Raw genomic sequence first — 115,343 nt, forward strand, 5'->3', positions numbered from 1 at the left:
CTCCTGCTGGACTTGAACCAGCAACCCTTCGATTAACAGTCGAATGCTCTGCCAATTGAGCTAAGGAGGAATGAAGCAGGTATGACATTAGCAAAGGATTCCGGCCCAAGGGAAATCGGCGGTTTTGCCGGCCCGAACCGCCCTTCCGGAATACAAAAATCCCCGTTCCGGAGGCCGGAACGGGGATTGGAAGCTCCTCCTGCTGGACTTGAACCAGCAACCCTTCGATTAACAGTCGAATGCTCTGCCAATTGAGCTAAGGAGGAATGAAGCGGGTATTAGCCTAGCAAACACCTGCGGCGGAAACGAAATCGAGCGTGCAGTGACCTCTGCCACCCGCCCGGAACCAGGCGCAACCTACGACTCCGCCCGCAGTGCCCGGCGCTCCATTTCCAGCATCATCAGTTCGCGGTTGAGCCGCTGGTAGGTTTCCGGGTCCGCCGCGGCGTCGAGGCGCTGCAGCTGGCCCATCTTGTCCGCTTTGACGCGGGTGATCTGGAGTTCGAACAGCCTGGACAGGATGTCCCGGCAGTACTTCAGCACGGCCTCCTCCGTGTGCGCCGGCAGCGGCACCACGGAAAGCTCCGAGACCAGGGGCCGGAGCGGCTCAGGGACCTCGTGCATGACGTGTTCCACCCAGCGCACCGGATCCCCCACAAGTCCCGGCCCGGTAGCCCGCATGGCGTCGTGGACGGCCTGGAAGGCCGGGGTGGCGAACCCGGCGGCGGCGAAGCGGTCCCAGAACCCGCCTGCCAGCAGTGCGGGCTGCTGGAGCGCCACTTCCAGGGCCTGCCGTTCCATCGAGGCCACGGGGTCGCGCGGGTCGGGGCGGTGATAGGAGGGCACGGCGCCCGACGGCGGCCCGGCAGCCACGCCGGGGCCGCCGGCCTGGGAGGCGCCGGAGTGCGCCGTGGATGAGTTTGGGGATCCCCCTTGCTGTTGGCCCGCCGCGGCGGGACGTCCCGTTTCGCCGCGCTTGACCGCCGCGGTGACCATGCGCAGGACCTCGTTGGGGTCGGGCATGCCCAGCCAGCCGGTCAGCGCCTGGCAATAGCCGGTCCGGGTGGAGGCGTCGCGGATGGCCGCCACCACGGGCACGGAAGCCTTCAGGCCCTGGACGCGGCCTTCCACGGTGTCCAGGTTGAACTGCTTGAGTGTGGTGCGGATGGCGAACTCGAACAGCGGACGCCGGGACTGGATCAGGGCGTGCACGGCTTCATCCCCACGGCTGAGGCGGAGGTCGCAGGGGTCGGCCCCCGTGGGTTCGACGGCCACGTAGGTCTGCGCGGTGAAGCGCTGGTCCTCTTCGAAGGCACGGAGGGCGGCCTTCTGCCCGGCGGCGTCGCCGTCGAAGGTGAACACCACTTCTCCCCCGGTGCCGTCGTCGGATAACAGCCGGCGGGCGATCTTGATGTGTTCGGTGCCGAACGCGGTGCCGCAGGTGGCCACCGCCGTCGTGATGCCCGCAAGGTGGCAGGCCATGACGTCGGTGTAGCCCTCCACCACCACCAGCTGGCGGTCCTTGGCGATGCTGCGCTTGGCGAGGTCGATGCCGTACAGGACCTGCGACTTCTTGTAGAGGGTGGTTTCCGGGGTGTTGAGGTACTTGGGGCCCTGGTCGTCCTCGTAGAGCTTGCGGGCGCCGAAGCCGATGGTGTCGCCGGCGATGTCCTTGATGGGCCAGATGAGGCGGCCCCGGAAACGGTCGTAGATCCCCCGGTTGCCCTCGCTGAACATGCCGGTGAGCTTGAGCTCGGCATCGGTGAAACCGCGGCCCCGAAGGTGCTTCAGGAGGGCGTCCCACCCCTGGGGCGCATACCCGCAGCCGAAGTGTTCCGCCGCTGCCCTGTCGAAGCCCCGGCCAAACAGGAAGTTCCTGGCCTCGGCGGCGCCGGGGGTAAGCAGCTGGGCGCGGAAGAACTCGTCCGCGATCTTGTGCGCGTCCAGGAGCCGCTGGCGGCGGCCCACTTCCTCGCGGTTGGGCCCGGTTCCGCCGTCCTCGTAGCGGAGCTCGTAGCCGATGCGGGCGGCGAGCTTTTCCACCGCTTCCTGGAAGGAACTGTGGTCCTGCTTTTGGACGAAGGCGATGACGTCGCCGTCCTCCCCGCAACCGAAGCAGTGGTAGCGGCCCACCTGGGGACGGACGGTAAAGGACGGCGAGCGCTCGTCGTGGAAGGGGCACAGACCCTTGAAGGTTCCCAGCCCGGCACCCTTGAGCGTGACGTAGCCGTCCACCACTTCCTTGATGTCCGTGCGCTGGCGTACTTCGTCGATATCTTCACGTTTGATCAGCCCAGGCACAGAGCAATCCTAATCCCGGCCACTGACGTTCGTGGCCCACGGTTCGACGCCGGCAGGCACCTTGCGGCGTTCCTCACCACGACGTTCCTCACCACGACGTTCCTCACCACAGCGAGGGCAGGCTCCCCACCAGGCGCTCGTACATGGCCAGGGCGGAACCGTCGGTGAGGGACGCCACCTGGTCGATGACCACGCGAAGGCGGGCACCGTCGTCGTCCGCCGCCCGCCAGTCCGCCGCGAACATCGGTTCCAGGTGCCGGTCCCCCGTGGCGCTGAGGGCGGTCACCAGGGCGTGGAGCACTTCCCGCTGGCGCTCGTAGATGGGCTGCCGGTGTTCGGTGGTCATCACGAAGGTGGTGGCCAGGCCCTTCATCACGGCGATCTCCATGACGGTCTCGTCCGGAACCATGAGTTCGGCGTTGTAGCGGGTGAGGTTCTCCGGCCCGTAGACGGCCCGGGTGGTTTCCAGGGCGCTCTGGCAGAACCTGCCGATCAGCTGGCTGGTCATGTTCTTCAGGGCCGCCATGGACTTGCGGCTGCCGTCCGCCTCGCGCACCCACACGTCCGTGGCCTCCAGCCGGGCCAGCGCTGCGTCGATGGCGGCGGGGTCGTTGTGCGGCAGGTACCACTGCTTGGCGTAGCCCACCACGCGGGCGCGGTGGTCCGGGTTGTCCATCCAGCGCAGCTGGAAGTGGCCGGCAACGATCGCGTCCTCGACGTCGTGCACGGAGTAGGAGATGTCATCCGCCAGGTCCATCACCTGGGCTTCCAGGCAGGTGCGGCGCTCCGGCGCACCCTCCCGGAGCCAGTTGAAGATGGGCAGGTCGTCCTCGTACGCGCCGAACTTGCTGGTCCGCTGGCCGTGGATCACCGGCGCTTCCAGGGCGGACCACGGGTATTTCGACGCCGCGTCAAGGCTTGCGCGGGTCAGGTTCAGTCCGGCGGGCCGGCCGTCACCGGTGAGCACCTTGGGTTCGAGGCGGGTGAGCAGGCGGAGGGTCTGGGCGTTGCCCTCGAAGCCGCCGATGGCATGGGCCACCTCGTTCAGCGCTGATTCGCCGTTGTGGCCGAAGGGCGGGTGGCCCAGGTCGTGGCTGAGGCAGGCGGTGTCCACCACGTCGGGATCGCAGCCCAGGGCCCGGCCCAGTTCGCGGCCCACCTGCGCCACTTCCAGGCTGTGGGTGAGGCGGGTGCGGACGAAGTCATCGGTGTCCGGTGCCACCACCTGGGTCTTGGCGCCCAGCCGCCGCAGGGCCGAGGAGTGCAGCACCCGGGCCCGGTCCCGCTCGAAGTCCGACCGGTAGGTGGTCTTGGGCGGCTCCTCCACCCAGCGGGCGGAATCGTGCAGATCGTAGCCGGGCAGCGCCAAGGCAGCGGTGGGAGTTCCTGCCGTCGGTGTTTCAGCCACCGGAAACATCCAGTTCGGCGGCTGCGATGTCCCGGGACTGGTCATCGTTCAGTGCCCGGGAGTCCAGCCAGTCCTTGGGCAGGGCAGGCCTCTTGGGCGAGCCGGCGCGGCCGCGCGGGCCCTCCGCGTCCACTCCGGGGTACGGCGAATCCAGGTCCAGCTCGGCCAGGGTGTCCCGGAGCACTTCCAGGCTGGTCACCAGGGCAAGCCGGGTGCGCAGTTCCCCGCCCACCACATAGCCCTTGAAGTACCAGGCGATGTGCTTGCGGATCTCACGCAGCGCCTTGCCTTCATCCCCGAACGTTTCCACCATCAGTTCGGCGTGGCGGTAGACGCCCTCTGCCACCTGCCGCAGGTTGGGCCGGTGGCGGACGTCGCTGCCTTCGAAGGCCGCCTGGAGGTCGCCGAAGAGCCAGGGCCGGCCCTGGCAGCCGCGGCCGACCACCACGCCGTCCACGCCGGTTTCGCGCACCATCCGGACGGCGTCCTCAGCGGACCAGATGTCGCCGTTGCCCAGGACCGGGATGTCAGGGAGCGCCTCACGGAGCCGGGCAATGGCGGACCAGTCCGCTTTGCCGGAGTAGAACTGGGCGGCGGTGCGGCCATGGAGCGCGACGGCGGCCACGCCGGCATCGCGGGCAATGCGGCCTGCGTCGAGGTACGTCAGGTGGTCATCGTCGATGCCTTTGCGCATCTTGATGGTCAGCGGAATGTTGCCCTTGGAGGCTTCCCTGACGGCGGTCTGCACGATCGAGGTGAAGAGGTCGATCTTCCAGGGCAGGGCGGAGCCGCCGCCGCGCCGGGTCACCTTGGGAACGGGGCAGCCGAAGTTGAGGTCGATGTGGTCCGCCCGGTCCTCCTCCACCAGCATCCTGACGGCGGCGCCGACCGTACCGGGATCCACGCCGTACAGCTGGACGGAGCGGACCTTTTCGTCGTCGTCATGCGAAATGATGCGAAGGGATTCGGGGGTCCGCTCCACCAGCGCACGGGAGGTGACCATCTCCGCCACGTACATGCCGCCGCCGTACTCACGGCAGAGCCTGCGGAAGGCGGAGTTGGTGATGCCGGCCATCGGGGCCAGGATCACCGGGGTGTCAACCGTGATGGGTCCCAGCTTCAGGGGCGGGAGTTCCAGCTTGGGGGCGGGAGGAGTTGCTGCAACAGTCACCTGTCCATTGTTGCAAAGCCGGGCAAATCGGTGGTTTGGCACCAGTGCCGAAGGGCCTGTCGAAGGTCTCCTGCAGGCTGTTAGCGTTTCGTGGAACCGGGCCTTGCCAGGGGGCCCTGCCTTCAGAGGAGAGATCACCGTGCTGTCAGATACCGCATACCCCGTGATCCAGGCGACCCTTCCCGTGGTCGGCGAAAACATCCAGGAGATCGCCTCCCGCTTCTATGGCCACATGTTCGAGGAACACCCCGAACTGCTCAACGGCCTCTTCAACCGCGGAAACCAGGCCGACGGCCGGCAGCAGCAGGCGCTGGCCGGGTCAATCGCCGCGTTTGCCGGCTTCCTGGTCAACGACCCCACGCACCTGCCGGACCACCTGCTGTCCCGCATTGCGCACAAGCACGTGTCCCTGGGCCTGAGCCCCGAGCAGTACCAGGTGGTGCACGACCACCTGATGTGGGCCATCGTGGATGTCCTTGGCGACGCAGTGACCCCGGAAGTGGCCGCTGCGTGGGACGAGGTTTACTGGCTCATGGCCAACATGCTCATCAACAAGGAACGTGGCCTCTACGACGCCGTCCGGCTGAGCCCGGAAACCGTGTGGCGCACGTGGCGGGTGGCCGAGAAGATCCAGGAAACCGGCGATGTTGCCAGTTTCGTGGTGGAGCGGATGGACGAGCGGGAGGTCAAGCCCTCCCTCCCCGGACAGTACGTCACGCTCCGGATGCAGATGCCCGACGGCGTCCTGCAGCCGCGCCAGTACAGCCTCACCCAGGCCGACGACGGGCAGCACCGGCGGTTCGCTGTCAAGCGCGTGCGCACGGAAGGAAAGCCTGATGGTGAGATGTCCAACCTCCTCCACGACCAGGTCGACGTGGGCGATGAAGTCACCCTTTCGGCGCCCTTCGGCGACGTTGTGCTCGAATACACGGACCGGCCCGTGGTGCTGGCAAGCGCGGGCATCGGGATCACGCCCATGGCAGGGATGCTGTCCCACCTGGTGAAGGCCGGTTCGCAGCGGAAGGTCATGTTCCTGCACGCGGACGACTCTCCTGCCTCATTCGCGCTGCGGAACCAGGTGACGGCGGACCTTGCCGTACTGCCGGATGCGTCCCTCAATACGTGGTTCCTCGATCCGGACGGCGCAGAATCCTCCACCTCCGACGCCGGCGGCACCGTGCGCTCGGGTTTCATGAACATCCGGGATGTCCAGCTGCCATCCGACGCCGAGTATTACCTCTGCGGCCCGGTGCCCTTCATGCAGGCCGTCCGGACCGCCCTGGTGGGCGCAGGAGTCCGCCCCAAGGACATCCAGTACGAAGTCTTCGGTCCGGATCTTTGGCTGGCCGACTACCAGTAGGAGCAGCTGGACAGGTTTACGGAGAAGGTGTCCAGCCGCGGTCGGCGCGCCGCCCGCGCCGGGTGGCTGGTTCATCCATGGGTTCGATGGCGGTGCGCCGGATTCGCTCCTCAAGCGCGGCGGCGGCGAGCGCCCCCGTGTCCGTGACGTCGTCCGTATGGACGTGCCCGTCGTCGTGCTTTGTACCCGTCTTTCCGTCCCGCACCTCACCGGTCACTGGCACGGCGTCTGGTGTCCTGATGCCGGTGGCCTTGACCACGAGCACGGCGATCAGGGTGGTGACCGGAATGGCCAGGACCAGCCCGATCGAGCCCACCAGGGTCCGGATGACCTCTTCGGAGAGTTCGGCGCTGGTGAGGGTGTCCATCAGGGGCCGGTCGTAGAGCATGACGATGATCAGGATGGGCAGTGCGGCGCCGGCGTAAGCGAAGGCGATGGTGTACACCGTGGAGGCGATGTGGTCGCGGCCGATCCGCATCGCCGAAGTGAACAGCTTCCGGGCGCTGCTGCCCGGTGCCAGCTCGTAGAGTTCCCACACCGCCGAGGACTGGGTGATGGTGACATCGTTGAGGACACCCAGGCCGGAGATGATGAGTCCGCAGAGGATCACGCCGGAGATGGAGATGTTGGCCGAGGTGTTCACCAGGGTGGCGGCGTCGTGGCTGCCCACGCCGGCGAGGTTGGCGGCGTCGGTGGCCCAGGCAGCCAGCAGGGCGGTGATGGCGAGGCCGAAGATGGTGCCCAGGAGGGCCGTGGAGGTGCGCGCGGAGAATCCGTGGGCGAAGTACAGCACCCCGATCATGATCACGGTGGAACCCACCAGGGCCAGCAACAGCGGCGGCTTGCCCTCCACCAGGCCCGGAAGCAGGAAGTTGGCGAGCACGAAGTAGGCGCCCACCAGTCCGATCAGGGCCCTCAGCCCCCGCCACCTGGCCACGGCGACGACCACCGCCGCGTAGAGCACGGCAAGCAGGACAATCGGCAGCGTCCGGACGAAGTCCACGAAGATGTAGGCCGGGGATCCCTGCGACCCCGTGGCGCCCGGGGCGTTGGACAGATTCAGGTAGCGGATCTGGTCCCCAGGCTTAACGCCATGGGAGGAGGCCACATCGGGGTTGATGACCACCTTCACCGGACTTCCACCCTTGTCCGGCTCGGTGAAGGCGAAGGTGCAGTCCGAGCCCTGGCCCGGCGGCTGCTGCGTGGAACCCTGCTGGTTGCTGCCTTGTTGGCCGGTGCCCTGTTGGCCTGTTCCCTGCTGGCTGAGGCCCTGGGTGCAGTTCTCGGTCACCACGCTCTGGATGGTGCCTGTATCGAAAGTGACACCGGGGGCCGTGGAATAGGGGTTGGCCAGCGAGACACCTTCCTTGCTGCCGGACGGCCACAGCGCGGCCATCCCGGCCAGGGTCAGCAGCGCCAGCGGAATGAGCACCGCGGCCAGGATGCGGTTCGCCTTGCTGCGGGCAGCCATCGCCTGGGGCGTCGGCTCCGAATGATCCAAGGAAGCGTGGGAGTGACCGGCGCCCATCAGCAGTACAACCTCATACGTTGAACTCTACGTGGGCCGCCATAGGGTTTATAAATGGACCATCGGGATGGGGAGGAACCAGGCATGGACAACCGTGATACGCGCGAAACCGGCAGCGGGTCAGGAATTCGGGGGGCGGCCGACGGCGGAGTGCAGTCGGGCCAGGTGGCGGCGGCACCCGCCCACCAGCCTGTCCTGAGTGTCCTCGAAGCAGCAGGTGACACCCGGGGCGTGGTCCTGGTGCTGCACGGCGGCAAGGCCCACAGCCGGGATCCGGTGGAGGCCCGGCATCTCAGTCCGGCCCGGATGATTCCCTTCGCCAGGCACCTGCACCGCGCCGGCCGGAAGCACGGACTGGCCGTCTGGTCCCTGCGCAACAGCGTCCGGGGCTGGAACGGCCCAGACATGTCACCGCTGCAGGACGCCCGCTGGGCGCTGCGGCAGATCGCCGAACGCCACCCCGACGTTCCGGTCTTCCTGCTGGGCCACTCCATGGGCGGCCTGACAGCCGTATGCGCAGCCGACCACGCGCAGGTGGAGGCCGTGGTGGCGCTTGCTCCGTGGCTGAGCCCGGCAACACCCGCCACCGCCGTCGCCGGACGGAAAGTCCTGATCATCCACGGCACCACGGACCACATGACCAGCCCCTCGCAGTCCCTTGCCTTCGCCCGCCGGGCCTCTGCCGATACAGCGAGCATGCAGTACGTGGCGCTCAGGGGCGTGGGGCACTTCATGCTCCGCAAGGTCCGCGTGTGGCAAACCCTCGCCACCGGCTTCGTCATCAAGTCCTTCGCGGAGAGCACGGGCGCCCCGGTCCGGCCGTCGCCGGCCTTCTCGCGGCTGCTGCCGGACTCATCCGTCCAGGTCACCCTTTAGGCAGTTTCGGACATGCCCTGGCGTCCCCCGTCCAACGACCGGTTCTATCGCCTGATCGTCCGGACCGGGCAGGTCCTGCGCTGGGCCCTGCGGCTGGACATCCAGGCAACAGGCCTGGAGCACCTGCCGGACAAGGGACCACTCAATGGGCCCTCGCGGCAGGTGGTTCCCGGAAGAGGTGCCGTGTTCGCCGTCACGCATTTCGGCTACCTGGATTTCGCCGTGCTCGAGCTGCTCCTGTGGCGGCACGCCCGTGCCCAGCTGCGGTTCCTGGTGCACCAGGGGGCTGCCGACCACTGGCTTGCAGGCCCTGCCATCAGCGCCAGCGGCCACATAGTGGTGGGATACACGGACCGTTCGGACGCCTATGACGCGGCGGTGGCCAAACTGCGCAATGGCGAGTACCTTGCGGTGTTCCCGGAGGCAGGGGTCAGCCGCAGCTTCACGGTCCGCGAGTGCCGCACAGGGGCAGTCCGCATGGCGGCCGAGGCAGGCGTCCTCGTGATTCCGGTGTCCGTCTGGGGCGCGCACCGCGTATTGACCCGGGGCCACGGTTTTTCCCGCCGCCGCAGCTGGCATGCCCCGGTGCGGGTCCACGTGGGCGAGCCCATGATGTTTCCGCCAGGCAGCGAAGCGGAGGCGGCCACCGGCATGCTGCGCAGCATCCTGCAATCGGGAATCGACCAATGCATTGCCGGCTTCCCACTGGATCCCGGATCCGGCGCGTGGTGGATGCCTGCGCACTTGGGTGGGAGCGCCCCGACCGACGCCGAGCGGCAACTCCTGGACGCAGCTGACGCAGCCGCCGGCCGCCGCCGTGCTCCCCGCAACTAGGTCGCAGCAGATGTCGGAATGGAGCTCCATAACGACATCTGCTGCTACTTAGTTGGGGTTGACTAGTCCGAGACCACCAGGGTTTCAGCGCCCGCCACGCGTGCCGTGCCACGGTCCAGGAGGGGTTCGACGGCGGCACGCAGGGCGGTCATGGAATCGTCCAGTTCCAGCATGACCGGGTGCTGGTACGCGATCAGGGCAAGCATGTCGCGGACTGCCTCGGCGGCGTCATCAGCGTCCAGCGAAGGTTCATGCCCCACGAAAACGTCGGTGGGCGTTTCCGGTCCGGCCGTCTCGGTGCCCGGGGCGGCGTCAGGGTCGGCGGGGGCCGCGTAGCTGACGGCAAAGGCCCGGATGCGGCCCTTCTTAGTGGGAGCCACCCCGGCACCGAACGCGGATTCGGGCTGGGCCCGCAGCACGATGGCGCCGTGGGCACCGGTGAGTTCGTCCAGGAACAGCTTCTGCACCTGCCCCACGGACAGGACGCCGGGAGAGTCCCAGCCGTGGATGGAGGTGTAATACCGGCCCACCACGTCGGTCAGCTCCACCGAGCCCGTTGCCAGGTCCATCACGACGTCGGAGCCGGTGTTCTCGCCGCTGGCCGCGCCGCCGTCGTCCTTGGCCGGGAACACCGGAAGCCGCAGGGCGCCGGGCTCCACCACCACAAGGCGGGAACGCTGGATGGGCGCCAGGCCAAACGATTCGGCGAAGGCGGCACCCGCGCTGCCGGGCTCCACCTTGGCGCGCAGTTTGCTGACGCCCGACGGCGCGTGCTCGGCTTCGCGCCGCAGCATGGCCAGGAGGCTGGCCCCGATGCCCGCACGGCGGTGGTCGCGGTCCACCTCGATATAGCACCACAGGCGTTCCGGGTGCAGGGACGCTTCATAGACGACGCCGGCGGCCACGGGGATGCCGACGCCGTCAATGACGTCCTGGGCCACGATGCAGCGGCGCCACGGGGAGCCGTCCCTCCCGTTGGAGGAGACGGCGAGGGCGCCGCGGAACTGCCGGGCCTGCGCCGTGTCCGGGTCGCCCCAGATTTCCAGGAGCGCCAGGTCGTCGCCGTCCCGCCATTCGCGGTATTCGATGGCCATGCTCAGGCCCCGATCAGCCGTGCCGCCAGGTAACCCTCCACCTTGTCCAGGGAGACCCGCTCCTGGCTCATGGTGTCCCGCTCGCGGATGGTGACGGCCTGGTCCTCGAGCGTGTCGAAGTCCACGGTGATGCAGAACGGGGTGCCGATCTCGTCCTGGCGGCGGTAGCGGCGGCCGATGGCGCCGGCGTCGTCGAAGTCGATGTTCCAGTTCTTCCGCAGCTGCGCGCCCAGGTCCTTGGCCTTCGGGGACAGGTCCTCGTTGCGGCTCAGGGGCAGGACGGCGGCCTTGACCGGGGCCAGGCGCGGATCCAGCTTCAAAACGGTGCGCACATCCACGCCGCCCTTGGCGTTGGGAGCCTCATCCTCGGTGTAGGCGTCCACCAGGAACGCCATGAAGGACCGGGTCAGGCCCGCCGCGGGCTCGATCACGTACGGGGTGTAGCGCTCGTTGGTGGCCTGGTTGAAGTAGCTCAGGTCCGTGCCGGAGGCCTTGGCGTGGGTGGAGAGGTCAAAGTCGGTGCGGTTGGCGATGCCTTCCAGCTCGCCCCACTCCGAGCCCTGGAAGCCGAAGCGGTACTCGATGTCCGTGGTGCCCTTGGAGTAGTGGCTGAGCTTCTCCTTGGGGTGCTCGAAGAAGCGGAGGTTCTCCTCGCGGATGCCCAGGCCGGTGTACCAGGCCATGCGCTCCTTCATCCAGTACTGGTGCCATTCCTCGTCCGTGCCGGGCTCCACGAAGAATTCCATTTCCATCTGCTCGAACTCGCGGGTGCGGAAGATGAAATTTCCGGGCGTGATCTCGTTGCGGAAGGACTTGCCGATTTGGCCGATGCCGAACGGCGGCTTCTTCCGGGACGTGGTGAGGACGTTGTTGAAGTTCACGAAGATGCCCTGCGCGGTTTCGGGGCGCAGGTAGTGCAGGCCCTCCTCGTTGGCCACCGGGCCCAGGTACGTCTTGAGCAGGCCGGAGAACTCCTGCGGCTCGGTCCACTGGCCGCGGGTGCCGCAGTTGGCGCAGGCGATGTCCTTCAGGCCGTTCTCGGCGGGCCGGCCCTTCTTCTCCTCGTATTCTTCCTCGAGGTGGTCAGCGCGGTAGCGCTTGTGGCAGGAGAGGCACTCCACCAGGGGGTCGGAGAAGACCTCCACGTGGCCGGAGGCTTCCCATACCTGGCGGGGCAGAATCACGGAGGAGTCCAGGCCCACCACGTCCTCGCGGCCGCGGACCATGGACTGCCACCACTGGCGCTTGATGTTTTCCTTCAGTTCCGCGCCGAGGGGGCCGTAGTCCCAGGCAGAACGCGAACCTCCGTAGATCTCACCGGCCTGGAACACGAAGCCCCTCCGCTTGGAGAGGGAAATGACCTGGTCGAGGACGGATTTTGCTGCCATGGGGTAACTCCAATTTCTACAGGGCCGCTGGGTGCGGTCCGCGGGTTGTCGGGCCCCGGCCGCCGTATGCCTGGAGGCACAGTGGGCTGCCCGCCGGGGCGAATGAAGGAAGATGGTGGAAAGCTCGTGTCCTAGCGTACCGGCCGCTGCCTCCGGAGCGCGCCCCGCGGCCAGGGCAGGGTTGCCAGGATAATCGCGGCGAGGGTCAGCAGGGTCCCGAGGACGGTGGCCGGAGCGACGACGGTACCCGGCGTGGGCAGTGCAAGGTCCAGGGCCAGCGAGCCCAGCAATTGCCCGGCAATCATGCCGAGCCCGGTGACCAGCACGCCCAGGCTGCGGACCAGGAGGGCGCCGAGGCCGATAAAGACACATCCCATGGGTCCACCCAGGTAGTACCACCATTCGGTCGGCAGCGGGTTGGCGGGGCCGGCTACGGCCAGCTTCACCGCCAGCGCGGCCCAAAGCACCGTGCAGCCGGCCACGAAGTTGACCAGCGTTGCCGCGATTGGTGTGCCGTAGTGGACGGTGGCGGTGCCGTTCATGGCTTGCTGGAAGCTCATGAGGAAGCCCGCCGCCACGGGCAGCAGGATGGGAAGCAGCAGGGCGGTGGGATCGCCGTCGGAGCCGGCCCCCGCGCCGCTGAACCGGGGCGACACCGCCCATGCCACCGCGGCGATGGTGAGGACACAGCCGATGATGCGGATGCCGGTGACGGATTTCTTCCCGGCCGGGCCGATTCCCATGCGGTCCACCAGCAGGCCGCTTATGGTCTGTCCGGTCACGGTGGCCACCGTGAAAAGGGCTACGCCCAGGATGCCCACCGTGAAGGACTGGGCAAAGACGAACAATGCGCCGATGGCACCGGCCACCACGTAGATGCGGGGAAAGGCACGGCTGCGGACTGCCGGGAGGATGCTTGCCAGCCCGGCGCGGCCGCGCGGCAGGACCAGCGAAATGATGATCATGACCAGCAGCCCTGTGCTGAAGCTCACGGCCGCGGCGGCGATTCCGTCATCGAGCCGGGCACCCAGGGCACCGTTGATGCGCCCTTGGACTGGGATGGCAAGGCCGGAACCCACGGCCAGCGGCAGGCCTGCGAGCACTGGCAGGCGGGGAGGGGAGGTCATTGAATCCACCTTAGTTCAGGCATTATTGCTGTATGAGCAACCCCATTGACGACGTCCCCATCCGCGACAGCATGATCCGGCTGGGCCAGCTGCTGAAGCTCGCCAACCTCGTGGAGGACGGGGTGGAGGCGGCGGACCTCATCAAGAACGGGCTGGTCAAGGTCAACGGCGAAATCGACGACCGCCGTGGCCGCCAGCTGCACGACGGTGACATCGTCACCGTCAACGGCCACTCGGTGAAGGTGGTGGCGCCGGAGGCCTGACCCCCGGCCCCCGGCGGCGGGCCGGCTTCCCAGGCCGCCGAGCCGCCGTCGTACGCCTATTTGTTCAGCACCTCATGGGTGAGGAACTCCCCCACGTGCCCGATCTCCTGCTGGTTGATGCCATGCCACATGCCGGTGTAGAGCACCTTGGTGAGCTTGACGTGCTTGCGGACCCAGCCCATGGTGAACTCGATTTTGTCCTGGGTGATCACCGGATCCTGCTGGTCCCGGCCCCAGAACACGGGCACGGTTCCGTCCAGTTCGTCGTCCTTGAAGGAGGGGTCGCCGGCGGCGTCCACCACAAAGCCGGAGAGTCCGACGACGGCAGCGAAGTCCGTGGGCCGCTGCCGCAGGAGCGTGGTGGCCATGGCCATGCCCATGGAAAAACCGAGCAGGGTCACGGACGGGTGCCCCACGCGGATGGTGTCGATCCAGTCGAGCACGTACGCCGAGGCCTTTTTGACCCTTTCCAGGGAGTAGTCGATGGAGGCCGTGAGCGGGAACCAGGTGAAGCCGGGGCCCATGGCGATGGGGGCCCGCACGGATGCGACGGCGAAGTCCCCGGGCAGCAGGTCGGCCAGGCTGAGCAGGTCCTGCTCATTGGCGCCGTAGCCGTGGAGGAGCACCAGGAGCGGCTTGCCGGTGCGCTGGTCCTCGGGATGGGACCACAGGACAACGGGGGCAGGAAATACTTCGGCGTCAGTCATGGTTTCCATTCATATCAGTTACCCAGAGGTAACAACCTACGTTCGCGTAGGCGATGAGGCGGAAGGCAGGATAGGACCGTGACTGACACAAGTGACATTCAGGCCCTGCCCGCGCACCGCGGATCCCATCCGTGGACCCGCTACGTGGCGATGGGCGATTCCTTCACCGAGGGCATTGGCGACCCCGAACCCTCAAGCCCCGGCGGCCACCGCGGCTGGGCTGACAGGGTGGCGGAGGAGCTGGGCCGGACACAACCTGACTTCGCCTATGCCAACCTTGCCGTCCGCGGCCGCCTGCTGCAGCAAATCGTGGACCAGCAGCTGGCCCCTGCCCTGGGGCTGAAGCCGGACCTGGTCACCCTGTCCGCGGGCGGCAACGACCTGATCCGCCCCGGCGGAGACCCGGACACGCTGGCCGAGAAGCTCGATTCCGTGGTGCAGATCCTCTCCATGGGCGGCGCCACCGTGGTCCTGTTCAACGGACCGGACACGGGTTCATCGGTGCTCGGCAGGATCCGCAGCAAGGTGGCCATCTACAACGAGAACCTGCGGACGGTGGCGGCGCGGCACGACGCCATCATCGCCGACATGTGGTCGCTGCGGCAGTTGAGCGATCCACAGATGTGGGACCAGGACCGGCTCCACTTCTCCCCGCTGGGCCACCACACCATCGCGGCCATGGTGCTGGACGCGCTGAACGTGGAGCATTCCCTGGAACCGCTGCAGCCCAAGCCGCTGCCGCCGCGCACGTGGCGCGAGGCCCGGAGCGGGGACATGGTGTGGGCGCGCGAATACTTTGTGCCGTGGGTGCTGCGCCGCCTGCGCCGCCAGTCCTCCGGTGACGGCATCACGGCAAAGCGGCCGACGCCAGGTCCCGTCTTCGGCCCGGGCGTTCCGTTGGGATCCGGCGAAGGTCCGCTGGGAACGGCGGAGCCCAGCCGCCGGTAGGGCCACCCGGGGTTAGGCTGGAAGGACAACACTCGAGAGGCGCGGCACCGTGAGCAGCTTGTTTTTCTGGATCATCATCCTGTCCTTCGTCATCCCCATGGCCATGCGGATGTACCGGCGCTCCATGGCGCGGCGGGACCGGGACCAGGGCTTGCCCGGCCGCTTCCCGGAGCAGTTCCCGGGACAGCAGCCGGGGCAGTACGGACAAGGCGGGTTCCCGGGCCAATACCCGGGCTCGGCGGGGCCGCAGAGCAACCAGCCCCGCGACGGCTACACCCAGCAGGACTACTTCTCCGGGGGCTTCCGCAGCATCCAGCGGCCGCAGCCCACGGGCGACCCCCAGCCGCTGCCCCACCAGTACGGGCAACCGCCCATGCCGGGGCCCGGCTACGGTGCCCCGCAGGAGCCGCCGTTCCAGCAGCCGCCGTTCCAGGAGCCGCCCTTCCAACAGCCGCCCGCGCAGCAGGGTCCGGGCCAGCCTTCAACGCCGGCCACTCCCCCGCCGCCGGCCGCACCGCAGGGGTTCCGTGCCCGCAAGCTCGCGGAGCTGGACCAGCAGTACAGCAATGGTGAGCTGTCCATGGAGGAGTACATGAAGCGGCGCAGCGACATCATGAACGGCTAGCCAATCCACTGAGGCTTCCGAACTGAAGAGGCATGCCAACTAAAACAGCAGGCCGGGGACCGATTACCGGTCCCCGGCCTGCTGTTTTAGTGCACCTGTGCTTAATCCACCTGCGGGAAGCCCAGGTCAATCACCGAGGTGGCGGGATCCGGCCAGCGCGTGGTCACCACCTTGCCCCGCGTGTAGAACCGGATGCTGTCCGGGCCGTACATGTGGGTGTCGCCGAACAGCGAGTTCTTCCAGCCACCGAACGAGAAGGTGCCTACCGGGACCGGAATAGGCACATTGACTCCCACCATGCCTGCTTCGGCGTCGAACTCGAACTGCCGTGCCGCCCCGCCGTCACGGGTGAAGATGGCGGTGCCGTTGCCGAACTCGTTGTCGTTGACCAGCTTCACGGCGTCGCTGTAGGTGTCGACGCGGACCACGGACAGGACCGGGCCGAAGATCTCGTCGTCGTACACCTTCATGCCCGGTTTGACGTGGTCCACCAGGCTGACGCCGATGAAGAACCCGTTTGAATCGAACTGCTGCGAGCGCCCGTCCACCACCACGGTGGCACCTTCGCCTTCGGCTCCTGATATGTAGGAGGCCACGCGGTCCCGGTGCTCTGCGGTGATCAGGGGACCCATCTGCGAGGCGGGGTCGGTGCCGGCACCAATCTTGAGGTCTGCCATGCGGCTGGAAATTGCCTTCACCAGGTCATCGGCAATGTTGCCCACGGCCACCAGGACGCTGACCGCCATGCACCGTTCGCCGGCCGAACCGTAGGCGGCCGAAACCGCAGCGTCGGCAGCCATGTCCAGGTCGGCGTCGGGAAGCACCACCATGTGGTTCTTTGCGCCGCCCAGGGCCTGTACCCGCTTGCCGTGTTCTGCCGCCCGCTTGTAGATCGATTGGGCGATGGGCGTGGACCCGACAAAGCTCACTGCCTTGACGTCGGGGTGTTCCAGCAGGACGTCGACGGCTTCCTTGTCCCCCTGGACCACGTTCAGCACACCCGCCGGCAGGCCCGCTTCGGCGAAAGCCTCGGCGATGAAGACGGCGGCGGACGGGTCCTTCTCGCTGGGCTTCAGCAGCACGGTGTTGCCGCAGGCCAGGGCGCTGCCGATCATCCACAGCGGCACCATGGCCGGGAAGTTGAACGGCGTAATGCAGGCAACCACACCCACGGGCTGGCGGACGGAGTGCACGTCCACTCCCGTAGAGACCTGCTCGGACCGCTCGCCCTTGAGCATGTGGGACAGGCCGGTGGCGAAATCGATGTTCTCAAGGCCGCGTGCAATTTCGCCCTCTGCGTCGGAGAGGACCTTGCCGTGCTCGCTGGTGAGGATCGCGGCAAGTTCGGACTTCCGCTGGTTCAGGATTTCGCGGACCTTGAAGAAGATCGTGGTGCGCCTGGCCAGGCTGGTGGCCCGCCAGGCAGGGAGCGCAGCACGGGCAGCCGCTATGGCTTCCTCCGTGCGGGCCGCCGAGGCAAGCGCCACCTGCTTGTCCTGTTCACCGGTGGCGGGATTGAAGACCGGACCGAAGCGGTCTGCGTCGCTGATGCGGGTGCCGTTGATGTAGTGCGGAATGGTTTCCAAGGGGAGTCTCTTTTCCTGCGTTGCGTGCGGCGGGGCTAGTTGGTGGACGATTCCGGGCGGGCGGTCTCGAGTGAGCCGTCCACGAGCTTGATGATCATGGAGCAGTCCTTGCCCGCATCACCTTCGTCAATGAGGCGCTGGAACAGTTGCTGGACGTGCCTGCCGATCTGCAGGGGTGTGCCGGTGTCCTCGGCCGCGCTGATGGCCAACCCAATGTCCTTGTTCGCCAGCTCGGTGGTAAACGTCGGTGCGAAGTCGTTGTTCGAGGCCGCGGTGGGAACCACGCCGGGCACCGGGTACCAGGTGCGCAGCGCCCATGAGTCACCCGAGGAGACCGAGGCGATGTTCCAGAAAACCTGCTTGTCCAGGCCCAGCCGGTCGGCGAGCACTGCGCCCTCGGCGGTGGAGGCGAGGTTGATGAAGAGCATCAGGTTGTTGCAGATCTTTGCGGCCTGCCCTGTGGTGGCCCCACCCGTGGGGATGATGTTTGCGGCCATCGGGCCGATGTAGTCCGTGGCGTCCGCCACGGCGCCCTCTTCGCCGCCCACCATGAATGTCAGCGTTCCCGCCTCGGCCCCGCTCATTCCGCCCGACACCGGGGCGTCCACAAAGCGGAAGCCGGCGGCAGCAGCGGCGTCGTGCAGTTCCTGCGCCGAGGCGACGTCGATGGTCGAGGAGTCAATCAGCAGCGTGCGGGTGTCCGCGTGCGCCAGTACCCCGTCCTGGCCCAGATACACCGCCCGGGCGTGTTCCCCCTTCGGCAGCATGGTGAACACGGCATCTGCACCCTCCACCGCTTCGGCGATGCTGGCGGTCCGCTTGACGCCACCCGCCTCAGCGGCTGCCAGGGCTGCCGGATTGAGGTCGAAACCGCGGACATCGTGCCCGGCCTTCACCAGGTTCACGGACATATGGCCGCCCATGTTGCCCAGGCCGATCCAACCGATAACTGCCATGCGTAAGCTCCTTTGCTTTCAGTCCAGCCTTGCTGCCGGCGTGTCTGTGTCAACGATCACACCCTGCTACAGTGCAATCAAGGGGAAAAATCACAGAGGCCATGTGCATCGCTGCACATCTATGGAAGGACCGGCGTGGACCTGAGACGGTTGCCCAGCCCCGACGACCTGCTAATCCTGCTGACGGTTGCACGACTTGGCCGCTTCAACGCCGTGGCGGAAACACTGGGGACAACCCACACCACCATTTCCCGCCGCATCCTCGCCCTGGACAAGCAGCTGGGCGGCCGCACCCTGGAACGCAGCCCGCACGGCTGGGAACTGACGCAACTCGGCGCGGCGGCCGTGGATGCGGCGGAGGCCATCGAGAACACCCTTGGCTCGCTGTCGAGCGTGATCAACCAGGACCAAAGCGCCCTTGCCGGCCTGGTCCGTGTGGCCACCTCGGACGGTGTCGGGGCGGTGTTCGTGGCCCCGTCGCTGGTGCGGCTCCAGCAGCAGAATCCGCAGCTGAACGTTGAGGTGCTCAGCGCCACCCGGAAAGTCAGCCAGAACCGGTCAGGAGTGGACCTGGAGATTGTGGTGGGCCGGGCTGACGTCACCAGCGCGCAGACCATCTTCCTGAGCAACTACTACCTGCGCCTTTACGCCAGTTCCGCCTACGCCGCCCGGCATGGCCTGCCGGAAAGGCTCGACGACGTGGGGCAGCACGGGTTTGTCTCGTACGTAGAGTCCGCGCTCCAGGTAGCGGAGCTGGGGCCGCGCTGGTCATCGGAACTTCCCGTCCCCAGGACAAGCTTCCAGGCCACCAGCGTGTTCGCCCAGGTGGAGGCCGTCCGGCAGGGCGCGGGCATTGGCCTGCTGCCCAACTTCATGGTGGCGGAATCCGACAATTTCGTACCCGTCCTGGCCGCCGACTTCGAGCGGCAGCTCCCCATCTGGGCCGTTGCCCGCCCGGAGTCGCTCCGCTCCGCCCCGGTGCAGGCCGTGATTGCGGCCCTCAAAGAGGAGATGAAGGAGCGCGCCGGGCTGCTGGCAGGTTAGGCCGGTCCGGAAGAGCCCAGGCCTGGAAGAGCTCAGGCCTGGAAGAGCCGCCGCACCACCTGCCCGGATGCCAGCGCGTCAAGGCCCTCGTTGATCTCGCCCAGCGGCCGCGTGTCGGTGTGCAGCAGCTCAACGGGCAGCCTGCCCTCCCGCCAGAATCCGAGGTATTTCGGGATGTCGCGGGAGGGCACCGCATCCCCCATGTAGGAGCCCAGCAGCCGTTTTCCCGCCCCGGCGAACTGCAGGGCGGGTACCGTCAACTGGGCGGACGGATGGGGCAGGCCCACCGACACCACGGCGCCTCCCCGGGTGACCTGCTCCAGGCAGGAGGCAATGACGCCCGCCGAACCCACTGCTTCGATGGCGACGTCCACGCCGTCACCGGAGGCTTCCGCGATCAGCCGGGCCGCGTCCTCCGGCGTTCCCACCGACGTGGCCCCGGCGTCGCGGGCGAGCTGGTGCTTGCCCTGGTTTGGATCGACGGCAATCACGCTGGCTGCCCCCGCGAGGCGCGCTGCCATGACGGCGGACAGGCCCACCGCGCCGAGCCCGAAGACTGCCACGGACTGCCCTGGACTGACGCCGGCGGTGTTCAGGACGGCACCCATTCCCGTGAGCACGGCGCAACCGAACATCGCGGCAACCGTGTCCGGGACGTCGTCGTCAATCACCACCACCGATTCCCTGGCGACCACCGCGTAGTCGGCAAAGGCCGAGACGCCAAGGTGGTGGTTGATGCGCTCGCCCGCCGGCGTCCGCAGCAGCGCCGGCCCGTGCAGGAGGTCCCCGGAGCCGTTGACCTCCGCTGCGCGGTGGCACAGGGCCGGCCTGCCCGACAGGCAGGCCCGGCATTTCCCGCAGCTCGGCACGAAGACCAATACCACGTGGTCGCCCACCGACACGTCTTCCACACCTTCGCCGAGGGAGACCACCCGCCCCACGGCCTCGTGGCCGAGGGCCATGGGAAGCGGCCGGACGCGGGAACCGTCCACCACCGAGAGGTCCGAATGGCACAGGCTGGAGTAGGTGATGGCAACACCAAGCTCACCGGCGCGGGGCTCCGGCTGGTCCAGTTCCTGCACCAGCAGCGGGCCGGCGTCGGAGTAGGTCCGCTTCCCGGGGCCGGCCCCCGGGGTGGGGGCCGGAACGGTGGAGTACAGGACGGCGGCTTTCATGGGAACCTGCTACTTCTTGTTGGCGGCAAGGAGGTCGGCGGTGCCCTGGGCGTCGGCGGCGTCCACGTCGTGCAGCGAGATGCCGCGGGTTTCCTTCAGGAAGAAGACCGCGACGGCGGTAATGGCGCAGGCGATCAGCAGGTAGACAGCCACGGGGACGGAGGACTTGTAGGTGCCCAGGAGCGAGGCGGCGATGATCGGAGCCAGTGAACCTGCCACGATCGAGGTCACCTGGTAGCCGAGGGACACCCCTGAGTACCGCATCCGGGTGGGGAACATCTCCGCCATGATGGCAGGCTGCCCTGCGTACATGAAGGCGTGGAACACCAGCCCGATCATGATGGCGGCAAGGATGATGGCATCGTTCCTGGTATCCATCATGGGGAAGGCGAAGAAGCCCCAGGTGGCACCCATGATGGCGCCGGCCATGTAAACGGGTTTACGGCCAAAGCGGTCCGACAGCTTGCCGACCATGGGCACCACCGCGAAGTGAACGGCGTGGGCCAGGAGCAGCAGGAGCAGGATGCGGGTGGTGTCGGCCTGCACCACGGTCTTCAGGTAGGTGATGGAGAACGTGACCACCAGGTAGTACAGGATGTTTTCCGCGAAGCGCAGGCCCATGGCGGTGAAGACGCCGCGGGGATACCGCCGGAACACTTCGGCCACACCGTAGCCCTTGTGGCCGGCCTCGACCTCTTTGCGGGCCTCCAGGAAGATGGGTGCGTCGTTGACCTTGGTCCGGATGTAGTAGCCGATCAGGACGATCACCGCGGACAGCCAGAAAGCCACGCGCCAGCCCCACCCCAGGAAGGCGTCCTGGGTCAGCGTGGAAGACAGGATGAACAGCACGGCCGTGGCCAGCAGGTTCCCCAGCGGCACTGCGGACTGCGGCCAGCTGGCCCAGAACCCGCGGGACTTGCTGGGGCTGTGCTCTGCCACCAGGAGGACGGCGCCACCCCATTCCCCGCCGACCGCAAAGCCTTGGGCAAAACGCAGCACCACCAGCAGGGCGGGAGCCCAGTAGCCGATCTGCTGGAAGGTGGGCAGGCAGCCCATGAGGAAGGTGGAGACGCCCACCAGGATGATGCTCAGCTGCAGCAGCTTCTTCCGGCCAAACTTGTCGCCGAAGTGGCCGAAGACAATTCCGCCGATGGGGCGGGCCACGAAGCCGACCGCATAGGTGAGGAAGGCGGCGATGATGCCGTCCAGTTCGGTGCCGGCGTTGGGGAAGAAGGCCTTCCCGAACACCAGGGTGGCGGCGGATGCGTAGAGGAAGAACTCATACCACTCCACGACGGTTCCGGCCATTGAGGCCGTCACCACCTTCTTGAGCCCTGAGGCCTTGATGTCGGTTTCCTCTGTACGCCTTGCGGCGGAGCTTTCCGTACTCATGTGAACTCCTTCGGCGTCGTCGTCGACACCACTGGGACCAGTCAATGGCGGCCGGGTGTGATGCACACCACGAACGCCGGATTTGAATGAGTATGGTCTGCCTTCGGTGCAACCTCAACGCCGATTAGTGCAGAAGGCATCTGCAGGAATGCACATGGGGGCCTCAGGCCAGGAAGCTGCCCCGCAGCTGGCCGCCCAACTGGCCGATCTCGGTCAGGAACCCGTCGTGCCCGATCGGCGCCTGGATGACGTGCACTCCGACGTCCCCTGGCAGGGCCTGGGCCAGTTCATGGGATTGGGACGGGAAATAGAGCCGGTCGGAGTCGACGGCGGCCACGAGGAAGCGTGCGGTTGAGCGGCCCAAGGTCTCGGCGAGGGTCCCCCGGCCCCGGCAGATGTCATGGCTCATCAACGCTTCGGTCAGGGCAATGTAGCTGTTCGCGTCGAAGCGCTTGACCAGCTTGTTGCCCTGGTGGTCAAGGTAGCTTTCCACCTGGTACCGGCCCCGGGCGGCCAGGACTTCACCCTTCAGGGGCGACTCGGGCGCCTGCGGCGAACGGCCGAAGCGGCCTTCCAGTTCGGCTGCTGAGCGGTATGTGATGTGGGCGATGCGCCGGGCAAGGGCCAGCCCTTCTTCGGGGCTGGGACCGCCGTAGTAGTCGCCGCCGTTGAAATTCGGATCCTGGCGGATGGCCAGGGTCTGGGCCTGCGCGAAGGCGATCTGCTCGGCCGTGCTCGCGGCCCCCACGGCGATGACGGCACAGCGCTGCACCCTCTCCGGGTACGTCACAGCCCACTCCAGGGCACGGGCACCGCCCATGGAGCCGCCCAGGACCGCGAACCAGCTCTTGATGCCCAACTGGTCTGCCAGGCGGGCCTCCGCCACCGTGCTGTCGCGCAGCGTGACCAGGGGGAAACGGGAACCCCAGGGGGCGCCGTCCGGGGCGGCCGACGACGGGCCCGTTGATCCGTAGCAGCCGCCAACGATGTTGATGGACACCACGAAGAACTTGTCCGTGTCCACGGGCGCACCGGGGCCGGCCAGCTGTTCCCACCAGCCTTCTTCGTCGGTGTCGCCGCGGGTCACATGGGTGCTTCCGGTCAGGGCATGCTCGATCAGGACGGCGTTGCTGGCGTCCGCATTGAGCGTGCCCCACGTTTCGTAGGCCAGCGTGACGTCCGGCAGGTAGCCGCCGGCTTCAAGGTCCAGTCCCCCGATCGAGGCGTAGCGGACGATTCCGTGTTCGGGGATGGTGGTTCGGGCGACGGTAACCGTCATGGCAAGACCTCTTCTACGCGCTTGCCTGCCGTCATTTGACCGGCAGGCCAGGTCCTCACCCGGGGCACCCCACCGCGGAAGGAGGGTTGCCGGCCAGCAAGCCGGGGCTGTCACTGGCACTCATGACCTGGTTCGAGTGTACGAAACACCCCCCGTTCCAAGCCAAGAGTGTGACTGGTTGTGACTTTCCCGGCTTGCCGGCGGCACTCACTGCAGCCCCGGCTGTTGTCTTAGGCCGCGGCGCCCTTAGCTGCGCGGAAGCCCGCTTCCAGGTCGGCCAGGATGTCATCGATGTGCTCCAGGCCGACGGACAGCCGGACCAGTCCCGGGTTCACCCCCGCCACTGCCTGCTGCTCAGGCGAAAGCTGGCTGTGGGTGGTCGACGCCGGGTGGATGACCAGGGAGCGGACGTCGCCGATGTTCGCAACATGGGAGTGCAGTTCAAGGGCGTCGACGAAGCGTTTGCCCGCCTCCGCCCCGCCGGCCAGGTTGAAAGCCACCACGGCACCCGTCCCCTTGGGCCCGTACTTGCGGCCACGTTCGTACCAGGGGCTGGAGGGCAGCCCCGCGTAGGCGACGGATTCGACGTCGTCCCTTCCTTCCAGCCAGCGCGCCACCTCCGTGGCGTTGGCAACGTGACGCTCCACCCGCAGGCTCAGCGTCTCCAGGCCCTGGGAGATCAGGAAGGCGTTGAACGGGGACACGGCCGAGCCGAGGTCGCGCAGCAGCTGGACCCGGGCCTTGAGGATGTAGGACAGGTTGGCTCCGAGTGCGCCGCCTTCTCCCAGGTCGCGTGCGTAGACCAGGCCGTTGTACGTGGGGTCCGGAGTGTTGAAGCCGGGGAACCGCTCAGGATCCTTGCTGAAGTCGAACTTCCCGGAATCGACAATGACGCCGGCAATGGCCGAACCGTGGCCGCCCAGGTATTTGGTGGCCGAGTGAATCACGATGTCGGCGCCCCACTCCAGCGGGCGGATCAGGTACGGGGTGGACAGGGTGTTGTCCACGATCAGCGGCACGCCTGCCTGGTGGGCCACCTCGGAGATGCCTTCGACATCCAGGACGTCCTGGCGGGGATTGGACACCACTTCGCCGAAAAAGAGCTTGGTGTTCGCCTGCACGGCGCCGCGCCACTGGTCCAGGTTGTCCGGATCGTCCACGAAGGTGACCGAAATGCCGAACTTCTTCAGGGTGTGGGCGAACAGGTTGTACGTTCCGCCGTAAAGGCTGGGGCTGGCCACGATGTGGTCCCCGGCCTCCGCGATGTTCAGGACCGCGAAGGTTTCCGCTGCCTGCCCGGAGCTGAGCAGCAAAGCGGCCAGGCCTCCCTCAAGGCTGGCGATCCGCTGTTCGACGGCGTCCTGCGTGGGGTTGCCGATCCGGGTGTAAATGGGGGCAAGTTCAGCCAGGGCAAAGCGGTTGGCTGCACTTTCGGCGCTGGGGAACACGAAGGACGTGGTCTGGTAGATCGGCAGGGCACGGGCTCCAGTGGCACTGTCCACTTCCTGGCCTGCATGGATCTGGCGGGTTTCGAAGGACCATCCGTTGGACATCCAAATCTCCTTTGACATGGGCCCGGCATGCATGGAGCAGTACGGGCCGCGCTTGCTGCCGGCTGGTGCCGGACAGCCAGGTCCTCACCCGGGGCACCCCACCGCGGATGGAGGGTTGCCGGCCAGCGAGCCGGGGCTTGGCGCTGGCGCTCATGACCTGCGCCCAGTCTAGGAACCGGGCGGCCGCTGAGGACAGCATTGTGACGAACAAGGTCTTCGGGTGTGCCTTCGTGCTGCGCGCGGTGGCCCTCCGGCATCCGCTCGGGGACGCCGCCGTCGTCCTGCTTGCCACTGTTTCCGGCACTTTCCGCAGGCCGCGTTTCCAGTAAGGGTACCCTTAGCTGAGAGCCGGATCACAAAGTGCCAAGATGTTGCCATGCGCATGGATCACGTCTCTTACGCCTGTGAAACCGATGGCCTCGCGGCCACTACCGAACGTATTTCATCTGCCCTCGGCGTTGAGGCAGTGAAGGGCGGGGTCCACCCCCGGTTCGGAACCCGGAATATGATCATCCCGCTCGCCGGGCACAAGTACCTGGAAGTCGTGGAGGTCCTGGACCACCCGGCGTCGGATAAGGCACCATTCGGGCAGGCAGTGCGTGCCCGTTCCGCGGCCGGTGGCGGCTGGATGGGCTGGTGCGTCGAAGTGGACGACCTCGCCCCCTTCGAGACCCGCCTTGGCCGCGCCGCCGTAAACGGCAACCGCAAGTTCCCGGACGGCCGGGAGCTGGTCTGGAAGCAGATTGGCATCCTTGGCCTTATCGCCGACCCCCAGGTCCCGTACATGCTCAAGTGGGAAGGTGACCCGTCGCTGCACCCGTCCAACGCCTACCCCAGCAACATCAAAATGAGCTGCCTGACCATCGCCGGCTCCGCCTCCCGGGTGACCGAGTGGCTGGGTGAGCCGGTGGAGAAGCCGCTTGAGGACGTTGCGGTTGAGTGGGTGGCCCCGCACGGAACGCCGGGAATCCTGTCGGTCACGTTCGAAACCGCCAACGGAGCCGTCACCATCTGACACTCCATCCCTCCTTCCCGGCATGTCCGGGAGTGGGTTTGCCGGGCCATTGCCCGGACCTGCTTCGGCCGCCATCAGGTGGTGACAACGGCGTCACTACCCGATGGCGGCCGAATTCATTTAAGTGACTGCCAGGCCCGCAAAGATGCCTGCGAACTTCGATTGTCAGACCCCCGTTGGATGATGTTCGTATGGGAATTGGCGCAGGTGTTGAGGTGGCTTTGGAGGGTGTTCATGCCTCCGTGGCTGCGCTTGATGCGCTTGCTGCTGAGGATGCTTTCCTGGCTTCCGGGGTTGGTGTTGGGGCTGACGTGGATGTGTTGCAGCGGCGGTACGAACTCCGGCTGGAACGGCTTGAAGTCTCGTGCCGTTTGAGGGCTCAGCTCGCTGCCGTGGAAGCCCGTGATGTTGCCGAGGCCGTTGGGTTCCAGTACGCGATGCTTGCCCCGGACGCCCCGGTGCGGGAGCGCACGTTCGCGGAGATGTCAGCAGTGGAGGAAATCGCAGGGGTCCTGACCATCAGCTCCGGCGCTGCCGGGGCGTTCGTGGAGCAATCCCGCCGGGTCTGTTCCCTCCCGCCACTCCTGGCAGCGTTGTCCGCCGGGGACCTGTCCTGGCAGCACGCCAAAATCGTTGCCGACGAAACCGAAGGCCTCACCCCCGACGGCGCCGCCGGCCTCGTGGCCCACTTCTTCGACCCCGACGCACCCAACCCGGCCCGCGGCGCCCCACCGGGTGAGCTCGTGCCCTCCCGGTTCCGGACGAAGGTCCGTAACTGGCGGGAACGCCACCACCCCGAAACCCTGGAGAAACGCCACGCCAAGGGTGTCGCGGACCGGCGGATGGAATACACCCCGGACCGCGACGGCATGGCCTGGAACTCGCTCCACCTCCCCGGCGACACCGCCTGCGCCATCTGGAACCGCACCACCGCCACCGCCCGCGGCCTCCAAGGCCCCAACGAACCCCGCACCATCACCCAACTCCGCCCCGACATCGCCGCATCACTACTCCTCGGCGCCGGCCTGCCTGCTAACAGAGACACCACCAATGCCGCTGACGCCGCCGCACGTTCCGGGAGCGTCCCGGCTGAGGCAACCGCTACTGATACCGCCCCGAGTCCCGGGAGCGCCCCGGGTCCCGGGAGCGCGCCGGGTGCAGGCAGCGTCTCCGGCACGGCCGGTCTGGGAGCCACCACGGAAATCGGGAAAGTCCCCACTCCGCGGGCCGACGTGCTGGTCATGGTCCCGGTGTTCTCCCTGCTCGGCCAGACGGACGAACCCGCGGTGCTGGACGGTTTCGGCCCCATCCCGGCGTCCATGGCCCGGAAACTCGTCGCGGACGGTGCGGAATCCTTCTACCGGGTCTTGGTCGACCCCCGCGACGGCGCACCACTGGAGATCGGCCGCACCCGCTACCGCCTCCCGGAAACCATCAAACAATGGATCCGGATGCGCGACGGCAAATGCACCTTCCCCGGCTGCAGCAACCACACCCCTGACAACGACACCGACCACCTCACCGCCTGGGAACACGGCGGAACCACAGGCACCAACAACCTGGCACAACTCTGCCCCAAACATCACCGGCTCAAGCACGCACGGCCATGGATCCCCGACCCCGCAACCCACAACGGACCGCCCGGATGGACCTCACCAACCGGCCGCCACTACAAACCCGAACACCCCAACACCGAACCAACCCACTGGCCACCAGGAATATGGCCGTCGGATACATCCATCCTCGCACCGGAAGCCGCACCACTTGCGACGGGTGTACCAGCGCCATCGGTTGCCGCAGCCTCAGGGCAGGCCGGAGGGCGCAATGTCGCAGGACCAGTGGAGGATTTGCCCTGCCAACCGCTGCTTGCAGGGGCGCCAACATCGCTGGAAGCCTTGCCGGAGCTGGAGGCACCTGAACCTGAGGAACCTGACGGCGACAACCTGCTGGACCCGGACCACCTTTCACCGACGGATCCGCTATGGGACGACTTTTACGCGAAGCCCTTCGTATTGCCGCCTGACCCGCAGGCGGACTGGCAGTTGCTGCTGTCGCTGTTGTGACGGCAGCGAACCGCAATCGCCTCAGGCCCCAGAATGGGATGGTCTCCGTATAGCAACGGCCCGTGGCCCAGGAAGGGGTCACTGGAAAATCAGGGACCGCCCAGCAGGCCGCAACCAAACGTCCCCTCAGCCGTTCGAACCAGGATGAAGACCTTTGCTTCGCCCAAAGGAGGTTCCGCAAGGATCTCGGCCCCACCTGCTGTCGTGCCTTGTCGCGTCATTCCGCTCACCTCGTGGCGTGCCATCGCGGGAGTCGGGCCACAGTTGTAGTCACGGCCGGCGAACTGCACCCGTGAAGGAATCTCCTTGGGCCACAGAACCCAGTCCGATGTTTGCTGATGGACCCACCACAACCGCCCAAGAACCAGAAGTCCGGCCAGCATGGTGGCCGCAAACAGCGCCAAGAGTGTCAACCGCGGCCCGGGACTCATGACCCAAACGATCCACGAAAGCCATCTAATGATCAACAGGCAGCGCGAACAGGTCTCCTCGAAACCAGCTGCTGACAGCCGTTCCCGCCCGATGTTCCAGGCCCTACCCCAGCCCCACGGCTTTGCCGAACAGGCTGAAACCCACGAAGGCCACGACGTCGAGCAGTGCGTGGGCGATGACGAGTGGCATGACCCGGCGGGTTCGTGTGTACAGCCAGGCGAAGAGCACGCCCATCACGGCATTGCCAATGAAGGGACCGAAGCCCTGATACAGGTGGTAGCTGCCGCGCAGCAGGGAGCTCACCGCGATGGCCAGCGGCATGCTCCAGCCGAACTTGCCAAAGCGGTCCAGAAGGTAGCCCACCACAATGACTTCCTCAAGTACTGCGTGGCGGATGGCGGACAGGATGAGTACAGGCACCGTCCACCAGTAGGCATCCAGGGCGCTGGGGATAATGGCGGTGGTGATCCCCAGCGCCCGGCCGGCCGCATAGAGGCCCAGTGAGGGTATGCCGATCAGCGCGGCCAGGCCCATACCCTGCAGCAGATCCTTCCCGGGCCGGGCGAAATTGAACCCGAGCTTCTGGAACGCCGAGCGGGAGTTCCCGGCATCACCTGGCCCTGCCTGGCGCTGGTCCGTAAGGAAGTAGAGGACCAGCAGCACCGGCACCAGGGCAAAGATGATGTCCAGCAGCTGGTACGTGAGATCGAAGTACTCACGGGTGCTCTGGGAGCGGTTCAAGGTGGAGGTGCCCTCTGCCAGCGGGGCACGGGTCATCTTGTCCAGCAGCTGCACCACGGAGTAGACAGCCGACTGGCCCAGGGACAGGCCCAGGACGATCCATACTTCGAGCCGCAGGCGACGGCGGGAGGGAACCAGCATGTTCCCATCTTGCCTTCAGTTTCTGGATCCGGGCTGATGGAACTGCCGAACCACTGGACTCCCCGGAAATCAGGCGGGCGCGACGATCACTTCCGTGCCGTTGGCCTCAAAGGCTGCCTTGTCCCGGGGTGAGATGCCGGCATCGGTAATGAGCCGGGTGAAGTGGTAGCCATCCATGGTGGCGAAGGCCCGCACGCCCACCTTGGAGGAATCGGCAAGGACATAGGACACCCGGGCCCTGCTGGCGAGCAGGGCGTTCACGGATGCCTCCCCCTCCCCCGTGTTGGTTGGACCGACTTCGGGATCAATGCCGTTGACGCCGATGAACGCGATGTCCAGCACCACCTTCTGCATGATGATGTCCGTATAGGGACCTACGAGTTCATAGGACCGCGGGTTGAGGATTCCGCCGGTGACCATCACCTTGATGTTGGGCCGCACGGCCAGTTGCCCGGCGATGTTGATGGCATTGGTGACCACGGTGAGGGTGGGTTGGTTGGACGGGGCGTTCAGGTCCTCACGGGTGGCGAGGATCTGCGCGAGCGCGGTGCTGGTTGTCCCTCCGCACAGGCCAACCACCGCCCCGGGCCGGATCAACGCCGAGGCACACTGGGCGATCTGTTCCTTGGCCTCCGCGTGGTCGTCGCGGTTATAGCGGCCGGGAAGATCGTAAGCGAGGGCGCCGGTGGTGGCGCCACCACGGGTACGCGTCAAAAGCCGCCGTTTGGCGAGGCTGTCCAGGTCCCGCCGCGCAGTGGCCGGGGAGACATTGAGGGTGCTGACAATCTCGTCAACCTCCACCTGCCCGGTCCTGGCCAGCAGGTCAAGGATCGCCGTCAGCCGGTCAGTACGCGTCATGCAAACGGGGCCTTTCGATACATCAGCCACCACTATCGATGACGTTTCCTGATTATAAACCAAGAGAAAGAATCAGGAACAATCAGAACCGTGGCTGGGACTACCGCTCCCTGGCTCCCGCCCGCCACACAGCGTACGTCAACGGCATGCCGGGACGGTAAGCGAGATGCGTCGCGGAAGGAGCATTCAGCAGGTGCAGGTCGGCACGGTGCCCGACGGCGATGGACCCCACGGCGCGTTCCCCGTCGGCATCACGGCCGCTTTCCCGGTGCAACGCCAGCGCACCGCCATAAGTGGCCGCGCGGACGGCCTCGTGCACGCTCAGGTGCATCTGGAGGACAGCCGTGGTGACACAGAATGCCATTGAACTTGTGTACGACGTGCCGGGGTTGCAGTTGGAGGCAAGCGCCACCTGCACTCCCGCGTCGAGAAGCTCGCGGGCGGGGGCCAACGGTTGCCGGGTTGAAAGGTCGCAGGCCGGGAGGCAGGTGGCCACCGTGCCCCGCTCACCGGTTCCCGCGGCGGCGTCCCACCCGGACCAGGAAGCCGCAAGGGCCTTGACGTCCTGCCGGGCCAGATAGTTGACGTGGTCCACGCTCGCCGCGCCCAGCTCCACGGCAAGCTGCACGCCAGGGCCCTCGCCCAGCTGGTTGCCGTGCACGCGCAGGCCCAGGCCGGCATCGCGGCAGGCTGTCAGCACGCGCCGGGATTGTTCCGCCGTGAACGCACCCTCCTCGCAAAAGACGTCGGCCCACTGGACGTACGGGCGGACCGCGTCAAGCATCGGCCCGCAGACCAGGTCGGTGTACTCCTCCGGGTCCTGGCCGGCAGGTACCAAGTGGGCGCCAAGGTAGGTCACCTGGTCTGCTACGGTGGCGGCGATGCGCGCGCTCCGGGCCTCGTTCCCGATATCCAGGCCGTAGCCGGTCTTCGTCTCCAGGTACGTCGTCCCCTGCGAAACCGCCTCGGCAACCCTGCCCATGGCCAGGCGGGTGAGGTCGAAATCCGACGTGGCACGGGTGGCATTCATGGTGACGGCGATGCCGCCGGCGGCGTAGGCCTCCCCCGCCATCCGGGCTTCGAATTCTGCGGTACGGTCTCCGGCGAACAGCAGGTGGCTGTGGGAGTCCACCCACCCCGGGAGCATGGCCCGGCCGCCGGCGTCCACTGCGTCATCCGCTGCCGGGGCATCCGCCGCGGCGCCGATCCACGAGATCCGTTCCCCTTCGACCACTACCGCGGCATCCTTCAGTACCCGGTGTTCCAGGTCCTGGGTCATCAGCTCGGCAATATTCGTGATCAGGGTACTCATGGAACCATTCTTCAGCGTCGGATGGACCACCGGCTGGCAGCCAGGGCCTGCACTGTCCGGGATGCCGGACCGTCGCCGGCCGCATCTCCAGGCGTCGCGCTTCCGGACGCCGCCTGGCCAGCAAGGATCTGGGTGGCCGCCAGCTCAGCCATGGCAGCAGAAGCCTGGAAGCCGTAGCCACCCTGCCCGGCAAGCCAGTAGAAGCCCGGAGCTTCGGCATCGAACCCGGCCACCGGAACCCCGTCGGCGGCTTCGGTCCGCAGGCCGGTCCAGGCCCGGCGGATTCCGGTGATCCCCAGGCTGGTGACAGAGTTCAGCCTCTCCACGAGGCGTTCCACGTCGCCTGGCCGCGGCTGCGCGTCCTCGGGACCGCTGGGCACGGTTTCGGACGGTGAAATCAGGACATCGCCGCCGTCCGGGCGGAAGTAGAACGTTTTGTCCGCGGCCGCCACCATGGGGGTGGCGGCAGGCAGTGGGCGTTCGACGGCGGCAATCGCCGCAGTGCGCCGGTACGGCTGCAGCCCCAGCTTCTCCACACCGCTGAGCACCGCGAGCTCGTCGGCCCACGCACCGGCCGCGTTGACCAGGATTCCCGCTTCGAAGCCCTCGGCACCGGCACCTACCTGCCACCCGGAACCCAGCCGTTGCGCTGAATGCACGCGGGCGCCGGTGATGATGTCGGCGCCGGCCGCCTCAGCGCGTTGTCGGTGGTCGGCCAGCAGCAGGGGCGCATTGCAGCCATAGGATCCGGTGTCCAGCCCGGCGGCGGCAAAGGTTTCCGGGAGCAGGACAGGACAGAGCTCCAGCGCCCGGTCCACGGTGACGGCCTGCATATGCCCGCTGGCCTCCGCGGCAACATCCGCCTCTGAGCCAATCAGCATGAAACTGCGCGGCGTCAGGACCGGTTCCGGCAGTTCCGCGTCCCGGGCCGCAATCAGCTCAAGGGTCCGGACCGTGAGTTCCTGCACCACGGGAGGGCCGTAGCTGGGGATCAGCTGGCGGGCCGAGCGGGAGGACGTGTGGTACGCCAGATCCTGCTCAGCCTCCACCAGCGCCACGCTGCAGCGGCCGGCCAGCTCGGAAGCCAGGGACAGGCCGGCAATGCCGCCGCCCACGATCAGGACATCGTAATGTGCTGCCATCCGTCCATCCTCGCAGAGTTCGCGTCCCGTGGAACGCCCGTCAGGCTGCTGCCTCGGCACGGCTGGCGACGAAGGCACCCACGCACGCTTCGACGTCGTCCGCTGAATGTGCAGCCGACAGCTGCACCCGGATCCTCGCGGCACCCCGCGGGACCACGGGGAAGCTGAAGGCGGTGACGAAGACGCCGTGCTGCAGCATGCGGTCAGCCACCTTGGCGGCCATGACGGCGTCGCCAAACATCACCGGCACAATGGCGTGTTCCCCGGGAAGCAGGTCGAAGCCCTCCTCGGTCATGCGGCGGCGGAAGAGTTCGGCGTTTTCGAACAGGCGGCGGCGCAGGTCGGCCGAATTTTCCACCAGGTCCAGCGCCTTGAGGGTGGCGGCCACAATGGCGGGCGCCAGTGAGTTGGAGAACAGGTAGGGCCGGGCCTTCTGCCGCAGCATGGCAACGATCTCCCTGCGGCCGGAAACGTAGCCGCCCGACGCCCCGCCCAGGGCCTTGCCGAACGTGCCGGTATAGATATCCACCCGGTGTGACACCCCGGCATGTTCAGGAGTGCCCGCCCCGGTGGAACCCATGAAGCCCACGGCATGCGAGTCATCCACCATCACCAGGGCGTCGTATTTCTCGGCCAGATCGCAGATGGCTTCCAGCGGGGCCAGGTAGCCGTCCATGGAAAACACGCCGTCCGTGACGATGATCTTCCGGCGGGCGTCCTGCGCCTCCTGCAGCCGGGCCTCGAGGTCTGCCATGTCCTGGTTGGCGTAACGGTAGCGGCGGGCCTTGCACAGGCGGATGCCATCGATGATGGACGCGTGGTTCAGGGCGTCGGAAATGACCGCATCCTCGGGACCGAAGAGGGATTCGAAGACGCCGCCGTTGGCGTCGAAGCAGCTGGAAAACAGGATGGTGTCTTCGGTCCCCAGGAACTTGGAGACCCGGGCCTCGAGTTCCAGGTGCAGGTCCTGGGTTCCGCAGATAAAGCGGACGCTGGCCATGCCGAAGCCGCGCTCATCCATGGCAGCCTTGGCGGCCTTGATGATCTCCGGGTGGTCTGCCAGGCCCAGGTAGTTGTTCGCGCAGAAGTTCAGCACGTCCGCGCCCGGGCCGCCGATCCGGCCGGCCGTGATGTGGCTGGACTGCGGCGAGCTGATGCTGCGTTCGGTCTTGTAGAGCCCGGCGGTGCGGATTTCTTCCAGCTCGTCGTGGAGCTGGTCCTTGATGGAGGTGTACATGGGTTTTCCTTACAGTCGGGTCCAGTCGAGGACAACTTTGCCGCCCACGCCGCTGCGGGCAATGTCGAAGCCCTTCTCCCACTCGGTGGCCGGCAGCGTATCGGTGACCACGGCGGAGATGCCCGCGTGCAGGACCGGGTTGGAGGAGAGCATGGCGCTCATGGCGTACCAGGTTTCGTACATCTCGCGGCCATAGATGCCTTTGAGGGTCAGCATGTGGGTGACCACCTTGCCCCAGTCGATGGTGATCTCCTGGCTGGGCAGCCCCAGCATGGCGATCCGGCCGCCGTGGTTCATGTTGTCGATCATCTCAGGCAGGGCGGAAGGGTGGCCTGACATTTCCATTCCGACGTCGAAGCCTTCGCGCATGCCGAGCTCGCGCTGGGCGTCGCGGACGCGGGTGGTGGAGACGTCGATGGCAAGGTCCGCCCCGAGCTGCCGGGCCAGGTCCAGCCTCGGCTTGGAAACGTCCGTGATGGCAATCTTGCGTGCCCCTGCATGCCGGGCGACCGCGATGGCCATCAGGCCGATGGGGCCGGCGCCCGTGATCAGGACGTCCTCCCCCACCAGCGGGAAGCTCAGGGCTGTGTGGGTAGCGTTGCCGAACGGGTCGAAGATGGCGCCCAACTCCGGCGTGACGGAGGGGTCGTGGTGGACCCAGGCGTTGGTTTCGGGAATCACCACGTACTCGGCGAAGGCACCGTCGCGCTGGACTCCCACGCTGACAGTGTGAATGCACATCTGGCGCCGGCCGGCCCGGCAGTTGCGGCAAATGCCGCACACCACGTGGCCTTCACCGGAGACCCGGTCACCCACTTTGACGTCGCGGACATCTTCCCCCACCTCCACCACTTCGCCGTAGAACTCGTGGCCGGCAATGAGGGGCGCCTCGATGATCCCCTGGGCCCAGGAGTCCCAGGACTGGATGTGCAGGTCCGTGCCGCAGATCCCCGTGGTCATGACCCGGATCTTCACGTCCGCCGGGCCGGCCTCAGGCTCGGGCCGGTCAACGAGTTCGAAACCGGCGTGCGGGCCGGCCTTGTAGAGGGCCTTCACTGGCGTCCTTACTTCTTCGCGTGTAAATCAGAGGTCTTGTCCTCCTCATTGAAGCCCTGCGAAAGCATTAGCACAACAAGGATCTTCTCAATCGACGGTGTAGTGACCGCTAATGATTAGACTGGGAGCGTGGAAGTACATCAGCTGGAGATCCTGCGCGAACTGGGAGCACTCGGAAGCGTCAAGGCCGTGGCGGACACACTCATGGTCACTCCTTCGGCCGTCTCGCAGCAACTGGCCCACCTGCAGCGGACGGTCGAGGTGCCCCTGACGCGCAAGGAGGGCCGGAACCTGGTGCTTACGGAAGCCGGACAGGTACTCGCGGACGCAGGCGCCGCCGTCGTCAGTGCCATGGCCGACGCCCGCGGCGCCCTGAGCACCTATCACCAGTCGCCGGCGGGCCGGGTGACCCTCAGCGGGTTCCACAGCGCCGGGCAGGCGTTGTTTGCGCCGCTGGCACGGATGCTGGACCGGCCGGAGCACCCGCGGATCGAACTGTCCGACGAGGACGTGGCCCAGCAGGACTTCCCTGCCCTCACGGCGCGGTACGACCTGGTCCTGGCGCACCGCATGGACCACAGTCCCCGCTGGCCCGCAGAACGGGTGGCTGTGATCCCGCTGGCGCACGAACCCCTTGACGTGGCACTGCCCGCCGCCCACCCGTTGGCGCAAAAGGACACGGTCACGGCGGACGACGTGGGCGCCGAGGCCTGGGTGACCAGCCACCCCGGCTACTCCCCCGCCGACGTCCTGTCCGCCGTCGCTGCCGTCTCCAGCCGCGAGCCGAACATTGTCCACCGCATCAACGACTACTCCACGGTGGCGGCGCTGGTTGCCGCCGGCGGCGTGGTGGGCCTGCTGCCCAGGTATACGGCAGGGCCGGTCCTCAACCCGGACATCGTGCTGCGGCCGCTGGAGGGCATCAGCACGCGCCGCAGGATCGATCTGCTGGCCCGCCCTGAAAATCTGAAGCGGCGGGCCGTGGTGATGGTCTGCGAGGCCCTCGAGGACATCATGGCGGGGCTGGTGCGACAGGGCTGAGCCGGGTTCGGAACGCCGGACCGGACGTGGATGCAGGCCTTACGCCCCGTCGTCGTCCTGGTGGTTGCCGTCGTCCTGGTGGTTGCCCTGGCCCATCTTGTGTCCCAGGCCATGGCCGCGTCCCAAGCCCCTTCCCAAGCCAAGGCCCGGCCCGTCACCGGCACCCTTCACAACCCGCCCGGCGGTGGCCTTGTCCCCGTCCTTCACGCCCGAGATGCGTACGGTGTCCCCCACGGCGATGTCCGCGATGGTTCCGTCCGCCGGCTTAAGCCGCTTGCCGCCGTCGCCTGTAGCATTTGGGCCGTTTGTCCCTGAGCCGCTTGTCCCTGAACCATCCGCGGCCGGGGCAGGTATAACGGTGATCTTTGTATCGCCGTTCACCGTGTACGTCTGGGAGAAGCCGTCCTCGCTCTTGACGGTAATGGCCGAATCGCTGACCGATTCCACGGTTCCGCGCTGTTCCAGCTTGGTCTGGAAGGTTCCGTCGGGGTTCTTGACCACGCCCTCGCCATGGAGCGGCTGCGGTCGCTGGGCCTTCTTGTCCAGTTTGTCCTGCTGGCCGGGTGCCGTTGCCTTCCCGGGCGCCTTCTCCTGGCCGGGCGCCGGCTGGGAGGGCGACGGCGCGGGCGTGCCGGTGGCCGACCAGGCCAGGGCGGCTCCCGTGCCCGACAAGGCCAGGGCCACTGCCCCGGCCAGCGCTGCCTTGCGCACTTTCAGCGGGTCCCCAACAAACATGTCTGTCTCCTCCCACAGCTCCAGTACGGCCAGGTCAGCGCCCAGAGCCGCATCCTGCGCATCAGTCTAGGGCCGCACTCCGTTGCTGGAAATAAGTACTTTGGCCGCATGCGCACATGAGTACTTAAGGCAAAAAACTGGGTAGCAGCAGGTGTCGTTATGAGCCCTCAAAACGACACCTGCTGCTACCCAGTTGGGGTGGGAAGGCTAAACGGTGACGCCCAGCTTTTCCAGAATCAGTTCCTTCACGCGGCCGGCGTCAGCCTGGCCGCGGGTGGCCTTCATGACTCCGCCCACGATCGCGCCGACGGCCTGCACCTTGCCGCCGCGGATCTTGTCCGCGACGTCGGGCTGGGCGGCCAGTGCGGCGTCGATCGCTTCCAGGAGGGGACCGTCGTCGGACACCACGGCGAGGCCGCGCTTTTCGACGATCTCTTCAGGGCTGCCCTCGCCGGCGAGCACCCCGTCCAGCACCTGGGTGGCCATCTTGTTGTTGATCTTGCCGGCTTCCACCATGCGGCTCAGCTCCACTACGGTGGCAGGCTGGACGCCCAGCTGGCCGGGGTCGACGTCGGCGGCCTTGGCGCGGCCCACGATCTCGCCCATCCACCACTTGCGGGCCACGGACGCCGAGGCCCCGGCCGCAATGGTTTCCTCGATCTCGTCCAGGACGCCGGCGTTCACCACGTCGCGGAATTCCAGGTCCGAGTAGCCCCAGTCCGCCTTGAGGCGCTTGCGGCGCTCGGCCGGGGGCTCGGGCAGCGTGGCGCGCAATTCCTCCACCCATTCGCGGGAGGCAACCACGGGGACCAGGTCCGGCTCCGGGAAGTAGCGGTAGTCGTCCGCGTCGGACTTGGGCCGGCCCGAGGTGGTGGTGCGGGTGTCCTCGTGCCAGTGCCGGGTCTCCTGGACCACCGGGCTGCCGGAGTCCAGGACGGCGGCGTGGCGCTGGATTTCGTAGCGGACGGCGTGTTCGACGGCGCGCAGCGAGTTCACGTTCTTGGTTTCGGACCGGATGCCGAATCGTTCGCGCCCGTGCGGGCGGAGCGAAACGTTGGCATCGCACCGCACGTTGCCGCGTTCCATGCGGGCATCGGAGACACCAAGGTTCTTCACGATCTCGCGGATGGCGGCCACATACGCCTTGGCCAGTTCCGGGGCGCGGGAACCGGCACCTTCGATGGGCTTGGTGACAATCTCCACCAGCGGAACACCGGCGCGGTTGTAATCCACCAGGGAGAAGTCGGCACCGTGGATGCGGCCGGTGGCGCCGCCCATGTGGGTCAGCTTCCCGGCGTCCTCCTCCATGTGCGCGCGCTCGATCTCCACGCGGAACACGGTGCCGTCCTCGAGTTCAACGTCCAGGTAGCCGTCGTAGGCGATGGGCTCGTCGTACTGGGAGGTCTGGAAGTTCTTGGGGGTGTCCGGGTAGAAGTAGTTCTTCCGGGCGAACCGGCAGGATTCGGCGATCTTGCAGTTCAGCGCCAGGCCGATCTTGATGGAGGACTCCACCGCCGTCTTGTTGACCACGGGCAGGACGCCCGGCATGCCAAGGTCCACCTCGTTGACGTTGGTGTTGGGCTCGTCACCGAAGACGTTGGGGGCCGAGGAGAACATCTTGGTCTTGGTGTTGAGTTCCACGTGGACCTCGAAGCCCAGGACGGGGTCGTACTTCTCCATGGCCTCGTCGAAGCTCAGGATTGCCTCGGTGTTCATTATTTTGCCTCCTGGGTTTCGAGGGTGACAGCTGCGGCGAGGTCGGGAGCCTGGGCCAGCAGCGGGCCGCCCCACTTGGCTTCGAGCAGCGATTCCAGGACCGCGCCCACCCGGTAGAGGCGGGCGTCCTCGCGGGCCGGGGCCAGCAGCTGGATGCCGACGGGCAGTCCGTCCTCGTCGGCCAGGCCGCCGGGCAGCGACAGGCCGGGAACACCTGCCAGGTTGGCAGGGATGGTGGCGACGTCGTTCAGGTACATCGCCAGGGGATCGTCCAGTTTTTCGCCCAGCGGGAAAGCCGTGGTGGGGGCGGTGGGCGAGATCAGGACGTCGGCCTGTTCAAAGGCGGCGTCAAAGTCCCGCTGGACCAGCGTGCGCACCTTCTGGGCGGAGCCGTAGTAGGCGTCATAGTAGCCCGCGGACAGGGCGTAGGTGCCCAGGATGATGCGGCGCTTGACTTCGTCGCCGAAGCCGGCGGCGCGGGTGGCACCCATGACGCGTTCGATGGTCATGGGACCGTCCTCGGGGAGGACGCGCAGCCCGTACCGGACGCCGTCGAACTTGGCCAGGTTGGAGGAGGCCTCGGACGGCATGATCAGGTAGTAGGCGCCCAGGGCGTACTGGAAGTTGGGGCAGGAGACCTCCACGATCTCTGCACCGGCTTCCTTAAGCAGCTCCAGGGCGTCATTGAAGCGGTTTTCGACGCCGGCCTGGTAGCCCTCGCCGTGCAGTTCCTTGATGATGCCGATCCGCAGGCCCTCCACGTTGCCAGTCTTTGCGGCGGCGACGAGGTCAGCGAGCGGGTCCGGCAAGGAGGTGGAGTCACGGGGATCGTGGCCGCCGATGACCTGATGCAGCAGGGCGGAGTCCAGGACGGTGCGGGTTACGGGGCCGATCTGGTCCAGCGAGGAGGCCATGGCGATGGCGCCGTAGCGGGAGACGCTGCCGTAGGTGGGCTTCACGCCAACGGTTCCCGTGACGGCACCGGGCTGGCGGATGGAGCCGCCGGTGTCCGTCCCCAGGGCGAGGGGTGCTTCGAATGCGGCAACGGCAGCAGCCGAGCCACCGCCGGAACCGCCCGGGATCCGGTCCAGGTCCCATGGGTTGCGGGTGGGGCCGTAGGCCGAGTGCTCGGTGGAGGAGCCCATGGCGAATTCGTCCAGGTTGGTCTTGCCCAGGATGGGCATCTTCGCGGCGCGCAGGCGCTCCACCACGGTGGCGTCGTACGGGCTGTGCCAGCCTTCGAGGATCTTCGAGCCCGCGGTGGTGGGCTGTCCAACGGTGACGATGAGGTCCTTGACGGCGATGGGGACGCCGGCGAGGACGTGCAGTGCCTCGGCCTCAGCGCCGCCGGCGGCACGGATGGCGTCCACCTCGGCGGCGACGGCGAGCGCTTCCTCCGCGTTGACGTGCAGGTACGCGTTGACCAGGCCGTCCACGGCGGCGATGCGGTCCAGGTAGGCCTGGGTAACTTCGACGGCGGTGACCTCGCCGGCAGCGAGCTTCCCGGCAAGTTCGGCGGCGGACAGGCGGATCAGGGTGTCGGCGCTGGTGCCGGCGGTGTTGTGTTCAGTCATGGTTATGCCTCATCCAGGATGGCCGGGACCTTGAAACGGTTGTCATCGGAGTCCGGGGCGCCGGAGAGGGCCTGTTCCGCCGTGAAGGTGTGCCCCACAACGTCCTCGCGGAAGACGTTGGTGAGCGGAATGGGGTGGGAGGTGGCCGGGACGTCATCCCCGGCGGCCTCGCTGACGGACTTGACCGAATCGACGATGACGGCCAGCTCGCCGGCCATCCTGTCCAGCTCTTCGGCACTCATCTCGATGTGAGCGAGCCGCGCGAGATGCGCGACGTCGTCACGGTTGATCGCAGCCATGGATCTCCCCTGCAAAGTTCGAATTGTTTTCCGATCCAGTCTAGTGCGGAAACGAAGATGCCCGTCTGACGGCCCCCAGCGGGCGTCAGACGGGCACCTTCGAGACCCGGTCCTGCCACGGGGGCAGGAGCGCGGGCAGCTAAAGACTAACCGATTCCAATGGCTCCAGTCAGCAGTCCGACGCCAAGCATTACCAGGGAGATGACCGCAGTGCGCCACAGGACCTTCTTGTGGTGGTCGCCGAGGTCCACTTTGGCCAGCGACACCAGCAGCAGGATGGCAGGAACCAGCGGGCTCTGCAGGTGGAACGGCTGGCCGGTGATGGAGGCACGGGCCATGTCGGCAGCGCCAACCCCGTAGTGTGCGGCGGTCTCGCTCAGCACGGGCAGGACGCCGAAGTAGAACGCGTCATTGCTCATGAAGAACGTCATGGGGATGCTCAGGACGCCGGTAATGACGGCCATGAACGGGCCCATCGAGGACGGGATGATCTGGACCAGCCAGGCGGACATCGCCTCCACCATGCCCGTGCCCTTGAGGACACCGGTGAGGACGGCGGCGGCCATGACCATGCTGACCACGGCAACGATGGACGGTGCATGTGCGATCAGCTGGGCGCCCTGGTCCTTGACCTTGGGGAAGTTGACCAGCAGGGCGATGGCGGCGCCCACCATGAACACGAACGGCAGCGGGATGATGTTGGCCACGAGGACCACCATGACAGCGACAGTCAGGGCCAGGTTGAACCAGAACAGCTTGGGACGCAGGGTGCTTCGGTTGGGGTCCAGGGCGGTGTCCGCCATGGCGGAGTCGTGATCGTCCACCAGGGTCTCGGTGCGCTCCAGGACAGCCACGGATCCACCGGTGGGGGCTGCGCCGCCGGGGTTGCCGCCCTTGCGCCCACGGCCGGCGCCGGAGGCAGCCGCGGAGGTGCCGCCGTCGAACTCTTCTGCAGTGTCCGGGACGCCCCAGATCTCGGGTGCGGTGGCACGGAGGCGGTTGCGCTCCTGCAGGCCCAGCAGCCAGGCGAAGGCAAAGACGACCACCAGGCCGGCCACCAGGGACGGGATCATGGGGACGAAGACGTCGTTGACGTCGATCTTCAGGGCGGTGGCGGCACGGGCGGTGGGGCCGCCCCACGGGAGGATGTTCATGGTGCCGTTGGCCAGGCCGGCTACGCAGGTGAGGACCACGGGGCTCATCTTGAGGCGCAGGTAGACCGGCAGCATGGCGGCGGTGGTGAGGATGAACGTGGTGGACCCGTCGCCATCCAGCGACACGGCGGCCGCCAGGATGGCGGTGCCCAGGACAACCTTGGCGGGGTCGTTGCCCAGCTTGCGGAGGATGAACTTCACCAGCGGGTCAAAGAGCCCGACGTCGATCATCAGGCCGAAGTAGATGATGGCGAACATCAGCAGCGCGGCGGTGGAGGTCATGGACTTCATGGAGTCCATGACCATGTCGCCGATGCCGAGGCCGGCGCCGGCGAAAAGGCCAAAAACAGTAGGGACAATGATCAACGCCAGCACTGGCGTCAACTTCTTCGTCATGATCAGCACCATGAATACCGCGATCATGGCGAATCCAAGTATTACCAGCACAGCCGGCTCCTTCTTGTGAACGGCACCACAGCGTTGTGATGCGTGCTACAGACTGTAGGGTGGCGTCCGTCACGGCAGTGCCTTTGGCTCAATTGATTGGCATACTGCTTATTGGGAGCATTTTGCTCATTGTGCTCACAGCGCTTTCGCGCTGAAACCGCAGACTTCAACCGCACCGCCAACACCGTCAAGGAGGATAAATGCAGCGTTCCGCGCCCCGGCCGCCGCTGCGGTTTTCCACCCAGACGCTGCTGCTGCAGCTGGCGGTGGTGCTGCTGGTGGTGCTGCTCAGCGCGGCCGTACATGCCTGGCTGACGTACGACCGGGTAGGCAGCGACGCCGAAAACCAGGCGCTGACCCTGGCCCGGACCGTTGCCTCCGATCCGGAGGTCAGGGCCAATGTCCTGGCCATCAGCGAACAGCCCGGCACTCCCCCGCCCGCCGAACTTCTGGCCGGGCCGCTCCAGTCTTCAGCCGAGGCAGCGCGGACACGGACCGGCGCGCTCTTCGTGGTCATCACCGACGAAACCGGCATCCGGCTGGCCCATCCCGATCCGCAGCGGCTGGGTGAGAAGGTGAGCACCGATCCGTCCGAGGCGCTGTCCGGGCAGGACATCACCACCCGGAACACCGGCACCCTGGGACCCTCCGCCGGAGCCAAGGTTCCCGTCTACGCGCCGGGCACCAGCACGGTGGTGGGTGAGGTCAGTGTGGGCTACTCCATGGAGACCGTGGCCCAGAGCGTGGCCCGCGACATCGGACCGGTGGCGCTGACGGCCGCTGGCGCCTTGCTGGCCGGGATCCTGGGGTCCTTCCTGCTGCGCCGCCGCCTGCAGCGGCTCACCCTGGGCCTGGAGCCGGAAGAGATCAGCACGCTGGTCCACGACCAGGTGGCGGTACTGCAGGGGGTGGACGACGGCGTCATCGGCGTCAGTGCCGACGGCCGGGTAAGTGTCTTCAACGCTGCCGCCCAGCGCCTGCTGGAGTTGCCGGACCTGGCCGCTACGCGGTGGGAGGATGCGCCGGTTCCGGAGCAGCTGAAGTCACTCACGCGGACTGGCGGGGGCTCCCCCGTGGAAGCGCTGGAGTTGGTGGCCGGCGGCCGCGTCCTGGTGGCGAACGCCCGCAAGGCGCTGCACCGCAGCGAGGACCTGGGCTGGGTCATCATGCTGCGCGACCGCACCGAGCTGCAGCAGCTGACCCGCCAGCTCGATGCCGTCGGCACCATGTCCACGGCGCTGCGGGCCCAGCGGCACGAGTTCGCCAACCAGCTGCACACGCTGGCGGGCTTCCTGGGCATCGGCCAGCACCAGGACGCACGCGAATACCTCGCCCGGCTGGCCGCCACGGGACCGCTGAAGTTCCCGGTGGACCAGGCCGAACTGCTGCAGGACCCGTACCTTCAGGCCTTCGTGGGCGCCAAGGGCGTGGAGGCGGATGAGCGCGGCGTTGCACTCCGCATTGGCCCGGAGACCCTTGTCAGGGGGCAGGTCACGGAGGCCCAGGATGTCACCACGGTGCTGGGCAACTTGATCGACAACGCCGTCAACGCGGCCGTGGCGGGGTCGGCGGCGGACCGCTGGGTTGAGCTTGAGGTGCTGGATGAGCCGGGCGACGACGGCGGCACGCTGCATATCGTGGTGGCGGACTCCGGCGACGGGCTGGCAGAGGGCACGGACCCGGAGGGCGTCTTTGCCGAAGGCTTCACCACGGCCTCCGGCCCGGTCCGGGCAGGTGGCGGGCAGGGCTTTGGGCTTGCCCTGGCGCGCCAGCTGGCGCGGCGCCGCGGCGGCGACGTGAAGGTACTGGAGCGCGGAACCAAGGGCGGACCGGGTGCCGTGTTCATGGCCACCCTTCCGCATACGACGGCGGGAAACCCTGCCGCCACCACCCCGGGGGCAGCCGGAAAGGATGAGAATGGCTGACGATTTTCGGGTCCTGATCGTGGATGATGACTTCCACGTGGCCAAGCTCCACGCAGCCTATGTTGACTCGGTGGCAGGGTTCATGGCCCTGGCGCCTGTTGGCACGGCGTCGTTGGCGCTGCAGGCCATCCATAGCCTGCGGCCCGACCTGGTGCTGCTGGACGTCTACCTGCCGGACGCCTCCGGCCTGGACCTGCTGCAGCAGCTGGATGTGGACACCATCATCCTCAGCGCCGCCTCCGATGCCGCATCCCTCCGGGTGGCGTTCCGCCGCGGCGCCTTGGGGTACCTGCTCAAGCCCTTCACCGCGGAGTCGCTGTCCCAGCAGCTGCGCTCCTATGCCCGCTACCGGCGCCTCCTGGGCCAGCCCGGGGCATTGGACCAGGAAGCGGTGGAACGTGCGAAACGCTCGCTGATTCCGGGCGATGTCACGCCGTCGTCGAAACCCCGCTCGGCAACCGAAGCTGCGGTGCTGGAGTCCCTGGTTGCGGGAGAGCAGTACTCCGCCGCCGAAGTTGCCTCGCGCGTGGGCGTTTCCCGGGCCACCGCCCAGCGGTACCTGTCCTCCCTGGCCGACGACGGCGCGGTGGACATCCAGCTCCGCTACGGGACCACCGGCAGGCCGGAACACAGGTACGGCCTGCCGGCACGGTAGGACAGGGTGGAACAGGAAGAGCGTTAATCAGCTTTCTGGGCGACCAGTTCGATCTCGACGAGCATCTTCGGATCCAGGAACGGCAGGACGTGGACCAGGGAGAGGGTGGGGCGGATCTCCCCGAACACCTCGCCGTGGGCCCGACCGGCTTCTTCCCATTTGCTGATGTCCGTCAGGTACAGCTTGGACTGCACCACGTCCCCGTAGGCGAAGCCGGCGTCGGCCAGCACCTTGCCGAGTTTCTGCAGGATGTACTGGGTCTGGGTGTAGAAGTCGTCCCCGACGATTCCGTCGTCCCCGCTTGCCGCGGTGGCGGAGATGTAGAGGGTGTTGTCCACCTGGACGGCGCGGGAATATCCGAGGGTCTGTTCCCAGACGGATCCGCTGCCGAGGGTTTTGCGCATGGGTGGCCTTTCAAAGCTGGAATGGGTCGCCACCACTGTAGGGCTGCTACAGGTTGCGCCGGTAAACCAGCAGTTTTATGTCGGTTCCGGGGACGAACCAGTCCCGTTCGGGCACGCGCTCGAAGCCGGTCTTGCGGTACAGGCCGTGCGCGCTTTCCCAGGCTTTGCCCGTGGTGAGGGACACGCCACGGATGCCCGGAAGGGTCTTGGCGTGGTCCAGGATGGCTTCCACCATGGCCTTGCCGGCGCCGCTGCGCTGGACGGCGGGGTCCACCACCAGCATGCGGAATTCCAGCTCGTCCTGCAGCGCAATGTCCGCGTAGGGTTCGCCCGCGAGCGCCAGGGTGACGGAGCCGATGACGGTTCCTTCCCGTTCAGCCACCCAGATAGTGGCCTGCCGGGCACGGTCCGCAACGTCCATGATCTTGACCATGTACGGGTGGGCGGGGTCGTCGAAATAGCCTGCCGAAAGGTAGGAGTCGCCTGTAATGCGGGCCACGGCGGGGAAATCGGCTTCAACGGCGGGACGGATGGTTAACGGCTGCTGCACCCATCAATGGTAGTGGCGGGGAGGTCCCTGGTCCGGCGGAAACGCGCTTTCCGTGATCGAACTATCAGTACGGGATGGTCCGATGCGTCGCCCGGGCTGTAGGGACCGGCGGGGGCCGGGAAGCAGGTTTTTACAGCGGAAACTTGCCGGACAGTTCCAGGCTGGCCGCGCACGTCCAGGCATCCAGGCGCTCATCATCGGTGGGGCCGCCGTCGAGGGGGCTGGTCAGGCGCGGTCTGCGCACCCAGCACCCGGCTTCCTCCGCGATGAGTGCCCCGGCCGAGAAATCGTGCTCGTTCAGGCCCCGCTCGCCGTAGGCGTCATGGGTTCCATCGGCCACCATGCAGAGGTCCAGGGCCGCGGAGCCAAGCCGGCGGACGTCCGCGAACCCGTCCATCAGGGTGGCGAAGGCGGCGGCCTGCTGGGAACGGATGCCTGGTTCGTAGCTGAATCCGGTGGCCAGGATCTGCCCGGTCCGGCCGGGGACGGGGCCCTCGAGCCTGGTGACCGTGCCGCGCTCCTCCAGCCAGGCACCCTGGCCGCGGGCAGCGTAGTAGATGCGGCCCAGCGCAGGAGCGTTGACGACGCCGGCCAGCCAGGCGCCGTCGGCATCTGCAACTGCCACGGAGGTGGCGTAGTAGACGATATTGCGGATGAAGTTGGTGGTGCCGTCCAGCGGGTCGATGGACCAACGGTAGCCGCTGGGGTGTGCGGGGCGGGTGCTGCCCTGTTCCTCACCGGTGATGCTGTCTGCCGGGCGGGCAGCGGCAATGACGTCCCGCACCGCATTTTCGGCGGCGACGTCAAAGGCAGTGACCCAGTCCCCCGCCGCCCCCTTGTTGCTGGCGTCCAGCGCGTTGCCGTCCCGGCCGGAAAGGACCCTGGCACCGGCAGCGGCTGCCCGTTTGGCGACCTCCAGCAGTTCCGAAGCGGACGTCATGCGTTCTCCTCCACTGTGTCTTCCCCTGCAAAAGCCGGGACGGTCGCCTCTTCGTCATCATCTGCGTCCGGTGCAGCCTCGCCGCCACCAGGTGCCGCGCCGTCTGCTGCCGACTCCCCCAGGGCTGCCGGGCCGCCGTCGAGCAATTGCCGGAACCCGTCCTCGTCCAGCACCGGAATCCCCAACTGCTCTGCTTTATCCAGTTTGCTGCCGGCGCTTTCACCGGCCACTACGTAGCTGGTGTTTTTCGAGACGGAGCCCGCGGCCTTGCCGCCGCGGAGCAGGATGGCCTCCTTGGCCTCGTCGCGGCTGAAGTTGGGCAGGGAACCGGTGACCACTACGGTCAGCCCTTCGAGCGTGCGCGGCATGGACTCGTCGCGTTCGTCCTCCATGCGCACCCCGGCGGCTGCCCAGCGGTCGATGATCTCCAGGTGCCAGTCTTCGGCGAACCATTCCTTCATTGCCGCAGCGATGGTGGGGCCCACCCCGTCCACGTGGGCCAGTTCCTCCTCCGACGCTGCCCGGATGCGCTCCATGGAGCCGAATGCCTGCGCCAGGGCCCGTGAGGCGCGCGGGCCCACGTGCCGGATGGACAGGGCAACCAGCACCCGCCACAGCGGCTGGGTCTTGGCTTTTTCGAGTTCCTTGAACAGTTTCTGCGTGGTGGCCGTGGGCTTGGACGGCGACTTGGCCGTGCCCTTGCTGAAGAAGTAGGGAACCAGCTCGTACTCGCCGGTGGGAACGCCCTTGGTTTTCTTCTCCCGCCGGATCCTGACGCCGTCCAGGTCCTCGGGCGTGAGATCGAACAGCCCGGCTTCGGAGGTCAGCGGAGGGACTTCGGGTTCGGCCGGCTGGGTCAGCGCAATGGCCGCCTCCCAGCCCAAGGCCTCGATATCAAAAGCGCCCCGGCCTGCAACGTGGAAGACCCGCTCGCGCAGCTGGGACGGGCAGGACCTGGCATTGGGGCAGCGGACATCCACGTCCCCCTCCTTGGCCGGTGCCAGCGGAGTCCCGCAGGAGGGGCATTCGGTAGGCATGACAAAGTCCCGCACCGGCGGGTCCTGCTGGTCGCGGAGGGACAGGACGGGGCCCACGATCTCGGGAATGACGTCTCCCGCTTTCCGCAGGATCACGATGTCACCGATCTTGACGCCCTTGGCCTTGACCACATCCTGGTTGTGAAGGGTGGCCATCTCCACCGTTGAGCCGGCGACCTTGACCGGCTCCATGACGCCGAAGGGGGTGACGCGGCCGGTGCGGCCAACGTTGACCTGGATGTCGAGGAGCTTGGTGTGGACTTCCTCCGGCGGGTACTTGTAGGCCACGGCCCAGCGGGGAACGCGGGTGGTGTTGCCCAGGGCGCGCTGGGTGGCGAAGCTGTCCACCTTGATCACGATGCCGTCGATTTCGTGGAGCAGCTTGTGCCGCTGGTCCCCGTACCGTTTGATGAAGCCCAGGACGTCCTCCCGGGTCTCCAGCACCTCGAAGTAGGGGCTGACCGGCAGGCCCCACTCCTTGAGGAGCCCGTACGTTTCCGACTGGCTGCCGGCCGCAAGGCCTTCGCGGGCGCCGATGCCGTGGACGAACATCTTCAGGGGCCGCTTGGCCGTCTCTGCCGGATCCTTCTGCCGCAGGGAGCCGGCGGCGGCGTTGCGGGGATTGGCCAGCGGTGCCTTGCCGGCCTCGATCAGGGCCTCATTGAACTCAGCGAACGCCTTGGACGGGATGAAGACCTCGCCGCGCACCTCCATCTCGGCGGGGAAACCGCTGCCGCGCAGTTCCTGCGGTATTTCCTTGATGGTGAGCAGGTTGTGGGTGATGTCCTCGCCGGTGGTGCCGTCGCCGCGGGTGGCAGCCCGCACCAGCTTGCCGTCGCGGTACAGGAGGTTGACCGCCAGGCCGTCGATCTTGAGTTCAGTCAGCCAGGCTGCCTTGGCGCTGCCGTCCCCGATCTTTTCGATGCTGGCCTCGGCCCGGTTGAGCCAGGCCTCGAGCTCCTCCAGCGAGAAGACGTCTTCCAGGCTGTACATCCGCTGCAGGTGTTCCACGGGCGCGAACGCTGCGGAGACCTCGCCGCCCACTTCCTGGGTTGGCGAGTCGTTGGACACCAGTTCCGGGTGCAGCGCCTCGATCTCCTCGAGGCGGCGGAAAAGGGTGTCGAACTCGGCGTCCGAAACCAGGGGGGAATCCTCCTGGTAATACGCGAACCGGTACTTCCGCACCAGGTCGGCGAGGTTTTGGTATTCCTCGCGGATGGCTTCGGTGGGGACGGCTTGGGGCTCGTGGGTTGCCGCGGTCCGGGTGGCGGTCTGTTCTGCGGGTCCTGGTCCTGTGCTCACAGACCTATCTTGCCTTACACCTCTGACAGTCGCCCGGCACGGCGGCCAAACGGCTCTCAATGCGCGCGGAACCGGTTCCTGTTTCGGTTCCACCATGCGAAGGCACCGGCAGACGCCCCCACCAGCAGCGTGCCAAGGGCTATGGGCAGGGGCGCTGGTCCGCCGGGACCCTGGCCATGGGCGGGAGCGGCAGCAGCCATCTGGGCGGGTCCGGCAGCCCGGGTTACGGGGCTGTTCCAGTCCACACCACTGGAGGGGCCTGTGGGCGGGCGGTAACCGGCAGCGGCTGAGGGGTTTTCGGTGGCGGGTTCCGCCGGGACGTCCGCTGCCGTGGCGGGTGGAGCGGCCGGGGCAGGAGCGCCTGTCCTGGGCGGCTGGGGCTGGGCAGGCTGGACGGGCCGCTGGGTGGAAGGCGCCGGCTGGGCCGTCGGCTGGACGGGCGCGCCGCCCTGCCCCGGTGGTTCGTCAGGCTTGCCCGGCCGCCCGTTCGATGTCTTGTCCGGTGAGGGTTCCGGGCCGGGTGCGACAGTGGTGGCAGCGGGCGAGGGCTCGGGAGAATCAGCCAAGGCCAGCGAAGTAGTGGACAGGCCTATTGTGAGCGCCAGGAACGCCGCGGAGGCGGTGGCGGGCACAGCACGGATGAGCGGGGTGGAGGGGGTCACGGTTACCTTTCGACGCCCACGGATCCCCCCGTCCGCGGCCTTCTGGTTCCGCAGCAGTCTTCTACACTCAGCCGGACGGCCGCAAATCCGACGCAGGAGCGGCCGTCCGGTTTCGGCGTGTTCAGTCCCGGTTTTCCGGCGGGAGCGCCACCTGGATTTTCCTGGCTTTGCCCCGTCCCACCACGTACCCGCGGCCCGGAATGAAGTCGGGACTGACCCTGCCGAGCGAGGTATTGAGCAGGCTGTCGCCCTCGATGTCCCCCGGGTTGAGCAGCAGGCCGCGGCGGCCGGATTTGAAGGGCTGGGCAAGCTGCCAGGCGGAGGACCAGGTGGAGGACTCGGACTCGCCGATGACCCATTGGTCTGCCTTAAGGGACGCGGTGACCAGCTGCGCCATCCCGGACTCGGCAATGGTGTCGGTGAACTCTGTGAGGCCCTCGATGAAGAAGGCCACGGCTCCCGGGTTTCCGGTGGAGTGCTCCACCAGGTCCTCCGCCACCTCGGCGAGGTCGTCCGGGCCCACCACGGCCCGGTTCCAGATGGGGAGGGATGCGACGGCGGACCGGCGGGACCCGAGGTAGACCAGCTCGGTGGCGGGGTTGGAGCGGCGCAGCGCGTAGGCAAGGGTGACCAGGGCAACGGTGCGCCCGGCACCCGGCGGGCCGGCCAGCAGGAGCGGGCCGCGGGCCATGATTTCGGCCGGCTGCAGGGACTCGTCGTCCACGCCGATGACAGGGACGTCCGGGCTGCCGGCGGGCAGGACATCCAGGTCCACCTGCTCGGGGAGCCGCTCGATGCCCGGCGCGGTTTCCAGGCCCTGCCGAAGCATGGCTTCGCTGAGCTTGTGGACCTCACGTGCCTGCAGGGCCAGGTTCGAGTTCCCGCCCAGGACGGCCAGCTGGACTTCAAGCCCGTCCAGCAGGCCGCGGCCCGGGGGCGAGGTGGCGGTGAGGACGTCCCGGGGCACGTCCATGGAAATGTAGTCGTCCTCCGAGGAGAGGCGCAGGACAAGCCGGCGCTGGATGGAGGCGAGCAACGAGGCGGGAACGGCGTTGGGCCGGTCCCCCGTCACCACCAGGTGGATGCCCAGGGTCCGGCCGTCCGTGGCCAGCTGCAGGAAAATGTCCCAGAGCCCCGAAAGCTTGCTGTGCTCATACGCCTCACGGAAGGCGGACATGCCGTCCACCAGCACGAAGATCCGCTTCTCATCCGGCCGGTTGGCCAGCTTCCGGTACTCCACAATGGTGGAGGCGCGCACCTCGGCGAACTGCGCGGAACGCAGCTCGGCGATGTCCCGGAGGAGCCGCAGCAGCCGTCCCACCCGTTCGACGTCGTCGCCGTTGATGATCTCCCCCACGTGCGGAAGTTCCTCCAGCATCCGCAGCCCGGCAGAACCGCAGTCGATGCCATAGACGTGGACCGGGCCGCCGCGCGGTGTGACGGCCGCGGCAATCGCAATGCCGCGCAGGGCTGCGGACTTGCCGGAACCGCCTGTGCCGTAAATGGCCATGTTGCCGTCCCGGTCCGGTTCATAAAACACGGTGGGCTGGTCCTGGTGCACGGGGTCGTCCGCCACGCCCAGCAGAAGCTGTTCGTCCGTCCGGGGATTGGGCAGCTTGGAGAAGTCATAGGTCTTGGCCAGTTCGTCCAGCCATGGCTTCCGCGGCGGCCGCAGGGCCAGTGTGTCCGCGGCGTGCACGATGGTGGAGGTCATCCTGGCGATGTCGTTGGGGCCGGCCGGTTCCGGGGCCGCAGGCTTCTCAAGTGCCGGCGCTTCCCAGCTGGGACCGGAGCCAAAGGCCATCTCCACGATGTCGATCTGGGGACGTTGCGGCTTATCCGTGGTCCAGCCGCCGGCATAGCCCGTCTGGAAGCCCTGGATCCGGCCAGGACCGGTCTTGGCGGCACCGCGGCCCGGAATGGCGGGGTCGAAGTAGGCCGCGTCCGGAACACCCAGGATGTCGGTGGCGTCGTCCTCGTCAGCCATCCGCAGCGCCACGCGGAGGTTGGTGTTGGCACGCAGGCTGTCCTTGATGACGCCGGCGGGCCGCTGGGTGGCCAGGATGAGGTGCAGGCCCAGGGAACGGCCACGGGCGGCCACGTCCACCACGCCGTCCACGAACTCGGGCACGTCGCTGGCCAGGGCGGCGAACTCGTCCACGATGATCACGAGGTACGGCGGGGCTTCCGGGTCCGCCTCCCGCTGCAGGGCCAGCAGGTCCTTGGCCTTCTTCCGGTTCAGCAGCTGCTCGCGGTAGTGCAGTTCGGCGCGAAGGGAGGTGAGGGCGCGGCGCACCAGGTGCGGCGAAAGGTCCGTGACCAGGCCCACGGTGTGCGGCAGGTTGATGCAGTCGGCGAACGCGGCCCCGCCCTTGTAGTCCACGAAGAGGAAGCTGACACGGTCCGGGCTGTAGGCCGCCGCCATGCCCATGACCCAGGACTGCAGGAACTCGGACTTACCGGCGCCGGTGGTGCCGCCCACCAGGGCGTGCGGCCCTTCGTTCTTCAGGTCCAGGTACAGCGGCTCGATGCCCTTGGACCCCACCAAGGCCCTGAGGGTGCCGTTGTCCTTGCGGTTGGCCACGGCGGTGGCGTGCAGCGAATTGTTCTCCGTCCAGCGCTCCACCACTGCCTGCGGATTGTCCAGGAAGTCCTTGCCGATCAGGGTCACGTAGGACACCGCGCGCGGCAGGTCGGAATCGTCGTTGACGGGCTTGCCTACATCCACCACGGGTGCCAGCATCCGGGCCAGCTGGGCGGCGAGCTCCGCGTCCACGCTCTCACAGCTGACCGGGTAGGTGTGGCGGCCCAGCCGGACCTGGCCGGTGGTGGCTCCGTGGTCGCCGTCCACCACCATGAAATCGCGGCAGGCGGCCGGGAGGGACTGGACGTCGGTGGCCACCCACAGGATGTGCACGCCCGAGTCAGGGCCGCGTTCGGCCAGCCGGGTCAGGCGGCCGCGGTCCACGGGGGCGTCATCTTCCACGATGACCAGCACGGACGGCAGCACGGGCTCTTCGACTTCGTGCTTTACGGGGTCGATGCCGGGGCGCAGCTCAGGGCCTGAGCGCTTGGCCGCTGCCTCCCGGGCCTCGACCAGGTCCTCGAGGCGGGCCAGCAGGGAAGAGCCGCCGGCGGAACCGGCGGCCAGGTGGTCCCCGCCCAGCGGGCTGTGGCCCGAGCCAACGTGCGGCAGCCACTGCAGCCAGTTCCAGCGTTCCCGGGACCGGGCGGACGTGATGGCGGTGAGGACCACTTCGGCCGGGGAATGCAGTCCCACCAGCTGCAGCACCATGGCACGGGCTACGTCGTCCACCAGTCCGCGGGTACCGGCAATTCCCAAAGCTCCGGAGGTGCGGAGCTGGGAGACCACGGGGACGCCTTCGATCTCGCTGAACTGCTTGATGCAGTCCTGGATTTCGCGGCTGTACTGGACTTCCGTGTCGTTGTTGGACGGCTCTTCCAGCGGGATGCGCGACGGCGCGGTCCCCAGGCCGAACCGCAGGCCCAGGAATGTGGAGTGCTCCGGCCGGTGCGTCCACAGCAGCGGCCCCAGCTTGTAGATGGCGTCCACGGTGTCACTGACCGACGGCGCTTCCTGCAGCCGGACCGCCCGTTCCACCTGCTGCAGCCCGGTGAGGTCCTGCCGGAACGCGGCCATGGCGGCGCGGAACTGCTTGAGTTGTTCCTTTTGCTGCTTCCGGGTCCGCATCTTCTGGTCCACGTAATGGCCCACGATGAACAGTGGCATCATCAGCATGAACACCATGGACAGCACGTTCTGCGTGACGGCGAAAATGACGGCACCCATCATCAGCGGCGCCACCAGCATGATGTAGGGGAAGGGATGGTCCTCGGGGCGCTTGGGCCCGGCAGGCAGGACCCGCTTGGGGACCTCGAAGCGGGGCACCACCCGCGGAGAGCGGTTGAAGTCCACCAGGGGCGACGTCGGTGCTGCCGCATGGTTGTGCCCCAGCGGCACCACGGTGACGGTGGTGTCGCCCAGGGTCACCGTGTCGGAGGAGTTCAGTGTGGCACGGGTGACGGGCAGGCCGTCCATCAGGAGGCCGTTGGCGGAGTTGGTGTCAACGATCTCGACGGCGTCGCCCACCGTGATCCGGGCGTGCCGTTTGGAGGTGAGCGGGTCCGTGAGGCGGATGTCCACGTCCCGGTCCCGGCCGATGTAGCTGGTGCCGGTGGGCAGCGAAAATTCGCGCCCGACGTCGGGTCCGGACAGCACGCGCAGGGTGGCGGCAGCCGGTCCCCTGCCGGCACCGGCTTCGTGGAACTGTGCACTGACCTGGGCCAGCGATACCACCGAGCCGGGGCGCAGGCCGGATTCGAGGAGGTTGTCCTCCCGGGTCAGGATGTTCCCGCTGATCCCGGCACCCACGAAGGCTTCGTCGATCCGCAGGGAAAGGTTGTCCGGGGCGGGCGTACCCTTGCGGTCGGGGTCCGCCGCCCACAACACGGTGGCGATGTCGGCCACGGTGGCCATGCCGTCCACCGTGACGGCCAGGTCCTTGGCGTCGGCGGGTTCGCGGCGGAGTGTCAGCCGGATCCTCATCCTTCGTCCACGCCCCTCATCTTCTCCAGGAGGTACAGGTCATCGGGCGTCACCAGGTGGGTGGTGACGGCGTGCTCCACCAGGCGTGCCCGGCGGTTGGTGGCGAGCTTGCCGCCCCCGCCGCGCAGTCCCACCACGCCCACCCGGTCCAGCTTGTCGCAGACGTTGTCCAGCTTGCGGTTGAACCGGGTCAGTGCCCAGCCCAGGGTCTTGGCGGCCGCCGCGGAGGACGGGATGGTGCTGAAGCCGGTGCCTTCGCGCCGGAGCACGGGCTCGGCGAGCGCCACGATCAGCGCCTTCTGGGCGTCCGTGAAGACCACGGGGCCGATGGTGGTGTCACCGCTGGACACGCCTTCCCGGGTTTCCTGCCGGAAGGACGGCGTCTTCAGGTGGACGGCGAACTCGTAGGTGGTGGGCCCGGCCGTGAAGATGATGTTGGTGTGGCTGAAGACCAGCGGAATCCGGGCTCCGGGTGACAGCCAGGCCTGCATGCCGCCGGAGGCGTCGGCGACGGTGGCGGACAGCATGCTGCCCACGTTGCTGAGCCACCAGATGCCGTCGTAGCGGGCCACCTGCAGGAACTGCCGGTGCAGGTACGGGTTGTCGTCCACCTCCAGGTCGCCTTCACGGCCGATGTTGAAGATGTCCTCATCCGATGGCTCGTACCATTCGCCACAGAAATCGATTGCTAGATCCCCCATGATCTGTGCCTCCTCAAGGCAGAACTGTTGCGGTAGTCGAAGTGCTGGTCATGCCGCGGAAACGGCGGCTGGCTGTGCAGCGGATTCATTGGCCGGCGCACGCGATGGACCCGGACCCCAGCGGTGAGAATGCGCCGTCGGTCCGCACGATCATCACCTGGATGCAGGTTTGTCCTGTCGGGTTGGGACGGACCCGTACCGGCGGCTGTGCGATGGCCTGGAATCCCCCCTCGCCGCCGCCGATGGTGTACACCTTCCACTTGTAGGTGTCCCCGTCCTTGGGCTGCGGGTTGGTCCACGTGAAGCTGGCTTCCCCGTCGCCGCCGATAGCGCCTTTGAGGCTTTCGACGTCAGGCACGGTGCCGTTATCCAATGCGTCGACCGGAGGTTTGCTGGCCTGCTGGGTTTCCACAACCTTGGGCGTGCCGGTGGCCGTGTTCGCCACCACGATGCCCACCACTGCCGCCAGCGCCAGGAGGGTGCCGCCGGCGAGCGCGAGCCACAGGTTGCGCTTGCTGTGGTCCGCTTCCGGTATTTCGCCGGGCTCGTCCACCTGCACGGCCCGCTGCACTGTTGCGTCTGCGGTGTAGGCGGTGTCCTGCGCAGCTCCCGCCGTGCCCGTTACCGGCGCACCGTAGTTGGCCGTCCCTGTGCTGCCGCGCAGGACGGTGGACTGGGCCCACTCCCCCTGCCCGGCGCCGTCGTCCGTGCCTGTAAGAGGCGCGGCTGCCCCTGCCGACGCCGTTCCGGTGGCTGCAGCCCAGGTGGTGCGGGCCGGAATGGAGGGCACCGCCGGGGCCGGTTTGCCTTGGCCGGGCGTCACGGGGGCAAAGTGCGACGGCGGGACGGCACCTCCCCCGCGGCCCGTTGCGCCTGTCCCGGCGCCGCCGGGGTTGGGGCGCGTACGGGCCGGGAACGTGGGCGCGCTGCCGGTCCGCTCCGGGTCGATGGCGGCAATGCTGCGGACGCGCGTCTCCTCGGTCCCGTCGTCCGGGTGGCTCTCCTCCTGCTGGGGTTCCTCCAGGACCTCGAAGGGCGTGACGGAAAGGTTGAGCTCGGCCTGGATGCGCTGCAGGGCAAGAGCGAAGGCGTGCGCCGAGGAGTACCGGGACCGGGGCGATTTGGCCATGGCCGTGGCCAGGGCAAGTTCCAGTGATTCCGGCACATCGGCACGGCCCAGCTTTGGCAGCGCCATGTTGCTGATCCGGTTGATCAGTTCACGCTGCGAGTTGTCCGCCCCGGGCATGACGAAGGGTGAGCGTCCGGCCAGGAGGGTGTACAGAGTGGCACCGAGGGCCCACACGTCCACCATGACGCCGTCAACGCTGCCGTCCCGGAACTGCTCCGGCGGGGACCAGGGAATGGACATGCCCGAATCGTCGTCTGAGTCCCCGGCCAGGGTGCCGGAAATGCCGAAGTCGGTGAGGGCCGGACGGTTGTAATCCGTCACCAGGATGTTGGCTGGCTTGATGTCGCGGTGGGCGATGCCGGCCCGGTGGGCGGTTTCGACGGCGGAGGCCACCTGGATGCCGACAGCGAGGACCTCGTCCACGCTGAAGCGCTGGCGCCGGTACCGCACGTCAAGGCTGGGCCGGGAGCAGTACTCCATGGCCAGGTAGGAATGCCCGTCGTCCGTTACTTCCGCTTCGAAAATGGTGACGATGTACGGGTGTGACGACAGCTGGGCCATGAGGTTGGCTTCGGACTCGAAACGCCGCCGCGCGCCCTCGGTCTTCAGGTCCGAGAGCAGCACCTTGACGGCGACCTTACGGCGCGGCCGGTCCTGTTCATACAGGTAGACGTCGGAAAACCCGCCGGACCCCAGCAGGCTGATATAGCTGAACCCCGGAATGCGGGGCGGCGGCGCAACAGGCCGTTTGGAACTCAAGGAATCTCCTCAAAACGCAATGAGATGTTGTCGCCCAGTTCGGCGATGTCGCCGTCGAGCAGGATGGCCATCTCGTTCTGGGCCAGGCGCCGTGGCGGCTGCCCTTCCCGGACCAGGACCGTGCCGTTGGTGGCCTTGAGGTCGCAGAGCATCACGTGCCAGCCCTCGAGCCGGACCTCCAGGTGGGACCTGGAAATGTCCCCGCCGGGGCTTGCCACCTGGACCAGCCGCGGCATGACGCTGCCCTGGACCCGGGACACGGACGGCTGCCGGCCGATCACCATGGACTGATCGAGGTCCAGGAGTTCGCCGGTGGACAGGCGCATCCGCCCCAGCCGGGGACGGGCCACCTGCACGGCATCAGGCAGCAGGGCACCCCCGCAGGCGCTGCAGTGGGCACGTGTGGGCGGATTGGCGTGGCCCTGCGAGCAGACGCGGGCCAGCACCAGCGGCCCGCCGGCGGGGTCCTGCTGAACGGACGGCAATTTCGTTGCCTGGCCGGGTGCCGTTCCCGGGAGGCTGCTCTTCATGACCGTCTGGCCATCGTGGTCGGGGTCGAACCCGGCATCGGCTTCCTGGTGGGCGGTGTGTTCCTTGCCCGCGCCGGATCCGGGCGCGGGAATGGATCCTGATGCTGGCATGGATCCGGGCGCTGGGCCGGCGGGGCCAAGGTTGGGTGCAGCAGGCACCGGCGTGGATGGAGCCGGAACGTGACCTGCGGGCGGCGCGGCCGGTGTGGCTGCGGTTGGCGGCGGAGCGGGTGCCGGGGCGGCCGGTGCCGGAACCGCTCCCCCGATGCGCCATGGCACTGAATCGATGAGGCCTCCGGCGGAGGCAGGGCGGGGCAGCACGGCAGGCCCGTCTTTCGGGCTGGCGTCAGGTCCGGAACCGGCACCGGGCTCGGCGCCGCCTTCTGCTTCTGTGCCGGTCCCGGAACCGGCCGGCGGAACTTCGGGGGCAGGTTCCCCTGCCGCGCCGAGGGCGGGCAGCGGTTCGGCCGCGGGCAGTGCCGGTTGCTGCCGGGAAATGTGGCCCGAGTCGGCGTCGGCGTCCTCACGCACGGCGGCGTCTTCGATATGCCGCATCACTGTTCGGTCCCAAAGGTGGTCGTAGGACGTCGTCATCTCCCCTGCGGGCCCGGCGCCGGCTGCGTCGGAGCCGCCGCCCGCAGCAGCTGCAGCCGATGCGTTGAGGAGTTCGGGCTCCGCGTCAGCTTCCCCGGCCGACTCCCCGTCGGCACTGACATCCCCGTTGTCCCCGTCCGGATGGTTCTCCCCGTCGACGCCTATCATGCCGTCCGGGGCAATCGTGGCGTCCGGGTCCAGCCCGCCCGCGGCCGGGAGATCCACAGCGCCGCCGGCCGGGTGTTCATCGGCAGGGTCCTCGTCAACGACTCCCATCACCGTTTCGGCCGAGGCTCCATCTTCGGGAAGGAGGGTGGCTTCGGAAAGAAGGGTGGCTTCGGAAAGAAGGGTGGTCTGCGGCACGTCCTCCTTTTCGGGCAGGACGGCAGGGCGCACTGGGTCAGCGGCGGGAACATCAGCAGCCAGGACATCAGCCGCTGGGCCGGCCGCGGAAGTTTCCATAGGTGCTGCGGCATCCGCAGCGGCCGGGCCACCCACGGCAGCGGGGCCGGACGGTGCGGCCATGGTCAGGGACTGCAGCAACACCACGCCCTCAGCGAGCGGCAGTTCGGGTTGCTCCGCAGCGTGCGGGGAACTGCCGGCGCCACCGTCCGCGATCCTCACCCGGCACGTCCCGGCCAGCACGAACCTGCGTTCGTTCCAGGTGGTCACATCCCGGCCGTCAAGATCGATGGTTCCGGCGGGCTGCTCGACGGTGAGGTCGATGTCGCCGCGCAGGAAGACCCGCAGGGACCCGTTGAAGTCCAGGATGCCGAAGGACGGGATGCGGGTGAGGGATCCGCCGGAAGTGCTGGTGACGGCTGCGAGGACCTCGTGCGGCTCGGGACGGTCTGCGAGGAGTTCCCACAGCGCACCTGCGAGTTCGGCGGGGCACCCGGGGCCCAGGAGGACCGCGGTCCGGGACCTGACAACGCCCAACCAGGTGCCTGGGATGTAGCTAGCGTCCGTCATTGCCCTGCTCCCCGTGCTGGACTGGAGCGTGCTGGTCGGCCGTCTCCTCAACCGGTGCGGGCAGGGGCTGCGTCACGGCTGCGGATGCCTGCGGACGCGGCAGCGTCACTTCGTCTCCGTCAGCGGAGGTGAGGCGGGGCGCTGTGGTGCCTGCGCCGTCGTCGTTCGCAACGTTCCTCGCGTCCACCACGATGGCCGTGACATTGTCCCGCCCGCCCTTGCGCAGCGCAGCCTGGATCAGGGCGTCCACAGCCTCCTGCGGATCCGCCACGGTACTGAGGATCCCCAGGATTTCCTCGTCCGGGAGTTCCCCAGTGAGTCCGTCGGAGCAGACCAGGACGCGGTCGCCTTCCTCCACGGGGAGAAGCCAGTAGTCCGCCTCCGTCTCGTCCCCTGTGCCCAAGGCCCGGGTGACCACGTGCCGGCGCGGATGGACCGTTGCCTCCTGGGCGGTGATTTCGCCCGCGTCCACAAGTTCCTGGACCTCCGAGTGGTCAACGCTGATTTGTTCGAACCGCCCCTGGCTGAGCCGGTAGGTGCGGGAATCGCCGATGTTCAGGACCAGCCAGTACGGCATGCCCATCTGTTCCACCACCACCGCACCGGTGAGGGTGGTGCCGGCGCGGGCTCCGGTGGCCTCACGGATCGAATTGTCTGCACGGGCCACGTACTGCTGGAGGACGGCAGCGGTGATGCTCCGTTCCCCCGTGCTGACCTGGGGCATTTCGGCGAGCGCCCGCACGCAAAGGCCGCTGGCGATTTCGCCGGCTTCGTGGCCGCCCATGCCGTCGGCAACGGCGAAGACGGGGTCGGCCGCGATGTACGAATCTTCGTTCAGCTCCCGGCGGAGTCCCCTGTCCGTCCCGTAGCCATAGCTGAGGCTGGGTCGCGGCCCCGGCTGGATGGTGGAGGAAACACTGGCGGGGTGCTGGTTCATGCCTGTCCTAGGTAAAAGGTACGGTCTCCAAAATGCACGCTGGATCCCGGGGTAACAAATGTGGGGACGCCCGGCACCAGTGGGGTGCGCAGGCCGTCCGGGGTGGTGACGGCGCTTCCGTTGGTTGACTGCCGGTCCGTCACCCAAATACCTGCGCCGTCGGTGAGCAGGTGCAGGTGGGTCTTGGAGATGGAACGCCCGGGATCATCAACGGCCAGCAGCTGTGCGTGCTGTTCCCCGGCCTGCCCCACCGGGTTGCGGCCCACCAGGACGCTGCGGTCCAGCTGGAAGTCGCGGCCGTCGTCCAGGCGGATACGGAGGACGGCCACGGGGCCTGGGCCGCTTATTCCGGGCCGCACCTGCGTGCGTTCGACGTCGTCATCCAAGTGCTGCGGAGGAACCCGGTGGCCGGCGGAACCTGTCGGTGCAAAAACCTGCGGGAAAGCGGGCATCATCCCCTGGGCGGCAGCCTGCGCGGGTGCCGGCGGCGAAAAGGAGGCCGGCGCGGTGTAGGGCATGGTCTGCGACGGCATGGTGGCCGACGGCGAAGGTGCGGGGGGTGCCGCAGGCTGGGGTGCGGTGGGTGCCGCAGGCTGGGGCATCCGGGCTGCAGCAGAATGTGGCGCCGCGTTTTGCGGCGGCGGGGCCTGGTACACACGCGCCTGGGCTGCGGTAGCCCCGGCCACCGGGGACAGCACCTGCTGCACGGGCGGAAGGTCCAGCGGCGCGAAGCTGTAGGGGCCCTGGATGCCGCCGGTGGTGATGGGGTCGCGGCCGGCCTTGACGTCGAATGCCAGGGTCTTGGCGGCGGCGTCATTCCAGCCGCGCAGCCCGCCGTTCTTGTCCCAGCGGCTGGAAACGACCACCAGCACCGCCCAGACGGCACCCACCAGGAGCAGCGGACCAAGGATGAACACGGCGGCGTCGAACCACTTGAAGACCATCACCAGCACCGCGGCCAGCACGGCCAGCAGGATGCCTGCCCCGGTGATGAGGCCACGCAGGAACACGGCACCGGCGCCGGGAGCATAACCGTCCTGGTCCGCGCTGCGGATCCCCATGAGCAGGTTGCCGGGCGTCTTGCCGGTGCGGGCCTCCAGGCCGAGCACCACGAACAGGTAGGCCAGGGTCAGGCCAAGGCCGATGCCGCCAAAAAGGACCAGCGAGGAGGTGTCGTAGACAATGAAGCCGCCGCTCCTGGTCCGGGTGATCCCGGCAAATCCGATGGCAAACGCCACCACCAGCACCGCCACCCCCGGCAGCCAGTCAATGACCGCAGCGCCAAGCCGCTTGCCCGCCGCAGCCGGAACAAGCTGAAGGTTCACTGCCATTCCCGTTCCTCCCCCTGGAGCGGCCTCCACCCGTGTGGAACCGCCGGTCCTGCCCGGCGCGATTCCCGTGGGCAAGGTGCCCGCCTGCGCGGTGCCCGTATATGCGGTGCCCGCCGGCTGACCTGCCGGGGGCATTTCTACTATCGGGATAGTACCGGGATTCCCGGGCGCGTGCGCGGGGCGCGCTTCCCCCGCGGCGCTCCTTCCGCGGTCCGCGGGCAGGCCCGGGCTGCGGGGACGGCGTGCCGCCCGGTTGGGCAGCGGCGCCCCGCAGGCGGGGCAAAAGGTGGCCCCCGCCCGGATGGGCTGGTGGCAGCGCGGGCAGTGTTCGTCGCCGCAAGTCACTGCCGGCCGGATCCTTCCTGGCCGCGTCCTTCCCGGGCCGGCGGCGCGTCAGCACTTCCGGAGGCACGACGGCGGCGGGCGGCAACGAATGCGGAGACCGCAGGCAGTGCCAGCCGGCCCCCGCGAAGGCTGGGGGCCTTGCCGGAGTTCATGGCGGTCCGGGCGTCGGCAAGCAGCGAGCGCGGCGAGAACCGTGCCTGCTGCCGGCGCCAGAACCCCATGCCCGAGGTCATTTCCTTGAGCGACCCGTCAACGATGGTCCAATACTCGCGAACGTCCTCCTCTGTGGGCTCCCCCGCGCCAAAGATGGAGGCGTCCGCCCGGCGGGCCAACAGGGTGGTGGTCCCTTGGGTTCCAGGGAACGCTTCGGCCAGGACGGCAGCGCTTTCGCGCCGCGTCGAGCGGGTGTCGACGGCGGCACCCAGGTCGGTCGCCAGGCTCACCACCTCGTTCCAGCCTCCGCCCACACGCTGGGCGGGGTGGCCGTCGCGGAAACGCGACTTCCGCCGTCGCGCCTTCAGCAGGGCAATCAGCAGCAGCGGCAGGGCAAGGACCAGCAACGGAATGGCGGCGACACCCAATGCACCCAAAAGGGCGCCCCAGAACAGCCATGGGTTGTTCTTCTTCTGGTCCGCGTCCAGGGCGTCCGGTGAGGAGTCCGGCGGCAGGTCCGCGGGCTCCTGCGGCGGGGGCGGCGGCTGCAGCACCTGGGGCTTGGGCTTGGACTTGTTCTCGGGGTCCGGCGGGATGGGGATGTTGTCCTTGGGCGGGGTGGGATCGAAGCTGACCCAGCCTACCCGCTCAAAGGCGACCTCCACCCAGGCGTGGACGTCCTTTCCGGTGATCTTCACCTCGCCGGCACCGTTCTCCGGGCTGGTGGGCTCCGGATAGAACCCCATCACCACGCGGGAGGGGATGCCCAGGTGCCGGAGCATCAGGGACATGGCCACGGCGTACTGTTCATCGTCGCCGAGCATTTGCTTGGCGGTCAGCAGGTTGCGGATCCGGGCGGCGCCATGGCCTGAGACGCTGGGCAGCTGCCCCTCACTGACCAGGCCGTTGCTGAAGGCACCCGTCTTTTGAAAGTGCGCCTCGATCTGGCGTACCCGGTCGATGGCGGTGGGAGCGTCGGCGGACAGGTCGTTGGCCTGGGAACCGATCACCGGCGGCACCTCCAGCGGGGCCGGCAGGGAGATTTTGGCGAAGTCGTACTGCGTCAGCTGCCCGTGTTCGAGCTTGGCCGGATCGGACACCTGCACGGTGTAGGCGTCGCCGCGGGACAGCCCGTTGGTGGTGACGGCGGTGTCCGTTCCCGTGTTGAAGTAAAGACCGGCAGCAGCGGCGGTACCTGACTGGTCAAAGCTGATGCCGGTGGTCTTCCGGCCGCCCGGGACAAAGTAGCCCTGGTAGTCCTCCACATTGATGCTGATCGAGTAGTCGTTGGTGGGCACTACTCCGGACGTGTCAGCGAGGGTGTTGATGGACTTGGCGTCGCCCACCTTGCTGAAGTTGCCGGAACCGTTGGGGTCCATGTTGTAGTTGGTGCCGTTGAAGGCGTCCAGGGCACCCAGGCGCACCCGGCCGTCGCGCGGGAGCCCCTTGACCACGAACAGGGTGTCGTCCTTCTTGTCCTTGACGTAGGTCCGGAAACTGGCCAGGGGCGTGATGTAGTCCTTGGGATCAAACGGCGGCACCACCACGTTGCGGAGGACTTTGCGGTCCTCGCCGGCGCTGACCAGGGGTGCGGCCACCGCGGTAATTCCCACGCTGGCGGCAATCACTCCCGCAGCCATGCCCAGCCGGCGGATCCTGGCGCGGCGGGCGGTGCCGTTGTCCGCCTGCGGATTGTTGACCGCCACCCTGCGTGCGCTGTTCCGCCGCAGGGTGTCCCGGCGGAAAGTTGCCCACGCGATGCCAAGGACCGTCAGGCCGATGCCACGTTCGAGGGTCAGGAATGCCGCGTTGGTGCTGAAGGCAATGCCCGTGACAAACAGGACCAGGACAGGGATGAGGGGCAGGTAGGGGCTCCTTGCCCGCCAGGTCAGGAGCGCTGCCACGAGTGCCGTAATCAATGAGCTCAGGAAGGGGACAATGAGCACGCCGCCGGCGGTTCCCACCGGCACCCCAACCGTGAGCATGTCCTTCCAGGCGAAGACGACGCCCAGGAGCAGGGTCCGCAGCGAGTCCAGGGAGGGAACGAATCCGGCAATGGCGGAGTCCGGAACGGCCAGCCAGGTCCCGAACACCAGGTAGGCGGCCAGGGCCAGGGCGGTGGTGATCAGCAGGCCCAGGCGCAGGTGGGCGTTGGCAGCGCCGATGGCCAGTCCCAGGATGATGCCGCCGAACCCGGACAGGAGGTAGTAGGGGTCACCCCCGAAGCTCAGGCCGAAGCCGAGCAGGCCCAGGCCCAGCAGGACCACCAGGGCTCCGGCGTCGAGCATGAAATGCCAGGGCGGCTGGCCGGTGGTGAAGGCGGAGTCCGGGTTTGCGGCCTTGCGGCGGGTACGGGTTTGCGGGGACCGCCTTTGTGGGGGCTGGCCCGTTGCGGTGCTCATGCGGCGGCCTTTCTCAGCACGATGGCAAGGTCGGCAAGATCGCCGAGCGTCAGGACGGTGAGGTCTGCGATGTTGGCCCGGGTGGGCGCTGCACCGGCGTCCACCCGGACCGCCAGGCTGCGGACGCCGGGCGGGACGGAGGCGGCGGCGGAGCGGAGCTGGGTGGCCGTCACATTGCTGCCCACCACGAAGAACACCACGGAGGCGTTGGGCACGGTGTCGGCCAGTGTCCTGGCGAGGTCGACGGCGGTGCGGCGCATCGGAGTGCCCACGATCCGGGTCATGTCATCGAGCAGGTTGCGGCCGGTTTCGCAGCGGAGCGGGCCTTTCTGCGTGAGAACGTCGAGTTCGCGCTGTTCGCGGATGGCCTGCCGGCCGATGGAGGCAGCCACAGAGATGGCCATTTCGAATTCGTTTTCGGAGGAGTACTCGTCGGTGTTGATGGACAGCGAAATGGCCAGGTGGGCGCGGCGGGTTTCCTCGAACTGGCGCACCATCAGTTTGTTGGTGCGGGCCGTGGTTTTCCAGTGGATGTGCCGGCGGTCATCGCCGGGTACGTAGTCGCGCAGGGCGTGGAAGGACACGTCGGCACTGGAGAGGTCGGTCGTGGGCATGCCCTCAAGGTCGCGGATGAAGCCTGCGGCAGAGCCTGCCAGGGCAACCGTGCGGGGATGGACGAAGAGGTCCTCGGGTTCGGTCCAGAGGACCTGGCGCCGCAACAGGTGCAGGGGGTCGGCCCGGACGGAGCGGACCGGTCCCACCACGATCACGGCGCGCCGTGCGGTGGGGATGGTGAACAGGTCCTCATGGACCTGGCCGGGCTTCATCCGGGGAAGGTGGAAGACGGCCGTGGTGCTGCCCACCGGCAGTTCCAGCGCGGCCGGCAGCAGCGGGCGGGCCGAGGTGTTGGAGACGGCGATACTGCCGACGGCGCTGTCCCCCACCGCCACACGCGTCCGGGCGAGGTCCAGCAGCACGCCATAGGAAGACCGGCCGAGGATGAACGCGACGGCGATCACGAACATGGCGAAGGCGGCGATGGACGCCGCCGTGGCTTCCTGCCAGCCGAATGCCTGGCCGGTGGTCCACAGCAGGATGGCGGCGGCCAGGACGGACCAGCCCAGGATGCTGACCACGGACAGCACCGGCCAGGCGTACTTCAGCCAGATCTCCCGGACTCTCCGCCAGGCGGGTGTCAGGGCCTGGAGGGCCGTGCTGCTGGCTTCGGACCAAACCGCTGCGGGGTGCAGGCGGGTGGGGCGGCCGTTCCGGTGGAAGGGCTGCTGGAGACGCTCCGCGAGCCGGGTCAGCCGGGTGCCGCTGGACGTGCCGTCGGACATAAGGGTTTGCCTTCGTTGTAGCGCTGGAATGACAGTGGCGGCAGCTGCAGCTTCAGGCTGCAGGCCGGGCGGCTCAGGCGTTGGTGCGCTGCTGCGGGGCGGCGACGTCGGCCAGGATCCTGGTCAGCACAGCCTCGGCGGTGGCACCGGAGAACTCGGCTTCGGGATCCATGACGAACCGGTGGGTCCACACCACGGGTGCCAGTTCCTTGATGTCATCCGGCAGCACGAAGTTCCGTCCCTGCGCGGCAGCCCAGACCTTCGAGGCACGGACCATTGCCAGGGCGCCGCGGACCGAGACGCCAAGCCGGGTCTCGGGTGCGCTGCGGGTTTCCTCGCAGAGCCGGGAGATGTACTCCAGCACCGCGGTGTCAACGTGCGCCGTGGCGGCGAGGTCGGCCATGTCCGCCACCGCCTGGGTGGTGATCACGGCAGTGAGGTCCTTGGAGCGGTCCTTCAGGTTGTTCCCGCCCAGGAGCCGGACTGTGGAGGCGTGGTCCGGGTATCCGATGGAGGTCTTGATCAGGAAGCGGTCCAGCTGGGCCTCGGGCAGGCGGTAAGTGCCTGCCTGCTCGATCGGGTTCTGGGTGGCCATGACCATGAAGGGGCGGCCTGCGGAGTAGGTGATGCCGTCCACGGTGACGCGGGACTCCTCCATGACTTCCAGCAGCGCCGACTGGGTCTTCGGCGAGGCACGGTTGATTTCATCGGCCAGGACGATGTTGTTGAAGATTGGCCCCTTGTGGAACTCGAACTTCTGCGTCTTCTGGTCGTAGATGGTCACGCCGGTCACGTCCGAGGGAAGCAGGTCCGGGGTGAACTGGATGCGGTTGTTGGAGCCCTGCACAGTGGCAGCCAGGGCCCGGGCCAGGGAGGTTTTACCAGTACCGGGCGCGTCCTCGAACAGGACGTGTCCCTCGGCCAGCATGGCGGTGAAGGTCAGCCGGATGACGTGTTCCTTGCCCAGCACCGCCTGCCCCACGTTGGCAACCAGCTTTTCGAATGTGCCGGCAAACCACTCGGCCTGCTCCATGGTCATGGTCATGACAGTTGCTTCCTTCTTCTGGGTCGAATTTCTGTGCGGGCCCGGACGGACTCCGCGTTGCGGTGCAGTGTTTCCTGCTAACGGTTTGGCATGCCGGCCGGCGGATTGCAGCCGACGTTTGACGTGTCACAGCGGAGCCAGTGGCCGGACGCCATGCCGGAGCTCAGGTGGTACCAGATGCCGCTGGGGTTGTTGGACGTCTTGTACCAGACCTGGTACCGGTCGGCAGTGGACGGGGCACCGGCGTCGAGCCATATACCCTCGCCCGTGCACTGGGACGGGTTGCCTGCAACATAGCTGTCAGTGCCCTTTCGCGGCTCCGTGCAGCTGCGGACTGGGCTTGCCGTGACGTTCCAGGACGTGGGTACCGGGGGCGGTGGCTCCGATCCGCTGCGGGACGTGTCGCTGCCAATCCGGCCGGGCTGGCCTGCGCTGACGGCCCGCACCTCCAGTTTGTGCGTCTCACTGTATCCAACAGTCTTGGAAAAGGTTCGCTGCTGGGTGTCCTGCCACGGACCGTTGTCCAGGCTGTACTGGTACCCAGTCACTGCCCGCCCGTTGCCGCTTGGCTGGTTCCACGTCCACGACACTGTCTTGTCGCCAACTCCGCTGCTGTTGCTGCCGTTGACCGTTGGAGCGAACGCGAGGCCGTAGGGGTTGACGGCGTTGGAGGGTGTGCTTGCGTCGCCGGCGTTGGTGCTCCGGGACGATACAGCCCACACCACCACAGAGGTCTGCGTGCCGTTCGGCGCCGGGACGATGCCCCCGCCGGCGGGGATGCTGCCCGAGCCATCTCCTGACGTGAGGCTGTAACGGTAGGTGATCTCGCTTGGCGCGGAGCCGTTTCGCTGGGCATCAGTCAACACCGGGAACCGCACGTCGATCTTGCCGCCGTTGGCGTTGGTATCCACCAAGGTCGCGCTGGGCTGCCCAACAGTTCCAGGTTTACCCACTGCACGGGTTGCAGCCGACTGCGCACTGGTGGCACTGGTGCCGGCCTTGTTCGTGGCTGAGACCGTGAAGGTGTAGCTCGATTCGGAGTTGTCCACCGTCACGTTCTGCGAGGTGGCAGCAACCTGTTGACTGGAGACGACGGACCCGCCGCGAAGCGTGGTGAGGGTGTAGGACGAGATGGCATCACCGTTGTTGTTGGGGGCAGTCCACACCACCCTTAGCTGGCTCTGTGAACCAACCGGGGTTGCCTGGGCCACGCTGGGCGCGGCAGGAGTTGCGGGGACGCCGGCCGGTACTTCTGCCGCCGAATAGGGGCTCCACTCGGACGGGTCCTTGGCGTCGTTGCGGGCCAGGACCCGGACCTTGTAGGAGACGCCGTTCTGCAGGCCCTTCCAGACGTAGCTGACGGACGTCAGTCCCTGGATTTGGGCGTTCTGGCCGGCGGGCGCCGGGGAGATCTCCAGGTCGTAGGACTTCACTGGGGAGCCCTTGCTGGCTGGAGCGGTCCAGTTGACCGTGAGTTGCTTGTCACCGAACTTCAACGACGGCGCTAACGGGGTATCCGGCTTGACGTCCGGGCGCACATCCGCGGAAGCCGGCGACCGGTCCGAGTCACCGAACTCGTTGGTGGCCGTCACCTGGAAGTGGTAGGTGGTGTTGTTGGTCAAGCCGTTCAGTGTGCAGGTGTTGGCGGGGCAGTCCTGCTGGAATCCGCCCTCACCATAGACCGTGTACTTGGTAATGGGTGAGCCCCGATCAGCCGGTGCAGACCAGTTGAGCAGCGCGGTTTGGTCACCGACGCTCTGCGCCTGCGGTGTGGTGGGTGCTGCAGGTTTGTCCTTGACGGTCAGCCGGACACGTGCCGTGGCATGCCGCGAGCTGTCCTGCGTCTTGTCCTCCACTGTGTAGGCCACCACCAGGGTTCCGGTGAAGCCGGGAGCCGGGGTGACCGTCACCGAGTCGCCGTTCACGCCCACGTTGCCGCTGCCCGTTTCGGTGTTGGCGGCGATGATCTTCAGCGGCGTTTCAGGGAACGGGTTTGCATCATTGGCAAGGACGTTGATGGTCACCGGTTTGCCCGCGGCAGCGTTGGGCTCCACGTCGTCGTTGGCCACCGGTTTGGGCCGGTTGGAGGCGGTCACCGCCAACTGGTAGGTGGCCGTGGCTTCGAGGCCGCGGGGGTCCGTGGCCTTGACCTGCACGGCTGCCCTGGTTCCGGTGGCCGCGGTATCCGCCGCGGAAACCTTCAGGGTCCTGCCTTCGATGCGCGCGCTGAAGCCGGCGGGCGAGTCTCCCACGAGCTCATACTTCATCTTTCCGACGTCGTCCTGGTCGGGATCCGAGGTCAGCTTTCCCAGGTCGGTGCTGGCGGACTCGCCCTTGGGGACATCCAGGCTGGCGCCCAGCAACTCTGGCGGGTTGTTCTTGTCGGGATTCGGGAGGACCTTGGTGCGGATGCTCAGGGTGGACTTCAGGCCGGCTGCATCGTCCGGTCCGGTGCCGTCGGTCACCTCGAACGTGAGTGATCCCGGGCCCACGTAGTCGGCTCCCGCCGCGTACTTCAGGCCGGCGCCGTCGCGCGTGACGGGGTCGCCGCCGTCGGCCCCAATGAGCTTGATCCGGTCCGCCTGGGTCAGCCGGGGCGATCGGCCTTCCCGTACCTTGACCCACTCCTTCAGGTCCACGTCGACGGACTGCCCGGCGACCACCTCGATGACCTCATCCTTGGCCAGGGTGGGAACCTGCTGGCCCAGGCCCGGCACCCAAATGATGGCGGTGGACTGCTGGCCGTCCACGTCTTCCACCGTGTAGGGGATGAGCTGGGGCTGTTCGGTGAGGTCCACCAGCACGTTGCCGTTGCCGCCGGGCCGTGCTGTGGTTGCCTCGGTGCTGATCTTCAGGTTCTCACCCACGCCGTCGGGATCCTCGTCGTTCTTGAGGACGGGAACATCCACGGCCGTCTTGCCCATGGCCTGGGCTGAGGTCACCCTGTCGTCGCGGGCAACCGGCGCCTTGAGGGGCACGTCATTGTCCACCACCAGTCGGATCGTGGCCTGGGCGGCAGCGTCCCGGTCGTCCGCGACGGTGTAGCGCACGTTGACGGTTCCCGCCTCGTTCGGGGCCAGGAGGATGATCCGGCCACTGTTCCTGCTCACGGTCGCCTGCAGCGCGGGGTCCGCCTCGATGCCGTCGGTGAGGATGCGGATGCGGTCGCCGTCGGGATCGGTGTCATTGGCGGTCGCGTCAACGGCGATCTGCCGGCCGGGACGCACCCGGACCTCGTCATCCACCGGGGTGGGCTTCTGGTTGGTCTCGCCGCGCGGCGCGACGCCAACGGTCACCGTGCCCGTGTTAATGGCTCCCTGGCGGTCCACCACCTTGTAGCGGAAGGTGTCGGTCCCGGCACCGTCGCCTGCAGCGGTGAAATCGATGAAGTTGCTGCCCACCGTGGCGGTTCCCATGGCAGGGGTGCTGTCGATGCCGGTCAGCTGCACGGAGTCGCCGTCGGGATCGATTCCGTCCAGCGGCACCGGGATCCGGACGGTGCCGCCCGCTACCACCCGGGCGGTGAGGTTGCGCGGCTGGGGCCGGGAATTCTCCGCGCCCTCCAGGGGCAGGATGTGGATGGTGACTGCGGCTGCGCTCTTCTGGCCCTGCGGATCCACTGCGTTATAGATGGCGCGTACCGTCTTGGGCTGGGCGCCGGCGATGAAGCGGAGCGTGTTCTCCGAGACGAAGCTCTTCCCGTCGCCGGGATCCACTGGCTGCGGCAGGACGGGGTCCACGGTAAGTTCCTGCCCCTGCGGATGGGTGTCGTTGTCCAGGACCGGGATGGTGACAACGTCATTGACGCGGACATTCACCTCATCCGGCTTGGGCTGCGGGGCTTCCACCACGGCGGGAGCCGGGACGGGCACCACGGAGACGCTGCCGGTGGCCGATTTCCTGCCGTTGGACATGGTGTATTCGAACAGGACGGGGTCCTTGGTCCCCAGGATGTCGGTGATCCGCAGGACACTGTGGTTGATCACGCTGACAGATACGGTGGCGTTGTCAGGGAGTTTGACGGACTGCAGCACCAGGACGCCGCCGGAGGGGTCGGAGTCGTTGGCCAGGGGGTCCAGCAGCACGCTGCCGCCGGTGGGCATGAGTGCCACGTCATGGACCGCCACGGGGTCGCCGCCGTCGTTGCCGGATTCGACGTCGACGCGGATGAGGCCCTGGCTGCTTTGCGGCCCGTTGCTGGCAATGTAGGTGAGGTAGACCGGGCCGGGGGTGGTGCTGCGGAAGGTGAAGGTACCGCCGTCGGTGACGGGTCCAAGTTCGGCTGGGCCGTTGGCTTCCACCTGGGCCAGGCGGAGGGCGCCGCCGTTGGGATCGACGTCGTTCTTCAGTGGGGAGATGACCAGGTCCTGGCCCACGACGGCGGTGACGTGGTCGGCGTTGACCACGGGCGCCAGGGCGCCTGGCGGCTGGACGTTGACCACTACCTTGCCGGTGACGGTGGCGCGGCCGTCCCAGATGCTGACCTGGACGTTTTTCTTGCCGGCGGTTGCGCCGGAGTCCTGGAAGGTGAGCAGGCCGTCGCGCCGTACCTTGACCTGGTCCTGGTCGTTGTCGGCTTTCGCGTCCAGCAGGACCAGGTCGTCGCCGTCGGGGTCTATCCAGTCGGTAAGGATGTTCTGGCTGACCGTCTTGCCCTGTTCCACCAGCATGGTGGTGTCTTCGCCGCGCTTGAACTTCGGCGGTTTGTTTTCGTCCGGTCCCACCACGCTCAGCGTGACCTGGCCGCCGGCGGACAGGCCCCGGCCGTCCGAGGCACTGTAGTTGAAGGTCTCGGTGCCGGGTTTGGCGTCGGCCGGGACAGTGATTTGGAACGCTGTGCCGCCGTAGATGCTTTCCAGGGTGCCGGACTTGGGCCCGGAGTCCCCCACGGCCGCGGTGAGGACGTCGCCGTCGGGGTCAGAATCATTGTCCAGGACGCTGAGGATGGTGGTGCGGCCCGGGCGGACGCCGACGGCGTCGGGCTTGGTTTCCGGCGGCCGGTTGGGTTTGGTGCGGTCCGGCAGGATGTTGATGGTGTTGTTGTCCGCCGATTCCTGGTCCTGGTCATCGGATTGGTTCTTGGGTGGGATGACGTCGTCCCAGTTGTTGACCAGCTGCATGTTCTGGTTCACCAACCACACATTCCCCGAGTTCACGTCATTCAGGACCACCAGGTCCCGGTTCACCCGGAAAACATACGACGGCGACGCACTCGCCTTGGGCACGTCCACCTTCTTATCGTCCCCATCATTGACACAATCCCGGACGTACTTGTTCGCCCCCGACCACGCCGCATGCACACACCCGCCCAACTGCACCGGCGCAGCCGGAACACCCTCGCCGTCGAACCCCACCGTCTTCGCCGTGGAACCATCAAGGGGCTGCTTCAACAACGCCTTCCGCGTCGCCACCGCAACAACATCACTGCCCGGGCCCGCCTGCTGCAACTTCGCATCCCGCGCCCCCTCCAACGCCAACCGCTTACCACCGGGCAAAAACAGGTTCCCCGCCGCAGCATCCAACACCACCGGCTTATCCCCCACCACCGTGAGCTGCAGATCCCCGGCACCCTTCAACCCATCCCAGGTCTCCGACTCCGACGACACCACCGCACCGTTCGCGTCCACCCCCGTCACCGATACAACACCGGTCTTCGGATCCGCCGAATAGATCCGGTCATCAGAGCCGACCGCCGAAACAAGACCCGCCGAACCCACCAACACGGGCTCCGACGATTCCCTATCAAAACCATTCACCGTGGACGGCGACACCGCCCACACCTTCCCCGACGCAGCATCCGTCACCGAAATCGTCCGCGCCCCAAAACTCACATCAGCAGCCCCCGGCAACTGCTTATCCCCACCCAGACGCATATTCGCCGGCGACACCTGGTTCAACGTCGAACCCGTCTCATCATCAACAAACACCTCGCCCGCATGCTGCAGGACATCAAACGTCGTCGACGCCGGCGTCACCGCACCATCAAGCACCCGGGAAGGATAATTCAACCGCCCCACAGCATTCCTCGACTTCGACACCACCCACACGCCACCGTCATTCAACTCCACCTCAGTGGTCTTAAACCCCGGATACAACACAGCACCCGTCACCACCACCGCCACCACAGCACCAAACGCAGTACCAGAGGCAAGTTTCCTATGCCGCTTTTTCAGCCCAAGCTTCCCCAGCAGAGTTGTCACAGCGTTACTTTTCCCTCAGATTGTGTGGCCGCACGGCAGCCGTGTCAGAGACCGGGACAAGGCTCTCTTTTCCCCGGCGCAAGCCTACCGAACCGGCGCAACCCCCGCGATGGGGAGCGCTCCCCACGGGCGGGCATGGGCCGCTCATGGCGTTGCCCCGACCGGGAAGGTGCACAGCGGCACGCCGCTCTGGGCGGGCGAACCGATGGAGGTGTGCAGCGACTGGATCCAGCGCGTGGCGTTCGGCGAGCCGCGCATGATGTAGTACCACTGGCCGTCCCCGCTGTACGTGGTGCCATGCGGTTTCCAACACATGACGTCGAAGGTGTCCAGGTGCGACATCCAGGGCCGGTCGTAGCCGCCTTGGCCGTCGCAGGTATTTCTTGCCGGGTCGTAGGACGTGGCACCCGGCAGGTCGGTGCAGCTGCGGTCCATCCCGGAACCAAGCCGGGTAGTCCAGCGGGTCTTGGCCGCGCCGGACTGTGCGGATGCCGAGGCGATGGGGCCGCCGGTCCCGCGCGAGTTGACGGTCTGGACGTCGATGGAATGCCGCTCGCTGAAGCCGCCGGTGTTGATGGTCCGGCTGCCGGAAGCTGCTACCCGTTCCCAGCCTCCGCCGTCGATCCGGATCTGGGTGTAGGCGATGTCATGGCTTCCGGCAGGCGGGGACGCCCAGTTCAGGGTCAGGTTCTTTTGGTTTTCGGCCCCGTCCGTGCCGGACGCGGACGGCGTTCCGGGTGCACCATAAGGGTTGGCGGTGGCCGCGGCGCTGGCGTCCGAGCTGGGTGCGACGGCGGAGTTCGCTATCACGGTGATGGCGGTGGCGTCGCCGTTGGTGAAGCCGCCCACGGTCTGCCCGGGCCTGATGGGACCCGTTTGACCCGTGCTGGCACGGAAGGTGTAACTGACCTCAGCGTATGTTGAGCCGTTGCGTTCGGCGGCGCTGAGCTCGCGGAAGTTGATGGTGACGGAGCGTCCGGCGCCCCCGGTGTTGGCTTCCGCTGCACTCACGCCCGAGACTTGGGCGAGCTTGCCCGTGGCACGGCGCGGAGCCGACGGCGCACTGACCGCCCCCTTGCCGGCCTTGTTCTCCGCCTGGACCGTGAAGGTATACGAGGCCTCCGAGTTGTTGGCGGTGAAGTTGGCGGTCCGGACGGTTCCCGCCACGACCTGGGTCTGGTCCGCCCCGCCTCCGCCGCTCATGGTCACGTAGTAGTTCCTGATGGCGTCGCCGTTGATGTTCGGCTCGTTCCAGTCCACCTTGAGCTGGTTGGTGGTTCCTACGGCGGACGCAACGGACGACGTCGGTGCTCCCGGAGCGGCGGGGACGCCGGCAGGGTTGTCCTCGGCGGAGTAGAGGCCCCAGTCGGAGGGCCCGAGTTCGTTGACGGCCTGGGCGCGTACCTTGTATCGGACGCCGTTGGTCAGCCCGGTCCAGGTGTAGCTCAGCCCCGTCACGCCGTTCTTGACCGCTGCCCCGTTCGCGGGCGGCGGCGAGATCTCGAGGTTGTAGTTCTTGACCGGGGAGCCCTCTGTCCTGGCAGCAGGCCAGGAGATCTCCATGGTTTTGTCCCCGGCCTTGACGGCAGGGGCATCCGGCGGTGAGGGCTTCTCGTCCGGGCGGATCTCGTTGGACGAGGGCGAAGAATCGGATTCGTTGACCTCGTTGGTGGCGGTGACGGTGAAGACGTATTTGACGTCGTTGGTCAGGCCGGTGAGCGTGCAGGTGGTGGTGGCGCAGTCCTGGCTGAACCCGTTGGCTGAGCGGACGGTGTACTTGGTGATGGGGGCGCCGTTGTCCGACGGGGGTGCCCATTTAAGCACCGCCGTCCGGCTGCGTACATCCGTGGCTGTGGGCGCCGAGGGCGCGTCGGGCCGGTCCCGGACAGTGATCCGGACCCGCCCGTCCGTCTGCCGGGACACGTCTTCTGTCTTGTCCATGATGGTGTACCGCACCACCATCACGCCCTTGAATCCGTTGGCGGGAGTGACGGTGATCGAGTCGCCGGAGACGGCAGGCTGCCCGGCGGCGGAGCCCGTTTCCACGATGGCGGAGGTGATCCGCAGCGGGGTCTCCGGGAATGGGTTGAAGTCGTTGCCCAGGACGTTGATGGTTTCAGTCTTGCCGGCGTTGGCCTTGTCCACCACGTCTTCGCTGGCCGCGGGCAGCGGGCGGTTGGAAGCGACCACTGTTGCGGTGACGGTGGCCCGGACGGGTTCGGAGCGGCCATCGGTGACCTTGAGCGGAATGCTGCCCCTCCAACCCGCGGCCTTCGCGGAATCCGGCGTCACCTTCAAGGAGGCGTTGTCCAGAGTGGCCTTGAAGCCGTCCGGCAAAGCACCATCGAGTTCGAACTTGAGCTTGTCGTGGTCGCCGGAATCCACGTCCTTGGCCAGGTTTCCCAGCTCCAGGCTGGCGGATTCACCCGTGGGCACATCAAGCGTGGCACCACTGAAAGTGGGCGGGTGGTTGGCGTTGGGGTCCGGGATGACCTTGGTGACGATGGTCAGGGTGGACTTTAGACCGGCGGGATCGTCCGGTCCCGCGCCATCGGTTACCTCGAAGGTGACCGAGCCGGGACCCACGTAGTCCTTGAGGGCAGCGTAGCGCAGGGCGTTACCGTTTCCGGCCACCACGTTGTCCGGCTCGGCACCCAAGACGCGGACCTTGTCCACCTGCGTGATGCGCGGTGTGCGGCCCTCCCGGACACGGACGTACTCGGCAAGGTCCAGGTTGATGTCCTTGCCTGCCATGACTTCGACGACGTCGGTCCTGGCGAGCGTGGGATGCTGTGCACCCTGCCCGGGAACCCAGATGACCGCCGTCGCGCTTTGCCCGTCAACGTCCGTGACGGTGTACGGCACCAGCTGGTCCGCCGGCCCAAGCGTGACCCGGATGGTGCCGTCACCGGTGGCGCGGGCGTTGGGGTTGCCGTCCGGCAGGCTGATCTTCAGCTCGGAGGCCACGCCGTCCGGATCGGCGTCGTTTTTGAGAACAGGGACATCGACGGCGGACTTGCCCAGCGTTTCTGCCTGGCTGACCACGTCGTCCTTGGCAACCGGGATCTTCAGCGCGGCGTCAGGGCTGATCTTCACCCGGATCACGGCGCCGGCCTGGGCCTTTTTGTCATCCTGGATCTTGTAGCTGACGCTTTCGTTCCCTGCCGCAGCCGGTGCCGTGAGCAGGACCTTCCCGCCCTCAACTGCCTCGACGGCGAGGTCGGGACGCGCTTCGAAGCCGTTCGACACCAAGGTGATGGGGTCGCCGTCGGGGTCGGAATCGTTGGTGAGCGCGTCGACGGCGATCTTCCGGCCGGGCCGGACATCGACGGCGTCGTCAACGGCAATCGGTTTTTGGTTGGTGGCTTCCGCGGGGGCGATACCGACGATCACGGTGCCGGTGTTTTCAGCGCCGATGCGGTCGCGGACGCGGTAGGTGAACGTGTCCGTGCCAGCTGCGTTGCCGGCGGCGGTGAACTCAAGGTAGCCGTCCCTGAGCAAAGCGGTTCCCATGGCGGGAGCCTTGTCCACGCCTGTCAGCTGGACGGAGTCACCGTCGGTGTCGATGCCATCCAGGGGTACGGGGATGCGCACAGTCATGCCTGCGACGACCCGGGCGGTCAGGTTCTTCGGTTCTGGCCGGGTGTTGAGCTGGTCATCCCGGGCGCGGATCCGGATGGTCACCTGCTGGGAATCGGATTGGCCGGATTCGTTGGTGACCTTGTAGATCGCGTATACCGTCTTGGCCACATCCCCTGCGATGAACCGGATGGATCCGCCCGATGTGAAGATCCGGCCATCTGCTGCGTCCGGCTTTTGCGCCAGTTCCGGTTCAAGGGTCAGCCTGCCGCCGCTCGGATCGGTGTCATTGGCCAGCACCGGAATGGTCACCACGTCGCCGGCGCGCACCGTGGCCTCGTCAGGTTTAGCCTGGGGCGCCTGCAGTTTCGCCGGCGCGGGGACCACCAGCACGGCGATCTCGCCGGTGGCCGAGGCCTTGCCGTTGGAAATGGTGTATTTGACCGTGACCTGGCCCTGCGCACGGACATCGGTGATCCGCACAACGGAATGGTCCAGCACGGAGACGCTGAGCGGCAGCCCGTCCGCTGCGGTCACGGACTGGACCACCAGCACCCCGCCGGAGGGGTCGGAGTCGTTGCCGAGGACGTCCACCAGCACGCTGCCGCCGCTGGGGAGCAGGGCTGTGTCGCGCACTGCCACGGGTGCGCCGTCGCCGCTGCCGGGCACGACGTCGACACGCACCAGTTGCTGTGCGCTGGCCGGCCCGTTGGTGGCCAGGTAGGTGACGTAGTGCGCGCCCACGGCGGTGGAATTGAACGTGAAGGTTTGCTGGTCTGCACCCATGGTTGCGGTGGAGTTGCCGTCCGGGGTGACCTGGGCAAGCCGCAGCGCGCCGCCCTGCGGGTCCGAGTCGTTCTTCAGGGGTGCGATCACCGTGTCCACCCCGGCGACGGCCACCACGTGGTCGGCGTTGGCGATCGGCGGCAGCGCTCCGGGCGCCCGCACGTCCACGGTGACCTTGCCTTCTGCCGTTGACCGTCCATCGGAGACGGTGACCGTCACGGTCTTCCGCCCCGGGTCCGCCCCGGAGTCCTGGAAGCTGAGCAGGCCGTCGGGGCGGATGCGGACCTGGTCGCGGGGGTCGCTGCCGGTGGCGCCCACCACGAAGAGGTCATCGCCGTCGGGATCGGTCCAGTCTGGAAGGATATTCTGGCTGACCGCCTTGCCCGCCTGCACCACCAGGGTGGTGTTGCGGTTCGGTTTCTGCCGCGGAGCGGAGTTCTCCCCCGGCGGGACCACGTTAAGTGTGACATCGGCGGAGGCGGAAAGGCCGCGTCCGTCATCGACCGTGTACTTGAAGGTTTCGGCGCCGCTCTTGTCGGCGCCAACGCTGACCTGTAATCCCGTGGCTCCGTAGATGGGTGCGATGAGGCCTGACTGGACCGGATCCGGCGCCCGCACGGTCAGGACGTCGCCGTCGGGGTCGGAGTCGTTGTCCAGGATGGGGAGAATGGTGGTCTTGCCGGCGCGCACGCCGAAGGTGTCCGGTTTGGCCACCGGGGCGCTGTTGGGTTTGGTGCGGTCCGGCAGGACGGTCTGCTGCACTTCGTCGGCTGAGTCCTTGTCGGCGTCGTCCGAGGTCTGCTGCGGCGGGATGACGTCGTCCCAGTTGTTGACCAGCTGCATGTTCTGGTTCACCAACCACACATTGCCCGAGTTCACGTCATTCAGGACCACCAGGTCCCGGTTCACCCGGAAAACATACGACGGCGACGCACTCGCCTTGGGCACGTCCACCTTCTTATCGTCCCCATCATTGACACAATCCCGGACGTACTTGTTCGCCCCCGACCACGCCGCATGCACACACCCGCCCAACTGCACCGGCGCAGCCGGAACACCCTCGCCGTCGAACCCCACCGTCTTCGCCGTGGAACCATCAAGGGGCTGCTTCAACAACGCCTTCCGCGTCGCCACCGCAACAACATCACTGCCCGGGCCCGCCTGCTGCAACTTCGCATCCCGCGCCCCCTCCAACGCCAACCGCTTACCACCGGGCAAAAACAGGTTCCCCGCCGCAGCATCCAACACCACCGGCTTATCCCCCACCACCGTGAGCTGCAGATCCCCGGCACCCTTCAACCCATCCCAGGTCTCCGACTCCGACGACACCACCGCACCGTTCGCGTCCACCCCCGTCACCGATACAACACCGGTCTTCGGATCCGCCGAATAGATCCGGTCATCAGAGCCGACCGCCGAAACAAGACCCGCCGAACCCACCAACACGGGCTCCGACGATTCCCTATCAAAACCATTCACCGTGGACGGCGACACCGCCCACACCTTCCCCGACGCAGCATCCGTCACCGAAATCGTCCGCGCCCCAAAACTCACATCAGCAGCCCCCGGCAACTGCTTATCCCCACCCAGACGCATATTCGCCGGCGACACCTGGTTCAACGTCGAACCCGTCTCATCATCAACAAACACCTCGCCCGCATGCTGCAGGACATCAAACGTCGTCGACGCCGGCGTCACCGCACCATCAAGCACCCGGGAAGGATAATTCAACCGCCCCACAGCATTCTTCGACTTCGACACCACCCAAACGCCACCGTCATTCAACTCCACCTCAGTGGTCTTAAACCCCGGATACAACACAGCACCAGTCACCACCACCGCCACCACAGCACCAAACGCAGTACCGGCGAGCCGGCGGGAGCGCAGAAATCCGCGGGCCCGTGACGTGCCTGCGGCAGGACTTTTAGGGCGCGCTTGTCCGCGACGGTTCATGGCTGGAAATCCCCCAAATAATCTCGGCGCTTTGCCGGCAGCCGGGGTCACAGGACCCCGGGCACCACAACCATACCGCTATACACCAACAAGTGGACAAATTCGTTCGGACCGGCTGCGGCAGCCCAGGCGTGGGCTGTCTGCTAGTCCAGGACCAGGCCCTTGCCGCGGCCGCGGGTGAGGCGGACGGGGTTGATTTCGCCGAAGCCGCGGACGTTTTCCGGGGCCTGGGGAATCATGACGAACCGCTCGTCGTGCTCCAGGGCGGAAGCGGTCATCGAGTCCACCAACACAGTGCCGGGGTCGGCAAGGGTGGTCAGGCGGGCCGCCAGGTTGACCGTGGGGCCGTAAATGTCGCCAAGCCGGGAGAGGATCCTGCCCCATACCATGGCCACCCGGGCTTCGGGAAGGATCTCGTCCTCGGTGAAGGCCTCGGCCAGCGCCAGGGAAATCTCGGCACCGGCCGCCGGAGTTTCGGCGATGTAGAGGACTTCGTCGCCCACGGTCTTGACCAGCCGGCCGCCGCCCACAGAGATGATTTCGGCGCACTTGTTTTCGAAGCGCTGGACCAGCCGGGCCAGGGTCTTTTCGTTCATCCGGCGGGACAGGCTGGTGTAGGAGACCAGGTCCGCGAAACCCACCGCACGGGCCAGGGGCAGCGGAGCGTCGTCCTCATCGCCTTCCCGGCCCTCCTCGCTGGCCTGCAGCCCGGCTTCGGCGCGCACCGCCAGCCGCTGGACCCCGGCGTTGAGCTGACGCCGCCAGGAGTACACCAGGACCTCTTCGAGGGCATCCACCAAAGCGGGAAGTTCGTTGACCAGGCGTTTGCGGGCCACGGCATCGGTGACGCCCTGCTCGTGGACCATGTCCTCCACCAGGGCTTCGATCTGCCAGACCACCATGCGGTCCGTCATTTGTCCGATGGAGCGGGTCACCGAAATGGCAGCTTCTTCCGTCAGCTTTCCGGCCCGGACCAGATCCACCACAGTGGACAGGGCGGCCTGGTCGCGTTCGGTGAAGGCGACGTCCTCGTCGCCGAAATTCGGGAATCCAAGGGCACGCCAGAGTTTGCGGGCAGAGAGGAGGGACAGTCCCGCGCCGGCAGCAACTTCACGACGGCGGAGCTTGCGTTCCCCGCCCAGGAGGCGGGCTTCGAGGGCCTTCATGGCCAGCCGCTCGGCGGACATGGCCCCGGTGGGCGGGTGCCGGTCCACAGCCGGCGTGGCCGGGGCCGCGTCCGGTGTGGGCGCCGCGCCGCCGCCAGGGTTCAACCCGGCGGATGCATCGGCTGGTTCAAAGGCGGCAGTGGCAGGGGCGATGCTGTCAACGCGTTCCTGCTGGGCCTCATCGGTCATCCCGTCCACCTTCTCTCATGTCCTCCGGAAAAGCACCGGCGGGGTAATGCGTCGCGCCACCCGGCTGGGGCCCGCTGAAATCCGGGCTGTCATCCGGCAGTTCCCCGATGGCGTCGAGGATAAAGTCGCGGAACCTGGCAACCTCAGGCACGTCGCGAAAGATCACCACGCCCTGGTACCCGGCTTCCAAGGATATATTCCCCGAGCGCACCAATCGCTGCGGCAGGGATTCGTGGACTGTCAGGTTACGCACCGATGCCAGGTTCACCTGCTGGTCCCGCCTGTTGAGGAGTCCGTAACGGGCCACGATGCGCTGGCTGGTCAGTGTGTATCGGGTTCCCTGCCAGCGCAGGAGACGGGGCAGGCAATAGGCCAGCCATACGGCCGCGGCGGCGGCCACACATGCGGTGACAAGCCACGGCGTCCACTGGCGGCCAAGGGCAGGCGCCAAACGGGTTGCCCCGCCGCGGATGATCCAGGCACTTGCGTAGGCCGCCAATGCCGGCGCCAGCACGAAGGCCACCGCTGCCCCGGCCAGTTTCCTGGGCTGGGGGCGGGTCGTGACGATGACCTGCTCCCCGGGAAGGAGGGTTTTACGCATAACCGCCTTGGTTGGGCGCGTCCGGCGCCGTCCAGGGCCGCAGGTGAACCACGTCTCCGGCGGTCACCACGTGCTCCCGCGCGTCACGGTCCACCACCAGCAGGGAGCCGTAGTCATCCAGGCGGGACGCGTGTCCGATGATTTCGTGGTCGCCGGGCAGCTGCGCGCGCACCTGCTTGCCCAAGGTGACCATCACGGCTTCCACCCTCTTGTGCAGGGACGGACCACCCGCCATTCCTGCCGCGGGGTCGCCGTCGGCGTTGCAGAAACTGCGGTACAGGACAGCAAAGTTGGTCAGGTAGCTCTTGAGCAGCGCCGTGCGGTCGGTGGTGCGGGCACCTTCCAGGGCCACGGAGGTGGCGGTGGGAACCGGAAGTTCGCTTTCGCGCAGGGTGACGTTCAGGCCGGTCCCCAGGATGACCGGGGGCACATTGCCGTCGACCATGGGGCCCAGCTGGGCCAGGATGCCGGCGATTTTCCTGCCGCGGACCAGGACGTCGTTGGGCCACTTGAGTTCGGCCGGGACGCCGGCAGTCTCCAGGAGGGTTTCGCGCAGCGCCAGGGCTGCGATCAGGGACAACCAGGAGTAGCTCTGCGTGGGCAGGGGCCGCCCCTCGGCGTTGACTGGACGCAGCACCACGGATACTGACACCGAGCTCAGCGGTGGAGCTTCCCACCGCCTGTCCAGCCGTCCCCTGGCGGCGGTCTGGTACTCGGCGGTCAGCACGGAGAGGTCCGGCCATGCCGACGGTTCCACGGTGACACCGCGCAGGAGGTCCGCATTGGTGGAGCCGGTGGAGTCCACGACATCGATCCGCGGTATTCCGGTGGCAGCGAGGAAACGCTGGTCGGCCAGGTCGCCTCGGTTCAGGGGGGTGCCCGGTGCGTGTGCGTCGTCCATATCCAAATCCTACCGAGCCCGGCCAGTCCCACCGAGCCGGTCACTGCCCAGCCCGTCGCTGCACGAACTGGACAGTCCGGTCACGGCAGGAGATGCGGCTAAAGGAAGATGTCGGGAACCAGCTGGTCTTCGGGGGCTCCCAGGCTGTAGGGGCGGAAATCGTTGACTCCCGCTGCCGCCAGCACCTGCTCGTCGGTGTAGAAATTGCCCGACGCCGGGTTCCCGGTGGACAGGTTGCCGCCGGTGAGGATGGCGTGCGCTGCGTCCGCCATGATCTGCGGGCCGCGGGCGGCCAGCACCATGGTTTCGCCGTGCGGCATGTTCCGGATGGCGGCGGTGTCGATGAGGGTGCATGGCCACAGTGAGTTGACCCTGATGCCGTCAGCCTTCAGTTCCTCCGCAAGCCCCAAGGTGGTCAGGCTCATCCCGTATTTGGCCATGGTGTAGGCAAGGTGCTTTCCCGCCCAGGAGGGGTGGAGGTTCAGCGGCGGTGACAGCGTAAGGATGTGCCCCTGTTCCGATTTCCGCAATGCCGGGAGCGCCAGTTTGGACAACAGGAAGGAGCCGCGGACGTTGATGTCCTGCATCAGGTCGTACTTTTTCATGTCCACGGCGTCCGTGGTGGAGAGGTCGATGGCGGAGGCATTGTTGATGACGACGTCGATGCCGCCGAACCGTTCAACAGCTGCGGCCACGGCGCCCGCCACGTCTTCATCCCGGCGCACATCACCCACCAGCGGCAGCGCCTGGCCGCCCGCCTGCACCAGTTCCTCGGCCGCCGTAAACACGGTGCCGGCGAGTTTGGGGTGTGGCTCGCCGGTCTTGGCCAGGAGCACGATATTGGCGCCGTCCCGGGCCGCCCTCGTGGCTACGGCCAGCCCGATCCCGCGGCTGCCGCCGGAGATCAGGATGGTCCTGCCCGCCAGGGAACCTGCTGCCCGGTAGGGGCTTTCAGGAGCATGCACAGCATCATCGCTAGAAGTCATGGGAACACTGTAACCCAACTAAGTTACCGGTGAGTAACATTGGAGTGGTGCTGGTGGAAACGCAGAAAATTGTAGGTTCCCTACAGCTGTGGGGGCCTAAAGCGTCACTAGACTTGCCAGCAGGGTTGGTCTTTTGTGTGGATGCTACTTAATGCTCCGGACAACACAGGCCGCCAGCCAACAGAACTGACCTGCTACAGAGCCGGAGACACTTGATGAGCCACGATCTGACAACGACCGCGGGAAAGATTGCCGATTTCCGCGACCGCCAGGCGCGCGCCGAAAAGCCCTCCGGCCCCGAAGCCATCGAAAAGCAGCACGCACGCGGTAAGAACACGGCCCGCGAACGCATTGCCCTGCTGCTGGACGAAGACTCATTTGTTGAATTCGACGCCCTCGCTGTGCACCGCTCCACCGCCTTCGGCATGGAGAAGAAGAAGCCCCTGGGTGACGGCCTGGTCTCCGGCTACGGCACTGTCGACGGCCGCCTGGTGGCGGTCTACAGCCAGGACTTCACCGTCTACGGCGGCTCGCTGAGCCAGGTCAACGGCGAAAAAATCGTCAAGGTCCAGGAGTTCGCCCTCCGCAACGGCTGCCCCGTCGTCGGGATCCTGGACGGCGGCGGCGCCCGCATCCAGGAAGGTGTGGCCTCCCTGGCCATGTTCGCGGACATCTTCCGCAACAACGTCCACGCCAGCGGCGTGGTGCCGCAGATCTCCCTGATCATGGGCCCGTCCGCCGGCGGCGCCGCCTACTCCCCCGCCCTCACCGATTACGTGGTGATGGTGGACAAGACCTCGCACATGTTCATTACCGGCCCCGACGTCATCAAGACGGTCACGGGCGAAGACGTGGACATGGAAACCCTGGGCGGCGCCCGGCAGCACAACGCCACCACCGGAACCTCCGCCTACCTGGCCTCGGATGAAACCGATGCCATCGAGTTCGTACGCGAATTGCTGGACTTCCTGCCCTCCAACAACCTTTCCGAAGCACCGGTGCTGGGGCACCAGCAGGAGTTGGAGGTCGACGACGACGATCTCGCCCTGGACACGCTGGTCCCGGATTCGGCCAACCAGCCCTACGACATGCGCGCCGTCGTCGAACAGATCGTGGACGACGGGCACTTCCTGGAGATGCAGGCCCTCTACGCCCCCAACGTGATGATCGGCTATGGCCGGGTGGAGGGCCACACCGTGGGCATCGTGGCCAACCAGCCCTTGCAGTTCGCCGGCACCCTGGACATCGCCGCGTCGGAGAAGGCCGCCCGGTTCGTGCGGCACTGCGACGCGTTCAACATCCCCATCATCACCCTGGTGGACGTCCCCGGATTCCTCCCCGGCAAGGACCAGGAGTTCCAAGGCATCATCCGCCGCGGCGCCAAGCTCCTCTACGCCTACGCCGAGGCAACCGTCCCCAAGCTCACCGTCATCACCCGCAAGGCCTACGGCGGCGCTTACATCGTGATGGGCTCCAAGAAGCTCGGCGCCGACCTGAACCTCGCATGGCCCACCGCCCAGATCGGCGTCATGGGCGCGCAGGGCGCGGTGAACATCCTCTACCGGCGCGACCTGGCCGCCGTCGCGCAGGACGGCGGGGACGTTGAGGCGCGCCGCGCCGAAGTAATCCGCCAGTACGAGGAAGAACTCCTCAACCCCTACCAGGCAGCCGAGCTGGGTTACGTGGACGCTGTCATCGCCCCCTCCGACACGCGCCTCCAGATCATCAAGGGACTGCGGGCCCTCCGCGACAAGCGCGCCAGCCTCCCCGCCAAGAAGCATGGGAACATCCCCCTGTGACCGCCGCACACGATCCCGAGGCGGGGGCCGTTGAAACTTCCGAAGCCCAGGCCGCTCCCCTGCTCTCTGTTGTCAAGGGACAACCGAACGCCGAGGAACTCGCCGCGCTGACCGCCGTCGTGCTTTCCCTCGGCGGTGCAGAACCGGCACGCGCAGACAAACCGTCGGTGCGGCACTGGGTGCGCCGGCAGCAGCTCAAGCTGGACCCAACGCCGGGACCGGGCGCCTGGAAACGAAGCCGCGGCTGATCCCCACCGCCTCCCAAATCTCGCTTCGCTCGACTTGGGTCCCTCGGCGGCGTGGGCCCAAGCTTTCACACGGTCCGGGCGATTAGTCTCGTGATGTGACTACAGACACTGCACCCGCCGCGCGCCCGCATACCCGGATCGACGCCGTCGCGGACAACTACACGGACACCCTGATCAGGCTCAACCCGACGTTCGCCACCACCCTTGGCCTGCCCGGACATGAGACGGAGTACCAGGACTTCTCCCCTGCCGGCATCGCCGGGTTCGCCGAGGCGGCACGGGAAGCCCTGGCTGCACTGGAGGGCCTGGAACCGGAAGACGACGTGGACGCCGTCACCCTGGACGCCATGCGGGAACGGCTGGGCCTCCAACTGCTGATCCACGCCTCCGGCTGGGAATACGCGGACCTGAACAACATCGCCTCCCCCGCCCAGGACATCAGGGCCATCTTTGACCTCATGCCCACGGACACCGAACAGGACTGGGAGCATATCGCCGGGCGCGCCCACAACGTACCCGCGGCGATCAGCGGCTACACGGACTCCCTGCGCATGGCCAGGGACTCCGGCAGGGTGGCCGCCGCCCGCCAGGTGCGGATCGTCATCGAGCAGGTGGCCAGGTACGCCGCTCCGGACGGCTTCTTCGCCAAGCTCGCCGCGGAGGCCGCCACCGCCGGCGGGCCGCTTCCCGCTGCGCTGCAGGAAAAGCTCGACGCCGGCGCTGACGCAGCCCGGGGTGCCTACACCCGGCTGGCGGAATTCCTGCGTACCGAACTGCTGCCCGCCGCGCCCGAGAAGGACGCCGTGGGCAGGGCACGCTACGCGCTGGCTTCCCGGTCCTTCCTGGGTGCGGAAGTGGACCTGGAAGAAACGTACGCGTGGGGTGTCCAGGAACTGGACCGGCTCATCGCCGAACAGGAACGCGTTGCCGGCAGCATCAAGGCAGGCGCCACGATCGCCGAGGCCAAGGAGATCCTCAACAACGATCCGGCACGCCAGCTCAAAGGCACCGAGGCGCTTCGCGCATGGATGCAGGACCTTTCCGACAAAGCCGTTGCCGAACTTGCCGGGGTGCACTTCGACATCCCCGACATCATGAAGAAACTCGAATGCCGGATCGCCCCCACCGACGAGGGCGGCATCTACTACACCGGCCCGTCCGACGACTTCAGCCGCCCCGGCCGGATGTGGTGGTCCGTGCCCGCCGGCGAGGACACCTTCACCACCTGGGCCGAAACCACCACCGTCTACCACGAGGGCGTTCCCGGCCACCACCTCCAGGTGGCCACCGCAACCTACCGCCGGGAACTGCTGAACAAATGGCGCCGGAACGTGTGCTGGACCTCGGGCCACGGCGAAGGCTGGGCACTCTACGCAGAGAAGCTCATGCAGGAACTGGGCTACCTCAACGATCCCGGCGACCACATGGGCATGCTGGACATGCAGCGCATGCGTGCCGCCCGCGTGGTCTTCGACATCGGCGTGCACCTCGAACTCGAGATGCCCCCGCGCTGGGGAACCGGCACCTGGACCGCCGACAAGGGCTACGCCTTCCTCAAGGAAAACCTCCCCATCAGCGAAGGCCAGCTCAACTTCGAGTTCACCCGTTACCTCGGCTGGCCCGGCCAGGCACCCTCCTACAAAGTGGGCCAGCGCCTCTGGGAACAGATCCGCGCCGAACTCGAAGCCCGGCCCGGGTTCGACCTCAAGGAGTTCCACACCAAGGCCCTCAACATCGGTTCCGTAGGACTGGATACCCTCCGCCGGGCGCTCTTGACCTGACCCACGACGTGGCCGGGGTCCCGCCCCCTTTGGTGGACAGTACCCAGAGCGATCAATAAGCTTGCTTACTAAATTGCGCTGTGCTGCGTATTGCCAAATGAACAGGGAGACCGCATTGCCTGACTTCCAAGGGACACCGGCCGGGACGGGAGTCCGGGGTGAGCTGCGCCAGGACACTTCCGTAGGAGGCAAGGACCTTACCCGATGGGACAGCCGAACGGGCCGGAGCCTGGTCGGAGCAGTCCACCGCATCAGCCAGGTGCTGGGCCCGCACGGCGCATTGATCCTGACCCTGCTGGTAGGTGCAGTCATTTCCGCTGCCTTGACCGCCGCCTTCAGTGAGGTCTACGAGGCAGTGGTGGCCGCCGATGGGGTGGCGGGACTGGACCATCCTGTTCTCGCCGCCAGCAAGGACCTCCGCACCCCCGCGCTGGATCTGGTTGTCACCGCCTTCACGGATGTGGGCGGGACCATCGGCATGCCGGTCCTGGCCATCATCATCATGGCGGTCCTCGCCTTGCGCCGCCGCTCCTGGACTCCAGTCATCCTGATCATCACGGCAGGCCTGGGATCGCTGCTGATGACCATTGCCGGCAAGCGCCTGGTGGGACGCACCCGTCCGGACCTCAGCGACGCCGTCCCGCCCTACGAACACTCTGCCTCTTTCCCCAGTGGACATTCACTGAACGCGGTAGTGATTGCAGGCATCGTGGCCTACCTCGTCATCCTGCGGCTTCATTCGAAGCGGGCCCGCATCCTCACAGGGGCAGCAGCAGCCCTTTTCGCCGTTGCGATTGGCCTGAGCAGAGTCTTCCTGGGCCACCATTGGCTCACGGACGTCCTGGCCGCCTGGGCCCTGGGTGCCGCCTGGCTGGCGGTCGTGATTACTGCCCACCGCCTGTATCTGACGGTGCGGAAACACCACGCCTCGCGAGATATTAAGCACACGTTGCCTGGGAATAAGTAACAAACCCCTGTATCGCCCTTGATTTCCCGGTGCTTTAGGGCTCCAGGCGCGAATATAGGCGCGTAATATTTCTCAATATTCTTTCGACGTGGTATTTGCTGTGGGTCTAGCTTGTTTTGGTGAGCACTCAGACAAGCACCCCCTCCTCCGCAGGGAAGACCGGATTCCAGCTGCCCAAGTGGGCGGGATCGTTCGGCTTCCAGATCATCGCCGCCCTCATCGTGGGCCTGGGCCTCGGCCTGCTGGCAAAGTACACCGGCAGCACCAAGGCCAGCCCCAACGCCCTCGGCGCCACCCTGCAGACCATCGGCTCAAGCTATGTGTCGCTGCTGCAGACCGCCGTGGTCCCGCTGATCTTCACCGCCGTCGTCAGCTCCATCTCCAACCTGCGCCAGGTGTCCAACGCCGCGCGGCTGGCGTGGAACACGCTGCTCTGGTTCGCCATCACGTCACTGATCGCCGTGCTGATCGGCATTGGCCTGGGCGTGCTGCTGCAGCCCGGCGCCAACACGGGCATCAGCGGGGACGCCAAGTACACCGGCAAATCCGGTGACTGGTGGGCTTTCCTCGTGGGCCTCTTCCCCAAGAACTTCCTGGGCCTGGGTGCCAGCTCCACCGTCGCCGAGTCCGGCGCCGTCACCACCTCCATCAGCTTCAACGTCCTGCAGATCCTCGTGATCGCCATCGCCGTGGGCGTCGCCGCACTCAAGGTGGGCAAGGCCGCGGAGCCGTTCCTGAACCTCAATGCCTCGGCCCTTGCCGTGATCCAGAAGGTCCTCTGGTGGATCATCCGCATCGCACCGCTGGGCACCGTTGGCCTCATCGGCAACGCCGTGGCCGTCTACGGCTGGGACACCATCGGCTCGCTGGGCAAGTTCACGGTGGCCATCTACGCCGGCCTGGTCCTGGTGCTGTTCGTGGTCTACCCCATCCTGGTCCGCAGCCACGGCCTGTCCATCAAGCAGTACTTCTCCGGCGTATGGCCTGCCGTCCAGCTGGCCTTCGTGTCCCGCTCCTCCGTGGGAACCCTGCCGCTGACCCAGCGCGTGACCGAACGCAGCCTGGGCGTCCCCCGCGCCTACGCCTCCTTCGCCGTGCCGCTGGGCGCCACCACCAAGATGGACGGCTGCGCCGCGATCTACCCGGCAATCTCGGCGATCTTCGTGGCCCAGTTCTTCGGCATCCAGTTGGACTTCAGCCAGTACCTGCTGATCGCCCTGGTCTCCGTGCTCGGTTCCGCCGCAACCGCCGGCACCACCGGCGCCGTGGTGATGCTCACCCTGACGCTCTCCACGCTGGGGCTGCCGCTGGCCGGCGTCGGACTCCTGCTGGCCATCGACCCCATCCTGGACATGGGCCGCACTGCCGTGAACGTGGCCGGCCAGGCCCTGGTCCCCACCATCGTGGCAAAGCGCCAGGGCATCCTGGATGAGACGCTGTACAACGCACCCCGCAACGGCACGCCCTTTGTTGAGGAAGAATCAGGCAGCGTCGCCGACAACGGCGAATCCGCCACCGACGGCACCACCGCAGACACCGCACCCCGCGAACTGCAGGATGCCAAGGCGTAACCAAACGCCGCCATAAGAAACGTCCCCGGGAGATTCTCCCGGGGACGTTCCTGCTTTAAGGCTCAGACCAACCGCCAGCTCAGGTCAGCGGCCGCCACCTCCGATGATCCCGTTCTGGACCGCTTTGGTAACGGCGTCGGCCTCAGCCTGGGTCAGCTTGCCGTCGGTGACGGCCTGGTCCAGGCGGGTCTTGAGCCCGGCGGCGCGTTCAGCCTGGGCCTCGGTGCGAAGCTCCTCCAGGGCCTGGGTCACCTTTGCCTCGTCGATGCCCAGCGATTCAGCCAGCGACTTGGCCAGGGCCGCCTCGTGGGTGGCCGGATCAGGCTTCTGGCCGTCAGCGGGCGGTGTGGTGGGCTTGTTGGCGTCACGGAAGGCCTTCAGCGCGTCGCTCACTTTGGCTTCGTCCACGCCAAGCTTGGCAGCGAGGGCGGAAGCCTGCGCCATGCCGTGGCCGCCCCGGCCGCCGTGGCGTCCCATGCCGTCAGGGGCCGTGCCGGTGCTTCCATCGGCCGAGGCGCTGGAGCTTGCGCTCGGTGAGGGGCTGGGTGTGGTGGTGGTCGCAGAGGCCATGCCGGCGAAACCGATGCCGGCAGCAAGCGCCAGCGCTGCCCCCGACATGCCCAGGGTCATCTTCTTCGTGGGGTTCATATCGTGTCTCCTGATCGAGCCGCCGCCTGACGGCTACTGGTGATGTGCCTCGTGGCGAGACATACCAAGCATCGCCAGGCCACTTCAGGAGAGGCTGTCGGGAAGCTTTCGTTCTCCTGTGAATGTAAGTTGCATGGAGTGCAAACTTGCACATAGTGTAAGAGCGTGACCGATCCCATCGCACATACCGACGCCGGGCCTGCAGCCCCTACCCGGCGCGAACTGAACAAGGCCGCCACCCGCCAGGCAATCACCGACGCCGCGCTGGGACTCCTGCGGTCCAAAGGGCCGGGAAACTTCACTGTCGAGGACATCGCCGACACCGCGGGGATCTCCCGCCGCACCTTCTTCAACTACTTCAGCAGCACCGACGCCGCCCTGGCTTCCATCGTCCACGGCTTCCTGGATAACGCGATCAAGCAACTGCGCCTGCGTCCGGTGGACGAGCCCATGCTGGAATCGGCCCAGGCCGCGTTGGTGGCGCTTGCCGACCCCAAGGCCGTGGCCCCGCTGGCAGAACTGTTCACGCTGACCCAGCAGAGCCCGCTGATGTCGCACACCGAACTCGAGGCATGGGACCACTGCCGGGCGCAGGTCTTCACCGTGGCCCGCGAGCGCCTCGCCGGAACCCCCGGAGCGCAGGACGAGTTATACATCCACGCGCTGGCCGGCTCCATCATCTCCTGCGGAAAAGCCGCCATGGAGGTCTGGTTCAGCCGGCGCGGCCCGGACCTGACACCCGCATCCCTGGCAGAGCTCCGCCAACTGCTCATCGATGCCATGGCCCTGCTGGCCACCGGCTTCAACACCCCCGCTCCACCATCCGCCACCCGTTCCTCCTGATCAGATCGGTTCACCCGCATGGCACTCCTCCTCTACCGCCTCGGCACGTTCTCCTACCGCCGGCGCTGGCTGGTCATCTCCCTGTGGCTTGCCATGCTGGTGGCCGTGGGCGGCTCGGCCGCGGCATTCCACGGCACCCTGTCCAACAACTTTCAGATCCCCGGAACGGAAACCCAGCGGATCGCGGACAAGCTCAAGCAGGAACTGCCCTCAGCCTCCGGCGGCAGCGCCACGATCGTTTTCCAAGCCCCGGACGGCGGCTTCACGGCCGAAAGCCGGGCGGCCGTGACCGACGCCCTGAAGAAACTCCAGACCCTCCCCGAAGTCCGCGGCACGGTGGATCCCTTCGCCACCCAGGCTCAGGTGGACCAGGCCGGCAAGGCCATCACCGACGGCGAGCAGCAGTTGGCGGCCGGACAGGCACAGCTCGAGGCATCCCGGACCCAGCTGGAGGCCGGCAAGGCGCAGCTGGCCGCGGCCGAGCAGCAGCTCGCCGCCGCCGGGGCACCGGCAGCACTGATTGAAGCCCAGCTGGGCCAGCAAAAAGCAGCTTTGGCGCAGGGCCAGGCCAAGCTCGACGCCGGCACCCAGGAACTGGCGGCCAACAAGGCCAAGCTGGAACAGGGCAAACGCCAGGCCCAGGCAGCATCGGCCATCCGCTTCGTATCAGAGGACAACAAGGCCGCGGTGGCACAGGTGCAGTTCAAGACCTCCATCAACGGACTCGCCCCGGCCGTGCGTAAGCAGGTGCAGGCGATCGCCCACGAAACCTCCGCCGCCGGCGTCACCGCGCTGGCCAGCAAGGAAATCACCGAGGACATCTCAGCCCTGTTCGGCACCGCTGAAATCGTGGGCATTGCCGTGGCAGCGCTGGTCCTCATCCTCATGCTGGGCACGCTGATCGCCGCCGGGCTGCCGCTGCTGATGGCCATCATCGGCGTGGGCGTGGGTGTCGGCATCACCTTCGCGCTCTCCGGCTTGTTCGACATGAGCTCCATCTCCCCCATGCTGGCCCTCATGCTTGGCCTCGCTGTGGGCATCGACTACTCCCTGTTCATCGTCAACCGGCACCGGACCCAGCTGCTGGCCGGGATGGACCCCCAGGAGTCCGTGGCCCGGGCCAACGGGACGTCCGGCAACGCCGTCGTATTCGCCGGCCTCACCGTCATCATCGCCCTTGCCGCCCTGGTGGTCCCCGGTCTGCCGTTCCTCACCGTCATGGGCCTCGCGGCAGCGGGAACCGTGGCAGTGGCAGTCCTCGTGGCCATCACCCTGACGCCGGCCATGCTCTCCCTGATTGGGCCGCGCATCATCTCCAAGAGGGCCTGGGCCAAAGCGGAAGCCCACAACGCCGAACCGGACCATGAAGCGGCAGACGTTGCCACCGACCGTGAACGCAGCACCCGCGGCTGGGGCGGCCTGGTCACCCGGCACCCGTGGGTTGCCCTGGTTGCCGGTGTCCTCCTGCTCGGCACGCTGGCCCTTCCTGCCGCCCAGCTGCAGCTGGCCCTGCCGGACGGCGGCTCCGAGCCCGTGGAATCCGAGGCCTACCAGGCCTACGACCTGACCGCCCGCAGCTTCGGCGAAGGCGTCACGGGACCCATCGTGGCCGTTGGTGAGTTCCCCGCCAACCTGGACGAAGCGCAGGCGCAGACGCTGCAGTACGACATCGCCGACAAGCTTCGCGCCGTGGACAACGTGGTGGCCGCCGTGCCGGTGGCGCTCAGCGAGGACCGACGCACCGCCGTGTTCCAGGTCATCCCCAAGGAAGGCCCGGCCAGCGCCAGCACCGTCAAGGTGGTGTCCGAACTGCGCGGGCTGAACGGTGAGATCAAGGCGGACTACGACGTCACCATGGGCCTGACGGGGCAGACCGCCGGCAACGTGGACGTCTCCACCAAGCTCGGCGACGCCCTGCCGCCCTACCTGGCGATCGTCGTCGGACTCTCCCTGATCCTGCTCCTGCTGGTGTTTCGCTCCATCGTGGTCCCGCTGCTGGCCACGGGCGGTTTCCTGCTGTCCCTGTCCGCGGCCTTCGGTGCCGTGGTTGCCGTGTACCAGTGGGGCTGGCTGGGGAACGTGTTCGACGTGGCCAACCCCGGCGCGGTGCTCAGCTTCCTGCCTATCATCCTGATCGGCGTGCTGTTCGGCCTGGCCATGGACTACCAGGTGTTCATCGCCTCCGGTATGCGCGAGGCGTACATGCACGGATCGTCCGCCAAGGAAGCGGTGCGGGTTGGCTTCCGGCACGCGGCCGCCGTGGTCACCGCCGCCGCGATCATCATGGTCAGCGTCTTCTCCGGCTTCATCTTCAGCCACCTCACCATGGTGCGGCCGCTGGGCTTTGCCATGGCGTTCGGCGTCCTGTTCGACGCCTTCGTGGTCCGCATGACCATCGTCCCGGCCGTGATGTACCTGCTCGGCGCCAGGTCCTGGTGGCTGCCGCGGTGGCTGGACCGGATCCTGCCGGACGTGGACGTGGAGGGCGCCAAGCTCAACCGCGGCAAGACGGCACCGGTCTCCGGCGAGCTGGTCCACTAGGCTGAAGCGGTGCTCCATCTGATCCTCGCCTCCCAGTCCCCCGCCCGCACCAAGCTCCTGGCCGAAGCCGGCATCCGGCACACCGTGCTGGTTTCCGACGTCGACGAAGCAGCCGTGCAGGCGCACTACGGCGTCACGGACCCGCACGACACCGCTCTGCTGCTGGCCCGCGCCAAGGCCGAGGCCGTGGCGGCCCTGCCGGAAGCGGACGGTGCCCTGGTGCTGGGCTGCGACTCGGTCTTCGAGTTCGACGGCGAGGCGCACGGCAAGCCCTACACCGCCGACGTCGCCCGCGAGCGGATGCTCCGGATGAGCGGCAGCGCCGGGGTACTGCACACGGGGCACTGGCTGGTGGACTGCAGGGACACGGACGACGCCGGCAGCGGCGGCCGCGGCTCGGGCGCCACGGTGGGGGCGGTCGCCTCAGCCGAGGTTTCCTTCCTGGAAATGGACCCGGCAGAGATCGACGCCTACATCGCCACCGGTGAACCACTCCACTGTGCCGGCTCTTTCACCATCGACGGCCTGGGCGGGGCCTTCATCCGGAAGGTCGACGGCGACCCGCACGCCGTCGTCGGCCTTTCGGTCTCCACCCTGCGCGGCCTGCTCGCGTCCGCCAACGTGCGCATCACGGACCTCTGGCCGCCGCGGTAAAACGCTCCCTTTCCGCACAGCTTGTAGCTTCCCTACAAAGGAAGGCCGCTTTACACGCGGATTCCGCAAGTAATATCGGCGGAACCCTCAAAACCGCGCTAGGCTCCCTGAAGGAAAGAAGGAGACGCCTTGTCAGCAAATTTGGAGCAGTCCGCAGGTACCACGCAGCCCAGCCTCACAAAGGTGCTGATCGCCAACCGGGGTGAAATCGCCGTGCGCATCATCCGTGCAGCGCGCGACGAAGGCATTGCCTCCGTGGCCGTCTACGCGGACCCGGACCGCGACGCGCTGCACGTGAAGCTCGCCGACGAGGCCTACGCCCTGGGCGGCAGCACCGCCGCAGAGTCCTACCTGGTAATGGACAAGCTGATCGAGGTGGCCCTGCGTTCCGGCGCCGATGCCATCCACCCCGGCTACGGCTTCCTGGCCGAAAATGCCCAGTTTGCCGCACGCGTGATCGAAGCCGGCATCACCTGGATCGGCCCCTCCCCCGAGGCGATCTCCGCGCTGGGCGACAAGGTCCAGGCACGGCACATCGCCGAGAAGGTCGGCGCCCCGCAGGTCCCCGGCACGGCCGATCCGGTGGAATCCGCCGAGGAAATCCTCGAATTCGTGGACAAGTTCGGCCTGCCCGTGGCCATCAAGGCAGCCTTCGGCGGCGGCGGACGCGGCATCAAGGTGGCACGAACCCGCGAAGAGATCCCCGAACTGTTCGAATCCGCCGTCCGCGAAGCCACGGCCGCCTTCGGCCGCGGCGAGTGCTTCATTGAACGCTTCCTGGACGCACCGCGGCACGTCGAGACCCAGTGCCTCGCCGACGCGCACGGCAATGTGGTCGTTGTCTCCACCCGCGACTGCTCACTGCAGCGCCGCAACCAGAAACTGGTCGAAGAGGCCCCGGCACCATTCCTCACCGACGAACAGAACCAGCGGCTCTACGAATCCTCCAAGGCCATCCTGAAGGAGGCCGGCTACCTCGGCGCCGGCACCTGCGAGTTCCTCGTCGGCCAGGACGGCACCATCTCCTTCCTTGAGGTCAACACCCGCCTGCAGGTGGAGCACTGCGTCTCCGAGGAAGTCACCGGAATCGACCTGGTCCGCGAACAGTTCCGGCTGGCCCGCGGCGAGGAACTGGGCTACGGCGACCCCGAGGTCCGCGGCCACTCGATCGAGTTCCGCATCACCGGCGAGGACCCCGGCCGGAACTTCATGCCCGCCCCGGGCACCATCACAGGCCTGAAGAACCCCACCGGCCCCGGCGTCCGGATCGACTCCGGCGTGGAGCAGGGCGACGTCATCAGCGGCAACTTCGACTCCATGCTCTCCAAGCTGATCGTCACCGGCGCCAACCGCACCCAGGCCCTGCAGCGCTCCCGCCGCGCCCTGGAGGAAATGGTGGTGGAGGGTATCCCCACCGTCATCCCGTTCGACCTCGCCGTCGTCTCCAACCCCGATTTCGCCCCCGCCGAGGGACCGTTCAAGGTCCACACGCGCTGGATCGAGACGTCCTTCGTGAACGACATCCCCGCCTGGACCCCGGACGGCACCGCGGACGCCGACAGTGCTGGCGAGGAGCGCCAGCGCGTGGTGGTGGAAGTGGGCGGCAAGCGCCTTGAGGTGGTCCTCCCCGCCTCCCTGGGCACGCCGGGCACGGCGGCAGCCGCCGCCGGCAAGCCGGGCAAGTCCAAGAAGCGGTCCCGTTCCGCCGGCCCCGCAGCCGCCACCGGCAACGCCCTCACCTCCCCCATGCAGGGCACCATCGTGAAGGTGGCCGTGACGCACGGGGACGTGGTGTCCGAAGGCGACCTGGTGGTGGTCCTCGAGGCCATGAAGATGGAGCAGCCCCTCACCGCCCACCGGTCAGGCACCATCACGGGCCTGACGGCAACGGCCGGCGAAACGGTGTCCGCGGGCGCCATCATCGCCACCATCGAAGACTAGAAAGCAGCCCGGCAGCCATGCTCGCACCAAGCTTCCAGGAAGAAGTGGACCGTTACCACCAGGCGGTTCCCGAAATCACCCAGGGCAATCCGGCCCCCATCAAGGAGCTCTACTCCCGCCTTGACGACGTCACCCTGGCCAATCCCTTCGGCGGCATAGCCCGCGGCTGGGCGCAGGTGGAGGCCCGCCTGGACCAGGCGGCACGGCAGTTCCGCGATGGCGAAATGCTGGGCTTCGATACCGTCACCTCCTACACCGCCCGCGACACCGCCTACCTGGTGGAGACCGAGCACTTCCGTGCACGGCTGGACGGGGCAGCCGCCACAGAGGAGTTCGCGCTGCGCGTGACCAGCATCTTCCGCCGCGAGGAAGGGTACTGGAAGCTGGTGCACCGCCACGCCGATCCCGCTGCCCGGCCGCAGTCCCGCCGGTCGCTGACCCAGCCCGCCGGCTGAGCCGGTGCTGGCCGGGGGCGAAGCCAGGATGCAGACTTAGCTCATGCTGCCTTTCCTGCTCCTCGCCTCCCGCGCGGAAGACGCCGCCGCGGAGGACGAATACGCCGCCTACCTGAGGTACGGCGGCCTGGAGGAACGGGAGCTGCGCCGGGTTCGGCTCGAGGCCGCTCCCCTGCCCGCGCTGGATCTTTCGGAGTTCTCCGGCGTCATCGTGGGCGGAAGCCCGTTCACCTCCAGCGACCCACCCGAGCAGAAGAGCCCGGTCCAGCACCGGGTGGAGCGGGAGTTGTCAGCCCTCCTGGACCAGCTGGTGGCCCGCGACTTCCCGTTCCTGGGCGCCTGCTACGGGGTGGGCACCCTGGGTAGGCACCAAGGCGCCGTCATCGACCGGACCTATGGCGAGCCGCTGGGCGCCGTGGAGATCGAGCTGACCGACGCCGGGCTCCAGGACCCGCTGCTGCAGGGCATGCCGCGGACCTTCACTGCCTTTACCGGACACAAGGAGGCCGTCAGTTCGCTGCCACCGCATGCGGTGCTGCTGGCGAGCTCAGCCACCTGCCCGGTCCACATGTTCCGGATCAAGACCAATCTCTACGCCACCCAGTTCCACCCAGAGCTGGACGCCGACGGCCTGGTGACGCGGATCGACATCTACCGGCACGCCGGCTACTTCCCGCCGGAATCCGCCGAGGAACTGATGGACAACGCCCGAAGGTTCACCGTCACCGAACCCATGGCCGTGCTGAAGAACTTCGTGGCCCGCTACGCCCGCTGAACATGACAATGCCCGGCGGGCCGGATGGCCACGCCGGGCATTGCCGCATTCGAAGAGTCAGGCCACGTTGTTCTCGTAGTCCAGGTCGCGGGTTTCGCGGGTGAGGAACAGCGCAACCAGGGTGAGCACGGACATGACCGTCAGGTAGACGCCCACCAGGACGGGGCTGCCCTTGGCCGCTTCCCACAGGGCCACGGCGATGAACGGAGCCACGGCGGCACCCAGGATGCTGGAGAAGTTGTAGCTGATTGCCGAGCCGGTGTACCGGACGTTGGTGGGGAACAGCTCCGGCAGCAGCGCTCCCATGGGTCCAAAGGTGAGGCCCATGAGGGAGAACCCAAGGATCAGCAGGCCCATGGTGCCCACAAAGCCGCCGCTGAACAGCGGCACGAACAGCAGGCCGAACACGAAGATGCCCGCAGTGACGGCCAGGAGCATCTTGCGGCGGCCGTACTTCTCGGCCAGCGGTCCGGAGACCAGGGTGAAGATGCCGAAGAAGACGACGCCGGCAATCAGCATCCAGAGGAAGTCGTTGCGGGTGTAGCCAAGGCCCGGAACGAACGCGGCGGCAGCCGCCTCGGTCATCGGCTTTCCGGCCTTTTCGGCTGCTGCCTTGGCAGCCTCGACGCTCGCGGGCCGCGTGCCGTAGGTCAGGGTGAAGGTGGTCATCAGGTAGAACAGCACGTACGTGGCCAGCATGATGAAGGTGCCCAGGATCAGCTGGCGCCAGCTGGTCTTGAAGACGCGGCCCAGGGGCAGCTTTGCCACCTCCTTGGACTCCACCACCTTGGTGAAGGCGGGGGTTTCGATGAGCTTGAGACGCACATACAGGCCAATGATCACCATGATGGCGCTGAGCAGGAACGGCACGCGCCAGCCCCAGTCCATGAAGGCCTGCGGAGACAGCGTGTAGCTGGCCACCAGGAAGATCACGTTGGCGATGATGAAGCCGATGGGTGCGCCCAGCTGGGGGAACGTGCCGTAGATGGCGCGCTTGTTGGCAGGGGCGTTCTCGGTGGCCAGCAGTGCGGCACCGCTCCATTCACCGCCGAGGGCCAGTCCCTGGGCGAAGCGCATCACCACGAGCAGGGCCGGAGCCCAGAATTCCCAGCCTTCCACCTTTGCCGTGGGCAGGCAGCCGATGAGGAACGTGGCGATACCCATGGTCAGCAGCGAAGCCACCAGCGTGCCCTTGCGGCCGAATTTGTCGCCGAAGTGCCCGAAGACGATCGAGCCGAGGGGGCGGGCAATGAATGCCACGCCGAACACTGCGAACGAGCTCAGCAGCTGGGTGGTTTCGTTGGCGCTCGGGAAGAAGAGCTGGGGGAAGACAAGCACGGCTGCGGTGGCGTACACGTAGAAGTCGTAGAACTCCACGGTGGTGCCGATCAGGCTCGCAACAATGACGCGGCCGCGGGAGTTCACCGGCTGGTGCGAACCGGGCACCGTGCTGGTATCGGTGGATGACATAGGTAAACGCTTTCGTAAGACCGGCCGGGCACAGCGGACTGCCTCCCGGCTCGAATAGTTAGAGTTCGATCTTACTTCCCCCCGTCCAGTCAATGGACGAAACGTCCACTATGCGGACCAGTGTTGTGAGTCTCACGTTCTGGTCCTTCACCGGCGCCTCACGCTGCCGCCGCAGGCCGGATAGGCAAAAGTCACAGTGCGGAAACATAGATCGCCTGTCCTCGAAACGCGCCGTCCCTACCTTGGAGGAACAACATCCCCCAAAGGAGGTAACCCGTGACTGTTGAGCGCACTGTCGATGCCGGCGTACAGCCCGGCCCTACCAGCACCACAGACACCCTTGCCCTTGAATTCCGCCCCGGCCGCTGGATCGCCAACTGGGATGCCGAGAACAAGGAACAATGGGAAACCGCCGGCCGCGCCATCGCCCGCCGCAACCTGAACTGGTCCATCTTCGCCGAATTCCTCGGCTTCGTCGTCTGGCAGCTGTGGTCCATCGTGGTGGTCCAGCTTCCCGCCGCCGGCTTCACCTTCTCCACCTCGGAAATCTTCTGGCTCATCTCGATGCCAAGCCTCGTGGGTGCCACCCTCCGCATCCCGTACACCTTCATGGTTCCCCGCTTCGGCGGCCGCAACTGGACCATCGTGTCCGCCCTGCTGCTCCTGATCCCCTCCACCGGACTGGCCCTGTGTGTCTCCAACCCGGAAACTCCCTTCGGCGTCATGCTGCTCGTGGCCGCCCTCGCCGGCTTCGGCGGCGGCAACTTCGCCAGCTCCATGGCGAACATCACCTTCTTCTACCCGGCCAGGGAAAAGGGCTGGGCGCTGGGCCTGAACGCCGCTGGCGGAAACCTGGGCGCCGCCGTCGCACAGCTTGCCGTTCCCATCGTGATCACCCTGCTGGCCGTCGGCACCGTCAACCTGCCCATGGCCGGCTGGATGTGGGTTCCCTTCATCCTTCTGGCGGCCTTTGGCGCCTTCAAGTACATGAACAACCTCACCAGCGCCAAGGGCGACGTGGCCGGCTCGGTCGCGGCGCTCAAGGAACCACACCTGTGGATCATGGCGCTGCTGTACATCGGTACCTTCGGCTCCTTCATCGGCTTCGCAGGGGTATTCCCCAAGCTGATCAAGGACTACTTCCCCGCGTTCTCCTCCATCGGAGTAGGCACCGTGGCACTGTCCCTTGCATTCCTGGGCCCCCTGGTGGGCTCGCTGGCCCGCCCCTACGGCGGACGCATGGCGGACCGCATGGGCGGGGCCCGGATGACCGTGGCTGCCTTCGCTTCCATGGCCGTCATCACGCTCACCATGATCTGGACCCTGCCGTTGAAGAACTTCTGGCTCTTCCTGGTCCTCTTCCTGATGCTGTTCACCGCCAGCGGCTTTGGAAACGGCGCCACGTACCGGATGATCCCGGTCATCTTCGCCACCTCCAGCCGGGCCGCACGCAGGGGCGCAAGCCCGGTGGCCACCCAGCGCCTGGCGTCCTCGGCCCTCGGGCTGATCTCCGCGATCGGGGCGTACGGCGGGTTCGTCATCCCCCAGGTCCTGAACGCCTCCAGCACCGCCAGCGGCTCCTACACCCCGGCCTTCTACGGATTCGTTGGCGCCTACGTCCTGATGCTGCTGGTCTGCTGGGCCTGCTACATCCGCAACGCCGGCCGGAACGCGATGGGACACGTCTAACATGACCAAAAGCGCCGACACGCACTGCCCCTACTGCGCCCTGCAGTGCGCCATGACGCTCACGTCCCCTGCGGGCCTGGCCCCGGCTGCCCAGCCGGGGCCAGGCCCCGCGCCTGCACTTCCCGCTCCTGCACTGGAGGTTGCAGGCCGGGACTTCCCCACCAACCGCGGCGGCCTGTGCCGCAAGGGCTGGACCTCCCCCGCACTCCTGAACCACGCCGGCCGGATCACCGAACCGCTCCTGAAAGGTCCCGACGGCGTACACCGGCCCATAACCTGGGACCAGGCCCTGGACCTCGCCGCCCAGGCCGTGAAGGACGCCCGCGCACGCTACGGGGCGGACGGCGTCGGCGTTTTCGGCGGCGGTGGCCTCACCAATGAAAAGGCCTACATGCTGGGGAAGTTTGCCCGCCTGGCCCTCGGCACCTCCCGCATCGACTACAACGGCCGGTTCTGCATGTCCTCCGCCGCCGCCGCGGGAATGCGTGCCTTCGGCGTGGACCGCGGCCTGCCCTTCCCGCTCGAAGCCCTGGACACTGCCAGCACCATCCTGATGCTCGGTTCAAACGTTGCCGAGACCATGCCGCCGTTCGTGCAGCACCTGCGCGGAGCCCGCGACGCCGGCGGGCTGGTGGTGGTTGATCCCCGCCGTTCCGCAACGGCAGCCTTCACCGCGGACGGCGGCGGCCTCCACCTCCAGCCGCTGCCCGGCACCGACCTCACCCTGCTGCTGGGCCTGTCCCACGTGGTCATCCACGAGAACCTCGTGGACACCGCCTACATCCAGGCGCGCACCTCGGGCTATAACGCCGTGGTCCGCAGCATCAACGCCTTCTGGCCCGAACGCGTCCAGTCATTGACCGGCGTCCCCGCGGACCTTATCCGCCAGACTGCCCGCATGCTTGCCACGGGGGCACGGGAAGGCGGGAGCTACATCCTCACGGGACGCGGCGTGGAACAGCACGTCGACGGCACCGACACCGCCACCGCCGCCATCAACCTCAGCCTCCTGCTGGGCCTGCCCGGTACGGCCCGCAGCGGTTATGGAACCCTCACCGGCCAGGGCAACGGCCAGGGCGGCCGCGAGCACGGCCAGAAGGCGGACCAGCTGCCCGGGTACCGCAAGATCACTGATCCCGCCGCCCGCGCGCACGTCGCCGCCGTCTGGGGGGTTCCGGAGGAGACCATCCCCGGACCGGGCCTGCCCGCCGTACAGCTGCTGAAGTCATTGGGAAAGCCCGACGGCGTCCGGTGCCTTTTTGTGCACGCCTCCAACATTGCCGTGGCAGCACCGGATGCCAACGCTGTGATCGAGGGGTTGCGGAGCCTGGACTTCCTGGTGGTCTGCGACTTTTTCATGTCCGAAACCGCCGCCGAGGCGGACCTGATCCTCCCCGTGCTGCAGTGGGCCGAAGAGGACGGGACCTTGACCAACCTGGAGGGACGCGTGCTGCGCCGCCGCCGCGCCATCTCCCCTCCCGCCGGCGCCCGCGGCGAGCTGTGGATCATGGCCCGCCTCGCCGAGAGGCTCGACGCCCCGTCCACCTACAGCGAGGATCCGGAAACAGTTTTCGAGGAACTGCGCCGTGCCTCCGCGGGCGGGCTGGCCGACTACTCGGGCATCGACTACGCCATGCTGGACCGCGGCGAAGCCGCCTACTGGCCCTACCCGGCCGGCAGCAGCGGAACACCGCGCCTGTTCGCGGATGGCTTCGCGCACCCCGACGGGAAGGCGCAGATGGACCCGGTGGTGCCGCGCCGCCGTCGTACTCCTGCCAACGACGCCGCCGCCTCCGTGGACCCCGCCGGCAAAGCCATGACCCTCATCACCGGCCGGCTCCTGGAGCATTACCAGTCCGGCGCCCAGACCCGGCGCGTGGCCGAACTCGTCGCCGCCCAGCCTGAAGCCAGGGTCCAGATCCATCCCTCTGCGGCAGACGCCATGGGCATCGCCGCCGGATCACTGGTCTCCGTGGTGAACGGGCGCGGTGAGGTGGTCTGCCGGGCGGAACTGAGCACCGCCATCCGTCCCGAGACGGTCTTCCTTCCCTTCCACTTCCCCGGCGCGGAAAGCGCCAACCGCCTCACCGAAGCCGCCACCGATCCCATCTCCGGGATGCCCGAATTCAAGTTCAACACCGTATGGGTCCGGCCCGTGGCCGCACCCGATTCCGCCCGCATGCTGCAAACGACGGAGGCCTCATGACCGAGCAGATTGTCATCGTGGGATTCGGCCCCGTGGCCGCCAGGCTGGTGGACGAGCTCCTCCCCGCTGTGCGGACAGGGCAGGTCCAGCTCACTGTGCTCGGCGAGGAGAACGAGGGCGCCTACAACCGCGTCCTCGTGGCCGACCTCGGCGTTGGCCGGACCACCGCTGACGCACTGGCCCTTGCCGACGCCGCCGAACTCGCCGCCGAGGGCGTGGAGGTCCGGCTGGGCGTGCGCGTCAAACGCGTGGACAGGGCCCGGCAGCAGGTCCTGCTCGCCGGCGGCGCACCCGTGCACTACGACCGGCTGGTGTTTGCCACCGGGTCCCGGCCCGTCATCCCGAACCTGACCGGGATCAACCCGGATCCGGCCTCGCCCGTGCTTCCCGCAGGTGTCACGGCACTGCGGGACCTCCGTGACGCGGCTGTCCTGCGGCAGGCGGTGGACGGCGGCAAGCGGGTGGTGGTCCTGGGCGGCGGAGTCCTGGGCCTGGAAACGGCGCTGGCCGCCGCCGAGGAAGGCGCCACCGTCACAGTGGTCCACAACGGGCCGCACCCCCTGGGCCGCAGCATCGACCGCGGCGGCGGAGCCGTGCTGGCTGCCGGACTCCGGCGCTGCGGTGTCCGCGTGGCCGGCAACGCCCGCTCCACCGGCGTTGAGCACAACGCTCCCGACGGCGGCTTCTCCGCTTTGCTGCTGGACGACGGACAGGCGATTGACGGCGACCTCCTGGTCATCTCGTGCGGCGTGCGTCCCCGCACCGAGCTGGCCGATGGCTGCGGACTTTCCACCGGGACCGGGATCCTGGTGGACCACCGCCTGCGGGCACACCACGAACCGCACATCTTTGCCATCGGCGACTGTGCGGAGGTCCGCTGCCCGGACCCCGGCTGCGCCGCGTGCCGGAACTCCACCGGGCCGTCCGGGCTGGTGGGCCCGGGCTGGCGGCAGGCCGAGTGGCTGGCTGGCTATCTCACGCTGCTGGCCGCCGGCGACGCGGAAGAGGCGGAACTGCTGCCCGCCCTGCCGCCTGAACAGCCCGGCGTCGTGGTCCTGAAAGCCCGTGGCATGAACATGGCTGTGGCCGGGAACAACGCCGCCGATCCCTGGGATGACGAAGCGCTTACGGCCGGGGCAGCCAACGGCAGGGCCCGCCTGCAGGTAGCCCAGTGGGCTGATCCCGAGCATGGCCGGTACGTCAAGATGACCACGCGCGGCGGAGTGCTCGAAGGTCTGGTGGCGGTGGGCATGCCCCGCACCGCCTCAGAACTGGTGGGACTCTTTGAACGGGGCGCCGAACTGCCTGCCGACCGCTCGCTCCTCCTCCGCCTGGATGGGCCGGACCAACTGGCCGCCGCCGCCGCGGCAGACCCCGCCGGGACCGTGTGCAGGTGTGCGGGCGTCAGCGGTGCTGCCATCCAGGGAGCGGTGGAGGAAGGGTGTTCCACGGTGGCGGACGTCTCCAAGGCCACCCGCGCGGGCACTGGCTGCGGCGGCTGCCACGAGGACATCAAGGGCCTCATCGAACGGCACTTCCAGGCGGTACCGGCAGCCTGACCGTGCCCTGCACAGGATCGGCAGGGCCGGCAGCCGCTTTCTAGGCCGTACCTGCCGGGTCAAGCTCCCCGTTGGCCACGGCCTCCGCGTACTGGCTCAGGTCCGGACCCGGCTGGAAGTCCACGAACTGGTCCTTGAGCTTTTCAAACAGGAATTTGTACACCTGGTCCTTGCCAGATCCGGACAGCGACGACGCCGCTTCGCGGACAGCCTCCTGCAGGGCCCGGTCGGCGTCCAGCAGGATCTTTTCACGCGCCTGCTCGTTCCATTTCACATCCTGCAATTCCATGGGCTTCTCCTCGCGTTGACGGGTCATAAAGGTACGGCCGGGAACTTCGTTGGAAATTCCCGGCCATGCCTTGTTCGAGTTTATGCAGATGCCCGTTCAGCGGTCCAGCCTCCAGGACATCCTGCTGCTGGGCGCCCTTTTACACCCCGAACATACGACCCGCGAGCAGGTAGATTCCGTAGACACCGGAGGCCAGGAGGACACCCAGATAAGCCAGCACCAGCCGCGTATCGCGCAGGTAGCACTTGGACTTCTTGAGGCCGCGTCGGCGCGCTTTCCAGTATCCAATGAGTCCTATGGCTGCAAAGACGGACAGCGCCAGGGGGCCAGCGAGCCACCCCAACAGGGCAACTGTGGCGAAGATGCACAGACGCAGGGGATCAAAAGGCGCTTCTTCGGTGCCGTCAGGGCCGGAACCTGGTGGGGCCGAGGATGCTTCAGGAGTTGTACCGTGCCTGCCGGCCAGCAGCTGTGAGGGCAGCGGCCCGGCAGCGATCCGCCTGGCACGCGAGGCTGGGTCCATCATTCCCCCTATACCTGGCGCATCGGGAGCAGCCGGACGCCGGTGGCGGTGCTCATGCGCTGCCTCGCCAGCGAAGGCCATGCCTGCACTGCGCAGAACGGAGCGCACTGGTGTGCGCCGGCGTCGCTCTTGGTTCCTACGTGGACGCAGCATTGGGTGAGCCGCTCCTCGATCATCGTGGAGATGTCCATGAAGGGTTTGACCATGATCCGGGTGACGCGCTCCGCAAGGAGCCTGCGAAGGCGTTGTTGCTGGCCGGGGAGCTTGCCTGCCGCCAGGGTGGTCAGCGTCCCGATGCCCAAGTCGCACTGGGAGCAGATGTTCTTCCAGAGGTCCATGGTGCGGGGGTGGGACAGCGATGCCTGCTCGCTCAGCAGGTCCAGCAGCGAGGTTTTCATCAGGTTCCGCAGCTCCAGGGGGATGGAGCTGTCAGCGATCCGGTTCGCAAGGCTGTCAGGGTTCAGCTCCAGCCACGTCAGCAGTTGATCGTGCCCGATCAATGCCGTCAGGGACCTCCAGACTCCCGCGTCGTCCTTCAGCATGTAGCCCACGGAGGCGCAGTGCGGGTGGGAGCAGGGCAGTGCCGTCAGGTCATGCCAGGACACCACACCGTTGGTTTGCTCAGCCAACCTCTCCAGGACGCCTGTATGGGTGAGCCGGTCCAAGGGGTCGATGCCGTGTCCGCGTCCTGAACCGAAGACGGGCTGCAGCGCCACCCCGCCAATAAAGGGAGTCTCCAGGGCGCGCATCACCACGGCACCGACTTCGCCGTCGTTGACGCCAAGGGATGCCGTCATGGTCAGCGTGGTGAAGATGCCGGCTTTCGACAAGCGGGAGATTGCCGCGTCTTTGTAGCGGGTCAGGTCCCCGCCGCGGTGGTAAATCGACGATTCCCTGGACGGACCGTCGTACTGGAGGTACACCTCCACCCTGTCCCGGTGCCGTGCCAGCAAGGCGAGGAGGTCGTCATCGGTAGCAATCAGCATGCCGTTGCTGTTCACCATGATCCGGACGATCGGCCGGGACACGAGTTCGTCCAGCAGTTCGGCCAGATAGGGGTACAGCGTAGGCTCACCGCCGGAGAGCATCAGTACATCCAGCCGGTTGTTCTCACGGCCCAAGCGGGTGTCCACGTTGTCGAGCACCTCCTGGAGCGGTGCGACTCCCTGCAGTTGCGGGCCCGACGCCGTAAAACAGGTGGGGCAGCGCAGGTTGCAGTGCTCGATAATGTCCTGCAGGAGGATGCAGGTGTGCTGCGTCTGCATGGCCGGAAGGCCGAAGGCATAGGCCTCAGGGACAGCGCGGAAATTGTCGGCTTGGTCGGGGATGTGCTGCTTCGTGGGCGCCTGCCACTTCTCCAGGTAGCGCAGGATTTCTGCCGACTCGTCGTACAGGGTGCGGACCAGGCCATGGTCCGGGCAGCCGCGTTCGAGCCACACCCGGCCGTCACGGACAAGCAGCGCCCCGGACAGCCGCCGGACCTCGCTGAGTGGCGGGTTGGTTTCGTGGCATTGGGGGCAGAAAGCGGTCACGTAACGGTGGATCCTGTCACCGCGCAGCGGCTGGCCTGGCCCTGGCAACTGTTGAGTCGTCATGATTCGGCGCCCTTCTTTAAATTTCGGCCTGTGTGAGGGCACCCACGCAAAGTCCCCCGCCGAGCAACGTGAAAACGCCGAGCCCAATCAGTAAGCCCGCTCCGGTGCGTGACGTGCGGGGATTAACGGCAAGAACAATGGCCAGCCCCAGATAGACGGCGATCGGGACGAAGGCGGCCGGCCCGGCAAAGATGCTGGTTGCCCATGCATTCGGTGCTCCGATGCCGACTGCTGCCCCAAGGTAGAGGATGTACAGGGCCAGAGCGCCGAAAACGGCTCCGGACCCCAGATAACCACCCCGGTTTTCCCGCTTCTGCCCGCTCCCCTGTTCCCTTGGCGGCGGAACCGGCTGGTCGTCGTGGTTCATGTCAGCCCCGGACCTGGGCGAGGAACGTAACGCAAAGGCCACCGCCCAGCAGCAGGAAGGCGCCCAGGCCGATCAGCAGCCCTGTCCCCAGGCGCGAAGTCCGGGGAAAGACTGCCAGTGCGATCGCCACCACCAGATAGAGGGCGATGGGGATGAACGGGGCCGGTATGGAGAGGAAGGTGGCCGACCAGGCATAAGGCCCCCGCGCCATCGTTCCCAGGACATAGATGGCGTACAGCGCCAGGGCCCCGAAAAAAGCCCCCATGCTCATTGAGCCGGATTTCGGGGACGGCGCCGGGCCCTCCTGGTGCGGCGGTGACGGCGGGATGTCGGGCGTGTCGTCACTCATGCTGCGGTTCCTTCCATCTCCCGGCGGAGCGGTGAACCGAAGACGCGCCGGACCCGCCATACCAGAAGGGGCAACACCGCCAGCAGGAACCATTGGGGCCTGCTCATCTCCAGCCACAGCACCTCGTTGCCCCGGACGAATTCGACGACGAACCTGAAGAGGGCATAAGCGCTGACGAAGCAGATAAAGAGGTCGCCGGGGTGGGGCAGGCGGTCACGGTAGCGCCACATCAGGGCAAAGGCCGCAACGTGGAAGACAATCTCGTAGGCGAACGACGGATGAAGTCCCACCCCGGCCTGGGCCCCGGTCAGCGCGGCCTGCTCAGGAGTGAGGATGACTCCCCAGCTTCCCCCGGTCGGCGTTCCGGGGAGCTCTGTCAGGAGGCAGCCGATACGCCCGATGATGAGCGCCAGGGCTACTGCCGGGGCCAGCAGATCCCCCGTCGGTTGCCGGTAGCCGGTCAGCCGTTTCGCCAGGAGGACGCCGAGCCAGGCTCCCACCAGGCCGGCCAGGATGCTGCGGTCACCGTTGCCCCACCAGTCAGCCAGTGAAACCTGACGCGAGATGTCCCAGGTGAGCACGCGGGAACCGATGGCCCCGAACGCAACGGCAAAACCTGCAATGGGCCACAACCGGGGATCGGCAAGTCCGCGGCGGCGCTTCTCATACGCGTAGAACAGCAGGGCTGCGAGGATTCCCAGCCCGACGAAGCCGGCATGTACCAGCCCGTTTCCCGCGAAGGGAAGCCCGATCATGAGCAGAGTGTAACAACGTGTTGCCCGTGGAATGCGGGCCCTTCGGCCCTTACATGGGCGGGTGCCCTACATGTGGACGTGCAGGCGGCGGGCGGCCTCGGAGATGGATCCGGTCAGCGACGGGTAGACCGTGAAGGTGCTGGCGAGGTCGTCCACATGCAGCTTCTGCTTGACCGCGATGGAGATCGGGAAGATCAGTTCGGAGGCGTTGGGGCCCACCACCACGCCGCCGATCACCGTGCCGGAGCCCTTGCGCGCGAAGATCTTGACGAACCCGTCCTTGGCGTTGCGCATCTTGGCGCGGGCGTTGCTGCGCAGGGAGAGCTTGACGACGTCGGCCTGGTACTTGCCGGACTCGATGTCGGCTTCGGAGATGCCCACGTTCGCGATCTCGGGCGAGGTGAAGATGTTGGATGCCACCTGGTGGAGCTTGAGCGGGGTGACGACGTCGCCCATGAAGTGCGCCACGGCGATGCGGCCCTGCATGGCGGCCACGGAGGCCAGCGGCAGGACGCCGGTGCAGTCACCGGCGGCGTAGATGTTGGGGGCGGTGGTGCGGGAGACGCCGTCCACCTTGATGTGGCCGCTTTCGCTGACGGCCACGCCGGCTTCCTCGAGGCCCAGGCCTGCCGTGTTGGGGATGGACCCGAGGCAGAGCAGGCAGTGGCTGCCGGTTACCGTGGAGCCGTCGGAAAGGGTGACCAGCACGCCGTCGTCCGTACGTTCCACGGTCTGGGCGCGGGAGCGGGACAGGACCCGGACCCCGCGGCGTTCGAAGACTTCCTCCAGGACAACGGCGGCGTCAACGTCGGAGCCGGGCAGCACCCGGTCGCGGCTGGACACCAGGGTGACCTTGGAACCGAGGCCGTTGTAGGCGGAGGCGAACTCCGCACCGGTCACGCCAGACCCCACCACGATGAGTTCCTCGGGCAGCTCGTCCAGGTTGTAGATCTGGGTCCAGTTCAGGATCCGCTCGCCGTCCGGGCGGGCCGTCTCCAGCTCGCGGGGGTGTGCGCCCACGGCCAGCAGGATGGTGTCCGCTTCCACGGTTTCGGTGCCGTCCACCGTCAGGACTTCGATGGTGTGGCTGTCCAGGAGCCTGCCCGAACCGGCAATGATCCGCACGCCCAGCTTCTCCAGGGCGTCGCGGATGTCATGGGACTGGTTGCGCGCCAGGTTCAGGAGCCGGTCGTTGATGTGCTTGAGGTCGGCCCGCATCACCGGCACGAAGTCGCCGCCGTCGACGTCGAACTTCACCCCCAGCTCCCCGGCCTCGGCCACGCGGGTCATCAGGTCAGCCGTGGCAATGAGGGTCTTGGAGGGAACCACATCGGTCAGCACGGCGGATCCGCCCAGGCCCGCGCGTTCGATGATGGTGACCGTCGCCCCGAGCGAGGCGGCCACCATGGCGGATTCGTATCCGCCCGGGCCACCTCCCAGGATTGCGATCCGGGGGGAACTGAAATCTGGATGCGTAGTCACAGTCATCCATTCTCGCCCATTTGCCGCTGACCACCAAGAAGACAGGGCCCTTCCCGGGCCAGCCGTGACGGGGGCAACACGGGCGGCACGATAACTTGTACTGGTGAGTACAACAGACTTCCTGAACACGGACCCGTTTGCCGCTGCCCGCGCCGCGGCGGACTACATCGCCGAAGAGACAGGCGTGGACCGGCACGATACCGCCCTGGTCCTTGGCTCCGGGTGGGGCGAGGCAGCAGACCTCATCGGCGAGACCACCGCCACCCTGTCTGCCGAAGAAGTTCCCGGCTTCCACGCCCCCGCCGTGGAGGGCCACGTGGGCACCATCCGCTCCATCCTCACCCCCTCGGGAAAGCGGGCCCTGGTGCTTGGTGCCCGTACGCACTACTACGAGGGCAGGGGCGTCCGGGCGGTGGTCCACGGAATCCGGACCGCGGCGGCCGCCGGGTGCGGCACCCTGGTCCTGACCAACGGCTGCGGCGGACTCAACGAGGACTGGGCCCCCGGCACCCCGGTACTGATCAGGGACCACATCAACCTCACCGCGGCATCCCCCTTGGAGGGCGCCACGTTCGTGGATCTGACAGACCTGTACTCGCCCCGGATCCGCGGACTGGCCCGCGAGGTGGACCCCAGCCTGGCGGAGGGCGTGTACGCCCAGTTCCCCGGGCCGCACTACGAGACGCCGGCCGAGGTGCAGTACGCCAAGCGGATCGGCGCCGAACTCATCGGCATGTCCACGGCTTTGGAAGCTATCGCCGGGCGGCATGCCGGCATGGAAGTGTTTGGTATTTCGCTGGTCACCAACCTCGCAGCGGGGATCAGCCCGCAGCCGCTCAGCCACCAGGAAGTGATCGAATCCGGCCGCGCGGCGGGCCCGCGCATCTCCAGGCTGCTGGCCGATATCATCGCCCGGCTCTAACGCTCGCGGCGCCCGGGTGCGCCACGGGGCCGGGCAATGACGATAGCGTTATGCCCATGACGTCTTCCGATGCCGAACTTCGCCTGCTCACCGAGGCCCGCGAATGGGCTGCCCAGGACCCGGATCCCGCAACGAAGGCGTCGCTCCTTGAGCTTGTCCGCCTTGTTGAGGACGGCGATCCGGTGGCCCGGCAGGAACTGGAAGACAGCTTCCGCGGCACCCTGCAGTTCGGCACGGCCGGGCTGCGCGCAGCACTGGGCCCGGGTCCGAACCGGATGAACCGGGTGGTGGTGCGCCGCGCCGCAGCTGGACTCGCCGCCTTCCTGCTGGACGCAGTGGGCAAGGCCGCGCCGGGCACCCGGCCACGCGCCGTCGTCGGATATGACGCCCGGCATAACTCCGACGCCTTCGCGGCCGAAACGGCAGCGATCTTCACTGCCGCCGGCATCGAGACGTTCCTGCTCCCGGCCCCCCCTCCCCACTCCCCTGCTGGCCTACGCTGTCCGGGCCCTGGATTGCGACGGCGGCGTCATGGTCACCGCCAGCCACAACCCGCCCCAGGACAACGGCTACAAGGTGTACCTGGGCCGGCATGCCGTGGCGGCGGACGGTGAGGGCGCGCAGATCGTGGCGCCCTACGATGCGGAAATTGCCGCGCGGATCGGCGCCGTGGGACCGCTGGAATCCATCACGCTGGCGGAGGGCGGCTGGACCGTCCTGGATGGCTCGCTGGCGGCTGGGTATGAGCGGGCGACGGCGGCACTCACCATGCCGGACCGCTTTCCCGCCCGCGACCTGAAGGTCGTCCTCACGCCGCTGCATGGCGTCGGCGGCGGAACGGCACTGGACGTCCTGAAGGCGGCAGGTTTCACAGATGTCACCGTGGTGGCCGAACAGGCCGAACCGGACCCCGATTTTCCCACCGTCAGCTTCCCCAACCCGGAGGAACCCGGGGCCCTGGACCTTGCCCTCGAAGCGGCGGCGCAGCTGGACGCCGATATCGTCATTGCGAACGACCCGGACGCCGACAGGGCCGCCGTGGCGGCAAAAGACCCGGACACCGGTGCGTGGCGGATGCTCCGGGGCGACGAAGTGGGTTCCCTGCTGGGCGCTCATATGGTGGCGCGGCTCTCGGACGGCCAGGCCGGCGCGGAGGCCGACGGCCGGGGCGTCTTTGCCAATTCGATTGTTTCCTCGCGGCTGCTGGCCCGCATTGCCGCCGCAGCCGGCTTCGCCCACGAGGAAACACTGACCGGCTTCAAGTGGATTTCCCGGGTTCCCGGCCTGGTGTACGGCTACGAGGAGGCGCTGGGGTACTGCGTGGCCCCGGACCAGGTGAAGGACAAGGACGGCATTTCGGCCGCCGTCCTGATCGCCGAACTCGCTGCCGCCGCCAAAGCCGCAGGCAAGACCGTCTTCGACACCCTGGATGAGCTGTACCTCCAGCACGGCCTGCACGCCAGCGACCAGTTGAGCATCAGGGTGGCGGACCTGGGGCTGTTGGACGCCATGATGAATCGCCTGCGGGTTTCGCCGCCGGAATCGTTCGGGCAGTCAGCGGTGGAGGTCTTCACAGACCTGGCCGAGGGCAGCGCCGAGCTGCCTCCCACCGAGGGGCTGCTCTACATCACCCGCAACCTGACCCGGGTGATCATCCGGCCCAGCGGCACCGAGCCCAAGCTCAAGTGCTACCTGGAGGTTATCCACCAGGCAGGCTCAGCCGCGGAGTTGCCGGCAGCGCGCCAGGCCGCGCGTGCCTCACTGGATGAGGTACTGCACGACGTCAGCGAGGCGCTGGGTCTTTAACACTGCCGGGTTAAACGCCGAAGGGGCGCCAGGGCCGCTAAAGGCCCTGCGCCCCCTGAAGGTTCAGGTGCTACAGCTGTACCTCGACGAAGCCGTCGATGACGCGGGTGCTGAATGCTGCCAGCCGCAGGCCCGGGCTGGTGAAGCATTCGCCGGTCTCAAGGTCGTAGACCTCCTTGTGCAGCGGGGAGGCGATGGTAGGCCTGGTCCCCCTGGAACCAAGGATGCCGCGTGCCATGACATGGGCTCCTGTGGCCGGGTCCTCGTGTGCCACGGCGAATACTTCGACGGGGCCGGTACGGAAAAGCGCCACCTGGCGGCCTGCCACCAGGGCGGCCTCGCCCCACGCCGGTTCGAGGTCCTCCACCGTGCAGACACGGTGCCAGCCGGTATGGAATCCAGCGAGGTCTGATTCGGCGGCGAGCGCCCCAAGTTCCAGTGTTGCCGTCATGTCCGGCTCCTTCCCTGTGCCTGTTGTCCGTGCAGCCGCTGCTTTTGCGGCCGTGTCCCACGCTAGGCTCCAGGTGTTTCAAGGGGGTGCGGCGAATGTGTCCGGCGCGTAAAAGAGTCCTAACCCGGCCGGAAATGCGTTCGTGATGCAGAAGTTAAGTTGGCGAAACAATTGGGAAACTGAGGCGAAACTGCCCCTCCCTAGGCTGGAGGCACAAGCTGCAGAGCACCGTCTGCGGCCCATGCGAAAGGCCCACAGTGACCGAACAGACTTCAAGCACAGAGACTCCGCGCCGCATCGTCGTCGCCGGCGGCGGCCCAGCGGCCCACCGTTTTGCGGACGCCATGCATGCCCGCGGCCTCGATGGCTGGCATGTCACGGTCCTCACCGAAGAAGCCCACCTCCCCTACGACCGGGTGGCACTCTCCAAGGCGCTGACCGATACCGGGGTGGACCTGACCCTGGGTACGGCTTCGATGTGGGACCACGGCTCCCTGGTCCTGAAGACCGGCGAGCGCGTGGTGAAGATCGACGCAGGCGCAAAGACGGTGCAGACTGCTGCCGGGAACGCGTACGAATATGACGAGCTGGTGGTGGCCACCGGCTCGGACGCCGTGCGCCTGCCCATCCCCGGTGCCGAGCACGCCCATGTCTACCGCACCCTTGAGGACGTGTGGGCCGTCAACAAGGCCATCGCCGAACTCACCGCCAAGCTGGGCCGCAAGGTCAACGCCGTGACCATCGGCGGCGGTCTCCTGGGGCTCGAGTCGGCTGCCGGCACCGAGCAGCTGGGCGCCACGCCCGTTGTCATCAACGGGGCTCCCTGGCTGATGAACACCCAGCTGGACGAGGGCGCCGGCCAGGCCCTGGGCCGACTCATCGAGGCGAAAGGCTTCGAAGTGCACGGCGGCGTGTTCCCCTCAGAGATTTTGACGGACGACGACGGCCAGGTCACCGGAGTGCTGATGGCGAACGGGCGCATCATCCCGGCCGACCTGGTGATCGTCGCGGTCGGCGTCCGGCCCCGGGACGAGCTGTTCCGCGCCGCCGAGGGCGAAGACCAGCTCTTCAGCCTGGGCCAGCGCGGCGGCGTGGTCATCAACGACTACTGCGCCACCGAGGTGGATGGCATCTGGGCCATCGGTGAAGTGGCCAACTACGGCGGCATGTGCCTGGGCCTGGTGGCACCCGCCAACACCATGGCGGAAATCGTCGCCGACCGCCTGCACGGCGGGGACGCCACCTTCCCCGGCTTTGACACCGCCACCAAGCTCAAGCTTTCCGGCGTTGACGTGGCCAGCTTCGGCGACGCCTTCGCCCGCACCGAACACGCCCTCGAGATCGTCTACGCCGATCCCGCCCGCGGCGTCTACCAGAAGATCGTGACGACAGACGACGCCAAGACCCTCCTGGGCGGCATCTTCGTCGGCGACGCCTCCCCCTATATGAGCCTGCGCCCCCTCCTGGGCCGTGAACTCCCCGCCGAGCCCGGCGCGTTCCTGAGCGCTGCCGGCGGTGGCGAGGCCCCAGAAACCGAACTTCCCGACGACGCCACCCTCTGCTCCTGCAACAACGTCACCGCCGGCAGCATCCGCGACGCCATCAACGGCTGCGGTGCCTGCGAGGGCAACGCCCCGGTCCAGGAACTGGGTGAGCTGAAGGGCTGCACCCGGGCCGGCACCCAGTGCGGTTCCTGCGTCCCCATGCTGAAGAAGCTGCTCGAAACCGAGCTGACCAAGTCCGGCGTCGAGGTCTCCAAGGCCCTCTGCGAGCACATCGAACTGTCCCGCCAGGAACTCTTTGACGCCATCCGCGTCCTCGAGCTGACCTCCTTCGAGGAGATCATGGCCAAGTACGGCACCGGCGCCGGCTGCGACATCTGCAAGCCCACCATCGCCAACATCCTGGCCAGCCAGAACAGCGCCTATGTCCTGGACGCCGGTCGGGGCACCCTGCAGGACACCAATGACCGCGCCCTGGCCAACATGCAGAAGGACGGCACCTACTCCGTGGTGCCCCGCATCGCCGGCGGCGAGATCACCCCCAAGAAGCTTGGCGTCATCGCCGCCGTGGCCGAGAAGTACGGCCTGTACACCAAGATCACGGGCGGCCAGCGGATCGACATGTTCGGCGCCCGCCTGGAGCAGCTGCCGGAGATCTGGAAGGAGCTGGTGGACGCCGGCTTCGAGTCCGGCCAGGCCTATGGCAAGAGCCTGCGCACCGTGAAGTCCTGCGTCGGGTCCACGTGGTGCCGCTTCGGCGTCCAGGATTCGGTGGCCATGGCCATCCAGCTGGAACTGCGGTACCGCGGCCTGCGCAGCCCGCACAAGCTGAAGATGGGCGTCTCCGGCTGCGCCCGTGAATGCGCCGAGGCGCGCGGCAAGGACGTGGGCGTGATCGCCACCGCCGACGGCTGGAACCTGTACGTGGGCGGCAACGGCGGGGCCACCCCTGCACATGCCCAGCTCCTGGCCAAGGACCTGGACGACGAAACCCTCATCAAGTACATCGACCGGTACTTCATGTACTACATCCGCACCGCGGACCGCCTGCAGCGAACGGCCCGCTGGCAGGAGGAGCTCGACGGCGGCATCAAGCACGTTGAGGACGTGGTGGTCAAGGACACCCTGGGCATTGCCGCGGACCTTGAGGCGGCCATGGCCAAGCACGTGGACACCTACGTCGACGAATGGGCAGACACCCTCAAGGACCCCGAGCGGCTCCGCCGGTTCCGCTCGTTCGTCAATGCACCGGACCAGAAGGACGACTCCATCACCTTCGTCCCGGACGAGCGCGGCCAGATGCGCCCGGCCACAGCCGAGGAAAAAGGAAAGGTCCTGATCGGCGCGTCCATCCCGGTCCGCCCCGCCACAGCCGAAACCATCGGAAACGAGGCATAGCCATGCAGCTCAGTATCGACCTCACCGACCGGAACGTCCTGGTGGCCGGCAGCCCCACTGCCGCGCGGCAGGCGGTGCGGCGGTACGAAGCCGCGGGCGCCGTCGTACACCGCCTTGGCAGCCCCGCCGAGGCCCGGTTCGTCCACCTGCCGGAGCGGCTGTTCCTGGTCGCCGCCGTCGAGGACGGACAGCCCGGCTGGGACGCTTTCCTGGACCGCTGCCGGAGCACCGGCATTCCCGTCGCTGCCGAGCCTGCCGCCGGCCCCGCCGGACACGTCACCCTGGTCGGCGGCGGCCCCGGCACCGGGGACCTGCTCACCGTGGCAGCCGTCAAGGCGCTCCGTGATGCCGACGTCGTGTTCTACGACCGCCTGGCGCCCTACCAGGAACTGCCACTGCTGACGTCCGCGGACCTGGTGGACGTCGGAAAGAAACCCGGGCACCACAAGGTCAGCCAGTCGGACATCGAAAAGCTCATGGTGGAAAGCGCGCTGGCCGGAAACAACGTGGTCCGCCTCAAGGGCGGCGACCCCTACGT

General features: G+C 67.3%; 85 protein-coding genes, 2 tRNA genes, 2 pseudogenes and 2 riboswitches (1 of these 91 only partly in view). Of the genes and pseudogenes, 31 read left to right on the top strand and 58 right to left on the bottom strand.

Annotation, left to right across the window (positions count from 1 at the left end):
* The 5 genes from ACR65K_RS07620 to dusB all read right to left on the bottom strand — a co-directional run bounded on the left by ACR65K_RS07620 (nucleotide 1) and on the right by dusB (nucleotide 4,880).
* Nucleotides 1-68: transfer RNA gene (locus ACR65K_RS07620), tRNA-Asn, on the bottom strand.
* Nucleotides 69-193: 125 nt separating this feature from the next.
* Nucleotides 194-266, bottom strand: a tRNA-Asn gene (locus ACR65K_RS07625).
* A 91-nt stretch (nucleotides 267-357) separates the two neighbouring features.
* Nucleotides 358-2,301 carry a DNA primase gene (gene dnaG / locus ACR65K_RS07630; protein ID WP_440152061.1) on the bottom strand — a complete coding sequence of 648 codons (1,944 nt, stop codon included), beginning with the start codon at nucleotides 2,299-2,301 and terminating at the stop codon, nucleotides 358-360.
* 103 nt (nucleotides 2,302-2,404) lie between these two features.
* A complete protein-coding gene (locus tag ACR65K_RS07635) occupies nucleotides 2,405-3,718 on the bottom strand; it encodes a deoxyguanosinetriphosphate triphosphohydrolase (protein ID WP_056338579.1) in 1,314 nt (437 codons plus the stop codon).
* Complete coding sequence (dusB, locus tag ACR65K_RS07640) at nucleotides 3,702-4,880, bottom strand: tRNA dihydrouridine synthase DusB (RefSeq protein ID WP_331323450.1); 1,179 nt, start codon at nucleotides 4,878-4,880, stop codon at nucleotides 3,702-3,704. Before dusB ends, ACR65K_RS07635 begins: the two co-directional genes overlap by 17 nt.
* Nucleotides 4,881-5,019: 139 nt before the next feature.
* Here dusB and ACR65K_RS07645 point away from each other — a divergent pair, with 139 nt between their 5' ends.
* Nucleotides 5,020-6,240 carry a globin domain-containing protein gene (locus ACR65K_RS07645; RefSeq protein ID WP_440152062.1) on the top strand — a complete coding sequence of 407 codons (1,221 nt, stop codon included), beginning with the start codon at nucleotides 5,020-5,022 and terminating at the stop codon, nucleotides 6,238-6,240.
* Nucleotides 6,241-6,256: 16 nt separating this feature from the next.
* On the opposite strand, the gene ACR65K_RS07650 is transcribed toward ACR65K_RS07645, so the two are convergent.
* On the bottom strand, nucleotides 6,257-7,711 hold the full coding sequence (locus ACR65K_RS07650) for a YibE/F family protein (RefSeq protein WP_440152063.1): 1,455 nt from the start codon (nucleotides 7,709-7,711) through the stop codon (nucleotides 6,257-6,259).
* 141 nt (nucleotides 7,712-7,852) lie between these two features.
* On the opposite strand from ACR65K_RS07650, the gene ACR65K_RS07655 reads away from it, so the two are divergent.
* Both ACR65K_RS07655 and ACR65K_RS07660 read left to right on the top strand, forming a co-directional pair.
* Complete coding sequence (locus ACR65K_RS07655) at nucleotides 7,853-8,644, top strand: alpha/beta hydrolase (protein WP_440152065.1); 792 nt, start codon at nucleotides 7,853-7,855, stop codon at nucleotides 8,642-8,644.
* A gap of 12 nt (nucleotides 8,645-8,656) precedes the next feature.
* Nucleotides 8,657-9,478, top strand: a complete 822-nt coding sequence (locus ACR65K_RS07660; RefSeq protein WP_440152066.1) for a lysophospholipid acyltransferase family protein — start codon at nucleotides 8,657-8,659, stop codon at nucleotides 9,476-9,478.
* A gap of 62 nt (nucleotides 9,479-9,540) precedes the next feature.
* Here the strand turns inward: ACR65K_RS07660 and ACR65K_RS07665 are convergent, their stop codons facing one another.
* The 3 genes from ACR65K_RS07665 to ACR65K_RS07675 form a co-directional block, all read right to left on the bottom strand.
* A complete protein-coding gene (locus ACR65K_RS07665; protein ID WP_440152067.1) occupies nucleotides 9,541-10,572 on the bottom strand; it encodes a GNAT family N-acetyltransferase in 1,032 nt (343 codons plus the stop codon).
* A 2-nt stretch (nucleotides 10,573-10,574) separates the two neighbouring features.
* Nucleotides 10,575-11,960 carry a glycine--tRNA ligase gene (locus ACR65K_RS07670; protein WP_056338595.1) on the bottom strand — a complete coding sequence of 462 codons (1,386 nt, stop codon included), beginning with the start codon at nucleotides 11,958-11,960 and terminating at the stop codon, nucleotides 10,575-10,577.
* 131 nt (nucleotides 11,961-12,091) lie between these two features.
* Nucleotides 12,092-13,087: a DMT family transporter gene (locus ACR65K_RS07675; RefSeq protein WP_440152069.1), complete on the bottom strand. Its 996-nt coding sequence runs from the start codon at nucleotides 13,085-13,087 to the stop codon at nucleotides 12,092-12,094.
* Nucleotides 13,088-13,119: 32 nt separating this feature from the next.
* Between ACR65K_RS07675 and ACR65K_RS07680 the strand changes: the two genes are divergently transcribed.
* On the top strand, nucleotides 13,120-13,350 hold the full coding sequence (locus ACR65K_RS07680) for an RNA-binding S4 domain-containing protein (RefSeq protein ID WP_440152070.1): 231 nt from the start codon (nucleotides 13,120-13,122) through the stop codon (nucleotides 13,348-13,350).
* Nucleotides 13,351-13,406: 56 nt separating this feature from the next.
* On the opposite strand, the gene ACR65K_RS07685 is transcribed toward ACR65K_RS07680, so the two are convergent.
* Nucleotides 13,407-14,057, bottom strand: a complete 651-nt coding sequence (locus tag ACR65K_RS07685) for an alpha/beta hydrolase (RefSeq protein ID WP_056338603.1) — start codon at nucleotides 14,055-14,057, stop codon at nucleotides 13,407-13,409.
* Between the two features lie 78 nt (nucleotides 14,058-14,135).
* Here ACR65K_RS07685 and ACR65K_RS07690 point away from each other — a divergent pair, with 78 nt between their 5' ends.
* Nucleotides 14,136-15,005, top strand: a complete 870-nt coding sequence (locus ACR65K_RS07690; RefSeq protein ID WP_440152071.1) for an SGNH/GDSL hydrolase family protein — start codon at nucleotides 14,136-14,138, stop codon at nucleotides 15,003-15,005.
* Between the two features lie 49 nt (nucleotides 15,006-15,054).
* A complete protein-coding gene (locus ACR65K_RS07695) occupies nucleotides 15,055-15,630 on the top strand; it encodes a hypothetical protein (protein WP_440152073.1) in 576 nt (191 codons plus the stop codon).
* A 101-nt stretch (nucleotides 15,631-15,731) separates the two neighbouring features.
* On the opposite strand, the gene ACR65K_RS07700 is transcribed toward ACR65K_RS07695, so the two are convergent.
* Together ACR65K_RS07700 and mmsB are read right to left on the bottom strand one after the other, a co-directional pair.
* The gene (locus tag ACR65K_RS07700; RefSeq protein WP_440152074.1) at nucleotides 15,732-17,216 is read right to left on the bottom strand and encodes a CoA-acylating methylmalonate-semialdehyde dehydrogenase; all 1,485 of its coding nucleotides are present in this window, start codon (nucleotides 17,214-17,216) and stop codon (nucleotides 15,732-15,734) included.
* Between the two features lie 35 nt (nucleotides 17,217-17,251).
* A complete protein-coding gene (mmsB, locus tag ACR65K_RS07705; protein ID WP_440152075.1) occupies nucleotides 17,252-18,172 on the bottom strand; it encodes a 3-hydroxyisobutyrate dehydrogenase in 921 nt (306 codons plus the stop codon).
* Between the two features lie 141 nt (nucleotides 18,173-18,313).
* Here mmsB and ACR65K_RS07710 point away from each other — a divergent pair, with 141 nt between their 5' ends.
* Nucleotides 18,314-19,216: a LysR family transcriptional regulator gene (locus ACR65K_RS07710; RefSeq protein ID WP_440152314.1), complete on the top strand. Its 903-nt coding sequence runs from the start codon at nucleotides 18,314-18,316 to the stop codon at nucleotides 19,214-19,216.
* Nucleotides 19,217-19,248: 32 nt separating this feature from the next.
* Here ACR65K_RS07710 and ACR65K_RS07715 read toward each other — a convergent pair whose 3' ends face one another.
* From ACR65K_RS07715 to ACR65K_RS07730, 4 genes are all read right to left on the bottom strand, one after another.
* Nucleotides 19,249-20,391, bottom strand: a complete 1,143-nt coding sequence (locus ACR65K_RS07715; RefSeq protein ID WP_440152076.1) for a zinc-binding dehydrogenase — start codon at nucleotides 20,389-20,391, stop codon at nucleotides 19,249-19,251.
* Between the two features lie 9 nt (nucleotides 20,392-20,400).
* A complete protein-coding gene (locus ACR65K_RS07720) occupies nucleotides 20,401-21,783 on the bottom strand; it encodes an MFS transporter (RefSeq protein WP_056338619.1) in 1,383 nt (460 codons plus the stop codon).
* 163 nt (nucleotides 21,784-21,946) lie between these two features.
* On the bottom strand, nucleotides 21,947-23,062 hold the full coding sequence (gene metX / locus ACR65K_RS07725; protein ID WP_440152077.1) for a homoserine O-acetyltransferase MetX: 1,116 nt from the start codon (nucleotides 23,060-23,062) through the stop codon (nucleotides 21,947-21,949).
* A gap of 12 nt (nucleotides 23,063-23,074) precedes the next feature.
* Nucleotides 23,075-23,190: riboswitch (SAM riboswitch) on the bottom strand.
* Nucleotides 23,191-23,292: 102 nt separating this feature from the next.
* Nucleotides 23,293-24,615 carry a bifunctional o-acetylhomoserine/o-acetylserine sulfhydrylase gene (locus ACR65K_RS07730; protein ID WP_440152078.1) on the bottom strand — a complete coding sequence of 441 codons (1,323 nt, stop codon included), beginning with the start codon at nucleotides 24,613-24,615 and terminating at the stop codon, nucleotides 23,293-23,295.
* A 43-nt stretch (nucleotides 24,616-24,658) separates the two neighbouring features.
* Nucleotides 24,659-24,773, bottom strand: a riboswitch (SAM riboswitch).
* Nucleotides 24,774-24,815: 42 nt separating this feature from the next.
* Between ACR65K_RS07730 and ACR65K_RS07735 the strand changes: the two genes are divergently transcribed.
* The 3 genes from ACR65K_RS07735 to ACR65K_RS07745 all read left to right on the top strand — a co-directional run bounded on the left by ACR65K_RS07735 (nucleotide 24,816) and on the right by ACR65K_RS07745 (nucleotide 27,693).
* Nucleotides 24,816-24,944 carry a hypothetical protein gene (locus ACR65K_RS07735; protein ID WP_440152080.1) on the top strand — a complete coding sequence of 43 codons (129 nt, stop codon included), beginning with the start codon at nucleotides 24,816-24,818 and terminating at the stop codon, nucleotides 24,942-24,944.
* 47 nt (nucleotides 24,945-24,991) lie between these two features.
* On the top strand, nucleotides 24,992-25,630 hold the full coding sequence (locus ACR65K_RS07740) for a VOC family protein (protein ID WP_056338627.1): 639 nt from the start codon (nucleotides 24,992-24,994) through the stop codon (nucleotides 25,628-25,630).
* Nucleotides 25,631-25,821: 191 nt separating this feature from the next.
* Nucleotides 25,822-27,693 carry an HNH endonuclease signature motif containing protein gene (locus tag ACR65K_RS07745; RefSeq protein ID WP_440152081.1) on the top strand — a complete coding sequence of 624 codons (1,872 nt, stop codon included), beginning with the start codon at nucleotides 25,822-25,824 and terminating at the stop codon, nucleotides 27,691-27,693.
* Nucleotides 27,694-28,227: 534 nt separating this feature from the next.
* On the opposite strand, the gene ACR65K_RS07750 is transcribed toward ACR65K_RS07745, so the two are convergent.
* The 6 genes from ACR65K_RS07750 to tdh form a co-directional block, all read right to left on the bottom strand.
* Complete coding sequence (locus ACR65K_RS07750) at nucleotides 28,228-29,007, bottom strand: CPBP family intramembrane glutamic endopeptidase (protein ID WP_056338638.1); 780 nt, start codon at nucleotides 29,005-29,007, stop codon at nucleotides 28,228-28,230.
* Nucleotides 29,008-29,076: 69 nt separating this feature from the next.
* Entirely contained in the window at nucleotides 29,077-29,865 is a 789-nt protein-coding gene (locus tag ACR65K_RS07755) for a DeoR/GlpR family DNA-binding transcription regulator (protein ID WP_056338641.1), read from the bottom strand.
* A 100-nt stretch (nucleotides 29,866-29,965) separates the two neighbouring features.
* Nucleotides 29,966-31,177 (bottom strand): imidazolonepropionase, encoded by a 1,212-nt coding sequence (gene hutI, locus ACR65K_RS07760; protein WP_440152083.1) that lies wholly within the window; start codon nucleotides 31,175-31,177, stop codon nucleotides 29,966-29,968.
* A gap of 11 nt (nucleotides 31,178-31,188) precedes the next feature.
* Nucleotides 31,189-32,319, bottom strand: coding sequence for an NAD(P)/FAD-dependent oxidoreductase (locus ACR65K_RS07765; protein ID WP_440152085.1), 1,131 nt, complete (start codon nucleotides 32,317-32,319; stop codon nucleotides 31,189-31,191).
* A 40-nt stretch (nucleotides 32,320-32,359) separates the two neighbouring features.
* The gene (locus tag ACR65K_RS07770) at nucleotides 32,360-33,556 is read right to left on the bottom strand and encodes a glycine C-acetyltransferase (RefSeq protein WP_440152086.1); all 1,197 of its coding nucleotides are present in this window, start codon (nucleotides 33,554-33,556) and stop codon (nucleotides 32,360-32,362) included.
* 9 nt (nucleotides 33,557-33,565) lie between these two features.
* A complete protein-coding gene (gene tdh / locus ACR65K_RS07775; protein ID WP_440152088.1) occupies nucleotides 33,566-34,612 on the bottom strand; it encodes an L-threonine 3-dehydrogenase in 1,047 nt (348 codons plus the stop codon).
* Nucleotides 34,613-34,741: 129 nt separating this feature from the next.
* On the opposite strand from tdh, the gene ACR65K_RS07780 reads away from it, so the two are divergent.
* Nucleotides 34,742-35,653 (top strand): LysR family transcriptional regulator, encoded by a 912-nt coding sequence (locus tag ACR65K_RS07780; RefSeq protein WP_056338654.1) that lies wholly within the window; start codon nucleotides 34,742-34,744, stop codon nucleotides 35,651-35,653.
* A gap of 39 nt (nucleotides 35,654-35,692) precedes the next feature.
* On the opposite strand, the gene ACR65K_RS07785 is transcribed toward ACR65K_RS07780, so the two are convergent.
* The 5 genes from ACR65K_RS07785 to ACR65K_RS07805 form a co-directional block, all read right to left on the bottom strand.
* A complete protein-coding gene (locus ACR65K_RS07785) occupies nucleotides 35,693-36,388 on the bottom strand; it encodes a hypothetical protein (protein WP_440152090.1) in 696 nt (231 codons plus the stop codon).
* A gap of 207 nt (nucleotides 36,389-36,595) precedes the next feature.
* Nucleotides 36,596-38,104, bottom strand: a complete 1,509-nt coding sequence (gatB, locus tag ACR65K_RS07790; protein WP_440152091.1) for an Asp-tRNA(Asn)/Glu-tRNA(Gln) amidotransferase subunit GatB — start codon at nucleotides 38,102-38,104, stop codon at nucleotides 36,596-36,598.
* Entirely contained in the window at nucleotides 38,104-39,678 is a 1,575-nt protein-coding gene (gene gatA / locus ACR65K_RS07795; RefSeq protein ID WP_440152092.1) for an Asp-tRNA(Asn)/Glu-tRNA(Gln) amidotransferase subunit GatA, read from the bottom strand. The genes gatB and gatA overlap by 1 nt, the downstream gene beginning before the upstream one ends.
* Nucleotides 39,679-39,680: 2 nt before the next feature.
* Complete coding sequence (gene gatC, locus ACR65K_RS07800) at nucleotides 39,681-39,977, bottom strand: Asp-tRNA(Asn)/Glu-tRNA(Gln) amidotransferase subunit GatC (RefSeq protein WP_043455998.1); 297 nt, start codon at nucleotides 39,975-39,977, stop codon at nucleotides 39,681-39,683.
* A gap of 146 nt (nucleotides 39,978-40,123) precedes the next feature.
* Entirely contained in the window at nucleotides 40,124-41,578 is a 1,455-nt protein-coding gene (locus ACR65K_RS07805) for a CitMHS family transporter (RefSeq protein ID WP_440152093.1), read from the bottom strand.
* Between the two features lie 200 nt (nucleotides 41,579-41,778).
* Here ACR65K_RS07805 and ACR65K_RS07810 point away from each other — a divergent pair, with 200 nt between their 5' ends.
* Nucleotides 41,779-43,503, top strand: a complete 1,725-nt coding sequence (locus ACR65K_RS07810) for a sensor histidine kinase (RefSeq protein ID WP_440152094.1) — start codon at nucleotides 41,779-41,781, stop codon at nucleotides 43,501-43,503.
* Nucleotides 43,496-44,158, top strand: a complete 663-nt coding sequence (locus ACR65K_RS07815; protein WP_056338674.1) for a response regulator — start codon at nucleotides 43,496-43,498, stop codon at nucleotides 44,156-44,158. The genes ACR65K_RS07810 and ACR65K_RS07815 overlap by 8 nt, the downstream gene beginning before the upstream one ends.
* Before the next feature lie 23 nt (nucleotides 44,159-44,181).
* Here ACR65K_RS07815 and ACR65K_RS07820 read toward each other — a convergent pair whose 3' ends face one another.
* The 21 genes and pseudogenes from ACR65K_RS07820 to ACR65K_RS07920 all read right to left on the bottom strand — a co-directional run bounded on the left by ACR65K_RS07820 (nucleotide 44,182) and on the right by ACR65K_RS07920 (nucleotide 82,219).
* Nucleotides 44,182-44,562 carry a RidA family protein gene (locus ACR65K_RS07820; protein ID WP_440152095.1) on the bottom strand — a complete coding sequence of 127 codons (381 nt, stop codon included), beginning with the start codon at nucleotides 44,560-44,562 and terminating at the stop codon, nucleotides 44,182-44,184.
* A gap of 46 nt (nucleotides 44,563-44,608) precedes the next feature.
* The gene (locus ACR65K_RS07825) at nucleotides 44,609-45,112 is read right to left on the bottom strand and encodes a GNAT family N-acetyltransferase (RefSeq protein ID WP_440152096.1); all 504 of its coding nucleotides are present in this window, start codon (nucleotides 45,110-45,112) and stop codon (nucleotides 44,609-44,611) included.
* Between the two features lie 130 nt (nucleotides 45,113-45,242).
* Nucleotides 45,243-46,052, bottom strand: a complete 810-nt coding sequence (locus ACR65K_RS07830; RefSeq protein WP_440152097.1) for an inositol monophosphatase family protein — start codon at nucleotides 46,050-46,052, stop codon at nucleotides 45,243-45,245.
* On the bottom strand, nucleotides 46,049-48,391 hold the full coding sequence (gene ligA, locus ACR65K_RS07835; protein ID WP_440152098.1) for an NAD-dependent DNA ligase LigA: 2,343 nt from the start codon (nucleotides 48,389-48,391) through the stop codon (nucleotides 46,049-46,051). The genes ACR65K_RS07830 and ligA overlap by 4 nt, the downstream gene beginning before the upstream one ends.
* Before the next feature lie 56 nt (nucleotides 48,392-48,447).
* The gene (locus tag ACR65K_RS07840) at nucleotides 48,448-49,053 is read right to left on the bottom strand and encodes a hypothetical protein (RefSeq protein WP_440152099.1); all 606 of its coding nucleotides are present in this window, start codon (nucleotides 49,051-49,053) and stop codon (nucleotides 48,448-48,450) included.
* Nucleotides 49,054-49,174: 121 nt separating this feature from the next.
* Entirely contained in the window at nucleotides 49,175-53,620 is a 4,446-nt protein-coding gene (locus ACR65K_RS07845) for a type VII secretion EssC family protein (RefSeq protein WP_440152101.1), read from the bottom strand.
* Nucleotides 53,617-54,321 (bottom strand): hypothetical protein, encoded by a 705-nt coding sequence (locus ACR65K_RS07850; RefSeq protein ID WP_056338693.1) that lies wholly within the window; start codon nucleotides 54,319-54,321, stop codon nucleotides 53,617-53,619. Before ACR65K_RS07850 ends, ACR65K_RS07845 begins: the two co-directional genes overlap by 4 nt.
* Before the next feature lie 85 nt (nucleotides 54,322-54,406).
* Nucleotides 54,407-56,209, bottom strand: coding sequence for a serine/threonine-protein kinase (locus tag ACR65K_RS07855; RefSeq protein WP_440152102.1), 1,803 nt, complete (start codon nucleotides 56,207-56,209; stop codon nucleotides 54,407-54,409).
* Nucleotides 56,206-58,305: an FHA domain-containing protein gene (locus ACR65K_RS07860; protein WP_440152103.1), complete on the bottom strand. Its 2,100-nt coding sequence runs from the start codon at nucleotides 58,303-58,305 to the stop codon at nucleotides 56,206-56,208. Before ACR65K_RS07860 ends, ACR65K_RS07855 begins: the two co-directional genes overlap by 4 nt.
* Nucleotides 58,292-59,242, bottom strand: a complete 951-nt coding sequence (locus ACR65K_RS07865; protein ID WP_440152105.1) for a PP2C family protein-serine/threonine phosphatase — start codon at nucleotides 59,240-59,242, stop codon at nucleotides 58,292-58,294. The genes ACR65K_RS07860 and ACR65K_RS07865 overlap by 14 nt, the downstream gene beginning before the upstream one ends.
* Nucleotides 59,239-60,573 (bottom strand): RDD family protein, encoded by a 1,335-nt coding sequence (locus tag ACR65K_RS07870; protein WP_440152315.1) that lies wholly within the window; start codon nucleotides 60,571-60,573, stop codon nucleotides 59,239-59,241. Before ACR65K_RS07870 ends, ACR65K_RS07865 begins: the two co-directional genes overlap by 4 nt.
* 288 nt (nucleotides 60,574-60,861) lie before the next feature.
* A pseudogene (locus tag ACR65K_RS07875) lies at nucleotides 60,862-60,918 on the bottom strand (hypothetical protein); the annotation flags it as partial.
* Complete coding sequence (locus tag ACR65K_RS07880; RefSeq protein WP_440152107.1) at nucleotides 60,915-63,473, bottom strand: transglutaminase-like domain-containing protein; 2,559 nt, start codon at nucleotides 63,471-63,473, stop codon at nucleotides 60,915-60,917. The pseudogene ACR65K_RS07875 and the gene ACR65K_RS07880, both read right to left, overlap by 4 nt.
* Nucleotides 63,470-64,813 carry a DUF58 domain-containing protein gene (locus tag ACR65K_RS07885; protein ID WP_440152109.1) on the bottom strand — a complete coding sequence of 448 codons (1,344 nt, stop codon included), beginning with the start codon at nucleotides 64,811-64,813 and terminating at the stop codon, nucleotides 63,470-63,472. Before ACR65K_RS07885 ends, ACR65K_RS07880 begins: the two co-directional genes overlap by 4 nt.
* 73 nt (nucleotides 64,814-64,886) lie before the next feature.
* Nucleotides 64,887-65,858 carry an AAA family ATPase gene (locus ACR65K_RS07890; protein ID WP_440152110.1) on the bottom strand — a complete coding sequence of 324 codons (972 nt, stop codon included), beginning with the start codon at nucleotides 65,856-65,858 and terminating at the stop codon, nucleotides 64,887-64,889.
* A gap of 77 nt (nucleotides 65,859-65,935) precedes the next feature.
* Nucleotides 65,936-72,058, bottom strand: a complete 6,123-nt coding sequence (locus ACR65K_RS07895; RefSeq protein WP_440152112.1) for an Ig-like domain-containing protein — start codon at nucleotides 72,056-72,058, stop codon at nucleotides 65,936-65,938.
* A gap of 144 nt (nucleotides 72,059-72,202) precedes the next feature.
* A complete protein-coding gene (locus ACR65K_RS07900; RefSeq protein WP_440152113.1) occupies nucleotides 72,203-78,376 on the bottom strand; it encodes an Ig-like domain-containing protein in 6,174 nt (2,057 codons plus the stop codon).
* Nucleotides 78,377-78,519: 143 nt separating this feature from the next.
* Nucleotides 78,520-79,731 (bottom strand): adenylate/guanylate cyclase domain-containing protein, encoded by a 1,212-nt coding sequence (locus ACR65K_RS07905; RefSeq protein ID WP_440152114.1) that lies wholly within the window; start codon nucleotides 79,729-79,731, stop codon nucleotides 78,520-78,522.
* Nucleotides 79,721-80,332, bottom strand: a complete 612-nt coding sequence (locus tag ACR65K_RS07910; protein WP_440152115.1) for a PH domain-containing protein — start codon at nucleotides 80,330-80,332, stop codon at nucleotides 79,721-79,723. Before ACR65K_RS07910 ends, ACR65K_RS07905 begins: the two co-directional genes overlap by 11 nt.
* Nucleotides 80,325-81,233, bottom strand: a complete 909-nt coding sequence (locus ACR65K_RS07915) for a biotin--[acetyl-CoA-carboxylase] ligase (protein WP_440152117.1) — start codon at nucleotides 81,231-81,233, stop codon at nucleotides 80,325-80,327. The genes ACR65K_RS07910 and ACR65K_RS07915 overlap by 8 nt, the downstream gene beginning before the upstream one ends.
* Nucleotides 81,234-81,331: 98 nt before the next feature.
* Nucleotides 81,332-82,219 (bottom strand): SDR family oxidoreductase, encoded by an 888-nt coding sequence (locus ACR65K_RS07920; protein ID WP_440152118.1) that lies wholly within the window; start codon nucleotides 82,217-82,219, stop codon nucleotides 81,332-81,334.
* Nucleotides 82,220-82,434: 215 nt separating this feature from the next.
* On the opposite strand from ACR65K_RS07920, the gene ACR65K_RS07925 reads away from it, so the two are divergent.
* From ACR65K_RS07925 to ACR65K_RS07945, 5 genes are all read left to right on the top strand, one after another.
* The gene (locus ACR65K_RS07925; protein ID WP_440152120.1) at nucleotides 82,435-84,018 is read left to right on the top strand and encodes an acyl-CoA carboxylase subunit beta; all 1,584 of its coding nucleotides are present in this window, start codon (nucleotides 82,435-82,437) and stop codon (nucleotides 84,016-84,018) included.
* Nucleotides 84,015-84,266, top strand: a complete 252-nt coding sequence (locus tag ACR65K_RS07930) for an acyl-CoA carboxylase subunit epsilon (RefSeq protein ID WP_235010545.1) — start codon at nucleotides 84,015-84,017, stop codon at nucleotides 84,264-84,266. The genes ACR65K_RS07925 and ACR65K_RS07930 overlap by 4 nt, the downstream gene beginning before the upstream one ends.
* Nucleotides 84,267-84,361: 95 nt before the next feature.
* The gene (locus ACR65K_RS07935) at nucleotides 84,362-86,047 is read left to right on the top strand and encodes a DUF885 domain-containing protein (RefSeq protein WP_440152122.1); all 1,686 of its coding nucleotides are present in this window, start codon (nucleotides 84,362-84,364) and stop codon (nucleotides 86,045-86,047) included.
* 97 nt (nucleotides 86,048-86,144) lie between these two features.
* Entirely contained in the window at nucleotides 86,145-87,014 is an 870-nt protein-coding gene (locus ACR65K_RS07940) for a phosphatase PAP2 family protein (RefSeq protein ID WP_440152123.1), read from the top strand.
* 119 nt (nucleotides 87,015-87,133) lie between these two features.
* Nucleotides 87,134-88,585 carry a dicarboxylate/amino acid:cation symporter gene (locus ACR65K_RS07945; RefSeq protein ID WP_440152125.1) on the top strand — a complete coding sequence of 484 codons (1,452 nt, stop codon included), beginning with the start codon at nucleotides 87,134-87,136 and terminating at the stop codon, nucleotides 88,583-88,585.
* Between the two features lie 84 nt (nucleotides 88,586-88,669).
* Here ACR65K_RS07945 and ACR65K_RS07950 read toward each other — a convergent pair whose 3' ends face one another.
* Nucleotides 88,670-89,233 carry a hypothetical protein gene (locus tag ACR65K_RS07950; RefSeq protein ID WP_440152126.1) on the bottom strand — a complete coding sequence of 188 codons (564 nt, stop codon included), beginning with the start codon at nucleotides 89,231-89,233 and terminating at the stop codon, nucleotides 88,670-88,672.
* A gap of 165 nt (nucleotides 89,234-89,398) precedes the next feature.
* Here ACR65K_RS07950 and ACR65K_RS07955 point away from each other — a divergent pair, with 165 nt between their 5' ends.
* The 6 genes from ACR65K_RS07955 (at nucleotide 89,399) to ACR65K_RS07980 (ending at nucleotide 96,442) form a co-directional block, all read left to right on the top strand.
* Nucleotides 89,399-90,076, top strand: a complete 678-nt coding sequence (locus ACR65K_RS07955; protein WP_440152127.1) for a TetR/AcrR family transcriptional regulator — start codon at nucleotides 89,399-89,401, stop codon at nucleotides 90,074-90,076.
* An 18-nt stretch (nucleotides 90,077-90,094) separates the two neighbouring features.
* Nucleotides 90,095-92,617 (top strand): MMPL family transporter, encoded by a 2,523-nt coding sequence (locus ACR65K_RS07960; RefSeq protein ID WP_440152128.1) that lies wholly within the window; start codon nucleotides 90,095-90,097, stop codon nucleotides 92,615-92,617.
* 9 nt (nucleotides 92,618-92,626) lie between these two features.
* Nucleotides 92,627-93,271, top strand: a complete 645-nt coding sequence (locus ACR65K_RS07965) for a Maf family protein (RefSeq protein ID WP_056332218.1) — start codon at nucleotides 92,627-92,629, stop codon at nucleotides 93,269-93,271.
* A gap of 129 nt (nucleotides 93,272-93,400) precedes the next feature.
* Entirely contained in the window at nucleotides 93,401-95,212 is a 1,812-nt protein-coding gene (locus ACR65K_RS07970; RefSeq protein ID WP_440152129.1) for an acetyl/propionyl/methylcrotonyl-CoA carboxylase subunit alpha, read from the top strand.
* 17 nt (nucleotides 95,213-95,229) lie between these two features.
* Complete coding sequence (locus ACR65K_RS07975) at nucleotides 95,230-95,667, top strand: YybH family protein (protein ID WP_056332223.1); 438 nt, start codon at nucleotides 95,230-95,232, stop codon at nucleotides 95,665-95,667.
* Nucleotides 95,668-95,710: 43 nt separating this feature from the next.
* Nucleotides 95,711-96,442 (top strand): glutamine amidotransferase, encoded by a 732-nt coding sequence (locus ACR65K_RS07980; protein ID WP_440152131.1) that lies wholly within the window; start codon nucleotides 95,711-95,713, stop codon nucleotides 96,440-96,442.
* 57 nt (nucleotides 96,443-96,499) lie between these two features.
* Here ACR65K_RS07980 and ACR65K_RS07985 read toward each other — a convergent pair whose 3' ends face one another.
* Nucleotides 96,500-97,912 carry an MFS transporter gene (locus tag ACR65K_RS07985; protein WP_440152132.1) on the bottom strand — a complete coding sequence of 471 codons (1,413 nt, stop codon included), beginning with the start codon at nucleotides 97,910-97,912 and terminating at the stop codon, nucleotides 96,500-96,502.
* A 276-nt stretch (nucleotides 97,913-98,188) separates the two neighbouring features.
* On the opposite strand from ACR65K_RS07985, the gene ACR65K_RS07990 reads away from it, so the two are divergent.
* Genes ACR65K_RS07990 through ACR65K_RS08000 form a run of 3 tightly spaced genes read left to right on the top strand, consistent with a single transcriptional unit; the run spans nucleotide 98,189 to nucleotide 103,366 of the window.
* Nucleotides 98,189-99,601 (top strand): MFS transporter, encoded by a 1,413-nt coding sequence (locus tag ACR65K_RS07990; protein WP_440152133.1) that lies wholly within the window; start codon nucleotides 98,189-98,191, stop codon nucleotides 99,599-99,601.
* 1 nt (nucleotide 99,602) lies between these two features.
* On the top strand, nucleotides 99,603-101,807 hold the full coding sequence (locus ACR65K_RS07995; RefSeq protein WP_440152134.1) for a molybdopterin oxidoreductase family protein: 2,205 nt from the start codon (nucleotides 99,603-99,605) through the stop codon (nucleotides 101,805-101,807).
* Complete coding sequence (locus tag ACR65K_RS08000) at nucleotides 101,804-103,366, top strand: FAD-dependent oxidoreductase (RefSeq protein WP_440152136.1); 1,563 nt, start codon at nucleotides 101,804-101,806, stop codon at nucleotides 103,364-103,366. Before ACR65K_RS07995 ends, ACR65K_RS08000 begins: the two co-directional genes overlap by 4 nt.
* Nucleotides 103,367-103,406: 40 nt before the next feature.
* Here ACR65K_RS08000 and ACR65K_RS08005 read toward each other — a convergent pair whose 3' ends face one another.
* From ACR65K_RS08005 to ACR65K_RS08035, 7 genes are all read right to left on the bottom strand, one after another.
* On the bottom strand, nucleotides 103,407-103,655 hold the full coding sequence (locus ACR65K_RS08005) for a hypothetical protein (RefSeq protein WP_440152138.1): 249 nt from the start codon (nucleotides 103,653-103,655) through the stop codon (nucleotides 103,407-103,409).
* A 139-nt stretch (nucleotides 103,656-103,794) separates the two neighbouring features.
* Nucleotides 103,795-104,181 (bottom strand): hypothetical protein, encoded by a 387-nt coding sequence (locus ACR65K_RS08010; protein ID WP_440152139.1) that lies wholly within the window; start codon nucleotides 104,179-104,181, stop codon nucleotides 103,795-103,797.
* Nucleotides 104,182-104,186: 5 nt separating this feature from the next.
* Entirely contained in the window at nucleotides 104,187-105,773 is a 1,587-nt protein-coding gene (locus ACR65K_RS08015) for a radical SAM protein (RefSeq protein WP_440152140.1), read from the bottom strand.
* 16 nt (nucleotides 105,774-105,789) lie between these two features.
* The gene (locus tag ACR65K_RS08020; protein WP_440152141.1) at nucleotides 105,790-106,140 is read right to left on the bottom strand and encodes a hypothetical protein; all 351 of its coding nucleotides are present in this window, start codon (nucleotides 106,138-106,140) and stop codon (nucleotides 105,790-105,792) included.
* A 1-nt stretch (nucleotide 106,141) separates the two neighbouring features.
* Nucleotides 106,142-106,489 (bottom strand): hypothetical protein, encoded by a 348-nt coding sequence (locus ACR65K_RS08025; RefSeq protein ID WP_440152143.1) that lies wholly within the window; start codon nucleotides 106,487-106,489, stop codon nucleotides 106,142-106,144.
* The gene (locus tag ACR65K_RS08030; RefSeq protein ID WP_440152144.1) at nucleotides 106,486-107,244 is read right to left on the bottom strand and encodes a prolipoprotein diacylglyceryl transferase; all 759 of its coding nucleotides are present in this window, start codon (nucleotides 107,242-107,244) and stop codon (nucleotides 106,486-106,488) included. The genes ACR65K_RS08025 and ACR65K_RS08030 overlap by 4 nt, the downstream gene beginning before the upstream one ends.
* A 66-nt stretch (nucleotides 107,245-107,310) precedes the next feature.
* Nucleotides 107,311-108,726, bottom strand: coding sequence for an NAD(P)H-quinone dehydrogenase (locus tag ACR65K_RS08035; RefSeq protein WP_440152145.1), 1,416 nt, complete (start codon nucleotides 108,724-108,726; stop codon nucleotides 107,311-107,313).
* Nucleotides 108,727-108,829: 103 nt separating this feature from the next.
* Between ACR65K_RS08035 and ACR65K_RS08040 the strand changes: the two genes are divergently transcribed.
* Both ACR65K_RS08040 and ACR65K_RS08045 read left to right on the top strand, forming a co-directional pair.
* The gene (locus ACR65K_RS08040) at nucleotides 108,830-109,648 is read left to right on the top strand and encodes a purine-nucleoside phosphorylase (protein WP_440152147.1); all 819 of its coding nucleotides are present in this window, start codon (nucleotides 108,830-108,832) and stop codon (nucleotides 109,646-109,648) included.
* Nucleotides 109,649-109,704: 56 nt separating this feature from the next.
* A pseudogene (locus ACR65K_RS08045) lies at nucleotides 109,705-111,454 on the top strand (phospho-sugar mutase).
* 70 nt (nucleotides 111,455-111,524) lie between these two features.
* Here the strand turns inward: ACR65K_RS08045 and nirD are convergent.
* Nucleotides 111,525-111,905: a nitrite reductase small subunit NirD gene (gene nirD / locus ACR65K_RS08050; RefSeq protein WP_056332251.1), complete on the bottom strand. Its 381-nt coding sequence runs from the start codon at nucleotides 111,903-111,905 to the stop codon at nucleotides 111,525-111,527.
* A gap of 257 nt (nucleotides 111,906-112,162) precedes the next feature.
* Between nirD and nirB the strand changes: the two genes are divergently transcribed.
* Together nirB and cobA are read left to right on the top strand one after the other, a co-directional pair.
* Nucleotides 112,163-114,805, top strand: a complete 2,643-nt coding sequence (gene nirB, locus ACR65K_RS08055) for a nitrite reductase large subunit NirB (RefSeq protein ID WP_440152148.1) — start codon at nucleotides 112,163-112,165, stop codon at nucleotides 114,803-114,805.
* A gap of 2 nt (nucleotides 114,806-114,807) precedes the next feature.
* Nucleotides 114,808-115,343, top strand: partial view of a uroporphyrinogen-III C-methyltransferase gene (gene cobA, locus ACR65K_RS08060; protein ID WP_440152150.1) — the 5' portion only. It continues 496 nt past the right edge of the window; only the first 536 of its 1,032 coding nucleotides appear in the window; it begins with the start codon at nucleotides 114,808-114,810; the stop codon falls past the right edge of the window.

Source organism: Arthrobacter sp. SAFR-179, from assembly GCF_059414945.1.

Bases quoted from the DNA above. Each gene is read 5' to 3' on its own strand.
- ACR65K_RS07635 (WP_056338579.1), bottom strand. From the start codon at position 3,718: ATGTTTCCGGTGGCTGAAACACCGACGGCAGGAACTCCCACCGCTGCC.
- ACR65K_RS07650 (WP_440152063.1), bottom strand. From the start codon at position 7,711: ATGGCTGCCCGCAGCAAGGCGAACCGCATCCTGGCCGCGGTGCTCATT.
- ACR65K_RS07655 (WP_440152065.1), top strand. From the start codon at position 7,853: ATGGACAACCGTGATACGCGCGAAACCGGCAGCGGGTCAGGAATTCGG.
- ACR65K_RS07660 (WP_440152066.1), top strand. From the start codon at position 8,657: ATGCCCTGGCGTCCCCCGTCCAACGACCGGTTCTATCGCCTGATCGTC.
- ACR65K_RS07665 (WP_440152067.1), bottom strand. From the start codon at position 10,572: ATGGCCATCGAATACCGCGAATGGCGGGACGGCGACGACCTGGCGCTC.
- ACR65K_RS07670 (WP_056338595.1), bottom strand. From the start codon at position 11,960: ATGGCAGCAAAATCCGTCCTCGACCAGGTCATTTCCCTCTCCAAGCGG.
- ACR65K_RS07675 (WP_440152069.1), bottom strand. From the start codon at position 13,087: ATGACCTCCCCTCCCCGCCTGCCAGTGCTCGCAGGCCTGCCGCTGGCC.
- ACR65K_RS07680 (WP_440152070.1), top strand. From the start codon at position 13,120: ATGAGCAACCCCATTGACGACGTCCCCATCCGCGACAGCATGATCCGG.
- ACR65K_RS07685 (WP_056338603.1), bottom strand. From the start codon at position 14,057: ATGACTGACGCCGAAGTATTTCCTGCCCCCGTTGTCCTGTGGTCCCAT.
- mmsB (WP_440152075.1), bottom strand. From the start codon at position 18,172: ATGGCAGTTATCGGTTGGATCGGCCTGGGCAACATGGGCGGCCATATG.
- ACR65K_RS07715 (WP_440152076.1), bottom strand. From the start codon at position 20,391: ATGAAAGCCGCCGTCCTGTACTCCACCGTTCCGGCCCCCACCCCGGGG.
- ACR65K_RS07720 (WP_056338619.1), bottom strand. From the start codon at position 21,783: ATGAGTACGGAAAGCTCCGCCGCAAGGCGTACAGAGGAAACCGACATC.
- metX (WP_440152077.1), bottom strand. From the start codon at position 23,062: ATGACGGTTACCGTCGCCCGAACCACCATCCCCGAACACGGAATCGTC.
- ACR65K_RS07730 (WP_440152078.1), bottom strand. From the start codon at position 24,615: ATGTCCAACGGATGGTCCTTCGAAACCCGCCAGATCCATGCAGGCCAG.
- ACR65K_RS07740 (WP_056338627.1), top strand. From the start codon at position 24,992: ATGCGCATGGATCACGTCTCTTACGCCTGTGAAACCGATGGCCTCGCG.
- ACR65K_RS07745 (WP_440152081.1), top strand. From the start codon at position 25,822: ATGGGAATTGGCGCAGGTGTTGAGGTGGCTTTGGAGGGTGTTCATGCC.
- ACR65K_RS07750 (WP_056338638.1), bottom strand. From the start codon at position 29,007: ATGCTGGTTCCCTCCCGCCGTCGCCTGCGGCTCGAAGTATGGATCGTC.
- ACR65K_RS07755 (WP_056338641.1), bottom strand. From the start codon at position 29,865: ATGACGCGTACTGACCGGCTGACGGCGATCCTTGACCTGCTGGCCAGG.
- hutI (WP_440152083.1), bottom strand. From the start codon at position 31,177: ATGAGTACCCTGATCACGAATATTGCCGAGCTGATGACCCAGGACCTG.
- ACR65K_RS07765 (WP_440152085.1), bottom strand. From the start codon at position 32,319: ATGGCAGCACATTACGATGTCCTGATCGTGGGCGGCGGCATTGCCGGC.
- ACR65K_RS07770 (WP_440152086.1), bottom strand. From the start codon at position 33,556: ATGTACACCTCCATCAAGGACCAGCTCCACGACGAGCTGGAAGAAATC.
- ACR65K_RS07785 (WP_440152090.1), bottom strand. From the start codon at position 36,388: ATGTTTGTTGGGGACCCGCTGAAAGTGCGCAAGGCAGCGCTGGCCGGG.
- gatB (WP_440152091.1), bottom strand. From the start codon at position 38,104: ATGAACACCGAGGCAATCCTGAGCTTCGACGAGGCCATGGAGAAGTAC.
- gatA (WP_440152092.1), bottom strand. From the start codon at position 39,678: ATGACTGAACACAACACCGCCGGCACCAGCGCCGACACCCTGATCCGC.
- gatC (WP_043455998.1), bottom strand. From the start codon at position 39,977: ATGGCTGCGATCAACCGTGACGACGTCGCGCATCTCGCGCGGCTCGCT.
- ACR65K_RS07810 (WP_440152094.1), top strand. From the start codon at position 41,779: ATGCAGCGTTCCGCGCCCCGGCCGCCGCTGCGGTTTTCCACCCAGACG.
- ACR65K_RS07815 (WP_056338674.1), top strand. From the start codon at position 43,496: ATGGCTGACGATTTTCGGGTCCTGATCGTGGATGATGACTTCCACGTG.
- ACR65K_RS07820 (WP_440152095.1), bottom strand. From the start codon at position 44,562: ATGCGCAAAACCCTCGGCAGCGGATCCGTCTGGGAACAGACCCTCGGA.
- ACR65K_RS07830 (WP_440152097.1), bottom strand. From the start codon at position 46,052: ATGACGTCCGCTTCGGAACTGCTGGAGGTCGCCAAACGGGCAGCCGCT.
- ACR65K_RS07845 (WP_440152101.1), bottom strand. From the start codon at position 53,620: ATGAGGATCCGGCTGACACTCCGCCGCGAACCCGCCGACGCCAAGGAC.
- ACR65K_RS07850 (WP_056338693.1), bottom strand. From the start codon at position 54,321: ATGGGGGATCTAGCAATCGATTTCTGTGGCGAATGGTACGAGCCATCG.
- ACR65K_RS07860 (WP_440152103.1), bottom strand. From the start codon at position 58,305: ATGACGGACGCTAGCTACATCCCAGGCACCTGGTTGGGCGTTGTCAGG.
- ACR65K_RS07865 (WP_440152105.1), bottom strand. From the start codon at position 59,242: ATGAACCAGCACCCCGCCAGTGTTTCCTCCACCATCCAGCCGGGGCCG.
- ACR65K_RS07870 (WP_440152315.1), bottom strand. From the start codon at position 60,573: ATGGCAGTGAACCTTCAGCTTGTTCCGGCTGCGGCGGGCAAGCGGCTT.
- ACR65K_RS07880 (WP_440152107.1), bottom strand. From the start codon at position 63,473: ATGAGCACCGCAACGGGCCAGCCCCCACAAAGGCGGTCCCCGCAAACC.
- ACR65K_RS07885 (WP_440152109.1), bottom strand. From the start codon at position 64,813: ATGTCCGACGGCACGTCCAGCGGCACCCGGCTGACCCGGCTCGCGGAG.
- ACR65K_RS07890 (WP_440152110.1), bottom strand. From the start codon at position 65,858: ATGACCATGACCATGGAGCAGGCCGAGTGGTTTGCCGGCACATTCGAA.
- ACR65K_RS07900 (WP_440152113.1), bottom strand. From the start codon at position 78,376: ATGAACCGTCGCGGACAAGCGCGCCCTAAAAGTCCTGCCGCAGGCACG.
- ACR65K_RS07905 (WP_440152114.1), bottom strand. From the start codon at position 79,731: ATGACCGATGAGGCCCAGCAGGAACGCGTTGACAGCATCGCCCCTGCC.
- ACR65K_RS07910 (WP_440152115.1), bottom strand. From the start codon at position 80,332: ATGCGTAAAACCCTCCTTCCCGGGGAGCAGGTCATCGTCACGACCCGC.
- ACR65K_RS07915 (WP_440152117.1), bottom strand. From the start codon at position 81,233: ATGGACGACGCACACGCACCGGGCACCCCCCTGAACCGAGGCGACCTG.
- ACR65K_RS07920 (WP_440152118.1), bottom strand. From the start codon at position 82,219: ATGACTTCTAGCGATGATGCTGTGCATGCTCCTGAAAGCCCCTACCGG.
- ACR65K_RS07925 (WP_440152120.1), top strand. From the start codon at position 82,435: ATGAGCCACGATCTGACAACGACCGCGGGAAAGATTGCCGATTTCCGC.
- ACR65K_RS07940 (WP_440152123.1), top strand. From the start codon at position 86,145: ATGAACAGGGAGACCGCATTGCCTGACTTCCAAGGGACACCGGCCGGG.
- ACR65K_RS07950 (WP_440152126.1), bottom strand. From the start codon at position 89,233: ATGAACCCCACGAAGAAGATGACCCTGGGCATGTCGGGGGCAGCGCTG.
- ACR65K_RS07960 (WP_440152128.1), top strand. From the start codon at position 90,095: ATGGCACTCCTCCTCTACCGCCTCGGCACGTTCTCCTACCGCCGGCGC.
- ACR65K_RS07975 (WP_056332223.1), top strand. From the start codon at position 95,230: ATGCTCGCACCAAGCTTCCAGGAAGAAGTGGACCGTTACCACCAGGCG.
- ACR65K_RS07980 (WP_440152131.1), top strand. From the start codon at position 95,711: ATGCTGCCTTTCCTGCTCCTCGCCTCCCGCGCGGAAGACGCCGCCGCG.
- ACR65K_RS07985 (WP_440152132.1), bottom strand. From the start codon at position 97,912: ATGTCATCCACCGATACCAGCACGGTGCCCGGTTCGCACCAGCCGGTG.
- ACR65K_RS07995 (WP_440152134.1), top strand. From the start codon at position 99,603: ATGACCAAAAGCGCCGACACGCACTGCCCCTACTGCGCCCTGCAGTGC.
- ACR65K_RS08000 (WP_440152136.1), top strand. From the start codon at position 101,804: ATGACCGAGCAGATTGTCATCGTGGGATTCGGCCCCGTGGCCGCCAGG.
- ACR65K_RS08005 (WP_440152138.1), bottom strand. From the start codon at position 103,655: ATGGAATTGCAGGATGTGAAATGGAACGAGCAGGCGCGTGAAAAGATC.
- ACR65K_RS08010 (WP_440152139.1), bottom strand. From the start codon at position 104,181: ATGATGGACCCAGCCTCGCGTGCCAGGCGGATCGCTGCCGGGCCGCTG.
- ACR65K_RS08015 (WP_440152140.1), bottom strand. From the start codon at position 105,773: ATGACGACTCAACAGTTGCCAGGGCCAGGCCAGCCGCTGCGCGGTGAC.
- ACR65K_RS08020 (WP_440152141.1), bottom strand. From the start codon at position 106,140: ATGAACCACGACGACCAGCCGGTTCCGCCGCCAAGGGAACAGGGGAGC.
- ACR65K_RS08025 (WP_440152143.1), bottom strand. From the start codon at position 106,489: ATGAGTGACGACACGCCCGACATCCCGCCGTCACCGCCGCACCAGGAG.
- ACR65K_RS08030 (WP_440152144.1), bottom strand. From the start codon at position 107,244: ATGATCGGGCTTCCCTTCGCGGGAAACGGGCTGGTACATGCCGGCTTC.
- nirD (WP_056332251.1), bottom strand. From the start codon at position 111,905: ATGACGGCAACACTGGAACTTGGGGCGCTCGCCGCCGAATCAGACCTC.